The sequence below is a fragment of the Micromonospora sp. NPDC047740 genome (genome assembly GCF_043204735.1).
Taxonomy (GTDB): domain Bacteria; phylum Actinomycetota; class Actinomycetes; order Mycobacteriales; family Micromonosporaceae; genus Micromonospora.
Window position 1 is genome coordinate 54,993 of the sequence record NZ_JBIDCT010000022.1, and the last position, 85,269, is coordinate 140,261.

Annotated in this window: 66 protein-coding genes and 1 pseudogene (1 of these 67 cut by a window edge); 34 read left to right on the plus strand and 33 right to left on the minus strand. The window is 69.5% G+C overall.

Annotated elements, in window-relative coordinates:
• Positions 1-866, plus strand: partial view of an IS200/IS605 family accessory protein TnpB-related protein gene (locus ACGF4F_RS31380; RefSeq protein WP_393083044.1) — the 3' portion only. It extends 76 nt beyond the left edge of the window; the window shows 866 of its 942 coding nt (coding positions 77-942); its start codon lies off the left edge, out of view; it ends in the stop codon at positions 864-866.
• A 527-nt stretch (positions 867-1,393) separates the two neighbouring features.
• On the opposite strand, the gene ACGF4F_RS31385 is transcribed toward ACGF4F_RS31380, so the two are convergent.
• Genes ACGF4F_RS31385 through ACGF4F_RS31420 form a run of 8 tightly spaced genes read right to left on the minus strand, consistent with a single transcriptional unit; the run spans position 1,394 to position 10,295 of the window.
• Entirely contained in the window at positions 1,394-2,119 is a 726-nt protein-coding gene (locus ACGF4F_RS31385; protein ID WP_393083047.1) for an FHA domain-containing protein, read from the minus strand.
• A gap of 13 nt (positions 2,120-2,132) precedes the next feature.
• A complete protein-coding gene (locus ACGF4F_RS31390; protein WP_393083050.1) occupies positions 2,133-3,425 on the minus strand; it encodes a VWA domain-containing protein in 1,293 nt (430 codons plus the stop codon).
• The gene (locus ACGF4F_RS31395) at positions 3,422-4,456 is read right to left on the minus strand and encodes a PP2C family protein-serine/threonine phosphatase (RefSeq protein ID WP_393083053.1); all 1,035 of its coding nucleotides are present in this window, start codon (positions 4,454-4,456) and stop codon (positions 3,422-3,424) included. Before ACGF4F_RS31395 ends, ACGF4F_RS31390 begins: the two co-directional genes overlap by 4 nt.
• A complete protein-coding gene (locus tag ACGF4F_RS31400) occupies positions 4,453-5,499 on the minus strand; it encodes a tetratricopeptide repeat protein (RefSeq protein WP_393083056.1) in 1,047 nt (348 codons plus the stop codon). The genes ACGF4F_RS31395 and ACGF4F_RS31400 overlap by 4 nt, the downstream gene beginning before the upstream one ends.
• The gene (locus ACGF4F_RS31405; RefSeq protein WP_393083059.1) at positions 5,496-6,731 is read right to left on the minus strand and encodes a serine/threonine protein kinase; all 1,236 of its coding nucleotides are present in this window, start codon (positions 6,729-6,731) and stop codon (positions 5,496-5,498) included. The genes ACGF4F_RS31400 and ACGF4F_RS31405 overlap by 4 nt, the downstream gene beginning before the upstream one ends.
• Positions 6,728-7,960, minus strand: coding sequence for a hypothetical protein (locus ACGF4F_RS31410; RefSeq protein ID WP_393083062.1), 1,233 nt, complete (start codon positions 7,958-7,960; stop codon positions 6,728-6,730). The genes ACGF4F_RS31405 and ACGF4F_RS31410 overlap by 4 nt, the downstream gene beginning before the upstream one ends.
• Before the next feature lie 5 nt (positions 7,961-7,965).
• On the minus strand, positions 7,966-8,952 hold the full coding sequence (locus ACGF4F_RS31415) for a glutamate ABC transporter substrate-binding protein (RefSeq protein ID WP_393083065.1): 987 nt from the start codon (positions 8,950-8,952) through the stop codon (positions 7,966-7,968).
• Positions 8,949-10,295 carry a hypothetical protein gene (locus ACGF4F_RS31420; protein ID WP_393083068.1) on the minus strand — a complete coding sequence of 449 codons (1,347 nt, stop codon included), beginning with the start codon at positions 10,293-10,295 and terminating at the stop codon, positions 8,949-8,951. Before ACGF4F_RS31420 ends, ACGF4F_RS31415 begins: the two co-directional genes overlap by 4 nt.
• Before the next feature lie 360 nt (positions 10,296-10,655).
• Between ACGF4F_RS31420 and ACGF4F_RS31425 the strand changes: the two genes are divergently transcribed.
• Entirely contained in the window at positions 10,656-11,540 is an 885-nt protein-coding gene (locus ACGF4F_RS31425) for an aminoglycoside phosphotransferase family protein (protein ID WP_393083071.1), read from the plus strand.
• Positions 11,541-12,108: 568 nt separating this feature from the next.
• On the opposite strand, the gene ACGF4F_RS31430 is transcribed toward ACGF4F_RS31425, so the two are convergent.
• Entirely contained in the window at positions 12,109-12,444 is a 336-nt protein-coding gene (locus ACGF4F_RS31430; RefSeq protein WP_393083074.1) for a hypothetical protein, read from the minus strand.
• 499 nt (positions 12,445-12,943) lie between these two features.
• Here ACGF4F_RS31430 and ACGF4F_RS31435 point away from each other — a divergent pair, with 499 nt between their 5' ends.
• From ACGF4F_RS31435 to ACGF4F_RS31455, 5 genes are all read left to right on the plus strand, one after another.
• Complete coding sequence (locus ACGF4F_RS31435; RefSeq protein WP_393083077.1) at positions 12,944-14,437, plus strand: MFS transporter; 1,494 nt, start codon at positions 12,944-12,946, stop codon at positions 14,435-14,437.
• 39 nt (positions 14,438-14,476) lie between these two features.
• The gene (gene soxR / locus ACGF4F_RS31440; protein ID WP_357444107.1) at positions 14,477-14,965 is read left to right on the plus strand and encodes a redox-sensitive transcriptional activator SoxR; all 489 of its coding nucleotides are present in this window, start codon (positions 14,477-14,479) and stop codon (positions 14,963-14,965) included.
• 533 nt (positions 14,966-15,498) lie between these two features.
• On the plus strand, positions 15,499-16,029 hold the full coding sequence (locus ACGF4F_RS31445) for a GNAT family N-acetyltransferase (RefSeq protein ID WP_393083081.1): 531 nt from the start codon (positions 15,499-15,501) through the stop codon (positions 16,027-16,029).
• 133 nt (positions 16,030-16,162) lie between these two features.
• Complete coding sequence (locus ACGF4F_RS31450) at positions 16,163-16,690, plus strand: VOC family protein (protein WP_393083084.1); 528 nt, start codon at positions 16,163-16,165, stop codon at positions 16,688-16,690.
• Positions 16,691-16,953: 263 nt separating this feature from the next.
• Positions 16,954-17,235: a hypothetical protein gene (locus tag ACGF4F_RS31455; RefSeq protein WP_393083087.1), complete on the plus strand. Its 282-nt coding sequence runs from the start codon at positions 16,954-16,956 to the stop codon at positions 17,233-17,235.
• A gap of 618 nt (positions 17,236-17,853) precedes the next feature.
• Here ACGF4F_RS31455 and ACGF4F_RS31460 read toward each other — a convergent pair.
• A complete protein-coding gene (locus ACGF4F_RS31460; protein WP_393083090.1) occupies positions 17,854-19,023 on the minus strand; it encodes a winged helix DNA-binding domain-containing protein in 1,170 nt (389 codons plus the stop codon).
• A 127-nt stretch (positions 19,024-19,150) separates the two neighbouring features.
• Complete coding sequence (locus ACGF4F_RS31465) at positions 19,151-20,284, minus strand: epoxide hydrolase family protein (RefSeq protein WP_393083201.1); 1,134 nt, start codon at positions 20,282-20,284, stop codon at positions 19,151-19,153.
• Between the two features lie 75 nt (positions 20,285-20,359).
• On the opposite strand from ACGF4F_RS31465, the gene ACGF4F_RS31470 reads away from it, so the two are divergent.
• The 13 genes from ACGF4F_RS31470 (at position 20,360) to ACGF4F_RS31530 (ending at position 36,040) form a co-directional block, all read left to right on the plus strand.
• Positions 20,360-21,310 (plus strand): helix-turn-helix transcriptional regulator, encoded by a 951-nt coding sequence (locus ACGF4F_RS31470; RefSeq protein ID WP_393083093.1) that lies wholly within the window; start codon positions 20,360-20,362, stop codon positions 21,308-21,310.
• A 598-nt stretch (positions 21,311-21,908) separates the two neighbouring features.
• A complete protein-coding gene (locus ACGF4F_RS31475) occupies positions 21,909-22,205 on the plus strand; it encodes a pilin (protein WP_393083097.1) in 297 nt (98 codons plus the stop codon).
• 10 nt (positions 22,206-22,215) lie between these two features.
• The gene (locus tag ACGF4F_RS31480; protein WP_393083100.1) at positions 22,216-23,133 is read left to right on the plus strand and encodes a conjugal transfer protein TrbL family protein; all 918 of its coding nucleotides are present in this window, start codon (positions 22,216-22,218) and stop codon (positions 23,131-23,133) included.
• Entirely contained in the window at positions 23,130-24,020 is an 891-nt protein-coding gene (locus ACGF4F_RS31485) for a PrgI family protein (protein WP_393083103.1), read from the plus strand. Before ACGF4F_RS31480 ends, ACGF4F_RS31485 begins: the two co-directional genes overlap by 4 nt.
• On the plus strand, positions 24,017-25,765 hold the full coding sequence (locus ACGF4F_RS31490) for a VirB4 family type IV secretion system protein (RefSeq protein WP_393083106.1): 1,749 nt from the start codon (positions 24,017-24,019) through the stop codon (positions 25,763-25,765). Before ACGF4F_RS31485 ends, ACGF4F_RS31490 begins: the two co-directional genes overlap by 4 nt.
• A complete protein-coding gene (locus ACGF4F_RS31495; RefSeq protein ID WP_393083109.1) occupies positions 25,765-28,221 on the plus strand; it encodes a helicase HerA domain-containing protein in 2,457 nt (818 codons plus the stop codon). The genes ACGF4F_RS31490 and ACGF4F_RS31495 overlap by 1 nt, the downstream gene beginning before the upstream one ends.
• 204 nt (positions 28,222-28,425) lie before the next feature.
• Positions 28,426-29,277, plus strand: a complete 852-nt coding sequence (locus ACGF4F_RS31500; RefSeq protein ID WP_393083112.1) for a replication-relaxation family protein — start codon at positions 28,426-28,428, stop codon at positions 29,275-29,277.
• A 295-nt stretch (positions 29,278-29,572) separates the two neighbouring features.
• On the plus strand, positions 29,573-30,274 hold the full coding sequence (locus ACGF4F_RS31505) for a hypothetical protein (RefSeq protein WP_393083115.1): 702 nt from the start codon (positions 29,573-29,575) through the stop codon (positions 30,272-30,274).
• A gap of 83 nt (positions 30,275-30,357) precedes the next feature.
• Complete coding sequence (locus ACGF4F_RS31510; protein ID WP_393083117.1) at positions 30,358-31,089, plus strand: hypothetical protein; 732 nt, start codon at positions 30,358-30,360, stop codon at positions 31,087-31,089.
• A 169-nt stretch (positions 31,090-31,258) separates the two neighbouring features.
• Positions 31,259-32,476: a helix-turn-helix domain-containing protein gene (locus ACGF4F_RS31515; RefSeq protein ID WP_393083119.1), complete on the plus strand. Its 1,218-nt coding sequence runs from the start codon at positions 31,259-31,261 to the stop codon at positions 32,474-32,476.
• A gap of 76 nt (positions 32,477-32,552) precedes the next feature.
• Positions 32,553-33,542: a DUF932 domain-containing protein gene (locus tag ACGF4F_RS31520; RefSeq protein ID WP_393083122.1), complete on the plus strand. Its 990-nt coding sequence runs from the start codon at positions 32,553-32,555 to the stop codon at positions 33,540-33,542.
• A gap of 324 nt (positions 33,543-33,866) precedes the next feature.
• Positions 33,867-34,898, plus strand: a complete 1,032-nt coding sequence (locus ACGF4F_RS31525) for a C40 family peptidase (protein ID WP_393083125.1) — start codon at positions 33,867-33,869, stop codon at positions 34,896-34,898.
• A 578-nt stretch (positions 34,899-35,476) separates the two neighbouring features.
• On the plus strand, positions 35,477-36,040 hold the full coding sequence (locus tag ACGF4F_RS31530; protein ID WP_393083128.1) for a helix-turn-helix domain-containing protein: 564 nt from the start codon (positions 35,477-35,479) through the stop codon (positions 36,038-36,040).
• Positions 36,041-36,846: 806 nt separating this feature from the next.
• Here ACGF4F_RS31530 and ACGF4F_RS31535 read toward each other — a convergent pair.
• Together ACGF4F_RS31535 and ACGF4F_RS31540 are read right to left on the minus strand one after the other, a co-directional pair.
• Positions 36,847-37,065 carry a hypothetical protein gene (locus ACGF4F_RS31535; RefSeq protein ID WP_393083131.1) on the minus strand — a complete coding sequence of 73 codons (219 nt, stop codon included), beginning with the start codon at positions 37,063-37,065 and terminating at the stop codon, positions 36,847-36,849.
• The gene (locus ACGF4F_RS31540) at positions 37,066-37,311 is read right to left on the minus strand and encodes a hypothetical protein (protein ID WP_393083134.1); all 246 of its coding nucleotides are present in this window, start codon (positions 37,309-37,311) and stop codon (positions 37,066-37,068) included.
• Positions 37,312-37,697: 386 nt separating this feature from the next.
• Between ACGF4F_RS31540 and ACGF4F_RS31545 the strand changes: the two genes are divergently transcribed.
• Positions 37,698-38,471, plus strand: a complete 774-nt coding sequence (locus tag ACGF4F_RS31545; RefSeq protein WP_393083137.1) for a maleylpyruvate isomerase family mycothiol-dependent enzyme — start codon at positions 37,698-37,700, stop codon at positions 38,469-38,471.
• 337 nt (positions 38,472-38,808) lie between these two features.
• On the opposite strand, the gene ACGF4F_RS31550 is transcribed toward ACGF4F_RS31545, so the two are convergent.
• The 5 genes from ACGF4F_RS31550 to ACGF4F_RS31570 are packed head-to-tail and all read right to left on the minus strand — an operon-like array spanning position 38,809 to position 44,261.
• Positions 38,809-40,233, minus strand: a complete 1,425-nt coding sequence (locus ACGF4F_RS31550) for a bifunctional 2-methylcitrate dehydratase/aconitate hydratase (protein WP_393083139.1) — start codon at positions 40,231-40,233, stop codon at positions 38,809-38,811.
• Positions 40,234-40,254: 21 nt separating this feature from the next.
• A complete protein-coding gene (locus tag ACGF4F_RS31555) occupies positions 40,255-41,790 on the minus strand; it encodes a tripartite tricarboxylate transporter permease (RefSeq protein ID WP_357444060.1) in 1,536 nt (511 codons plus the stop codon).
• Entirely contained in the window at positions 41,790-42,362 is a 573-nt protein-coding gene (locus ACGF4F_RS31560; RefSeq protein WP_393083142.1) for a tripartite tricarboxylate transporter TctB family protein, read from the minus strand. Before ACGF4F_RS31560 ends, ACGF4F_RS31555 begins: the two co-directional genes overlap by 1 nt.
• A complete protein-coding gene (locus tag ACGF4F_RS31565; protein WP_393083145.1) occupies positions 42,359-43,363 on the minus strand; it encodes a Bug family tripartite tricarboxylate transporter substrate binding protein in 1,005 nt (334 codons plus the stop codon). Before ACGF4F_RS31565 ends, ACGF4F_RS31560 begins: the two co-directional genes overlap by 4 nt.
• A 40-nt stretch (positions 43,364-43,403) precedes the next feature.
• A complete protein-coding gene (locus ACGF4F_RS31570; protein ID WP_357444171.1) occupies positions 43,404-44,261 on the minus strand; it encodes an oxaloacetate decarboxylase in 858 nt (285 codons plus the stop codon).
• 128 nt (positions 44,262-44,389) lie between these two features.
• Between ACGF4F_RS31570 and ACGF4F_RS31575 the strand changes: the two genes are divergently transcribed.
• The gene (locus ACGF4F_RS31575) at positions 44,390-45,091 is read left to right on the plus strand and encodes a GntR family transcriptional regulator (RefSeq protein ID WP_393083148.1); all 702 of its coding nucleotides are present in this window, start codon (positions 44,390-44,392) and stop codon (positions 45,089-45,091) included.
• Positions 45,092-45,211: 120 nt separating this feature from the next.
• Positions 45,212-46,561: a hypothetical protein gene (locus tag ACGF4F_RS31580; RefSeq protein WP_393083151.1), complete on the plus strand. Its 1,350-nt coding sequence runs from the start codon at positions 45,212-45,214 to the stop codon at positions 46,559-46,561.
• A gap of 173 nt (positions 46,562-46,734) precedes the next feature.
• On the opposite strand, the gene ACGF4F_RS31585 is transcribed toward ACGF4F_RS31580, so the two are convergent.
• Positions 46,735-49,362, minus strand: coding sequence for a transcriptional regulator (locus tag ACGF4F_RS31585; protein WP_393083153.1), 2,628 nt, complete (start codon positions 49,360-49,362; stop codon positions 46,735-46,737).
• A gap of 294 nt (positions 49,363-49,656) precedes the next feature.
• Between ACGF4F_RS31585 and ACGF4F_RS31590 the strand changes: the two genes are divergently transcribed.
• Both ACGF4F_RS31590 and ACGF4F_RS31595 read left to right on the plus strand, forming a co-directional pair.
• Positions 49,657-51,582, plus strand: coding sequence for an Hsp70 family protein (locus ACGF4F_RS31590; RefSeq protein WP_393083156.1), 1,926 nt, complete (start codon positions 49,657-49,659; stop codon positions 51,580-51,582).
• A gap of 102 nt (positions 51,583-51,684) precedes the next feature.
• Positions 51,685-51,936: a hypothetical protein gene (locus ACGF4F_RS31595; RefSeq protein ID WP_393083159.1), complete on the plus strand. Its 252-nt coding sequence runs from the start codon at positions 51,685-51,687 to the stop codon at positions 51,934-51,936.
• Here ACGF4F_RS31595 and ACGF4F_RS31600 read toward each other — a convergent pair.
• Complete coding sequence (locus tag ACGF4F_RS31600; RefSeq protein ID WP_393083162.1) at positions 51,921-55,751, minus strand: carbohydrate-binding domain-containing protein; 3,831 nt, start codon at positions 55,749-55,751, stop codon at positions 51,921-51,923. The genes ACGF4F_RS31595 and ACGF4F_RS31600 overlap by 16 nt on opposite strands.
• 197 nt (positions 55,752-55,948) lie before the next feature.
• On the opposite strand from ACGF4F_RS31600, the gene ACGF4F_RS31605 reads away from it, so the two are divergent.
• Entirely contained in the window at positions 55,949-56,533 is a 585-nt protein-coding gene (locus tag ACGF4F_RS31605; protein WP_393083164.1) for an IS607 family transposase, read from the plus strand.
• Positions 56,530-57,906, plus strand: coding sequence for an IS607 family element RNA-guided endonuclease TnpB (gene tnpB / locus ACGF4F_RS31610; protein ID WP_393083167.1), 1,377 nt, complete (start codon positions 56,530-56,532; stop codon positions 57,904-57,906). The genes ACGF4F_RS31605 and tnpB overlap by 4 nt, the downstream gene beginning before the upstream one ends.
• A gap of 194 nt (positions 57,907-58,100) precedes the next feature.
• Here the strand turns inward: tnpB and ACGF4F_RS31615 are convergent, their stop codons facing one another.
• From ACGF4F_RS31615 to ACGF4F_RS31625, 3 genes are all read right to left on the minus strand, one after another.
• Positions 58,101-59,192: a LacI family DNA-binding transcriptional regulator gene (locus ACGF4F_RS31615; RefSeq protein WP_393083170.1), complete on the minus strand. Its 1,092-nt coding sequence runs from the start codon at positions 59,190-59,192 to the stop codon at positions 58,101-58,103.
• A gap of 155 nt (positions 59,193-59,347) precedes the next feature.
• On the minus strand, positions 59,348-61,930 hold the full coding sequence (locus ACGF4F_RS31620) for an NPCBM/NEW2 domain-containing protein (RefSeq protein WP_393083173.1): 2,583 nt from the start codon (positions 61,928-61,930) through the stop codon (positions 59,348-59,350).
• A 93-nt stretch (positions 61,931-62,023) separates the two neighbouring features.
• Complete coding sequence (locus tag ACGF4F_RS31625) at positions 62,024-63,952, minus strand: glycoside hydrolase family 97 catalytic domain-containing protein (RefSeq protein WP_393083175.1); 1,929 nt, start codon at positions 63,950-63,952, stop codon at positions 62,024-62,026.
• A gap of 532 nt (positions 63,953-64,484) precedes the next feature.
• On the opposite strand from ACGF4F_RS31625, the gene ACGF4F_RS31630 reads away from it, so the two are divergent.
• Positions 64,485-67,145 (plus strand): glycoside hydrolase family 97 catalytic domain-containing protein, encoded by a 2,661-nt coding sequence (locus tag ACGF4F_RS31630; RefSeq protein WP_393083178.1) that lies wholly within the window; start codon positions 64,485-64,487, stop codon positions 67,143-67,145.
• Between the two features lie 213 nt (positions 67,146-67,358).
• Here ACGF4F_RS31630 and ACGF4F_RS31635 read toward each other — a convergent pair whose 3' ends face one another.
• The 4 genes from ACGF4F_RS31635 to ACGF4F_RS31650 form a co-directional block, all read right to left on the minus strand.
• Complete coding sequence (locus ACGF4F_RS31635; RefSeq protein WP_357447300.1) at positions 67,359-68,555, minus strand: sialidase family protein; 1,197 nt, start codon at positions 68,553-68,555, stop codon at positions 67,359-67,361.
• A 163-nt stretch (positions 68,556-68,718) separates the two neighbouring features.
• The gene (locus tag ACGF4F_RS31640; protein ID WP_393083181.1) at positions 68,719-69,810 is read right to left on the minus strand and encodes a S1 family peptidase; all 1,092 of its coding nucleotides are present in this window, start codon (positions 69,808-69,810) and stop codon (positions 68,719-68,721) included.
• A gap of 257 nt (positions 69,811-70,067) precedes the next feature.
• On the minus strand, positions 70,068-70,427 hold the full coding sequence (locus tag ACGF4F_RS31645) for a MarR family winged helix-turn-helix transcriptional regulator (RefSeq protein WP_357447306.1): 360 nt from the start codon (positions 70,425-70,427) through the stop codon (positions 70,068-70,070).
• 95 nt (positions 70,428-70,522) lie between these two features.
• Positions 70,523-71,014: a hypothetical protein gene (locus ACGF4F_RS31650; protein ID WP_357447309.1), complete on the minus strand. Its 492-nt coding sequence runs from the start codon at positions 71,012-71,014 to the stop codon at positions 70,523-70,525.
• Between the two features lie 430 nt (positions 71,015-71,444).
• Between ACGF4F_RS31650 and ACGF4F_RS31655 the strand changes: the two genes are divergently transcribed.
• Complete coding sequence (locus tag ACGF4F_RS31655; RefSeq protein ID WP_357447312.1) at positions 71,445-72,695, plus strand: hypothetical protein; 1,251 nt, start codon at positions 71,445-71,447, stop codon at positions 72,693-72,695.
• 388 nt (positions 72,696-73,083) lie between these two features.
• A complete protein-coding gene (locus ACGF4F_RS31660; protein WP_357447315.1) occupies positions 73,084-73,557 on the plus strand; it encodes a VOC family protein in 474 nt (157 codons plus the stop codon).
• A 363-nt stretch (positions 73,558-73,920) separates the two neighbouring features.
• On the opposite strand, the gene ACGF4F_RS31665 is transcribed toward ACGF4F_RS31660, so the two are convergent.
• The gene (locus tag ACGF4F_RS31665) at positions 73,921-75,303 is read right to left on the minus strand and encodes an alkaline phosphatase PhoX (protein WP_393083204.1); all 1,383 of its coding nucleotides are present in this window, start codon (positions 75,301-75,303) and stop codon (positions 73,921-73,923) included.
• A 613-nt stretch (positions 75,304-75,916) separates the two neighbouring features.
• Here ACGF4F_RS31665 and ACGF4F_RS31670 point away from each other — a divergent pair.
• Positions 75,917-76,273, plus strand: a complete 357-nt coding sequence (locus tag ACGF4F_RS31670; RefSeq protein ID WP_357447318.1) for a hypothetical protein — start codon at positions 75,917-75,919, stop codon at positions 76,271-76,273.
• Here the strand turns inward: ACGF4F_RS31670 and ACGF4F_RS31675 are convergent.
• The 4 genes and pseudogenes from ACGF4F_RS31675 to ACGF4F_RS31690 form a co-directional block, all read right to left on the minus strand.
• Positions 76,222-76,359, minus strand: a pseudogene (locus ACGF4F_RS31675) (DUF4193 family protein); the annotation flags it as partial. The gene ACGF4F_RS31670 and the pseudogene ACGF4F_RS31675 overlap by 52 nt on opposite strands.
• Positions 76,360-76,380: 21 nt before the next feature.
• Complete coding sequence (locus ACGF4F_RS31680; RefSeq protein ID WP_393083186.1) at positions 76,381-77,718, minus strand: SGNH/GDSL hydrolase family protein; 1,338 nt, start codon at positions 77,716-77,718, stop codon at positions 76,381-76,383.
• Between the two features lie 79 nt (positions 77,719-77,797).
• The gene (locus tag ACGF4F_RS31685) at positions 77,798-78,292 is read right to left on the minus strand and encodes an SRPBCC domain-containing protein (protein ID WP_393083188.1); all 495 of its coding nucleotides are present in this window, start codon (positions 78,290-78,292) and stop codon (positions 77,798-77,800) included.
• 131 nt (positions 78,293-78,423) lie between these two features.
• A complete protein-coding gene (locus ACGF4F_RS31690) occupies positions 78,424-81,156 on the minus strand; it encodes an ATP-binding protein (RefSeq protein WP_393083191.1) in 2,733 nt (910 codons plus the stop codon).
• A gap of 576 nt (positions 81,157-81,732) precedes the next feature.
• On the opposite strand from ACGF4F_RS31690, the gene ACGF4F_RS31695 reads away from it, so the two are divergent.
• From ACGF4F_RS31695 to ACGF4F_RS31705, 3 genes are all read left to right on the plus strand, one after another.
• The gene (locus ACGF4F_RS31695; RefSeq protein ID WP_393083194.1) at positions 81,733-82,623 is read left to right on the plus strand and encodes an efflux RND transporter periplasmic adaptor subunit; all 891 of its coding nucleotides are present in this window, start codon (positions 81,733-81,735) and stop codon (positions 82,621-82,623) included.
• The gene (locus ACGF4F_RS31700; RefSeq protein WP_357447331.1) at positions 82,620-83,324 is read left to right on the plus strand and encodes an ABC transporter ATP-binding protein; all 705 of its coding nucleotides are present in this window, start codon (positions 82,620-82,622) and stop codon (positions 83,322-83,324) included. Before ACGF4F_RS31695 ends, ACGF4F_RS31700 begins: the two co-directional genes overlap by 4 nt.
• A 70-nt stretch (positions 83,325-83,394) precedes the next feature.
• On the plus strand, positions 83,395-84,729 hold the full coding sequence (locus tag ACGF4F_RS31705; RefSeq protein WP_357447333.1) for an FtsX-like permease family protein: 1,335 nt from the start codon (positions 83,395-83,397) through the stop codon (positions 84,727-84,729).
• A 131-nt stretch (positions 84,730-84,860) separates the two neighbouring features.
• Here the strand turns inward: ACGF4F_RS31705 and ACGF4F_RS31710 are convergent.
• Positions 84,861-85,269: RNA-guided endonuclease TnpB family protein (locus ACGF4F_RS31710; protein ID WP_393083198.1), on the minus strand; the 409-nt coding region annotated here is incomplete at its 5' end.

Sequence of the window (85,269 nt, forward strand, 5' to 3'; positions counted from 1 at the left end):
CGGTGTCATTCCCACACCGTGGCGATGCCTGGCGCGACCGCATCACCGCCAACCGGGCGGTGGCCTACCGCATCCACGAAGACGTGGACCGGCGCCGCTGGTACGTGACCGCGTCGTGGACGATCCCTGCGGCCCGGATCATGCCGCTGGCCACCGCCACGCTGAACGGGATCATCGGTGTGGATACCAACGCCGACCATCTCGCCGCCTGGCGCTTGGACGAGCACGGCAACCCAGTCGGTGAACCGCGCCGCTTCTCCTACGACCTGTCCGGCAACGCGGACCATCGTGACGCACAGGTACGGCACGCCCTGATCCGGCTTCTGCACTGGGCCAAGCAGCACGGGCTGAACATCGCGATCGAAGACCTCGACTTCGCAGCGCAGACCACGCGGGAGAAACACGGCCGCCGCAAGCGGTTCCGCAAGCTCATCTCCGGCATGCCAGTGGCCAAGCTGCGGTCCCGGCTCGTCAGCATGGCGGCCGAGTTGGGCATCACCATCGTCGCTGTCGATCCCGCCTACACCTCCAAATGGGGCGCCCAGCACTGGCAGCGCCCCCTGACCAGCACCAACCGCAAGACCACCCGTCACGACGCCGCTAGCATCGCGATCGGACGACGCGCCCTCGGACACCCGATCCGGCGACGGACGACACCGCCCCCCGACGACCAGAGCGATCGCCGCGGGCATCGGAGCGCCCAGGCCGAACCTGGTGCCCGAGGGCGCGAGGGAACCCGCCCCCACATTCCCGGACCACGGACACGATCCGATGGAGCCGGACGCGGAGCGAACGCGGGAAACCAGTGTGCCCAACACCGTTCGGGGCACGCGACTGAGCCTGTGCAACCCATGCTCAGTCTTTAGGAACGGTTCAATTACATCGGCCGTCGCTTCTGGTCCTCTGAACATCCGCTAAGTAGCCGCGATCCGGGGCAGCTAGCCCACGTCCACCGATTACTCATCGTGAGTAGCGGACCTGGGTCGTCGGGCCGGCCGCCATCGCAGCGTCCCGAATGCTTCGCGCCCCCGACCTCTGCACATTTGCCGTACCCGACTCTGCACCGGAATCCGTACGCCGACACCACGCCCCGCGCCCGGGCGACGCAGGGCACCCTCCCCCGCCAGGCCTCACGGTCAGGCGGGCAAGCGTCCGGAGGGGCATGCACCAGCGGATCGGAGGCTGCCCCGCGCAGCCCACCGGCACCAGGGCGTGAACAACTATCAGCACACCGGCCACCGGCCACGGGGAGCCGCCCTGGGCGCAGGATTCCACCTGAGTGCCCACGCGGCCCCGCCACGATGGGAAACGATCCCGGAAACTAAATCCGACTCAGGATCGCTGAGCTGATCTGAGACGGCTCGACACAACGAACGCAGGTCTCAAGATCAGGTTAGGCGGGGCGGATGGACAGACAGGTCCAAGCGCCGACGAAGACGCGGTCACCGGCGGTGATCGGCACCGGGGTCTCGGCCGGGACGGGCGCCGAGTGCGGGTCGTTGAGGTACGTGCCGTTGGATGAGCCGAGGTCGACCACCGCCCAACCGTCGGGCTGCAGGACGAGGAGCGCGTGGGTGTGTGAGACGCCTGGGTCCTCCGGTGGGCCGCTGAGGTCGATGTCGGGGTGTATGCCCCGGGAGCGGCTGGATCGTCCGATCAGTAGCTGCTGGCCCACCAACGGGAATCGGCGCTCGGCGGCGAATCGAGGAAAGGTCAGCCCGTCGGCGTCCTCGCCGCCCATGCCGAGGACCGCGTCGAAGTAGCCGCGGTCGGTGCCTACCACGACGACCAGCGCCGCCGGCGTGGCCGGGGATGGCGGTCCGGCAGCCGTCTCACGGCCTGCTGCGGGGGCGGCGGCACCAGTGGGCGAGGTGGACGGACTCGTCGCGGTCACCGGCGGGGCGAGCAGGAAGTCGTAGCCGTCCTCCTCGCAGAAGCGGCCAGTGCGGGGCGTATTGCAGACCGGGCACGGCGTACCGGCGACGGGATCCGCGGGCGGGGCGGCCGGCGGGGCTACGGCGGCCGGCGGAGCCGGCGTCGAGGTGCCGGGCATCGGGGCGCCGCACTGGTCGCAGTAGTCGGCGGTCGTCGATTCGTGTCCTTTGGGGCAGGTGGCCATCGTGTCGCTCCCGTCAGGCCTGGGTCTTCTTCACCCGGATGGTCTTCACCGACCGCACGTTGGTCAGCTCGGCGTCCACTCCGGCCACCTGCTTCTTGAGTCGGACCGTGCCGGTCGGCGCGTCGACCACGTCCACCACCCGGGCCAGCAGCTTGGCGGTGTCGACGTGGCCGGACTCGGTGGCCAACTGGACCGCCCGGCCGAGCTTTGCGGTGGCGGTTTCTACGTCGCCGGCGTCCCGGGCTTTCAGCCCGTCCTGAATCGCGGCGGCCAGCTCGGCCTGGCCGGTGTAGTGCGCCACCTGCCGGTTGATCCGGGTGGAAAGCTCCTCGTCGTCAGTCCACCGGGCCAGCACGAGTCGCTCGGTGAGCACCTGAGCGGCGCTGACCAGGCTGACCCGGGCGGCGAGCAGCTCCTCCCCCACCGGTTGTGGCTCCAGTTCGACCGAGATGTGATAGTCCCGGCTCTCGGCGCCCCAGGCGCCGGTCGGATAGTCGCCGATGCGGGCGCTGACCTCGGTGCGCCGGCCAGTGAGGTCCTCGACCTGCGGGAAGACCTGTTTGACGAAGCGGATCCTGGCGCCCGTCGGACTCCACACCCGCAGCGACACGTCAGCGACCGATTTGCCCATCGCGGACGCGGTCATCGCCTGGAACGCCGCCGGCAGGTCGGCCGGATCCTCCAACCCGTCTGCGGTGCCGAGCAGGGTGGACGCTACTTTCCGCAGCTCGTCGGCGACCCAGTCGGCGCCGACGCCTCGGCTGTCGCAGATGAACCGGCCCTCGCAGGCGTCCAGCACCCGCTGCAGGTCCTCCGGCCGCTCGTGCTGGTTCTGCCCGTCTGTGAGCAGGATGGCGTGCTTCACTTCGGCCGGCTGGCCGGCGAACAGGTGATTGGCGAGGTTGAGCCAGGCGCCGATGGCGGTTCCGCCTTCGGCTCGCAGCCCGGCCACCGCCGACTTGGCCTGCGCCCGGGTTTGTGGGGAGGCGGGCACCATCCCCGGCTGCGGTGGGTAGACCATCCAGGCTTGCGCCGAGCCGGCGACGACCGCGAAGGGCACGCCGTCGCGGAGGGTGTCGATGGCGACCGCGGTGGCCCGCTTCGCCTGCTGGATCTTCGAGGGGGGCGCGGTCATCGAACCGGAGGTGTCGATCATGATCACTTGCGCCGCGGTGACCGGTCCGGCGGTGCCCCGCAGGTTCGCGCCGGAGGCCGTGACGGTGACGATCGCGTCGACGATCCGTCGTCCCATCGGTAGGTATTCGTTCTGGTCGACCTCGGCGACGAACTCGGGTTGCCCGCTCATGCCGGTGTTCCTCCTGTCTCGGTTACCGGAAACGGCAGTATGGCGACCGTCACGTTGTCGTGGCCGCCGCCCTCCAGTGCCAGCCTGGTCAGGCCTTGCGCCACTGCCAGGGGTGTCGGCGGGAGGCCGGACACCGCCGCGGCCAGGTCGTTCGCGCCCGGCAGATAGTGGTGCAGGCCGTCGGAGCAGACCACGACCTGGCCGGGACCGGTCGGGCGCAGGGTGATGACCTGGGCGTCCTCGTCGTCGCCGTCCACACCGAGCCAGCGGATCAGGGCCGGGGACCGGGGATCCTCCTCGGCCAGCGCCGCTGGCACCGGCCGGCCGGCGGCCACGCGGGCCCGCAACGAGTCGTCGAGGGTCAACAGCGCCTCGTTCGGCCCGAGCCAGTAGGCCCGGCTGTCGCCGATCCAGCTCACCGTCACCGCGTCCCTGGTGACGATCGCGGAGACGTACGTGCAGCTGGGCGGGGTGTCGCGATCCTCGGGTGCGGCGGCGCCCCGGGCCGCGGCGGCCGCTGCCCGGGCGCCTCGTCGGCCGGCCTCGGCCGGGTCCGCGCCGCCGTGCAGGGCGTCCAGCAGCTCTACGATGGCCGCTTCCACTGCGGCGGTGGCGGCGGTGTCGGCGCGGGTCGAGGTGGAGATGCCGTCGCAGACCACTGCGACGGTGGCGCCGGCGACTCGTCCGATCGCCACCGCGTCCTCGTTGCGTGGTCGGCGGGCCCGGTCCGTCACTGCCGCAAGGTCGCCGAGGTCGAGCTCGGCGTGGTCGCGGCCGAGCGGGCGTCGGCGGCCGCACGAGTCGCAGTATCCGCCGCCTGGCACCTGGGCGCCGCACACGCCGCAGTTGCCCTCGGTCGCCCGGGAGGACAACCATGGTGCGACCGGGGCTGTGCCGGATCTCGGGGCTGGCAGCGGGGCTGCGGTAGCCGTCGCCTCTTCGCGGGTGCGCAGGTTGCGCCCGCATACCTCACAGAAGCGGTCTGCCGGATCGCCGGCCGGGCCGTGTTCGGGGCAAGACGGGGCCGTCATGTCAGTGTCCTCGGCCGGACGGCGTTGGCTCGGTCGACCAGTGCGATACGGGTGGGCGGGTCGGCGGCGAGCTGCGCCAGGGTGCGGTAGGCGCGTTCGAGGCCGAGCCTCAGCCCCTTTTCGTGCGGTCCGTGTCCGAGGACCCGGGCGTCCGGCGGCAGGGTATGCCCGGCGGTGACCCAGGCGACGGCCGCCTCGAGCATTTCCACTGTCAACCGAGCCTGCCGCTCGACGTCCAACCCGAGCCGCTGCAGCCGGTCGGAGGCGGCCAGCAGTTCGCCGGCGCCGGCGGGAAACCCCTCGGCCGGGAGGTTGGCCCGGACCGCGGCCACTTGGGCGGCGATGTGGTGGCTGGAGTTCTCCGGCACCTGGTCGAGGACGCGCAACGCGGGGACTCGGCCGCCCTTGACAAGCTGGAGCCGGGCCAGCGCGAAGGCGGCGCTGATGAAGCCGTGGTCGCACCGCCAGACCCGGTCGTACAGCCGCTCGGCGAGTTCTGGGTCCCCGGTGCTCTCCACTGCGGCGGCCAGCGCCAGCCGGGCGGCCGGCTCGCCGGGCAGTTGGTCGTAGACGGCGTCGAAGGCCACCCGGGCGTCTCCGGGCCGGTTGGCGGCCAGGGCGGCGAGGCCGCGGTACCAGTCGATCCGCCAGTCGAACGGGTCGTCGGCGTAGAGCCGGTCGAGGTCTGCGGCGGCGCCGGCCAGGTCGCCGCCGTCGATCCGGGCCCGCACGATGCGCAGCGCCACCTCGACGCTGCGCATCGGGGCGTTGCGCAACTGCGCGATCAGCTCACCTGGGGCGGTCGCCGTCAGCGTGGTGAGGAAGCCGGTGCCCGGGTCGAGGATGTCCACCTGCGGCAGCGGCAACGCCGCGGCGACCTCCGCCGGGTCGAGCCGCCGGGCGATGGCGGTCACGCCCACCTCGCCAGCACCGGTGCCGAACGCCCGCCGTTCCGGGGTGAACTGCCGGGACACCGCCGGCCGGGGCACGCCGTCGGCGGCCGACAGCGTCTCCCGCAGCACTCCGAGGAGCTGTTCGCTCATTTCGGTCGCCGACTGGAAGCGCCGGTCTGGATCGAGGTGGGTGGCCCGGCGCAGGAGCCGGTCGTAGGACTCCTCGCGGCCCAGCAAGGGCACCTCTGAGCGGTCCGGCAGCCGGTCGGCGTAGGTGCTGGCGAAGCCGCGGAAGTCGAAGCTCGCACCGCGAGGGTCCGGCCGACGGTGTAGAGGTCGGCCGTCACCGACGGCCCCACCTCGGCGACCTCCGGCGCCTGGTAGCCGGGTGTGCCGTAGACCGCGCTCACCTCGTCGTCGACGTGCCGGACCGCACCGAGGTCGATCAGTTTGAGCTGTTCCTCGGCGTGGATGACGTTGTCCGGCTTGAAGTCGCAGAACAGCAGGTTGCGGTCATGCAGATAGCCCAGGGCGGGTAGGATCTCGACGCCGTAGGCGATCACCTCGGGCAGCGGCAGTGCGCGCTCGCCGGTGGCCGCTCGGCGGCTGACCAGCATGTCCCGCAGCGACTGGCCGCCGACGTACTCCATGACGATGTAGCCGACCGGCACGCCGGTCTTCGGGTCGGGATGCTGCACGAAATCGTGGATCTTGACGATGCTCGGATGGTCGATCTCCACCAGATAGCGCCGCTCGGTCACCGCGGCGGCCATCGCGTCCGGGTCACTGGTGTTGATCAGCCCCTTGAGGACCACCCAGCGGTCGCTGACGGTGTCGCTGACGTTCTTGTCCCGAGCCAGATAGATCCACCCCAGCCCGCCGTAGGCGAGCGCGCCGAGCACCTCGTACCGGTCGTCGACCACGTCGCCACGGCCGAGGCGCGGCAGGAAGGAGAACGGGGTGCCGCAGTGGGGGCAGAAGCCTTCGGCGCGGCCCGGGGCGCCGTCTCGTCCCCGGCCGACCGGCTTGTCGCACGCGACGCAGTACCGGCGGGATTCGGCCACCGTCGGCTCGGCCATCACCGCGCTGGCCGGGTCGCGCAGCGGGACGCGGGGCAGTTCGATCAGACCGGCGCCGAGGCCACCGCGGGTGGTCCCACGGCTGCGGCTGGAGCCCCGTGAACCGGTGCGCACCGAACCGCCGCGCGTGCTCACCTGGGTCGAGGCGACGGAGGCGAGTGGCACCGGTGCCGCGCCCGGCCCGGCATCGGGGGTCGGCTGCGTCGGCAGGACCCCGGCCGGGGCCTTGCGCCCGCACTCGTCGCAGTAGCCCTCCGGCCCGTAGCTGCCGGTGCAGTCGGGTCGTACGCACCGCTGGCTCATGTCGTCCCCCGCTCGCTGAGGTCGTTGAGATACCGCTGATACGCGGACAGGGCCCGGGTCGCCGCGGGCAGATCGCACGGGCTGGAGTAGAGAAGGTCCTCGGCGGCACGGTGCCGGCGGGACAGCTCGGTGTGCTCGGCGAAGCCGAGCCGGGCCGCCTTGGCCCGGTAGGCGGCGAGGCGGCCGCGCAGCTCGGCGCGCCGCTCCAGAAGACCGTCCGCGGCATCCCGCAGCCCGGCGGCCCGCTCGACCGCCGCCGCCGCGGCCCGCTCCGCCGCCGCCAGCTCATCGGCCAGTCGGCTCCACCGCCGCTCCCGGTGAAGTTGGTCGAGCTGCGCCAGCTGGGCCCGAAGCGCGGGGGTGGCATCCGGAACTGCGGGCAGCCCGGTGTTGGCGATCTTCTCCTCGGTGACAGCGCAGGCCCGCGCCGCCGCCTCCTCGCCGGCCTCGACCTCAACAATCGTGGCGCGCAGCCGCTCCGCCCGTCGCGGATAGCCGTCGCGCAGACCGACCAACGCGTCGACCTCGCCGGCCACCGTCGCGGTCTCGGCGGCCAGCTCACGCAGCCGGGTATCCAGCGCGGCGGCGGCGGGGCCACCGCCCGGCGCCACCGCCAGCGGATCGCCGGACGCCTCCCGATACGCGTCCGCGAGCCGCTCGCCGAGCCGATCCACGGCGGCGGTGGGCACCCCGTCCGGCCCGAGCGCGTCGACGGCCGCCCGCAGCCGGGTCAACGCCTCGCTGGGCGGCCCGAACCGGACGGCCAGCACCGAGGCGGCCTCATCCAGGACGGACAACCGGTCGATGGCGTCGGTGCTGCCGGTTTCCAGCTGACGGGCGAGCTCCATCAGCGGCAGCCGGACGGCCCCCGGCGGCGCATCGTCGAGAACCATTCCGTCCGCGCCGACCGGGACCACCGGGGCACGCAGCAACCAGGTGAGCTTGGCCAACTCCTCGTCACCGGGCCGGGATTGTTGCCCCCGCAGGGTCCGGAGCTGGTCCAGGAGCGCCCCGAGTGCGGTGAACCGGGACCAGAGCGCGTCAAGCTGGGCGGCCAGGTCGGCGGCGTACCGCTCGGTCCGTCCGGTCAGGCCGGGCAGCCGGGCCGTCGCAAGGCCCGGGTGATTGTCCAGGGCGTACATGGCCGCGGAGATCCGGTCGTGGGCTGCGCCCAGCGCGACGATGGCCACGTCGACCTCGTCACGGCTCAGCGGAACCGGTGCGGTCATGCCGGTCAGTCCCGGTATCGGGCCGTCGGCGGTTGTGGAGCCGGGCCAAGCGCGGCGAGCCACCGGGTGTAGAGCCGGGTCCAGGTGCCGTCCGCCCGCAACTGGGCCAGGACCCCGTTGACGAATCTGACCAGGTCGGTGGCGTCCCGGTTGATGCCGATCCCGTACGGCTCGTCGCTGAACCGTGGCCCAACCACGACGGTGTTGGGGTCCTGCGCGGCCAGCCCGGCCAGAATGCTGTCGTCGGTGGAGACGGCGGCGACCTGGTTCTGCTGGAGCATCACCAAACAGTCGGTCCAGTCCGGCACTCCGACGGGCAGTGGCTTGGCCGGTGCGGCAGCGACATTGCGGATGGACGTGCTGCCGATCGCCGAGCAGACCTTCTGGCCACCCAGGTCGGCGATGCTACGCACGGGCGACCCTCGGCGCACCAGGATCCGCTGGCCGGCGGTGAAGTATTCGGTGGAGAAGTTGACCTTCTGCCACCGTTCGCAGTTCATGGTCATGGTCTGTACGACGATGTCGACGGTCCCGTCCTGCAGGGACGGGATCCGCGACGCCGAGTTCGTTGCCCTGAACTGGATCTTGGATGGATCGCCGAAGATGGCCCGGGCCACCTCGCGGGCCACGTCCACGTCGAAGCCGGTCAGCTCTGCGGTGAGCGGGTCGCGGAACCCGAACCGGTAGCTGTTCTGGTCGACGCCGACGATCAGCCGGCCCCGCTGGAGAATCCGAGCCATGGTCGAGCCGGCCGGCATCTGGCCGGGGCGGGGCTGGGTGGCCGCTGGGCGGAGACTGGCCCGCGGATCGCAGGAGGCGGGGCCGGCGTTGGCCCCGTCCGGGATGTCCGCCGGGTCCTGCACCCCGACCGGGCGGACCGGCGTGACGGCGGACGCGCCGGCCGGCAGGCGTCCACCGCCACCGCCGCAGCCGGCCAAGCCGAGGGTCACCGTCAGCGCCACGGCCGCGGACATCAGTCGAGAGACGTTCATCGGTACTCCGCGATTCGTCGCTGGATGCCCGCCGCAGCGCCGATCACCATCAGTCCGGCCAGGACCACAACCCCGACGTCCATTCCGGAAAGCCCGCGACGGGCAGACCGGGCGTCGGCCTCGAACCGGTCGCTGTTGCGGGTGATGGCGCTGGCGAGCATGCCGTCCAACTCGTTGAAGATGCTTGCCGTCGCGCCGGGATCGCTGCCCACCGCGGCGGTCACCGCCTCGGTGTAACGGCCACCGTCGTCGAGCTGCCGCAGCTTCTGGTGTGCGGCGAGCCAGTCCCGGGCCTGTCCCGCGGCCCTGTCGGCCGCTGCCCGCGTCGGTTCGTCGGCGGCCCGCTCGGCGACGTCGCGCAGCAGTCCGCCGTCGCCGTCCGGACCGATCAGCCGGGCCATCACCGCGGTGTAATCCTTGTCGAAGTCGCCGCCAGCGCCGCGGGCGACCAGGGTCAGCGATTCGTCGGCCCGGGCCTGCAACGCCGCGACCCGGGCCTGGACGAGCCGGTCCACCTGCGCCGAGCCGTCCCGGTCGCTGGCGTCCAGCCGGGCACCGATGACGACCGCCGACACGCCGAGCCAGCCAACCAGCACCACCGCGGCCGCGGTCGCCCCCACCAGACCGATGTTTAACACCCGGTTGGTCCGCCTGGTCAGCCACATCTGCGTCCGCACCAGACCGCCTATGGCCACCAGCCCGAGCAGCACGGCGATCCAGGGGAACCCGGCGCCGCCGCCACGCGCCCGGTCCAGCTCCGCGGTGACCGACCGGTAGAGCTGCTGGGCGGCCGGCAGCATCCGCTGCCGCATCAGCCCCGACGCCTCCCGCAGATACGCCGCGCCGACTGGCAGCCCCTGCCGATTGTAGGCACGCGCCGTCTCGATCAGCCCGGTGTACACCGGGAGTTCGGCGGCGATCACCCCGACGGCGCCATCCCTGGCGCCATCTCCAGACCGCCCGGCCGCGATCACCGACAACGCCGCCGCCGCCGCGGCCACATCGCTCTGGTAGCGGTCCCGCTGCGCCACCGGCTCGACACCGCCGGACAGGAAGGCGCTCGCCGCTGTGGCATCCGCGTCGGACAGGGCCCGGTAGAGGTCCTGCGCGGCCACTACCAGCGCGCCGCTGCGAGACGTCACGCCGTCGATCAGGTCGACCCGCTGCCGCACCCCGGCGAACCCCACCAACCCAACGACGAACCCCAAGGCGACCAGGCCGGTCAGCACGGCGGCCAGCCGGCGCGGCGTGTCCCGGAGGCCACCGACGATCCAGCCCCGCAGACCGACCGACCCGGTAGGCCGCACATCGGTCACCGGCGGAGGGACGAGCGTCGCCGTCACCGGCACCACCCTCTTCAGCACTCGCCTTGGGCAACTCGTCAACGGAATCGCTGGCCGTCAACGTACTCGCCGGACGCAAGTTGCGGCGTCCCGGCGACAGGATGGACGGGCGGCCAGCCGGGACACGGACGCGCCCGCCCGGGCCAGGAGGGCGGCGCCGGCTTCCCATGCCTTGACCGAGTGGTAGTGGCAATGCGGCTGCCCGCCGACCTCGACGCCCACCAGCGACGGCGGGGCCCAGCCGGGGGCGGGTTCGCCGCCGAGGCCGCGGCCGCGGTACAAGCGGTCGATCCGGCGCACGGTTCGGCGTGGTCCGAATTCGATTGACTGGATGATCGAGCGGGTTCTACGGTCGCGCCGATGCGCCCTGGAGAGATCGTCGTCGCTGTCGAGCAGGTACGCGCCCTGATCGACGAGCAGTTCCCCGAATGGTCGGACCTGCCGATCGTTCCGCAGCCGTTGAACGGCACCGACAACGCCCTGTTCCGGCTGGGTGATTCCCTGACAGCACGGCTGCCGCGGGCGCAGTGGGCAGTCGACCAGGTGGCGACCGACGCGACCTGGCTGCCGCGGCTGGCGCCGCATCTGCCGGTGCCCGTGCCGGTGCCGGTCGCGGTCGGCCAGCCGGGCGGGGACTATCCGTGGCCGTGGACGGTCGTCCCGTGGCTGGACGGGCGCAATCCGGAAGCCGGGCAGGACCTCGTCGACCTCGCCGTCGACCTCGCCGGCTTCGTGCGCGCGATGACCGCGATCGACCCGATGGGCGGGCCGGTCAAGGAGGGGATACAGCGCGGCGTACCTCTGGTGCAGCGGGACGAGCTGACCCGCCGGTCGATCACGGCCCTGGGCGACCGGATCGACGGGCGGACGGTGACCGAGGCGTGGGACGAGGCGATGGCGGCGGACGAGTGGCCCGGACCGCCGGTATGGCTGCACGGTGATCTCCTGGCAGGCAACCTGCTGGTCGACCGGGGCAGACTCACCGGGGTGATCGACTTCGGCGGTCTCGGCCGCGGCGACCCGGCGGTCGAGGTGCGGCCGGGCTGGAGCCTGTTCGATGCCCGCGCGCGGGCCGCCTACCGGGAGGCGCTCGGGTTCGACGAGGCGACCTGGGTGCGCGGCTGGGCCTGGATGCTGTCGGGCTCGCTCTACTGGCTGGCGGACCTGTGGGACTCGATCAGCGAGGACGACCGCGAAGACACGATCCGCTACATCGACTACATCGTGCGCCACCGCCACGACTGACCTGCGGCGCCCACGCGATCACCGTCGGGCGACGCCCCGGACGGCACCCGCGCATTGACCTGCTTCTACCAAGCGTTGCTGTGGCGACAACAATCCGACGGCCTGTTCTCGGCACGACCGCGCGATCACCGTGGCAGTGAGCGGATATCGACTGCTCCCGGCGCCGTAGCTCTTGACGCTGTGAACGCATTGACGCCGGCCTGTGATCGTGTACGGCTACGAGGCGTACAGCCCGTGGCCCGGGTCCGTCGGCCGATGTGACCAGATCACCTTCCTGGACTTGGGTCGGCCGAGCGCCACCACGCGGATCGAAACGCTGCCGGCCTGCCCGGCCTACACCCCGCTGCCGACCCCCACGAGTACCGGCCCCTGACCGGCCGGCAGCCCCGGTGGGCGCCGACTGTCGATCGCTACCTCAGTCGCCTAGACCACCCGTCGCACATCACCTGGCAGAGCTGCGTCGCACATCAGCCTGTCGGATCACAGTGTCCTCCGTCGACTGATGTGCGACACGTGTTCGCCAGCTGATCGTCGAGCCAGACGAACGGGCCTCCTGCCGCGCATCGGGTCAGGGGTGCGGTCTTCCAGTGCACGCCGCGTGGTGTTCCTCGTCAGCGTCGGGCCAGTCGACAACGGGCAGAGCGGGGAGGCCGATCCGGGGAGCCACGACTTCGTTCGCTTCGGCCATCCAGGTGCTGGCCCAGACCAGTTCGCCTGGCAGGGCGAGCAGCCGGCGGCCGTCGACGGGGTCGAGACGATCCAGCAGCGGATTGCCGTCACGGTCGGGGCCGCCTCCCGCGCTGCTGCCCCAGCCATGATTGGCTCCGCCTGGGCGGGCGCGGAGCGGGATGAGCACGCCGTCGATGTCGACAAAGATCAACGGTCGTCGGATGCTGGCAGGCACTGCCGAACCGTACCGCTGATTGGCGGTCCCGGCCGCTGACGCCCGCGACCCGTAACCTCCGTAGTGCGCGAGGTGTGGCATGTCCGGACACCAGGCAGGTGTACGCCCAGCTACGCGATCTCGGTGACTGTTTGGGGCGAGAGTGACCGCGATCTCGATGGCGTGCCTCACTAGGACGTGCGGATCGTCGCCAACAAGCTCCAGCCGGCGTCCGAAGCCAGCCGAGCCATGCTTCTCCATCTGGGCCTGCCCGTACCCGTAGGTCCAGCTCGCTGGGACACGATAGGCAGCGGCAGCCCTGACTCCTCCTCCCGGCGGTGCCCACCAGTCCCGCACACCACGTCCCGGAAGGATCCGGCCGGCCAACACCTTGCGGTTCTGCATGAGGCCGCCTTGACGACCTCGTACCGGCATGCTTAACCAGCGTATTTGACCTCAACCGAGGTTGAGCTGGTGGGCTGTTCGCCGTCTGCCCTACGACCAAGGAAGGCGAGCAGCCATGGCGAACAGCACGGCCACGGAGCCCCCTCCGCATCCGACCCCGGCGGATCGACCGTCTCTGATGACGCTTCCGGTGGTCATGGTCGGCGTCGTCCTGGTGGCGATGTCCATCTCGGGGACCGCGGTGGCACTCCGGAGCATCGGTCGTGATCTCAATACCTCCGGGTCCCCGTTGAACTGGGTCGTCGCCGGTTACAACTTGGCCTTCGCAGCCATGACACTCATCGCGGGTTCGGCCGCCGACCGGATCGGCCGCCGACGGGTGTTCGTCGTCTCGGCGCTGGTCTTCGCGGCCGGATTCCTCGGGGCGGTGCTGAGCCCGGCGATCGTCGTCACCGACATCGCCCGCATCGTCTCCGGCGTTGGCGCCGCCGGGATCATGGCGGCCGGCGGTGCCATCCTCGCCTCCAACTACGACGCCGTGGCCCGCAATCGCGCCTTCGCCCTGATGGGCACCATGGCCGGGGTCGGGATCGCCATCGGTCCCAGCCTGTCGGGCCTGCTGATCGGCGCAGCCGGATGGCGGGGGAGCTTCGCGGTCTTCGCCGTCGTCGGCCTGCTGGTCGCTTCGGGCGGGACTCGTGTCCGTGAGTCCCGCGCGACTGGTGTCGACCAGATCGACTGGGCAGGTAGCGTCCTGTTCGTCGCGGCATTGGCACTGCTGATGTTCGCGCTCCTGGAGGCGCCCGCGCTCGGCTGGTTGCACCCGGTCGTTCTGTTCACCGGGATCGCCGGCCTGGTCGTGCTCGTCATCTTCGGCATCGTTCAGCGGCGCAGTGCCACTCCGGTGCTGGAGCCTGCCCTGGTCACCAATCGCGGTTTCCTGGGCTGGAGTCTGGCGACCCTGACAACCTCCATCGGGTTCCTCGGCGTCCTCGTCTTCCTGCCCACCTACTTGCAGGCGGCGGCCGGGCTTTCTCCTCTGGCCGCTGGGGTGGCGATGCTGCTGCTGACCGCCCCTGTACTGATCATGCCCATGGTCGCCGTGGCCCTGGTGAACAAAGCTGTTCCGGCCCGTCTGCTGATCGTGGTCGCTCTGGTGCTGGTCGCTGCCGGGAGTCTGTGGCTAGTGACGTTGAACGCCGACGACGCGGTGGCGGCCGTCGCGGCACCACTGGTGATGATCGGCGTCGGTATGGGAGTGTCCTTCGGCATCACCGACGGCCAGGCCATGGCCCTGGTCCATGCCGATGCCGTCGGCATGGCGGCTGGCTTCCTCAACACGCTGCGGGGAGCGGCCGAGGCTCTGGTGATCGCCGCCTACAGTGCCTCCCTCGTCGGCCTTCTCGCGGCCAGGCTCGGCGACACCACCCGCGCCGCCGCAGTCAGCGCCGGACGCCTCACAGACGGAGCCGAAAGCGTGGAACTGGACGCCTTCACCTGGTCCTGGCAGATGACCCAGCTCGGTGTCGGCCTGCTCTGCCTGGTCCTATCGATCATCGTGGCCGTCCTCATTCACAGCCGCAGCGCGACGTCCCGCCGCACCACCTGACCGCCATCGCCCGGAAGGAACCAAGCAAGGAGTAATGCCGTGCATGCCAGTCCAGACGATCATTTCACGATCGGTGAGGTCATCCGCCGGACTGGCGTGCCCGCCTCCGCCCTGCACTTCTACGAACGCAAGGGCCTGATCTTTAGCGAACGCACCAGCGGTAATCAGCGGGTCTTCTCCCGGCACATGCTCCGCCGGATCTCCTTGATCATCGTGGCCAAACGCCTCCATATCCCGCTGTCGGACGTCGCCGAGGTCTTCGCCGGCCTCCCCGCTGATCGCGCTCCCACCCACAAGGACTGGCAGCGAGTCTCCCGGCGTTGGAAGAAACAACTGGAGGAGCGTCGCCGCGTCATCGAAAGCCTCGAACACGAACTCACCGGCTGCATCGGCTGCGGCTGCCTGTCGATGAAGGCATGCCTGCTCCTCAACCCCGACGACACCCTCCAGGGGCGCGGTCCCGGGCCGGTGCGGCTCCAGCAGCCCAGCACCCCCCTCTACCGGCGACCTCGCGGCCCGTCCAGATGACGAGGGACTCTACGGCTTGCTGCGACAAAGCCGCTGACTGGACGAATACTGGGTCGGCAGCGCCAGGGCGGCTTGGTGGTGCCGCAAGGCGCTCGAACCGAGCGGAAAGCGCTGGTGCGCGACCTCTGGTACCACAGCGTCCAGTTCGCGCTCGGTCTTCACTTCGCACTCATGAGGACTATGCGACCAAGTCGGACATCGAACGCGCACCGTTGTTGCCCGCAGCGACCGGCGAGCTGGTTGGAGCGGCTCATCGGCTGCGCACGGTAAGTCTGGCGGCTCAACACCCGGCAGTCGCCGACGCGCTCACGTACGTGTTCGGTCCCGTGACCTGCACGCTACTGAATTCCAGGTATCCGACCCGATAGCCCGGTCTGACCGGACCCGCCGGCACCCACCCTGGGACACCCCTTCTCGCACGGCGCTTGATGACATTGAGGGGAGCCAGATGCGGACGTTGGATCTCCACAGACTGTCGGATGCTGTTGGTACGTTCCCCACTGATGGATGCTGGATCAAGTTTGGGGGCGCTTGTGGCTGAGCCCGAGGTGGCGCTGCGACCGGTCAACGACTCCGACCTCGACGCGCTGTTCGAACAGATGCGGGATCCCGAGTCGGTCCGGATGGCAGCCTTCACCACCAAAGATCCCGATGATCGCACCGCTTTCGATGCCCACATGGCGAAGGTCAGGACATCACCCGACGTCACAAACCGCGTTATCACGCTCGATGGACGGCTCGTCGGCAGTATCGCCAGCTTCGTAATCGACGGCGACACCGAAGTTACCTACTGGATCGACAGATCGTTCTGGGGACAGCGCATCGCTTCCCGAGCGCTGGCCCTCCTCCTGGAATCGGTTCACGTCCGGCCCTTGTTCGCCCGCGTCGCGAGTGACAACGTGGGATCGCTGAAGGTGCTGCAGAGAGCAGGATTCGCGATCACAGGCACGGAGACGTCCTTCGCCAACGGGCGAAACACTGAGATCGAGGAAACGATCCTGCGCCTCGATGAGCCCGCAACTGCGCCGTTCGATGCGCCGAGCGGAAAAAAGCAGACGCACTGATCTCGGCAGTTCAGGACGCCCGAGCGTCGCGAAGCGCCGACCACCCGCAGTGAGGGCCACGCGCGGCTGACGCCCACGGACGGCGGCAGATCCGGACGACCGTGGGCGCGACCTCGCGAAGTAAGGTCGTGAGATGGTGCCCGTGACTCGGCTGGACCACGCCGTCATTGCTGTCTCGGATTGGCGGGTCTCCACCGACTTCTATCGTGATGTCGTCGGTGCTGAGGTGATCAGCGTTGGCGGCGACCGCGTTGCGTTCCGAGTCGGTCCCAACCAGTTGAACGTTCATGGGCCGGGTATCGACCTTGCGGACAACGTTGCCCGTCTCCCCGTTCGCCCGGGGAACAGTGACATCTGCTTCGTCTGGGAGGGGCCGATCGAGGAGGCGGTGGCACACCTGCGACAACACAATGTCGAGGTGGAAACAGGACCTGTTCCGCGATTCGGCGCCGGCGGGACAGGGACGAGCGTCTACTTTCGCGATCCTGATGGAAGCCTGCTCGAGTTCATCTCCTACGAGGCGCCCCCGCGGCGGGCCAGCCCCGACCCGGCCGACCCCGACAGGCCAGCAGGCGGCCGCCCAGGCGTTGCCGATACCCCACGCTCGTCACGGACCACATCTTCGCGCAGAAGCCGCAGGCCCGAACCCGGCTCAGCATGATCAGACATCCGCTCATCGACAGTTTCAGGATGCCCGCTCGACTCAGAGGCCAACTACCCGTGGCGACCGCTCTTGATCGGTCACCACGCACGGACGACGGCCAAAATCGTGCGCCGTTATCGACGATGTGCGGCGAGGTGCTCATGAAGTCGACTCACCGCTCCCCACAGGTAGCAGGCGGGCAGTCCGCGCTGTAGCCCGGATCTCCCAGAGATCATCCGGCGCCCACGTGCGGATCATGGCCTCGTCCACGGGAGCAGATCATGCCCCAGGCCAACGACCATCCAAATGAGACGCGCCCTAAGGCACTGTTCGCTTCCCGGGAGGTCGAGGCCGCGCTCGATTTGCTGCACCTCACGGACATGGCGTGGCACGACTGCTACGGCCCGCGCGAACTTGAGATACCCCCGCAGGTCCTCGACGACGTGCTGCTGCTGGCGCATGGCAATCTTGCGATGCTCATTCGCATCGCTCGGGAGGCCGTCCTGGACTTTCGCGACGTCCGGGTAGCCGCCGATCGCGAGCGTGCGAAAAGCCAGTTGTAGCAGTCTCTGAGTCGAATTCCGCTCGGCCTGGGTGTGCGCAGATTTGGAACCGAGGCATCCTGTCGTCGGCATGTCCGGACGTTTCTCCGGACGCAAGTGGTCACGATCCGTAACGCCCAGATCGCGGCATGTGCGGATGGGGCAGCCGTTGTCTCTGGCTGGTAGACATACCACCGTGGCCGAGAATCCGCCAACGCCGACTTCGCCCTGCCCTGCGTGTGGTGGCACGCGTGTGGCTACGGGCATACGTACCGACATAGACCAGCAGAGCATCCGGTTGTGGCGGCCATCGCGGCGAGGATGGGGCACTCGAGACGTGACGTCAGTCCGCGCTTTGGCCTGTGTCAGTTGTGGCCTCGTAACGCTCCACGCGGCAGACCTTCCCCGCCTCCAAGCCGAGGCGGCTAAGCATCCTGAGCTGTTCAGGTGGGTGGATTAGCCGGGCCAGCACATTCTGCTTGTTGATCCATGCCCGCATCCGCTCATCGGCTATGTGGGTATGCCGGCCGAGTCAGCATCTCGTGACGCCGCATAGCGCGCGGACCGCGGCATGCGCGGGCGTTGTCGGCGCTCGCGGACCGATCGCTATGTGTCCGGAATCGGTTGGCGCTGGCGTGGTTACGCGTGGCCGCCTACGGTCACCGTACCGACGGTCAACTGTGGTCTGCCTTCCAGGATCTCCCCGATTCGGTCTACCTGGTCGTCGAGATCCCGGCGCTCGGTGACGGTGAGCGTGGTCAACGGTTCGACCGTGATGTGCAGCTCGCGTCCGGAGCGGCGGAGGTGCCAGATCCCGGCAACGGTGCCGTCGATGAGCAGTACCGGAAAGTTGCCGGCTTGGCCGCCGGAGAGTGCGCGTTGCGCGACAGGTCCGGGGAAGAGTTGCTCGCGCGGGTGGCAGCCGACGGTGTAGGCGTCGAAGTATGGCAGTAGCCGTACCCCGTGCGGTGGCACGGGTGCCGGCGCGGTGTCGCCGGCCAGGACCCAGGCGACCGCGCCGGCGACATCGACCTGTTGCAGTTCGTCGGCGAGGGAGTCGAACAACTGGGTCGCCCAGCGGCGGGGCGCGGACAGCCATTGCGCGAACTGCTGCGGTGTTGCCGGCCCGTACGCGTGCAGGTAGCGCCGGACCAGGCCGGCGAGGGCGTCGGGTGCCGGTGCGGGCCGGAGTCCTGGAAGCCACCGTTGCGGGCTGGTGTAGGTGACCTTCCGTCCACGGTTCGGGCCGAAACAGAGTGCCCCGCGGTGTGCGGCAAGGTGTATCGCCTGTCGCCAGCGCGGCCACATGCCGCCGAACCCGGGCACGACCGGGTCGGCGGCCCAGGAGCCGGTGCGGGCGACCACCGCTGCAGTGAGCTCGTCGATGGTCAGTTCCGCATCGGCCAGTGCTTGCGCGATCGCCGAGACGACCTCGTCGCTCTGGTCTCTGGTCAGCCGCGCGTCGGCGGGCAGGCTGTTCGAGGACGGTGGCAACGCGCCGAGCGCGCCGGTCCACAGCGGCAGCTCACGCGTCGGCAGCAGGTGCACGGTGCCGCGCGGCCCGAACGTCTTGACCAGGCTACGTTCCTTCCAGAGCGCGTCTCGAACGTCGTTGCGGGTGATGCCGGCGACGCGCAACCCGATGGACACCTCAGCGGCGGAGAGCACTTGAGCGTGCGCGCCGCACATGGCGGCGACGGCATCGGCTGGTCGGTCGTGTACCGGAGCGGACAGTCCGTGCCGGTCGAGCCGCCGGCCCCATACGTCGGGCCAGGACAGCCGCGGCAGCATCGTCGAAAGGTTGGTCATCGAGCACGTCTCCCGGCGTCGTGGTTCGGGTGGGCGTTCCCAGGCTTCGGATGAGCCTGGAACGTGCCGTCTCGTCGCCCGGATCGGGCGGTGCGGGCGCCGAGACGGCCGGCCTGGCTGGGTGCGGTCAGCGGAGCTTACGGAAGAACTCGCGCACGTCGCCGACGAGTAGGTCGGGTGCTTCCAGGGCGGCGAAGTGCCCGCCGCGGCTGAACTCGGTCCAATGCACCACGTTGTGGTCGCGTTCGGCGAGGGGCCGGATGGTGATGTCGTTGGGGAACACCGCCACCCCGGTCGGTACTGAGGAGCGTGGCTGGGCCTGGCCCCAGGTGCGGGCGTCTTCGTAGTAGATGCGGGCGGCGGATCCGGCGGTGCCGGTCAGCCAGTACACCGAGACGTCGGTGAGGATCAGGTCGCGGTCGACAGCGTCCTCGGGCAGGGCGGCGTTCGGATCGGTCCATTCCTTGAACTTCTCGACGATCCACGCGAGCTGGCCGACGGGTGAATCGGTGAGGGCGTAGGAGATTGTCTGCGGCCGGGTCGACTGGACGATGGCGTACCCGCTCATGTCCCGGCCCCAGGTCGTCATGAGCGCGAGGCGGGCCTGGTCGGCTTCGGTGAGGCCGACCAGCTCGGCCGGATCGCCGGAGGGGAAGGTGCCCAGGTTGTTGACGTGCACGCCGATCACATGAGCAGGGTCGACGCGGCCCAGCTCGGGGGAGACGATCGCTCCGGTGTCGCCACCCTGCGCCCCATAGCGGTCGTAGCCGAGGCGGTTCATCAGCTCGGCCCAGGCGTGGGCTACCCGGTTGGTGTTCCAGCCCGGGGCGGCGAGTGGGCTGGAGAAGCCGAAGCCGGGCAGGGACGGGGCCACGACGTGGAAGGCGTCGGCGGGGTCGCCGCCGTGCCGGGCGGGATCGGTCAGGGGGCCGATGGCCTTCATGAACTCCACGACCGAGCCGGGCCAGCCGTGGGTGAGGATGAGCGGCAGCGCGTCCGGCTCGGGCGAACGCACGTGCAGGAAATGCACCGTCTGCCCGTCGACGACGGTGGTGAACTGGGGAAATTCGTTCAGCCGTGCCTCGTGGGCGCGCCAGTCGTACGTGGTCTGCCAGTAGTCGGCCAGGTCTTTCAGGTAGTCCAGCGGCACCCCGGCCTCCCAGCCGGCGCCGGGCACCTCGCCCGGCCAACGGGTGTGGGCGAGCCGCTGACGCAGGTCGTCCAGGTGGTCCTGCGGGATGTTGATCCGGAACGGGGTGATCTCTTCGCTCATGGCAGTCACACTATGAGGCAGCTAGGACAGCTTTCGCCCTAGGCGGATGGCAAACTTCTGGGCATGTTGGAAACCTCCGCCCGACTGCTGCGGCTTCTCGGACTGCTGCAAACCCCGCGTGAGTGGACCGGCGCAGAGCTTGGGCAGCGTCTTGAGGTCGACGTGCGGACCGTGCGGCGTGACATCCAGAAACTGCGCGACCTCGGCTACCCGGTACACGCCACCCCCGGCGCGGCCGGCTACCGGCTCGGCGCCGGAACGAAACTCCCGCCGCTGCTGCTCGACGACGAGGAGGCCGTCGCCGTCGCCATCGGGCTACGTACCGCCGCCAGCGGCACGGTCACCGGCATCGAGGAAACCTCGCTACGCGCACTGGCCAAGCTCGAACAGGTACTGCCCTCGCGCATACGGCATCGGGTCAACCTGCTGCACTCGGCCACCGTCACGGTCCGCGCCACCGGCCCCACCGTGGACCCGGACGTGCTGACCGTCCTCGCCGCCGCCTGCCGCGACCACGAGCGGGTTCGCTTCGACTACCACAGCCACGACGGCACCGACTCGGTACGCGACACCGAACCTCACCGGCTGGTCCACACCGGCCGGCGCTGGTACCTGGTCGGCTGGGACACCGACCGGCGCGACTGGCGCACCTACCGGGTCGACCGAATTCATCCCCGCATCCCGACCGGCCCTCGCTTCACCCCCCGGCCGGCACCCGACGTCAACCTTGCCGGCTACCTCACCCACGGTATCTCCACCGCCCCCTACCGCTATCAGGCCCGAATCACCCTCCACGCCCCGGCCGAGACCGCCGCCGAACGGATCGCGCCCACCGTCGGTGTCATCGAAGCAGTCGACCCGCACACCTGCCTCCTGCACACGGGATCCAACTCCCTCGACGAGCTCGCCATCTACGTCGCATCGTTCGGCTTCCGCTTCCAGATCCACGAACCACCCGAACTCATCGCCCACATCCGAGACCTCACCACCCGACTCACCGACGCCGTCCGCTGACCGCCAACAAAGCCCCTGGCAACGGCACGGCCCAGCGGCCTCGACCGACTGCCGGCAACCTACTTCGGTAGATCCGGAAGCTGAGCGGTTAGCCGCGGTCAGGCGTCCGCCAGGCAGGGTTTGCCCATCGCGCGCTGACCATCACCTCCGGCGGACGTGAAGAGCCGATCGTCGCGGGAGGGTCGACCTGCTGCTGGGTCGCACTCCGATCCGTGCCTGGTTCTGTACGTGTGCCGTCCGCCGTTGCCCTGGTGATCTCGGCGCGAGGCCGTCTCGGGCGAAGGCCCGGCCGGGGGCGGCCTCTTTGCAGGTCCGATCTCCGTCCGTGAGTCGCTGTGAGGTCTTGTCAGGGCGTGACAGGTGGGCGGCGAGTTCGATCGATCTGACAGCCGAGATCTGGGCGGTGCATGTCATCCATGGCATGCCCGCCCGGTGGGGACCGCCCATCCGGCGAGGCTCACGGTCCGGCACGGCTGGCGCGGCGTACTGACACCGCAACCCTTCACCCGATGCGAGGGAGGAGCGCCCCCACCGGACCACACAGTCCTTCGCCCGGTCCCCGCCGCGGCGGCCACCAATCCCTTGTGGAGGGCCGCAAATGCACACGATCTCTGTCCTCAACGACCTCCTGGCCGCCCCCGCCCCTGACGGCGACGGAGGCCCGCACTCCATTGCGCAGGTCATCGCCAACATCACCGGCTGGGTCATGGGCATCATCGCGGTGGTCGCGACGATGTTCCTGGTCATCGGCGGCCTGCGGTACATGGCCGCTGGAGGTGACCCGGCGCAGGTCGAGCAGGCGAAGGGCAACGTCAAGTCCGCGCTGATCGGCTACGCCCTCGCTGTGCTGGCCCCGGTGGTCCTGCAGGTGTTGCAGGGCATCCTCGGCGGCTGAGGCGGCTGTGATGGTCGACTGGCTGATGAACGGCCTGGTCAGCTGGCTCGCCGAGAAGGTCACCGACCTTCTCGGCAGCCTGCTGGCCTTCCTGGCCTCCTCCATTTTCGTATCGCCGAACGTCACCGTCCTGCCGCAGGTGACGTCGATCGCCGGCAAGAGCGCGCTGGTCGTCAACGCCTGCTTCATCCTCGCGATCCTCGCCGTGGGTATCGCTGCGATGGTCGGCGACTCGGTCGAGATGCGCTACGGCGTCAAGGACCTGATTCCCCGGCTTGTCGTCGGGTTCGTGCTGTCCGCGTTCGCGGTCCCGCTGACCCGTCTGCTCATCGACGTCGCCAACGCCTTGACGGTGTCGATGGCCGGTACGTCCGCACCGACCAGCGAGGCGGTCACCTTCGTTCGGGCTCGGATCGCCTCGGCGATGACCGACCAGAGCGCCGCGCTCCTGATGGCCATCATCGGACTGCTCATCGTCGTGCTGATGTTCATGCTCGTCGGCACCTGGCTGGTGCGGATCGGGGTGCTGGTCGTCCTGGCCGGCGTCGCGCCGGTGGCCCTCGCGTGCTACGCCACCCCATGGACGCAGGGGGCCGCGCAGTTGTGGTGGCGCACCCTGCTGGGTTGCCTGGCCACGCCCACGCTGCAGGCGGTCGCGTTCTCGGCGGGCATCAACCTGCTGATCGACCCGGAGTCGAACCTGCCGATCCTGCTCGGCCTGCCCGGCTCGGACACCCTCAACCTGCTGCTCGTGATCGTCGTCCTCTGGGTCACGATCAAGATCCCCGGAATGGTGCGCCGGTACGCCAGCCGCGCGGGGTCGCCGAACGCTGGTGGGGTTCTGCTGCGCGCGGTGCTCATCCAGGGCGTCACCCGCCACCTACCGCTCGGCCGGGTCGGGCGTACCGCCGTGCGAGGTGGGCGATGACTTACGAGGACACTCCCCCACGCGCTGTCGTTCCGGCCAACGTCAACGAGGCCGACCGCATCGCTTTCGGGCTGACGTTCCGGCAGCTGGGCATCATCGGCGGTGCCGGCCTAACCGGGTTCGGTCTTTACCGCACGTTCGGGCACCTGCTGCCGGTGGTGGCGTGGATCGTCGCCGGGGTCGTCGTGTTCGCCGTCGCGGTCGTGGTGGCGCTCGGCCGCCGTGACGGCCTACCGCTGGATTTGTGGCTGCGGCACGGGTTCACACTCGCCGGTAGCCCGCGCACGCTCGCGCCGGGTGCGGCTCGCGCCAGCACGGTCGCGGCCGTCGTGGGCAAGCCGAGCGTGCCGGCGCCGCTGCGCTCGCCGGTCACGGCGGTCACACCGGCCGGAGTCCTCACCAGTGAGGGCAGCGACAAGGTCCTGATCGGCTGCGGCACCACGAACATTCACCTGCGCACCGGCAGCGAGCAGGGCGCGTTGCTGGACGGGTTCGGTCGGTTCCTCAACAGCTTGACCGGGCCGGCGCAGATTGTCGTGGCCGCGCAGCGGCACGACCTGACCGTCTACGCGCAAGCGACCGTCGATTACGCGCCGCGCCTGCCGCATCCGGCGTTACGGGCCGCCGCCGACGACTACGCCGAGTTCCTGCTCGACCTCGACAGCGAGCGGGATCCGTTGCGCCGTCAGGTCCTCGCCGTCGTCACCGGCGAGCACGCCGCCGAGGGCGCCGTGCGTGCCCTGTCCGGCCTCGGTGTCGAAGCCGCCGCTCTCGACGGGCCGGCAGTCGCCTCGGCGCTCGCGGGCGCGGTCGATCCGTTCTCCCCACCGGTGCCTGGCCCCCGCGCGGTGCCCGGCATCCCCATCACTCTGCGGAGCACATCGTGAACCTGTTGAAGCCCAAGAAGATCGCGGCGGCCGGGGAGGGCCTGCCCTCCCCCGCTGCTGTGCAGGTCACCTCATCGCACGTGCAGGTCGGCGACGGGTACGCCGCCACCTACGCGGTGTGCGGATACCCGGCCGAGGTTGGCCCTGCCTGGTTGGATCCGCTGCTGTCCTACCCCGGACGGGTCGACGTGGCGGTGCACCTGGACCCCGTTGCGGCGCAGCTGGCCGCGCCGATGCTCAAGCGCCAGCGCGCCCGCCTCGAGTCCTCGCGCCGCTTGGACTCCGACCAGGGGCGGCTGGGTGACCCGATGGTCGAGGCGGCAGCGGCTGACGCCGCCGACCTCGCCGAGCGCGTCGCCCGCGGGGCGGCGAAGCTGTTCGAGGTCGGCATCTATGTCACCATCCACGCCCGTACCCTCGACGAACTTGCCACCGTCACCGCCGGCGTGAAGTCAGCCGCCGCCAGCGTGCTGCTGGACTTGCAGCCGGCGACGTTCCGCCAGCAGCAGGGTTGGATCTCCACGTTGCCGGTCGGTGTGGATCCGCTGCGGATGCGCCGCGTCCTCGACACCACCGCCCTCGCGGCGGCGTTCCCCCTCGCCTCGGCGGACCTCGCCGCCCCCGCACCGGGCACCGTCGCCCCGCCCGAGGGAGTGCTGTATGGGGTCAACACCACCAGCAACGGGGTCGTCATCTGGAACCGGTGGGCGCAGGACAACCACAACAGCGTGGTCCTGGCCCGCTCCGGTGCCGGGAAGTCGTACTTCGTGAAGCTGGAAGTGCTGCGCAACCTCTACCAGGGCACGACCGTCTGCGTGATCGATCCGGAGGACGAGTACGCGCCCCTCGCCCACCACGTCGGCGGCACCGTCGTGCAGCTCGGCCAGCCGGGCGTCAGGGTCAACCCCCTCGATCTGCCCGCCGACAACCGGTCCGACACCCTGACCAGGCGCGGCCTGTACCTGCACACACTCATCTCGGTCATGCTCGGGGCGAACCCACCGCCGGCCGAACGAGCCGCCCTCGATCGGGCCATCACCGCCACCTACCACCGGGCCGGGATCAACGGCGACCCGGCCACCTGGACCAAACCCGCCCCGCTGCTGCGGGACCTCGCCGAAGTGCTCGCCGCGGACGGCGACCCAGCCGCCGGGCAGTTGGCCGCGCGGCTCGCCCCCTGGACGGTCGGGAACTTCGCCGGCCTGTTCGACGGGCCGACCACCACCACCCCGCGCGGGCATTTGGTGGTGTGGTCGTTGCGGCACCTGCCGGACGAGCTGCGCACCGTGGGCACGCTGCTGGCCCTGGATTCGATCTGGTCGGGCATCGACAGCCCTGCCACGGGCGCCCGCCGTAGGCGGCAGCTCGTCGTGGTCGACGAAGCGTGGCTGCTGATGCGCGACGGCGAAGGCGCACGGTTCCTGTTCCGGATGGCGAAGGCCGCCCGGAAGCGGTCCGCCGGGTTGTGCGTGATCACCCAGGACGCGGCCGACGTGCTGTCGACCGACCTCGGCCTCGCCGTGGTGTCCAACGCTGCGACCCAGGTGCTGATGCGGCAGAGCACGCAGTCCATCGACGCGGTGTCCGAGGCGTTCAGCCTGACCGCCGGCCAGGCGCGGCTGCTGCTGTCGGCACCCAGGGGTGAGGGGCTGCTCGTCGCCGGCCGTAGCCGGATTCCGTTCCGCGCCCTCGGGTCGGCCGCCGAACACAAGATCGCCGTGACTGGCATCGGGGAGGTGCAGTGATGACCACCTCGACCTGGCCTCAAGAGGTCTGGCACTGGATCATCGCCCGGCCGTGGCTCGGCGTCATCGCCGCCGCCACGATCGTCGGCACGGTGTTCGCCCATGATCAGCTGCTCGCCTGGCGGCACAGGCGGTTCGCGGCCGGCGCGCGGTGGCTGACCATCGCCACCCCTCCAGAGGTCACCGAGGGGGCCGCCGCCGCGTTCTGGGCCACCCTCGTCGGCGTGCTGACACCGTCGCGGTGGCAACAGCGCGTGTTCGGCTACCCGCACGTCGGGTGGGAGTACACGTGGACCGGCCGTGCCCTGACCATCCAGGTCTGGGTGCCCGGAACCGTGCCGCCCGGCGCGGTCGAAGCCGCCGTCCGCGCGGCCTGGCCCGCCGCGACGATGACGACCACCGACGCCGGCGCGCCGATCCTGGTTGAGGTCGGTGAGGAGGTGGGCGGGGCGCACTGGCCACAGCACACCGACGGGCTGCCGCTGCGCAGCGAGCACGACTCGGATCCGCTGCGGGCGCTGCTCGCCGCCGGGGCCGAGGTCCGGAACCGCGAACACGCGTGCGTGCAGATCCTCGCCCGCCCGGCACCCGCCTGCCGCGTGCGAGCCGCCAGACGGGCAGCAGCGGCCACCAGTAACCATCCCCACGGGCGGCCCGATGTGGCCGCCCGCGTCGTTTCCGGCGCGGCGCGGCTGGCCATCGAGCCCCTGCTGTGGCTGTTGGATGTGTTCACGCCCGGCTCGTCGCGGCCGCGCACTGCGGCGGCAGTGGGGCGTGCGGTCGAGCGGGATCCGGTGGCGACCGCGGATGCCCGCACGATCGTGGACAAGGCCGTGCGGGTGCCGCACTTCGAGATCGCGGTCCGGTTCGCCGTGGCCGCCGACGCGGACAAGACACCGGACACGCTACGGGCCAGGCAGATCCGCGGACGGCTCGTCGAGCTTCGGCACACCATCGCCTCGGCCGCCGCGGCATACACCGGCCCGAACCGGCTACGGCGCATGAAGATGCCACAGCCGGTCGCCACCCTCGCCGGGCGCAGGCTGCGGCGCGGCTTCCTGGCCACCGTGCCGGAACTCGCGGCCCTCGCCGCGCTGCCGCAAGACCTCGCCGTGCCGGGCCTCGACCGAGCTCGGGCCAAGGCGGTGCCGGCGCCGGTGCAGGTGCCCTCCGGCGGCCGGGGCGTGAAGGTGCTGGGCCGGTCGCAGATCGGCCACCACAGCGTCGGCCTGACCGTCACCGACGCCCGCCAGCACGTGCACGTGGTCGGCAAGACCGGCGTCGGCAAGAGCACGCTGCTGCTGAACATGATCCTCGGCGACATCAAAGCCGGACGCGGGACGGTGGTCATCGACCCGCGCGGTGACCTGATCACCGACATCCTCGACCGGCTCCCGGTGTCGTACGCCCGTAAGGTCGTGATCATCGACCCGGACCAGAAGAACCCGGGCTGTTTCAACCCCCTCGACGATCAGGGCGATCCGCATCTGGCGGTGGACAACCTGGTGGGGATTTTCGCGAAGATCTTCCAAGGTCAGTGGGGACCGCGGATGGACGACACCATGCGGGTGGCCTGCCTGACGCTGATGCGGCACGCCAAGCCGACCCTGAGCCTGGTCCCGTCGCTGCTCCAGGACCGGACGTTCCGGGCCCGATTCACGCACGGCCTGGACGACCCGGACGGGCTCGGTGGGTTCTGGGTCTGGTACGACGGCATCAACGAGCAGTTCCGCGGGCAGGTCATCGCCCCAGTGCTGGCGCGGTTGCGCGCTTTCCTCTTGCGTGACTTCGTCAAGAGCGTGATCGGTAACGCGCACAGCTCGTTCGACATGGGCAAGGTGCTCGACGGCGGAGTGCTGCTGTGCCGGCTGCCGAAGGGAATCCTCGGCGAGGAGACCAGCCGCATCCTCGGCTCAATGATCGTCGCCCGGGTGTGGCAGGCCGCCATCGCCCGGGCCGCTATCCCCGAGGACCAGCGGAAAGACGCCTGCCTTTACGTGGATGAGTGCCAGAACTTCCTGACGCTGCCCGGCAGTGTCGGGGACATGCTGGCCGAGGCGCGTGGGTTCCGGCTCGGGCTCGTGCTGGCGCACCAGGACTTGGCGCAACTGCCCAAGGACGTCGCCGCGGCGGTGTCGGCCAACGCGCGGTCGAAGCTGTTCTTCACCGTCGACCCGGCCGACGCCAGGGAGTTGTCCCGGCACACCAAACCCGAGCTGGACGAGCACGACCTCGCCCACCTCGACGTGTACACCGCTGCCGCCCGGCTGTTGGTCGGCAACCGGGAACTGCCCGGGTTCACGTTCGTGACCAACCCGCCGGCGCCGGTGGTGGGTGAGGCGACCGCGATCCGGCAGGAGTGCGCCGCCGCCCACAGCTGCACCGACGGCGAGCCGCCGCTGCAGCAGCTCGCCCGCACGGCGATGAAGCGGCGAATGAACTCCCGCGACCGCTGACCCGCTCGCTCGCTCGGGGGCTCGGCTGGGTGCGGCATCGGGGGCTCGTTTGGGGGTGTCCGCGACACGAGACCCCACACGAGTCCCCTCCGCCCGGCCTGTCAGGTGCCTGACCTGCCCAAACCCGCCCGATAACAGCGTCACGTGCAAGATCAACTCAGCCAGACTCCCTACGGGATTCTCTCTCCAGGGGTGAACACACCTATGCCGCTATCGCGCTCTGCTGGCCTGCTGGCCATCTATCCCCACATCACCAGCCGTGACCGCCTGCTGCTTCAGCTGCTCGACGACCACCAGGTCCTCACCACCGACCAGATCCACCGCATGCTGTTCCACGCCCGCCGGACCTGTCAGATCCGGCTCGGTGAGCTGGCCGCCCTGGGCCTGCTGGACCGGTTCCGGTTCGCCCGCGACGGCGGCGGCAGCCAACCGTGGCACTGGACCCTCGGCCACAACGGACACCGGTTCCAAGCCGCCGCCCACAACCGCCCCGAGCCCACCGACCGGGCGAGCCGCCAGACCGTGCAGCGGCTGTCGGCCAACCCGCACCTGGCACACCTGCTCACCGTCAACGAATTCTTCGTCCGGCTCACCTCGCACGCCCGCCAGCACGACGAAGCCCGACTGGACCGGTGGTGGTCCGAGGCGACCACCACCAAGCAGTTCCGGACCATCACCGCCGACGGCCACGGCTTGTGGAGCATCGGCGACACCAGCGCGGGGTTCTGGTTGGAGGCCGACACCGGCACCGAGCCCCTGGGCCGGGTGGTCGCCAAGCTCGACCGGTACGCCCCACTCCCCCACCGCGGCGGGCCCCGCTACCCGGTGCTGTTCTGGCTACCCAACGCCGAACGCGAAGAACACCTGCATCGACTGCTCCGTAGCGCAGCGGCGGACGTGCCAGCAGTCACCGCGACCCAGCAGACCGAGCCGGCCGAGGCGGTCTGGCTGCCCAGCGGCGGCATCCAGCGGGTCCGGCTGGTCGACCTGCCCAGCGACCACGGACGGGCCGTGGCGGACAACCCGAACTTCATCGACGGCATCTTCACGATCTGACAAACCCTGACCGGCACCGCCCCCGATCCTGACAACGCAGGTCACGGGCATGATCACCATTCCTGACAGGGCCGGCGCTGTCAGGTCACGAAGCTACGGTGCTCGGCAGTTTCTCTTCTGCTCGCACCGCCGCCCGTCTGTCCTCTCTCGGATCTGCCCGCGCCAGCGGGACCACCCGCCCACCGTCCGGTCGGCTCGTGACTCCCCGCCCCGCGCCCTCTCTCCGGCAGCTTCCCGGCCCAGACGCCGCGCCCGGTGACACCCCCTCGTCCGCTTCCTCGCGAAGGGATCCCCCATGCCCGCCAACCATCCGATGACCGTCCGCGTCGTCACCGTCTGCTTCGCCCCCGGCGAGGACGCAGACTGGTTCGCCGCCAGCGAGAAGGTCAACGACCTTCTCCACACCGACGGCATCCCGGCCCGCCGCTACCACGTACGCCACCGTCGCCTGCTCGGCTGGTTCACCCGCTGGTTCGGCTACTTCCTGCTCGAGGCAGCCCGCCGCTTCGGCGCGATCACCGTGGCCGCCGGCGGCCGCAAGAGTCGACTCGACCTCACCGGCACCGCAGCCCGCGCCGCCACCAGGGCAAGCCTGCGGTGGCGGGCGTGGAACGCCCACATCGCCCACACCACCCGGCCAGCCCGCCCCTGGGAAGACTTCCTCGCCCAACACCACGCCGACCCACGGAAGGTCCCCCTGACCGAGGCGCGTCGCCGCTTCGAGCAGCAACCCCGGGTGCTCGCCATGCTCGGCTACGCCGACGGCCACACCTTCGACCCCTACGAACTGTCCCTCTACCAGGCCGGCGAAGTCACCTACGTCGGTCTCTACTGGCGCATCGCCCTCATCGGCGACGCGCTGATCACCACCGACGGGCAACTCCTCATGCCCGCCACCACCTCGATGGCCGACCGGCTCCGGTTCCTCAACGCCGCGTGCGCCTACCTGCGCAGCCTGCGCCGCAACGCGCGAGTATGCGCGGTCGCCATCGCCTGACACCCACACCCGAAGGCCGGTCGCAGCCCCGCTGCGACCGGCCTTCGCCATACCCACCCCCACCAAGCGAAGGAGGACTCCTCGTGTTCCTGTCCGATCCCGCGCTGCGACGCATCGCCGCCGAAACCAACGACGTACACCGAGAACATCTGTGGCGCCACGACACCGCCGCCCTCGACCCCCTCAGCGACCTCGCCCGCCTACTCCACAAGATCACCCTCGGGTTCAACGACAACACCGCCACCCTCGACAAGGCCCTCGCCCGACTGGTCGAACAGACCGAGGCCGCGCAGCGGCAGCTTGCCCCCCACGCGGACCTGCACACCCCCAGCCACGCCCAAGCCCTGACCGACGTGCTCGCCGCCAGCGAACGCCACGCCGCCCTCGCAGACATGCTCGTCAACGCCTACCGGGCCTGGCGCAACCACCACCGCAGCGGTGACAGCGACGAGCGGTACGTACTGCTGCAGCCCGGCGACCCCACCTACGGCGTTGCCACGCTGCGCCGGCACGCGCCGGACGCCTGGCTGGTACTCCCCGACCCGGAGGCCGCCAACGCTTTCGACGTGCCCTACCCGTGCCGCGTCGTCGGCGAGGTCTGCCAGACCGACGACGGGTGGGCGCCCGTCGCATGTACCAACCCGGAGCACCGCGACACCCAGCCCGCCATCACCTACCACCTGCCGACCTGCAACGACCTCCCGGCCGCATGCCGGTCGCTGCTGCGGTGGTGGCACCTGCGGCACTCGGCCGCCTGGGCAAACCGCACTCCCGCCCAGCTGACCCCGGCCGAAGCCGCCGGCCTCTCCGCCTAAGGACGGCCCCTGTCCGGCACGTATCCGCGAAACCGGAAGCCACCGGCCACCCGTGCCACCACGCATCCCGCGCCTGCCGCGCTGCCGGCGGCCCACGCCCCGGGCGCACCACAGCCCCGGCACAACCGTGCCGCGCTGCCCAACGAGTTCCCGAAGGAGGAACCCATTCATGGATAACCAGTCCCCATCCCTGTCGCCTGCCACGCAGGCGGTCCTCGACGCGCTGACCGCACTCGGCCAGGGCAACGTCCACGAGATGGCCGAAAGGTCGGGCAAGGCTCGCTCCACCACCGACAAGGCCATCAAGACCCTCGCCGACGCCGGCCTGATCGTCGCGGTCGACACCGGCGCGGACCCCGCCGACGGCACCCCCACCAGGTGGAGGCCCGCTACCCCACCGGCCGGCACCGAGCCCCAGCCCGAAGACCAGACCGGCCCCGCCGACGCCGCCCTCAACCCCGATGACCGTGACGACATCGACTCCACCAACGACGGCAGCACGGCCGAGACGGACCACGGCAGCAGGACCGACCACAACCCGGCTGCCGAAGACTCTTCCGGCGACACCTCGCCGCAGACCACGGACCCGGCCGAGAAACCCGCCGACGAGCCCGACCGCGACGGTCACGACGAGTGCACCAGCACGAACAACGCCCCCTCCGTCCAGCCCAGCCGCCCCGGTGACCGCAAGGTCATGGCCATCAAGGGCGTCCTGGCCGACCACGACGACGGCGCAACGCTCGACGTGATCGTGGCCGAGAGCGGCATCGGACACCCCACCGCCGCCCGCCTGCTGACCGCGATGGAACAGGCCGACGCCGCCCGTCGCCTGCCCGGCCTACCGCAGCGATGGGTCGCCGGTCCCACCAAGGCCAGCGAGGTCGACCCGAACCCGCAGCCGCCCCGCTGCCCGCTGTGCTACCAGGTCATCCGCGGGCTGGCGAACACGCCGAGCGCCACAGCGACCGTGCTACCCCTCATCCGACCTGACGGCACTCTGCACGTCGTCGGGCCGGACGGCGAGACCCACGTCATCGCTCTGCCCACCCGCACGACGGGCATCACCAGGAGCGTGGGCCGCCGCAGCGACGCGACCATCAACGCCGACGGCAGCCAACCGTTCGGCCGCGGCGAGCTGGAGAAGCTGACCCTCGACGTCCTGGCCGCCAACCCCGGCAAGGCGATGACCCCGCAGGACATCGCCACCGAGATCGGCGGGCAGCTCGGCCGCACGGTCAGCTCAGGGGCAGTGCGCAACAACTGCACCAAGGCCGCCGCCGCGAGTCGCATCGTCATGGTCTCCGACGCGCCGCTGACCTTCGCCTACCCAACACACGCCGACGCAGGCAGCACAGAGCAAGGCGACAACGCCACCGAGCAGCCCTGATCCCACCCATCCCAAATCCCATCCGGGGGCCGAGCCGCGCGCTTGGCCCCCGCAGCGCATCGAGAGGGAAATCCCCGTGCCGCACGAACTCGAGACATTCACCGACGGAACGACCGCCTTCGCCAGCGCCCGCTTGTCGGCCTGGCACCAACTCGGCACCGTCACCCAGGACACCATGCGGGCCGAAGAGATCATGGCAGCCGCCCGCCTCGGCGACTGGAGCGTACGCACCATCCGCACGGTCGGCATCGACATCGTCGACGGGATCGAGATGCAGATCCCCGCCGACGACAAGCGGATGACCGTACGCCGTAACCCGGTCACCGGCCAGACGGAGTACCTGGGCATCGTCGGCACCGACTACACCGTGGTCCAGAACGAGCAATGCGCCGAAATGCTGGACCGCCTCGTGGACCAGGTGGGCGGCGCCCACTTCGAAACCGCCGGCAGCCTGCGCCGCGGCAAGAGCGTGTTCGTGACCATGAAACTGCCCGACGCGATGGAGATCGCCGGGGTGGACCGCATGGACCTCTACCTGATCGGCACGACGTCGCACGACGGCACCGCCGCGCTGCGCGTGGACGCCAGCCCGATCCGGGTCGTATGCGCCAACACCCAACGCGCCGCCTTCCAGCATGCGGTCGGGCACTACACGTTCCGGCACACCTCCAACGTCAACTCCCAGATCAGCCAGGCCCGCGAGGCGCTGGGGCTGATGTGGAAGTACATGGAGACCTTCGAGACGGCCGCCGAGCGGATGCTGCACGCGGAGCTCACCATGCGCGAGTTCGAGAACGTGGTGGCCCAGGTGTGGCCGGTCAAGGACAACGCGTCCGAGAAGACCAAGAACAACGCCAAGCAGCGGCTCGGCACGCTCAAGTACCTGATCCGGGAGGCCGACACCCAGAAGGCCATCGCCGGCAGCCGGTGGGCCGGATTCCAGGCCATCACCGAGTACCTCGACCACTACCAGCCCGCCAAGAACGAAACCGCCCGCGCCAACCGGGTGCTCACCGGCAACGTCGGCGACCTGAAGGTGGCCGCCTTCGACCTGCTGAAGGTCTGACCGCATCCCTCGCTCACCGGCCGGGGCGGCGGTCACCCTGCCGCTGCCCCGCCACCGACGGCAGTCGGTGTGCGGGCGGCCTGCCGCCGCCGCAGAAATCGACAGCCAGCACGACTTCTACGACGCCAGCGTGATCGTCGAGCACCTCCTACGCCAAGCCGCCCACGTACTCCCAACCTCCATCAACTGACCCGACCGCTCAAGGTGGGCCGCCCGCGCGGCGGCCCACGCCCTTTTGTGTTTCACGACCCGAGGAGAGCTATGCACCGCGCGCACCCGCGCGGACACCGGCCCTTTCTGTTTTGAACGGGAGGTAATCACCACATGACCAAGGTCATCATCGGCGTCGTCGCCGTCGTCATCGTCGCGTGCTTCGGCGTGCCCATGCTGCTGTCGGCCGTCATGGGCGGCGGCTCCGGCGGGTGCGGTATCGTCGCCGCTCCCGCCGTGCGCCCCTCCGGGCAGCCACCCGGCACCGGTAGGTGGGACACCGAACAGCTGGAGATCGTCGCCACCATCATCGACGTCGGCGTCGCCAAAGGCACACCCCGCTGGGGCTGGGTCATCGCCGTCGCCACCGCCATGCAGGAATCAGGCCTGCGCAACCTGCCCCACCTCGGCGACAGCAACGACCACGACTCCATCGGGGTGTTCCAGCAGCGCCCAAGCCAGGGCTGGGGCAGCGTCGCGCAGCTGTCCGAGCCCGCCTACCAGGCAGGCAAATTCTTCGACAAGCTCCTCACCATTCCCGGCTGGGAGTCGATGCCCCTCACCCAGGCCGCCCAGGCGGTCCAGGCCTCGGCCTTCCCCGACGCGTACGCCAAGTGGACCGATGACGCTCTGCACCTGGTGGAGCAGCTGACCAGCACCCTCGCGGACTGCGCCACCGACGCGCTCGCCGCCCTCCCGGACGGGTTCACGCTCCCCTCCAACACCCCGCCCGCCGTCACGACCGCCATCTTCTGGGCCGTAAACCAACTCGGCACCCCGTACCACTTCGGCGGATCATGCACCGACCCCCACTCCGGCGACCCCGACAAACAGTGCGACTGCTCGTCCCTCATGCAGTCGGCGTACCGAGCGGCCGGCATCTCGATCCCCCGAGTCACCACCGACCAGGCCAACGCCGGAAAGCCCGTAACCGACCCGGCGCTCCTGCTCCCGGGGGACCTCATCCTCATTCCCGGTAGCCAAGGCACCATGGCCTACCCACGTCACGTCGGCATGTACCTCGGCGAGGGACTTGTCATCCAAGCCCCGAAGACCGGCGACGTCGTGAGGATCACTCGGCTGAGCAGCTGGATCAATCAGATCGCCACACTTCGTCGCATCGTCGCCCCGTCAGATGAGGGCTGATTGAGCGCCGACCTGCGGTGAAGTTCGGTGCGGTGACTCCGGCACCAGGTCGGCGGCCGGGTCCAGCAGTGCGCTCAGCCGCCCCGAACCCGTGCGTCGTCTGGCTCAGCAGCTGATTTGCGGCGCCGATGACGTCCGCCGGCGGTCCCGGCTGAGGTGGCTTGACCCCGGCAACGGATTGAGCGTGGATCAGGCCCGCCGGTGGCTGATCCATCGGCGACAGTCCACAACATCACCAAACGGCCCGACAGGGCCTGCCGACGAAGAGGCGGGTTTCGATGGCTAGTCCTGGGCTGGGCCCACAAGCTCCGCCGTAGACCCCTGCCGTGAGCGATCGCAAGCCCCGCCTCCACCGCCATCCTCAGGTACCCGGTATGCCCGCCGCCGCGGCTGCCAGGAGCAGGCTCTCGCGCCGATCGTCGACAGATTCCCGGGCCGCGGTGAAAAGCGCCGCCGCAACGGACGTTCGCCTACGTATCGCACCGCCGGACCGGAAGTGCCGGCGGTGTCAACCCAGAGATCGGCCCGGGGCGCCACGACAGGCGCCGCGGACCCTGACGGACGGAGATCCGCAAGCCATGAGTCAAGCCGTCAAGGCTGCCCTGATCACCACGAAAGATCTTGGGAAGAACGAGCGAGCGGTGGCCATCGCCATCGCCGCCCACGCCAACCATGAGGGCAACGCCTGGCCATCCGTGGCCACCCTCGCCGAGTACGTCGGCTGCTCCGAGCGCACAGTGCAACGATGCCTGGCCAAGCTCGTGCAACTGGGTCGTCTCGTCGTGTCGAAGGTCGCCGGCATCGCCACCCGCGTCTATCGATTGGTGCACACGGATCGACGGGCCACAGCCGCAGCGGGGGTGACAGAACAACCGGCGGGGGTGACAAATTCGCCTGCCGGGGGTGACAGCCAGAGTGTCACCCGAAGTACGGAAGACCAATTGAAGGGTGACGCGCCCGTGAGCGCTGCGGGGTGGCGGCGGCTTCTGCCGACGAGTCGGCGGGCTCCGGCGCCAGCCGGGACCGACTGGCGGCGCGCGGCCACGCCAAACGCCGGCGGCCGGTGCCAGCGTCCTGGGCATATTGGTCAGCCCGCTGGCCGCTGCGTCCCCTGCCGTTCCGAGGCGATCGAGCGCAGGTGAACGGTTCGACGCCAGCGCGGCATGGACCCGCATCGGAGCCCATGCCGCTGCCACGGCGACCTCACTGTCACAAGCCCACGGCGGCAGGACGCCCCTGGCTCAGCCGCAATTGCCCCAGCTCTGCTGGCCGGCCGGGTACACCGACGTCACGCTGCGCCAGCGCGTCCGCGTCTCGATCGGTGGCTGGCGGATGGCGCACTCACCGACGTCGCCAGCGGCGCCGTCTTCTCCCGGCGGACAACCTCCTTATGGATCCTGGCCGGTGTGGACGTCTGACCGAGGTGGACGGGGGGGTGGTCTGCTTCGGCGACTCCATCACCGACGGCACCGGCTCCACCCCGACGCCGACCGCCGTTGGCCCGACCGGCTCGCCGCCCGGATGCTGGCCGGCCCGCCCGAGGAACGGTTCGGGGTGCTCAACGCCGGCATCGGCGGAAACCGGCTGCTGCTCGACGCCGGCAACCCGGGACAGGGCGTGAACGCGCTGGCTCGTCTGGAGCGCGACGTGCTGGCCCGGACCGGGGTGCGCACCGTCGTGGTGCTCGAAGGAATCAACCACATCCAGCAGGCCCCCTCGGAGTACGACCCGGGGAAGCTGGTCGCCGCGTACCGGCAGATCGCGCTGAGGGCCCACGACCGCGGGCTGCGGGTCGTCGGCGGCAGGATCCTTCCGTTTCAGGGCTGGCACAAGATAGTCGGCCCGGCCAACGCCGGATCCGGGAGACGACGGCCGGGGCACCGGTCCACCCACAAGGGCCTCAGTCACCGGCCGGAACCCTCACTTGGGACCGGCGTGCAGGGCTCCGTCAGTTGTCGGCAGCCCAGAAGCAGACCCGGAATCGTTCGGCATCCATGATGGGGATGGGGTTGCCCGGTTGGGCTTCGATCCGGCGCAGTTCGGCGCGGCCGGTGACACTCACCTGGGCGTGGTAGCGGCCCGGTGGCCCAAGGGTCAGGATCGGGCTGGCTTTGAACTCCAACATGCCGGAGACGTGCACGGTTCCGTCGCTCAGTGCCAGGGTCACCTACTGCTGAGCGTCCACGTCCTGGCCGTCGTCGGGTGGGGCGGCGGCCCATGACTCGAGCACGACCCGGGCCAGGTGAAGGGAATCCGACGCGCTCATCAGGTACAGGATGTCATCGCCGGCGACGCAGAGCGGCACCTCGCCGGCGTAGGGGTCGTCCAGAAAATCGGCGGCCGCACCCGCCACGATGATGAAGCCGTGCTCTGGCGGTAGCAGGGCCTCGACGCTGCCCAGTGGTTCAGTCATCGCCCCTCGCAGTGGTTGCGGGGCCGGACGAACGCCCGGCCCCGCAATCATAGGTATTTCGTCAGTAGTGGATCTGGACCGAGCCAGACGTCATGGCCGTCAGGCTGACGCCGCCGGGCCGCACACTACTCAGGCCGCTGACATCGGCCAGGGGTGCCATTGCTGGGAGTGACTTCGAAGGTCAAGCAGCGAGTTGGTAGCGGGCCTGGTGGTTGCGCTGGTGCTCTTGGCCCAGATGGTAGGTCCAGTAGCGGTCGAAGTCGCCGTTGGCGAGCAGTGCGCGGAATTTCAGGACGGCTTCGGCTCCGGCGCTCCGCCCGGCTGTCGACGCGTTCGTCCGACAAATTCGCTACCCGGCGGCCGGAGCGCAGTGATACACAACCGACGTGCAAAACATTTTGGAGTTCCCCGAGGTCCTGCGGCTGATCGAAGACCGCTCGGACGCGTTCCGCGCCGCGATCGCGTCCGCCCCCGACCTTGACGTCCAGGTCCCGACCTGCCCGGACTGGACGCTGCGCGAACTGGCGCAGCACCTCGGCGACGGCCGCCGCCGCCAGGCCGCCATCATCGCGGCGGGCCCGGACGCCGAGCCCCCGGCGAGGACGGACCCGAAGGGCGCCCCGACCGCGCCCCGCGACCGCGAAGCCCTGGACGCCTGGCTCGCCGAGTCGACCGAGCTCATGCTCGACGCGATGCGCGAGGCCGGCCCGGACCGCGGCTGCTGGACCTGGTGGGGCCGCTCGCAGGCCCCGGAGACCAGCGGAGCCGTGGCCCGGCACCAGATCCAGGAGATCGCCGTCCACACCTACGACGCCCAGCTCACCCAGGGGGCCGCACAGCCACTGCCGACGGACGTCGCGGTCGAGGGCGTCGACGAGTTCCTGACGACCGTCTCGGCGACGACCGTCCCCTGGCCGTTCAAGCCGGCGACCATCGACCTGCACACGACCGAGGGCCTCTCCTGGCGCCTGACCCTCAACGCCGACGGCGTCCGCTGCGACGACCTCGCCGCCGAAGCGGAGCCGGGCGACATGGCGATGCGAGGCGCAGCGAGCGAACTGGTCCTCTACTTCTACGAGCGCGTCCCGCTCGACGGCCTGGAGACCACCGGCGACACCGAGCCGATGGAGCAGCTCGCAGACTGGGACCCGAACGCGTAAAACGCGCACTTAGCGGTGGCAGGACGTTCCGGTCCAGGACCATGCGTGGCGCGATCCGCCGGGCGTCCGCTGGAGTCGGTCCTCATCTGCGCCTCCGCGCCCGGTCCCGGCTCGCGTTACATCGTGATTTGCACACCGACGGTGGCGTGCAACCTCGACTGTCGCACGCCACCGTCGATCGTTTGACCTAGCGGGGTGCCAACCGCCAGGCGCGGGTGATCTCTTGCTCGATGCGGTTGCCGTTGGTGTCCCAGGCCTCCACTCGCACCGAGGCGTACCCGGTCGGGGTGTCGGCCGTGCGCGGCGGAGACGACGACCGCGGCGCGTGGGCACACCGTCAGCGCACGACGAGTAGGTCGAGCAGGTCGTCGGCTGGCGTGTCGAGCAGGCCGCCCCAGTCGGCGAGGCGCTCGGCCACCAGTTCCGCGCGCTCGGCGTCCAGCGCCGCGCGGAGCCCGCGGCGCAGCTTGTCTCGCACCAGCGGCTCGGCCTCGGGCCGGCGTCGCGGGTGGCCGATCGGGATGCGGATCTCCTGCCAGCCGGTGTCGGTGCCGTCGGAGAAGGTGATCCGCAGCGCGTTGGCCACCGCCCGCTCGGCGGGGTCGAGGTAGGCGCGGCTGTACTCCGGGTCCTCGGTGACGATCATCCGCTCCCGTAGCGCGTCCACCCGGGGGTCGGCCGCCGCCTCGTCGGTGTAGTGCTCCTCGTCGAGTCGGCCGTGCAGCAGAGCGATGGCCACCATGTACTGCAGGCAGTGATCCCGGTCGGCCGGGTTGGCCAACGGTCCGGTCTTGTCGATGATCCGGACCGCCGCCTCATGCGTTCGGATCTCGATCCGGTCGATCGCGGTGACCCGGTCGCGTACCGCCGGCGCGATGCGGAAGGCGGCCTCCACCGCGGTCTGGCCGTGGTACTCGGCCGGGAACCACGGCTTGAGCAGCACGTTCTCCATCACGTAGCTGCCCAGCGGCTGCGGCAGGGCGACCTGGTGCCCGCCGAGCAACGAGTCCTGGAACCCCCAGCCCTTCGCAGTCAGCGGGGTACGCGGGCTTTCCGCGCCGCGCAGCGCCAGGTAGGCCAGCCGGACCGCCCGGCTGGCAGCGTCACCGGCCGCCCAGGATTTACGCCAGGTCACGTTCGGCGTGTGCCGGTACGTGCGCAGCGCACCGCCATCGACCCAGGCATGCCCGAGCGCCCGCCGGATGTCCTCCTCGGAACCGCCGAGCAGCCGGGTGGCCACCGCGGCCGAGGCGATCCGGACGTACGCGACGTGGTCCAGCCCGTGCCGGTTGAGCGCGGTGCCGAGGGCCAGCACACCCTGGATCTCGTGCGCCTGGATCATGGCGACCAGCACGTCGCGTACGGTCGGCGGGGTGCCGCCGGCGGCCCGGGCCCGCTGGGCGAGGTGGTCGGCCAGGGGCAGGATGGCGGCCAGGTTGTCCGACGGGTGGCCCCACTCCAGAGCCAGCCAGGTGTCGTTGAAGTCCAGCCAGCGGATCAGCGTGCCGGTGCTGAACGCCGCCTGCACCGGGTCGGTGGCGTAGCCGGTCGCCAGCACCCGGCTGGGGTGCGGCGCGGCGGTCGGAAACAGCGGCTCCGCCGTCCGCTGGCACTCGGCGTCGGCCAGCCCGAGGAAGGCGCAGGCGGTGGCGTCGAGGAAGGACAGGTGGGCGGTTCGCAGGGCTAGCTCGGATTCGATCCGCTCCGGGTGGGCGGCATACTCGGCTATCTGTACCAGAACGTCGTCGTAGGCGGCGGACATCAGCTCTCCTATCGGATCGTGCTAGACGGTGGAGGATTCGCGGTCGGGGGTCGGGACGCCGGCGGCCTGCTGGGCCCGCCGGGTCCGCAGCCGCAGCAGCGCCGGGACGCACAGCACGAGCACCAGGAGGCTGTAGACCGTCACGGTGAACGGGGTGCTGACCAGGGTGGTCAGGTCGCCACCGGCGATGTCCAGCGCCCGGCGCAGTTGCAACTCGGCGAGCGGGCCCAGGATGGCGCCCACGATGAGCGGGGCGATCGGGAAGCCGAAGCGACGCATGAAGTAACCCAGGACACCGACGACCAGCAGCAGGTAGACGTCGAACGACGAGCCGTTGACCGCGTACGCGCCGACCAGGGCGAACAGGCCGATGCCGGCGTACAGGTAGGGCTTGGGGATGTGCAGCATCTTCACCCACAGCCCGACCAGCGGCAGGTTGAGCACGAGCAGGATCGCGTTGCCGATGAACAGGCTGGCGATCAGTCCCCAGACCAACGCCGGCTCGGTGTCCAGGAGCTGCGGGCCGGGCTGGATGCCGTACTGCTGGAAGGCCACCAGGATCACCGCGGCGGTCGCGGAGGTGGGGATGCCCAGGGTGAGCAGCGGGACCAGCGCGCCCGCGGCGTTGGCGTTGTTCGCCGCCTCCGGCCCGGCGACGCCCTCGATCGCGCCGTTGCCGAACTCCTCCGGCCGCCTGGACAACCTACGTTCTAGCGAGTACGACAGGAACGTGGGGACCTCCGAGCCGCCGGCCGGGATGGTGCCGAGCGGGAAGCCGATCGCCGTGCCGCGCAGCCATGGCTTCCAGGACCGGCGCCAGTCCTCCCGGGTCATCCACCGCTGTCCGGCGACCGAAGCGATGCCGAAGGTGCTGGCTTGCTGGTGCGCGGCGACGTAGAGCACCTCACCGATGGCGAACAGCCCGACGATGAGCAGCACAGTGTCGATGCCGTCGAGGAGCCGGACGAGGCCGAAGTCGAGCCGCGCCTGCCCGCTCTGGAAGTCGATGCCGACCAGGCCGATGGCCAGGCCGAGGCCGAGGCTGGCGAAGCCGCGCAGCATCGACCCGCCGAGCAGCGAACCCACGCACATGAAGGCCAGCACCATCAGCGCCAGGTAGTCGGGGGCGCCGAGGCGCACGGCCAGATCGACGATCCTCGGTGCGGCCACGGCCAGCAGGCCGGTGGCGATGGTGCCGGCGAGGAACGAGCCGATCGCGGCGGTGGCCAGGGCGGCGGCTCCCCGGCCGGCCCGGGCCATCTTGTTGCCGTCGATCGCGGTGATGATCGAGCCGGACTCGCCGGGGGTCTTGAGCAGGATGGACGTGGTGGAGCCGCCGTACATCGCGCCGTAGTAGATGCCGGCGAACATGATGAACGCGCCGGACGGTTCGAGGCCGTATGTCAGCGGCAGCAGCAGGGCGATGGTGAGTGCCGGCCCGATGCCGGGCAGCACCCCGATCATCGTGCCGACGATCGTGCCGACCAGCGCGTAGCCGAGGTTGGCCAGGGTGAGGGCGACCGCGAAGCCCGCGAGCAGCTCGCTGATTCCGTCCATCAGCCGATCCCTTCCAGCGGGCCCGCAGGCAGGTCGATGCCGAGGCCGTAGGTGAAGCCGAGGTAGACGACCGCCGCCACGGCGAGTGAGATCACCGGGGTACGGACCGGGTGGCGCGCGCCCAGCGCGTACGCGATGCCCCAGAACGCGACGAACGCCGCGACGAGGTAGCCGGCCAGGTCGAGCAGCAGCCCGTGGGCGAGCACCGCGCCGACCACGAGCAGCGCCGGACGGACCTGGGTGTGGGACGGGTCTACGTCACCCTCGCCCTCGTCGGGGGTGCCCCGGTGGCCCCGGAGCACCGCGACGATCAGGGCGGCGGCGACGGTGAGCAGGGCGACCCCGACGATGGTTGGGAAGAACGCCGGGCCGACGCCGGAGGCCGACGTCGAGGCGGGCAGTCCGGCCGCGTCGACCAGCACGGTCACCGCGACCGCCGACAGGAGTACGCCGAACGCGAGTTCACCCCACGCGATCCGGCCCCGGGCCGCCCCGGTCGGCGGTACCCCGCCGACCGGGGTCGGACCCTCGACCGGGCCGGCGGTGCCGGGTTGGTCGGTCGGAGAAGTCACTTCACCAGTCCGAGTTCGGTCAGGACGCCGCTGACCCGGGTCTGCTCCTGGCCCAGCCAGGTGCCGAACTCGTCACCGGCCAGGAAGGTGTCCTCCCAGGCCCGCTCCTTCAGCGTGGTCTTCCACCCGTCCGAGGCGTGCATCGCGGTGACCGCGTCCACGTACGCCTTCTTCTGCTCGGCGGTCAGCCCGTTCGGCGCCATGATCGAGCGCCAGTTGTAGAACTCGACCCCCGGGTGACCGGCGTCGGCGATGGTCGGCACGCCCGGCATGCTCTCCACCGGCTTCGCGGCGGAGACCACCAGCGCCCGCAGCTTGCCGGCCTTCACCTGCTCCTGGAACTCGCCGGTGCCCGCGACGCCCGCGGCGACCTTGTTGCCCAGCAGCGCGGTGGTGGCCTCGCCGCCGCCTGAGAACGGCACGTAGTTCACCTTGGCCGGGTCGATTCCGGCCGCCTTGGCGAGCAGGCCGATGAAGATCTGGTCGGCGCTGCCGGCCGAGCCTCCGGCGATCGGGACCTTCTTCGGGTCCGCCTTGATCGCGGCCAGCAGGTCGTCGAGCTTCTGGTAGGGCGAACTTGCCGGCACCACGATCGTCTCGTACTCGCCGATCAGCCGGGCTACCGGCGTGAGATCGTCCAGGGTCACGTCCGTGCCGTTCGTGAGGACGCCGCTCATCATGGCCAGCCCGGACATGATGAGCAGGTCCTTCTTGCCCTTCTGCGGCGCCACCTGGGCGAGCGCCACGGTTCCGGAGGCGCCGGGGACGTTGGTCACCTCGACCTGGCGGGCCAGGTCGGCCTTCTGCAGCGAGTCCTGTACGGCCCGGGCGGTCTGGTCCCAGCCGCTGCCCGGCGCGGCCGGGGCGATGATGTTGAGCCGGGCGAGTTGCTTCGCGCCCTGATCGCCACCGCTCCTGGCGGACCCGTCGCCGCATGCGGAGACGGTCGCGACGAGCGCGGCCAACACGGCCGCGATGGTGCCGGTTCTGGTGATGCGCATGGTGCTTCTCCTTTGGGGGATGAAGGAGTGGCGTGGTTCGTCAGGCGTAGCGAGATTCCAGTTCGCGGTAGCTGGGCAGGCCGATGATGTCGTCACGCTCGGTGAAGGTCGCCATCCGGTCGGCCAACCGGTCGGTGGAGCCGCTCTCGCGCAGCTCCCGGGCGGTGTCCTGCATCGCTCGGATGGCCGCGCGTTGCAGGTCGGACGGCGCGATCATCAGCTTGAAGCCGAGCCGCGCCAGGTCCTGCGCGTTCATCAGGGGGGTCTTCCCGCCGGCGAACATGTTGATCAGCAGGGGTACGTGCAGTTCGTCGGCCACCCGCTCGATCTGTGCCACCGAGGTGGGCGCCTCGATGAACAGCATCTCGGCGCCGGCCTCGACGTACGCGTGCGCGCGGGCGATCGCGGCGTCGAAGCCCTCCGCCGCGATCGCGTCGGTGCGGACGATGAGCAGTGGGCCGTCGTCGCCGCGGGCGTCGGCCGCAGCCCGGACCTTGCCCGTCATCTCGTCGACGGAGATGAGTTGCTTGTCCTCGTAGTGTCCACAGCGTTTCGGGGTGACCTGGTCCTCCAGGTGCAGCGCCGCCACCCCCAGCCGGGCGAACTCCCGTACGGTGCGGCGCACGTTGAGCGCGTTGCCGTACCCGGTGTCGGCGTCCGCGATGACCGGCACGTCGACCGCATCGACCACCTCGCGCAGCCGGCCCAGCACCTCAGTCATGGTCAGCAGTCCCAGGTCCGGCACGCCACTGCTGCGGGCCACCGCGCCGCCGCTGACGTACACCGCCTCGAAGCCGGCGAGGGCGGCGATCCGCGCTGACAGCCCGTCGTAGACGCCAGGAGCGACGACGATCCCTGGACCGGCCAACCTGGCACGCAACTGCTGGGCGGGACTCATGGACAACGGCGCACTCCTCGCTGGCGGGCCGGCGGACCAGGAACTTCTCCGGCTGAGAACGAGACCGTAGCCTGGTGGGTACTTGTATGCAATAGTGCAGTCCCAGCGATTCATGGCAGGATGAGACGGTGAACAGAGGGCAGGGCATCCTGCGGCGGCAGTCCGGCGCGCAGGCGGTGTACGAGTTGATGCGCGCCAAGATCATCTCAGGTGAGTTCGAACCGGGCGGCCGGCTCACCGAGCCGGAGCTTGCCCGCACGCTGGGCGTCAGCCGGACCCCGGTGCGCGAGGCGCTCCGGCTGCTGATCGCCGAAGGTCTGGTCGACCAGCTGCCCACCGGCGGGTCCCGGGTGGCCCCGCTCGACCCGGCCGACATCCGCCGGGTCTACGACATCCGGGCCCGCCTCGAGGGACTACTGGCCCGGGACGCCTGCACCCGGATGACCCAGCCGGACCTCGACACGCTGACCCGACTGATCAACCTGATGCACCGGCTACGCGGCGACGAGACCGAGGTGCTGCGCATCGGCCGCGAGTTCCACGCCCGGATCGCCGAAATCGCGGAGAACCGCTGGTGCGAGCAACTACTGCACCAGATCCGGGGCCACGTCGACCGCTACCGATCACTGTCGACACGGGAACCAGGCCGGCCAGACCAAGCAGTGGCCGAGCACCAGGCGATCTACGAGGCGCTGGCCAGCGGCGACCCCGACCGGGCCGAGCACGCGATGCGGCTGCATGTTGACCAGAGCGCAACATCCGCCGTGCATGCGGTCGGTCATACCGTACCGACCGTCGACATACCAGACGAACCGTCAGCTAGTCGGTAGGGAGAGACCCGGTCCACCGGTCCGGATCCAGATCCGGCATTGCGCTTGCGGATCTCGTCGGTGGCCTGGGGGACGACTTTGAACAGGTCGCCGACCACGCCGTAGTCGGCCAGTTCGAAGATGGGTGACCCCTCTCACTGCAAATTCCTGGATGCGGCAACCAGCCTCGACACAGCCAGTCGTATCAACGAAAATGCTTGGATGAGACGCCGGCCATGGTATCTGTGGGCGACAATTGCAGCGGTTGGAACGGCCTGCCTGATCACGGCTTCCCTCATCTGGGGCGGCCAGGCGATAGAGTTTGCAAGCTGGGTAGCCGGGATTGGCAGTCTTGTCCTGGCGGCAGTGGCTCTGCTGCCGCGCAGACCGACGCCGCCTGCGGAGCCGACCTTGATCGTGTCCACCCACGAGGGCCGGACTTCTACCCTGCTGGGAGACGACGACGCGGGGAGCCTGCGTTACATAGCTCGACACGACGGCGGAATGCTGCTGATCGAGCCGGAGATCCCCTATCTGAATTCGGTGCGCGATGGCGGCGAACTCACGCCACTACACTATTGGCACAGCCCTTGGGAGAAGTCGTTCCACTGGCCGATCCTCGATATCAAAATCGTCAACAACTCGAACAGGACAGTTCTGTTCCACGAGGCAGCGTTGCACGTCAAGGCGTCCCGACCAGATCCACGCCCCATACCGGTGCTGCATGGGGTGACGTACGGCACATTTTTTGACCTCCTCAATTTGGGCTGGGGCCCTATGGCGAATTGCTCTTTGCGTTTCCAACTCCGAAGGCCCGGGGGCCCTGACGGGGGGAAAGACTTCGAGGCACACTTCGACGTGTCGGCAGGTGGAGGGACCAGAGTGCCCTTGGAGGAGCAGTTTCTTGACGTGGGCGTCGATGTACCGCTACTGGAGAAGCTGGGCCCGTTGGGGTTCAGCTTTGGAGATTACTTAATACGCAGGGACGTGGGGCTAGGCAGACTCGTCGATGACTCGTCAGGTCACCGGCTGTGGCGGCTGGACAGGGCCGAGTACAAGACATTACGACTTCGCGCCCTCGGCCCGTTTCCCGACGGGCATGTGGAGCTCGCCGGAACGCTGCAGTACGACCAAGCCGAGATAGACGGATCGCACACTCGTCGCACGAACGCGATTCGATCGGCAATATCCCTCAACGAGCCCGGGGCCGGTGCACCCCTACCTCCGTCACACAAGTATCTCGTGCAACTCCGTAGCGATGGTAAGAATTACATCGAGACTCTCCCGGTATCCCATTCTTTGGCGCCAGGAGAGAGCGACCGATTCCTCATCAGCATCGCGGCGGATCGGTCATCGGTGCATGAACTGAGCCTGCAATTACGGTACAACGATGACAGGGTGGTCGCCTCCGGTCCGATCAACTTGACGCTCTTCCGCTCAACCGCCGACGAGATGCCCGCCTCGCCCGTCGATCATCAAGAACCTGCCTGACTGGGCGCTTTGATGTGGCCTGTGTGGTTGCCAGGGTTCTCGACCGCCGGACCAGCAGGGCGGCGAAGTTGCGGCTATAACCCCATTCGCCCCAACTGATGCTGCATCGATATGTCAGCTTGACCCGGAATTCCGGGTGCCGGCTGGCGGTGCGCCAGGGCGCGGTGGTGCTCTCACTGCGTGGCCAGGCTCTTGCAGAGCTGGTTCGCCTGCGTGATGGTCGATTCTTGGGGTTCAGCGTCGAGGTCGGCGAGGGCTTTGGTCAGGGCGCGCTGGAGGGTGCGGATGCCGTCGGCGTCGCCGAGGGCGTGGCGGGCGTGCATGGCGCGGGCGTAGAGGGCTTCGTTGTAGCGGTCCAGGTCGATGGCCTTGGTGAGTAGGTCAGATGCGGCCTGCGGATCGGTGTCGAGCAGGTCGTCGGCGAGTAGTAGGTGGGCTTCGGTGCCCCAGCGGCGTACGGTCTCGCGGTGTGGCTGGAGCCATTCGTAGTCTTGGCCTTCTGCGAGGGGTGCGGTGTAGAGGTCGCAGGCGGCGGTGAGCAGTTCGCGGCGGCGTGGGCCGGTGGCGATGGCTGCGGCCCGCAGGAGGTCGCGCAGCGTCCAGACGTCGACGTCGATGGTGGCTGGGTCGAGCCGGTAGCGTCCGGTGGTCTTGATGAGGTAGGCGTTCTTCGTCTCGGCGGTGCCGGCGCGGCCGAGGACGTGTCGCAGGTTGCTCGCGTTGGTGTGTACGCGTTGGTCGGCTTGGCTGATGCGGGCGTCGGGTTCGAGGTATTCGCCGATCTCGCGGGTGGTGACTCCGTCGGGGTGGCAGGCGAGGAATACGGCGAGTTCGAGGGCTTTGGCGCGGAGCGGCCGGCCGGGTTGGGTGATGTTGTCGATGTGCGGCTGCCCGAGCACCCGCAGCTGCGCTTTGCCGGTGACGGCAGGGGCGGACTGCGTGGTGACGGGGGCAGGCTGGTCGGCTGGCTCGGTGTCGGTTCGGTTGGCGTGCAGTGGGACGACCGTGACCGGTAGCGCGGCTGACGCGACGGCGGGTGGTTCCCCGGTCTGCGCCTCCCGCAGCGTGGTGAGGATGTGGATCGCCGGGTCGGGCTCAAGTACGGGCAGGCGCGGTGGGAGCGGCTCGGCTGCCTGGCCCGACACGAGTGTGGTGTGGCCGTCCGGACTGATCTCGACGGTGGCGCCGTGGGCCCACTCGCCGAGCAGCAGGGCGGACACGTGCAGGTCGCCGCCGAGGGCGAGCGCGGTCTTGGTGCGCATGCGGGCGCTGGCGGGCGGGGTTTCGGTGATGAGCATGGTCGGCGGCAGCGCTTCCTCGTCGGGCGCCTGTTGGCGCAGGGTGTCCAGATCCGTGAGGGCGTGCTCGTCGAGGATGCGGCTGCGGTGCAGGAGTTTAGCTTCGATCACGGTGAGCGCGTCGTCGACGCTGTCGGTGACGTGGAGCCGTGGCCATGGGCTGAGGGCCATGGCGTCGGGACCGAGCAGTGTTTCCAGGGTGGCGGCGTCGATGATGACTTCGCCGCGGGCGTCGGGGTGGTGCGGGCCGCCGGATGCCAGGACGGCGACGAGGGTGGCGCGGGCGGCGGCGTGCGCGCCGTTGCCGACGATGCCGGTGCCGCCGGGTGGCAGCGGTGCGAGGTCGGGCACGAGTGCGGGCGGCTCGGTGTTCGGATTCGGCAGTTCGGGGTTGCGGGCCACGACGCGGCGCAGGTGGCGCACCGGTGGTGGTAGCTGCGTGGGTGGGTCGGCTGCGGGCTCGCCGGTGTATCGGCGGCGGCGTTGTGCCCAGACCAGCAGGGCGGCTGCGCTGATCGCGGCGGCGAGTGACCAGGGCAGCCAGTTGGACGGTGATAGCTGCACGCCGTGCTCGTCGGTTGCCACGGTCGGGCTTTGCGTGTCGCTGATGCCGGGCGAGGCGGTCGGCGACGCTGATGCGGTGGGGGTGGCGGTGGCAGGTCGGGTAGGCGATGTGGATTCTGGCGGGCTCGGGGTGGCGGTCGGTGTGCTGCTGGGGATTGCTGCTGCTTCTTGTTCGGTCGTGGCGGGCGGCACTGTGGGACTCGGCGAGTTTGGGGCGGCACTCGGCGATGCCGAAGGAGTCGCGGTCACCGGCGGTGGCGTTGGCGCAGCGGGCGGCGTCGCCGGTGTGGCACCGTTCGGCGGGCGGGCGTCGGCTGGGAGCCGCAGTTCCCAGCCGGGGTAGATGAGGCTGCAGTCGCGCAGGGTGCCACCGACTTGAGGGAAGTGGCGGTGCTTGTTCAGGCGGCAGATCTCCGGCCACCTCTTGGTGTCGCCGAGCCACTCCTTGGCGATCTTGGACAGGGTGTCGTGCCGCTCAACGGTGTAGACGTAGCGGGTGTCGGCGACGTGGATCAGCGCGGGTCCTCGCGCGACGGCTTGTCGAGGAATCACGCCGGTGCTGTCAGCGGAGGCGACGACGGACGCCGAACTGCCACCGTCCTCGCCCGTGTTGAGGGATCCGACGGAGGTGACGGCGATTGCGGCGGTGCCGGCAAGGCCGAACACGAGCCGGTGTAGCGGTGCCGGCAGCCGCAGCGCTGGGATCCGCCACCGGGTCAACACCGCGAGCAGCTCTGCGGTCAGGAGCAGCGCGCACGCTGCCCAGAACAGCCACAGCATCCAGATGGCTGCGCCAGTAAGCACATCCGGGGTGAATCGGCCGCTGGGCTCGTCGAACCAGGTGACAACCTGCGGCCACGTCGGCAACCGTCGCACCGGGGCACCACCGACGATCCACAGCAGAGCCGGTACCCCGACCAGGAAGACCAGAGCGCCCACGACGGCGCGGATTACCCCAACGGCAGCCGACCGCCGCTCTGGCGGTCGGGGCGATGACGATTCGTGTGGGGCATAGACCGTGGGACGCACATATTCGGCCAGCCGGTTGCCTCTGTTCGGGGACTGCTGCGGCACGCTGTCTCCATCCGCCGATGCTGATCTTCCTCCCGCATACACGACAATGGCCGTCGATGGCCATCTCCTCGAGAAGGATTCTCACCATACGCGCACAAAAGATCACTGCGCGGGACGGTGGTTGACGATCCACTCCCCTGCCGGGAGAAACTGCCGCACATGCCAAGCGGGGGCGTCCGCCTATCCATCGATCTCAGTTCGTCGGCCATCGCCGCCACCGTCGACCGACACGGCGCCCGGATCCCCGTCATGCTCGGCGGTGGTCTCGTCATGCCGCACGGCGTCGCCCTCGACCCTGCCGGTCACGTTCACGTCGGGGTGGCCGCAGCCTCCCAGCCGACGGCGGACCATCAATTCGTCAGTGACCCGCTGGAGCTGCTCGGCAGAACAGAGGCCGACCAGCCGGTCGACGGCGTGCATCTGCTCGCCGCACAGCTGTGGCATGTCGCCGACCAGGCCGCCCGCCAGGTCGGTGAGCCGATCACCACACTCACTGTGACCATCCCGGCAAGCTGGGGACCACGCCGGAGAGGACAACTCACCGACGCAGCTACCCAAGCCGGCCTGCCCGCCCCCGCCATGGTCACCGCGCCGGCAGCGCTGGCCGCCTACACCACGGCCCACGGGGTCGCTACACCTGACGGCGCCTGCATGCTGATCTGCCAGGCCGACCGCCATCCGGTCACCGTGACCGTCCTCCAGGTCAGCGCCGACGGGTACCGCGAGCTGGCGACCCGATCGATCGACCTGCCCCGCGACGTGAACCAGGTTCTCGCCCAGCGACTCGTTGACGCGGCCACCGAGGACGACGACCCACTGCGAACCGAGATCGCTCACCCCACACAGGACCAGAACAATCGAGCGCTGCTGGAATCCATCCGACATGCCAGACACCTGTTGACGGCGCAGGATCGCGCACCGGTGCTACTCCCCGCACCCCGCAAGCCCGCGGTCATCACCCACGACGACGTCGCCGTCGCCGCGCAGCCCCTCCTCAACAGCGTCCACGACGCGGTCCGAGACATCCTCGACGCCGCCGACATCGACAGGCAACACCTCAGCAGCGCCTTCCTCCGGCAAGCCGAAGCGATACCCGGCCTGCAAGACCGCCTCGCCACAGCCACCGGCCGCACCCCGACCACCCTTACCGGCCACTCCCACGCCCTCGCCGACGGCGCTCTGGCCCTCACCGCGCCACACCACCACACACCCACTGCCGCCAACACGCAGCTACCACGCGTCCGACTCCGCATCCGGGACCTGACCAGCGCCCTCCTTCTCGGCGCCTGCTCCCTCACACTGCTGCTCCAAGCAATCTTCACCGCAGACATCACCACCACCTACGCTCTCCGGGTCGTCGGCGTCCGCACCTCCCTACCCCAGTTGGGCACCGCCGGCGCACTCGCCATGCTCACTGCCTTCGCCGTCGCGCACCTCGCCCCCACCACCTGGCTCGCCGGAACACCCACCACAGCAACACCCGAGCCCGCGGCCGGCAGCCTCATCCGGCGCGGATACCTCGCCGCCGCCGTCGGCGGCGCGGTCACCGCCGCCCTCTACGGCCTCGCCACCGGCACCTCCGTCCAATTCGACTACAGCCAATACCTGAAATGGACACTCGGCTCCGCGCTACCTCTCGCGGCCTGCGCCGCCGTCATCGCCGCCGCCGCACCCCGGATCCCGGTCCACGCCCTGCCCGCCTGGCTCGCGCGCACCAGACCGGCGATCATCCACGCCGCCATCGCCGTCGCCGGCATCTACCTCATGCGAGCGGCACTCACGATCACTGCGCCCGTCGACCTGACCGGCATGGAAGGCCTCATCGGCAGCATCGGAGCAGCGCTTGTCGGCGTCGGCACCGGCCTGACCGCCAGCCGAAGCCGCACCATCCGCACCATCACCGCAACAGGCCTCGCCATCGGCTACGCCATCGTCTTCACCAACAACACCCACGGCGCGCTCATCGTCGGCTACCTCGTCGCCCTCACCTGGTGGGGCATCCGCCTCACCGCACACACACTGCAACTTGCATTCCCCAGCGCAGGCGCAGCCCTCCGCCGCATCGTCGATGGACGAGACACCTGACGTGCTCCGGCCAGCTGCGCGCCCGCCGGCCACGCGAAAGCTGGGTCCACCGCACACCGCATCGGCCGGCAGGTCGACGACCTGGTTGCCGAGGCCCACGAGATGCCGAGCGTCGGGGCGTACCAGGTGATGGTGCGCCGCTATGTCGAGGGCCGGCTGGCCGAACTGGCCAGGGCGTGGGGTAGGGCCGCGGCCGGCTTCGAGTCCGACCTGCTCACGGTCTTCGAGGACCTGACCGGTCGCGGGCAGGCCGACCCGCTCGGGGCGCTCGCGATGGCCACCGGACGGCCGCGAACCGACCTCGACCATCTGCTCGATGTGGCTCGCCAGCGGACTGATCACGATAGGGCGTAGCTCATCCGGGCAGCGGGAATGGCACCGACCTGGGTGTGCCATCCCGCGAGGCGCGTCAACCTGCTTGCCCGCCGACCACCCTTCGTGAGCTTGATGTAGTCGATGACGATCGACCCTGGTTTCACGGCCTCAAAGCGGATCGGATGCTGTCCGGCGTTCGCGAAGGTCACTCGCCCCAAGTTCACCGGGATGTACTGGTTGGCCGTCGAGCTGTTCTGGTCGACCGCTGCCCCGCTCGCGACGCCGTCCACGTACGCCTGGACCGTCGCCCTCCCGGACGTGTTTGTTTTGTACTGGTACGAGACGTCGTAGGTCCCCGCGACGGGAACATCGACGAGGAACTGGATCCACTCCCCGGCCGGCACCGAACTGGTCTGCAGGTACGTCCTCCCGTTCGTCGAGGAGGTGGACAGGGTGATGCTGGGGACGCTCCTCTCGACCGAGCCGAGTTGCGACTCTCCCTCGATCACCAGGTCAGGTGAGACGGCGATCCGGTACTCCGCTCGCGTCGTGCCGTCTTCCGCAGTGACGACCAGGGTGTCCCCGGTGTCGATCAACGCTTCCGCGCTCCTCGGCCGGCCGTCGGGATCGGTGACCGCATACGTCTGGGCGCTGCCGTCCGTCGACTCGATCTGCGTGGTCAGGTCGGCCGTGGTGGACCCCAGTACCGTCGTGACGACCATCGTTTCGGTGTTCAGGTCTGTCACGTTTTCGTGGCCGCTCCGCTTGAGCTGGATGGCGGTGTTGTGCGGGTCCTTCACCCTCGGCGGATAGGCCTGGGCGTCCGTAACTGTCACGTTGGTGAGGTCTTGGAGTGGAGTCAGCTCGTTTCCCCAGGTGCCGTCGTAGAAGGCGGAGTTACGGACAGTGATGTTGCTGGCGTTCTTCAATGCGATGACGCTGGGGTTGTTCCTTCCCCTCACCATCGTCAGGCCGTCGAGTTCCGCGTTCTTGACGTCGTCGAGCACGAAGGCGTAGCGGTCGTCGTTGCTCTCGAAGTTCGTCGTCACGTTTTTGAAGCTCAACCCCTGCACGTGCCGCGCCCAGAACCCGTAGGAGGGCTGCACCCCGAAGTCGGCGACGTTGTACTTGCCCACGCCCAGCTCGGGAGGGCTGACCTGCGAGTCCTCGTAGCTGTTGCCGCCCTTCACCAGCACGTTCACGTTCTCGAACGTGACGTTCTCGACGTAACCGATGGTGCGGCCGTCCGGGAGGGCCGGTCCGCCCTCGCCGACCTTGTAGCCGGCGATGATCGGCGTCGCCTTGTTCTGGTTGGTGTAGGGAACCCATCGCTTCGAGGGGTCGCTGTACTGGCTGCCCCCGTAGACCTCCTCGATGTTGACGTCCTTGATGTGCACGTTGCGGACATGCCCGATGTTGACGTTGGTGCTCAGCAACTCGTCCCGCTGCACACCGTTCTCCCAGAACTTCGTTCGCTGCGCCTGTCCGCCGATCACCCGGCCCCGGTTGGAGATCGAAATGAAGAAGGGTGCTCGCGTGCGTCGCATCTGCGCCTGGTGGTGGACCGGTCCGGTCTTACCCGAGTTCAGGTAGATGTTCTCGACGGTCGCGCCGTCATTCGTGGAGATGGAGAAACCAGCCTTGTTGCCGGCCAGCACATAGATGTTGTCGACGTAGGCGTTCCTGATGTCGTCGGCTGTCTCGCTGCCGATCTGGAAGAGGTTGCAGTTTGTGTCGCCGATGATGTTCCGGACGTAGAAGTCGGTCGCCGGCCTGGTGAACCCCAGGGAGGAGTCGCTACCGGGTTTGACGATGTCGTCGGACGTCCCCTTGGCGTAGATGTTCCTGGCGGTGACGTAACTGCTCCCCATGTAGTCGAAGACGTCTCGCGCTTGACCACCCTTGCCCTTGTCGTAGTAGAAGTCGTGCGTGTTGATGTGGTCCGTGCCGGTGGCCAGCAGTGCGAAGTGTCCGGCGTTGTCGACCCTCAGCATGTTGCTGATGTCCGTCTGCTTCGACTCGGTCGTGCCGTCCTTGCGCAGGCTCTTGATGTAGTACGGCTGGTCGGTCGTGGGTGAGTTGGTCTCCTCGTACCAGAGGTCCAGGCCGTTGTCGAGCCCGCCGAACTCGACGTTGGTGCTGAGCTTCAGGGTCACCATCTTGTCGGCCCTGAGGTCCGGCGCGTTGTCCATGACCTTGTCGGTGGTGACGATGTTGCCGTTGCCCGTGATCCGGCCGTTCCCGATGATCTTGACGTTGTCGACCCGCTCGCCAAAGAACATGCTGTTCCTGAAGTAGGTGTGGCCGACATCCTGCTTGGTCGTGTAGTTCTCGGGGTCCTCATAGGGTCCGGGGTCGGTCGGGGACGTACCCGAGCGATACGCCTTGTCGGAAAAATACAAGGCCTCGGGGGCGTCGGCGCCCTTGATCGCGGAGATGGTCGCGTCCCTGTTGACGTACAGGTAGACGTTGCTGAGCAGGTGGACGGTCCGGACGTTGAACGTGCCGTTCTCGAACAACAGCGTCCCGCCGCCGATCTCGTTGAGGTAGCGGATCGCCCGATTTATCGCCTCCGTGTCGTCGGCAAGCCCGTCGCCCTTGGCCCCCATCAGCTTGGCGTTCAGCTTGCCGGCGTAGAACGATGCGACGTTCGACTCGCCATGGTTCTCGCCGCCTCTGACGTCCAGCTTGAAGTCGTAGTCGGTGTTCGGTGTCAGGCCCTTGACCTCGACCTCGCCGGCGCGGCGGTCGACCGTGGTGTTGCTCTGCGTCCAGGTTGCGCCCTGGTCCGTCGACTGCAGCATCCTGACGGACGCCGCGTGCTGGGGCGCCGTCCACCGCAATCGTGCCTTCGTGTACGTGTCCGGGGTTTCCCGGTAGGTCAGGCTCTTGTCCAGCACCCGACGGAAGTCGCTGACGGTCTTGACGCTCTGGAGGGTCGCCGTGACGGCCGGGCTCGTCAGCTTCTCGGGCTCGGAGGTGGTGTAGGAGGCTTCGAACGAGTAGCTGCCCTGCTTGACCGAGACGTGCGTGAACCGGATCTGCAGGTCGGCACCGTTCGATGGCCTGAGGTCGAGCCCGCGGAACGTGATGACTTGGCTGCCGTCTCGAGCGTCCTCGATCGTGGCTGTCCCCACCTGCTGGAACCGGTAGCCCGCCGCGACCCTGCCGACCGACTGTGTCGCGAGCCCGGACAGTCTGACTTCTCCGCGACCGATGACGTTGACGGTCGTGTTGTCCATCGTGGCGCGGATCCCTCGCGGCACCTTCACGCGCACGTCGGTGGCGGGGCTTCTCATCCCGGAGGTGAAGTTCAGGACCACGTCCGAGGCGGTGTTCGCGGTGATGGCGTCGTGTTGCAGCTTCAGCTGGCCGCGCACGGCACCCTTGACGATGTCGATCGTGTACTGGTGCGTCGTGTGTCCGGCGGTCACGGTGAGGACGTCGCCCGGCACGACGCGGTCGGTGGCTTGCTTCTGAGCACCCTGCGAGTCCTCGACCGTGTAGGTCTGAGCGGAGCCGTCCTTGGCGGTGATTTCGTTCAGCAGCTGGTCCACCGTCTTGACCTCAAGCGTGGTGCGGCCCTGACCCTCCGGGGTGTCCACGGTGTAGATGAACGTGTCACCGGAAGCCAGGGTGATGGTGCTGCTCGAGACGTCAAGGACGTGGATGCCCTCTGCCGACGGGACGACGGCCACGGAATCCGGGACAGTGTCGCGGCTGACCGGTGCGGGCGCTGCGACTGGTGCCGCGTCAGGCAGCCGCCCGCCTGCGGCAAGGGCGGGTGGGGAGATGGAGAGCACCAGAGCCGCCAATGCACTTGCCAGGAATATCGCGCGGGTGGCGTTCGTCATCGTTCCACGACCTCTACCTTCGATCTGCCTGGCAGCGTGGGCTCGCCGACCCCGGGGAAGAGTCGCACCTGACCGTAGTTCCGGTGCGGGCCCGCAGACCACCAGTTGCCGTGAGTTGCCATGGCGCGTGGTGAGGGGTTAACAACTGCTCGCGATTGAGTGCTCTCTAGCGCCCTTGCGTGTGCTATGGCGATCGGGTGAACTTGAAGGAGTGGGCGGCGTCTCAGGGCATCGCGTACGTCACCGCGCGGCGGCAGTACGCGGCGGGGACGTTGCCCGTTCCTACTTATCGGCTGGGCCGACTCATCATGGTGGGCGAGCCGTTGCCTGCTGCCTCGGCTGGCGTCGAGCGGGTGGTGGTGTACGCCCGGGTGTCGTCCGCCGACCAGCGCGCTGACCTTGACCGGCAGGTCGCTCGGGTCGTCACGTGGGCGACTGGGCAGAACCTGCCGGTGTCGCAGGTGGTGACCGAGGTCGGATCCGCACTGAACGGGCACCGCAAAAAGTTCCTCGCCCTGCTCCGCGACCCGACGGTGACGACCATCGTGGTGGAACACCGCGACAGGTTCGCCCGCTTCGGTGCCGAGTACGTCGAGGCGGCGCTGACCGCGCAGGGCCGCAAGCTGTTGGTGGTCGACCCGGCGGAGGTCGACGACGACCTGGTCCGGGACGTCACGGAGATCTTGACCGCGTTGTGCGCGCGTCTCTACGGCCGTCGGGCTGCTGCGAATCGGGCGCGCCGAGCGGTCGAGGCCGCCACCACACAGGACCCGCCGTCGTGAAGGCGATACAGGCATACCGGTTCGCTCTGGACCTGACGCCGTCTCAGGAACGGGCGGTGCTGGCGCATGCGGGCGCGGCCAGGGTTGCGTACAACTGGGCCCTGGCGCGGGTGAAGGCGGTCATGGATCAGCGCGCCGCGGAACGCTCCTACGGGGTGCCTGATGAGTTGCTGACCCCGACCGTCGGCTGGAGTCTGGCCAAGTTGCGCAAGGCGTGGAACCAGGCGAAGCCGGATGTGGCGCCGTGGTGGCCGGAGTGTTCCAAGGAGGCGTACAACACCGGCCTGGACAACCTGGCGCGCGGATTGAAGAACTGGTCGGACTCGCGTACGGGTAAGCGGGCTGGGCGGCGGGTGGGGTTTCCGCGGTTCAAGTCCCGCCGTCGCGCCACCCCCAGCGTCCGGTTCATCACCGGCGCGATCCGGGTGGAGGCGGACCGCAAGCATGTCGTGCTGCCCCGGCTGGGCCGGTTGAAGCTGCACGAGTCCGCCCGCAAGCTCGCCCGCCGTTTGGAGGCGGGCACGGCCCGGATCCTGTCCGCGACCGTGCGCCGTGACGGCGGGCAGTGGCATGTCGCGTTCTGCGTCGAGGTCGAGCGGGCCGAGCGCACCCCGACACGCCCGCAGGCGGTGGTCGGCGTCGATGTGGGGATCACCCACCTGGCAGTGCTGTCCACCGGCGAGATGCTGCCCAACCCCCGGCACCTGGACGAGGCGGCCCAACGGATGCGGCGTCTGGCCCGGCAGATGTCCCGGCGCGTCGGGCCGGACCGGCGCACCGGCCTACGGCCCTCGAATCGGTGGGAACGCGCCCGCCAGCAGGTCGCTCGAGCGCATGCGCGGGTGGCGAACCTGCGCCGCGACGGCCTGCACAAGCTCACCACCCGCCTCGCCAGCAAGTACGGCACGATCGTGGTCGAAGACCTCAACGTGGCCGGCATGCTGCGCAACCGGCGGCTAGCCCGACAGGTCGCGGACGCCGGCTTCGGTGAGATCCGCCGACAGGTCGCGTACAAGGCTGAATGGAACGGCGGCCGGCGGATCGTGGCCGACCGCTGGTATCCCTCCAGCAAAACCTGTTCGGACTGTGGCGCGGTGAAAGCCAAGCTGCCGCTGCGTGTCCGAACCTACCTGTGCGACTCGTGCGGCTTGGCCCTCGATCGGGACCTGAACGCCGCGCGTAACCTCGCCGCGCTCGCGCGTGAGGTCACCACCGCCGGGAGTGGCCCGGTGGCAGGACGTGGAGCCGACCGTAAGACCCGCCCCGGCGGGCCGGTGGCCATGAAGCGTCAACCCGGCCCCGCTCAGGCGGACAAGACCGGGACCGTCCCACCGCAAGGCGGGACATGCCGATCAGTCGCTAGAGCGCACTGACAGGTAACGGGCCGCAGGAGGCGACCCCGCCGCACCCCGAGCGGATGTCGCTGTCGGCGGTCCCGTCGGGCACTCCCCCACCGCGCCTGGGGCCACCATCCGGCACCGGCTTGCGTGCCGCAGAGCCGACGCCGGTGTCGGCGTACGAGCTCGGGTGCTCAGACGGCGGCGATCCGCTCCGGGTCCGACCTGGCCTATCCGTGCTGTTCCGGGCCGACGGGCTTTGCCGCGGGGCGGGGAATTCCGCCTGTTCGGGTAGGCAGCGATCCGGGTCGCCGCGGTTGATCCGTGGAGGCGCGGACCACCAGGCGGGTCGGAATCGTGAGCGGTTTGTCGACCGGAGGCTGGGCGCCGGAGATGAGAGCGAGCAGGCCCTGCACGGCGGTGTGTCCGAGGAGGTGCAGCGGCGCGGCGAGGGTGGTCAGGCCGGGCGTGACCAGGTCGGTACCGAAGATGTTGTCGAACCCCACGACGCTGACGTCCTGTGGCACCCGGACCCCGACGGCCGAGAGGCCGCGCAGCAGTCCCAGGGCCAGCAGGTCGTTGTAGGCGATGACCGCGCTGCTCGGTCGTCGGCAGTAGTCGGCAGCGGCGGCGACGCCGCCGAGCACGGTGGGCGGATATGGGCCGAGGCGGTGCAGTCGCAGGCCCAGTTCGACGGTGGCCTCCCGTAACGCCTGCCAGCGGATCCCGTCCGACCACGCCGCCGCCGGCCCGGCCAGATAGGTGATGTGGCGGTGACCAAGGCCGTGCAGGTGGTCCACGGCCTGCCACATGCCTTGCCGGTGATCCGTCACCACCGACGGCACGCCCGCGACGGCCCGGTTGAGCACGATCAGCGGCCGGAGCTTGGCCGTCATCCGGATCGAGGTGTCGGACATCCGGGTGCTGGCCAGCACGATGCCCTCCACCGTCTGGACGGCCCGGTCCAACGCCTCCCGCTCGAGCTGGTCGGACTCCTGCGCGTCGGCGAACAGCATCGTGTAGCCGGCCTCCATCGCTGCCGCCTGAGCACCACGGATGATCTCGAAGTAATACGGGTTGGTGATGTCGGAGATGGCCAGCGCGATCATCGAGGAACGCCCGCTGAGCAGCGCGCGGTCGACGGGATTGGTGCGGTAGCCCAGTTCCGCCGCGATCTTGCGGATCCGCCCGGCTGTGTCGGCGTTGACCCGGCCCGGGCGGGCGAATGCCCGGGACACCGTCGACGCGGCAACGCCCGCCGCGCGGGCCACATCGTAGATGGTGGGGGCCGCCCGCCCGTCGCTGCCGGTCGAAGCTGCCACCGGGCCTCCTCGAGGTTACGGGGACGTCGCTCAACCTAGGTTGTGCGACTACAGACGACAACCGCTTGCCACCGTGGCGGCGGCTGCGGCTCATGCAATTGGACGCGCGGCAATACCGCGGGCGGGAAGGATTGGCTCCCCGCCCGCGGTGATCTTCAGCTTCCCGGAAGGCGGATGACCTTGGCGTCGGCCCAGTCGGCGTGATCGCTGTTGTTGGTGTTGCCGGCGTCGGTGACTCGCAGCACGAGTCGCTCGATGCCGAGGATGTCGAGCTCGACGCGCTGCGGCGGTGAGTACGGCTGCGCGCGCATGAGCCCGCTGTCGTAGACGACCTTGCCGTCGGCGAGCACCTGGAAGGTGACCGATGCGTTCGGCGAGTTGCGCTGCACGTCGTCGATGCCGACGGTCGCGACGAACCTGGTGTCCGCCGGTTCGAGGTCGTAGACGATCTCAGAGTTGGCGTGGGTGCCGATGCCCTTGGCGTACTCGGTGCCGTTGATGCGGATCGGGTTGCCTGATACGGCGCGGTCCTTCTGCACCGTTCGCCATCCGGCGGTCGCCGAGACCCAGTCGCGGTCGCTGAGGTACTCGACGGGGCCGTCGGCGGGTGCGGCCTGCTCCTCGGCGATCGTTCCCGGCCCCTCGCCCACCTCGTTCGTCGATGTCACCTTGTACCGGTAGGGCCCGCCGGCTGCGCCGCGGTCCAGGTAGGAGGTGCCCGTCTGGTCGGTGGCGATGGCCGTGAAGTCGTCGCTTCCCGCCTGTGCGCGGTAGATCGTCGAGGTCAGTGCGCCGTCGGACGCTGTCCAGGTGACGCCGACGTGGTTCCCGACGCGGTACGCGCCGACCGGGGACGGCGCGTCCGGCACCGCTGTGGGCATGGTGCGGAAGCGCCACTGGCCGCCGGGCGCCACGAGCTTCTGCCCGGTGCGGGGGTTCACGGCGGTGACCTCCCAGTAGAAGGTCCGCCCGGCATCGAGTGAACCGATCGTCGCGGTCGGCTCCTTGACTGTGGCCTCGGCGACGACGTCGGTCATCGCCGCGTTCCGGGCGATGCGCAGGTGGTACTCCCGGGCGTTCACCGCGGGCTGCCAGGTGAAGGTCGCGCCCTTGGCGGGCACGCGGGTCACGCCGTTGGCTGGCGAGAGCAGCGCGAAGTCCTGCGGATGGGTGAGGATGAGGTCGCCGTGCCGGTTCGGGTTCACGTCGCCGCTGGTGGTGACGGTGACCGACCGGCCGACGGGAACGGTCAGCGTGACCTGGGAGAGCGCTCGGCCGTTGACGTGCACGTATTCGGGCTCTACGGGCGTGCCGTCGACCTTGAGCTTCGGCCAGCCGCCCGGGAACTGCACGGTGACCGTCAGCGGTTGCGGTCCGTCGTTGTGCTTGACGACCGTCTTTGTCGTGCCGTCGTGGCGGACGCCGAAGTCGTGCGCGCCGACCTGGATGTGGTCGAGGTCGAGCCATCCGATCTCGGCGGGCAGGTGTGAGCGCACCGACACAGCGTGCTCGGGTGCGTTCGGCCGGACCCCGGCGAGTCCCTCGACGGTCTGGGATACGAGCGTGAAGCTCGTTTCGGGGTAGTCGCCGTTCGTGCCCTGGGTGGGGACCTCGTGCGGGAGGTGGAGTTTGGAGATGATGTCCTTCATCCAGGTCCACGCCTGCACGTCGAAGCCGTAGTTGAACAGCGCGTCGGGGACGTAGGTCGTCGCCTCGATGTTCGGGGGCCGGTCCTCGACGTACATGCGGTCGAGGTATTCGAGGTAGTCCCACGTGCGCTTGTCGTGGGCGTCGATGAACTCCTTGACGGCGTAGAAGACCGAGTTCTCGCGTCCGAAGCCGGCGTACGGTTCGTTCGCTGGGCCGCGGCCGCGCACATACTCCCAGGCGTCCCGGGTGACGCCCCATTCGTCCTCGAAGCACCGCTTGAGCTCCGCGGCCTTGCGCTCGAAGGTCGCCGCCGTAGCGGTGTCGCCCTTCTGCTTGGCGAGGTACGCGTAGGCGAGGTACGCGCGGTACTGGGAGGCGAGCCCGTCGCCGGCTTCGATGACGGCGTGATCGCTGCGTTCGTTGTAGCTCGCGGCGCCTTGGAAGATGCCACGGCCGGTGCCCTCGGCTATGCCGTTGGGTAGCTGCGTGTCGTGGAGCGCGACGAAGTCGGTGACTGCTTTGGTGTAGTACCGCCAGAGCACGGGGTCGTCGAGGTAGTCGGCGTCGCCGGTCCAGCGGTACTGCTCTTCGGCCTCCTGCACGAGCTCGAACACCGCGGGTACTTCGCGTACGAAGTTCGTGTCGCTGCGGTAGTCCACGTTGTAGGGGCTGCCGTCGAAGTTCAACGCCCACAGCGGGTACCACTTACGCGCCTCGTTCGCGCTCGCCGCGAACGCGGTGAGCATCGACTTGTTCTCGGCCTCCAAGCCAAGCAGGTGCCCGCCTGCGGCCTGGTGGACGAAGTCGCGCGAGTAGAAGGCGGTGCGGTGGGCGTAGCCCGCCCAGTACGACGGGATGTAGTCGGCCTCGCCGGTGCCGGGGTTGCTGCCGTTCCCGTTCACCGGGCCGTGCTTGCCGGTCTGCACATGCTGCCGTGCGCGCGACATGGCCCAGTTGACGGCTTCGGCGAGCTGCGGCGAGGAACTCGCGGCGGTGAGCGTCTCCCCGTCGGGCGCGGCCGTGGTCGCGGGGACCGCAGCGCTGGCGGGGACGACGCCTGCCGGTGCGAGCAGCAGTGACGCGGACACGGCCAGCGCCGCGCAGGTGGTACGTCGCCTCGACGGCGACCTGCCTGATGGTGGTGTGCGCATGGCTCTCCCCTCGGGAACTCGCGGGTGCGGCTATGGCCGGTCGCAGGTGGTGAGGTTCGCGTGCCAGCGGCATGCCAGGCCGGCGAAGCCGCCGTTGGCGATCACCTCGACGGGCAGGGTGTCTCCGGCTTGCACGACGCGCTGGCTGCGCACGAGCCCGCTGTCCCCGTCGGTGATCAGTTCCACCAGCCACGGCCCGGCCGGCAGGTTCAGCGGTACGTTCAGGGTCCGGGCGGCACCGGAGGTGCTACCGCCGAGGAACCACCGTTGGCCGCTGCGACGGGCGAAGACGGCGTTGTCGGCGGGACGGCCTGCGAGCAGTTTGGTCTCGTCCCAGACGGTCGGCACCTGTTCGAGGAAGCGCACCGCCTCCGGCCGCGCGTCGTATGACTCCGGGGTGCCAGCGAGGTTCTGCAGGCCGGACTCGAAGACGACCGACAGCCCCAGCTCGTGGGCGTCGGAGGTGGGCCGGTTGCGGTGGAACGCCATCGGTGTGTAGTCCATCGAGCCGACCACGTTGCGGGTGAAGGGCAGCGCGGTGATGTGGCTGGTGGTGAGGCTGCTCTTTTCCGCGCCGTGAACGCCCTCCATGGTCATGACGTGGGGCCAGACCCGGTGAATGCCCTTGGGGATGTTCGAGCCGTGGAAGTTCACCAGCAGCTCGTTGTCGGCGGTCGCGGGCAGGATCTCGTCGTACCACCGCAGCCGGTTCTGCGACTCGGAGTCCATAAAGTCGATTTTGACGCCCTTGACTCCCCACTCGTGCAGCGTCGGCAGCCACTCGGACCGTTCCTGCGCGGTGTCGAGGTCCCGGAAGTGGATCCAGACGATGATCTCGACGTTCCGCTCGCGCCCGTAGCGCACAAGCTCGGGCATCCAGCTGTTGGTACGCCAGTTCGGGTCGGTGACGTCCCACTGCTGGGGGTCGAAGTACCAGCCCGCGTCGACCGCGACGTACGGCCAGCCGCGCTGCGCGGCGTAGTCGACGTACCCCATCTGCCGGGTCAGGCTCTGCCCGGCGGCGCGCCCTCCGGCGAGCCAGGTCCAGAGCACCTGGCCGGGGCGGATCCACGAGGTGTCGGTGAGCCGCGACGGCGGCGCCAGGTCGTCCACGAGCGTCGAGGTGGCGATCGTGTCGAGGTCGCCGACGACCATCACCCGCCAGGGCGTCGCCAACGGCCCGTCGACCAGGACGCTCTGGTCCCAGACCTTCACCCGGTACGTGCCGGTGCCGTCATGCACCAGGCTGCCGCCCGAGTAGCGTCCGTCGAGGTTGGACTCGGCGAGCATCAGGTAGGTGCCGTGGACGTCGAACAGCGCCGGGGCGAGGTACTCCCGGGCGGCCGCGGCCGCGGCGGTGGTCTGGACGTAGGGGTTCTCGTAGTCCCGGCGGTGGTTCGCCAGCCACGCGGTGCTGTCGGCGGGAACGGTGAACGCGGACGCCTCGCCGAGCACCGACCCGTAGTCGTCGAGCAGTTCATACCGGTAGGCGACGCCGTCGTCGGCGACCCGGACGACCAGGTCGAGCCGGGCGTCGCCCGCGCCGGCGAACCGGAATCGCGCCTCCCGGAAGATCGCGAGCCGCTGCGCTTCCTTGCCGACTGTCGTCGTGTAGCGCTCGACGTCGGTGCGGTCGCTACGGCCGAGGAACCGCAGCCCGCCGGTCAGGTCGGCGTCTTCGGTCCGGATGCCCAGCGGGCTGGGCGGCAGGACCGTCCGACCGCCGCGGGACACGGCCAACGAGATGGTCCCCGCCTCCGTGTCGTGAGTGACCTGCGCCGTCGGGCCGTCGGGAGCGAAGGTAGCCGTGACCGTCCACCGGGCGGTCTCCGCCCTGGCGGGTGTGGCTGCGAGAGTTCCGGCGAGTAGCGCCGCGACGAGGGCGACCGTGAGGGCCGCGATCCGCGACGTCGAGCGGCGCGCGGTAGCCGGCCAGGTCGGTCGGAGTGGTACGTGCATCACAGACTCCTCCTCGGATGCGGCGGAGAGACCGGTCGGTGGACGCGGCGGACGTCGGGCGCGCCCCCGGCACGCTCAGGTTCGTCCACATCCGGTGGCACCTGGGACTGCTGCCGGACATGGGGGTCCTGGTCGGCCTTGCTCCGGGCAGGAACGTTTCCGCGAGATTAACGACCGCAACAGGACCGATCAAGTATGGACATGAATGAACATCGGATGTATAGGATAGCGGTCCACGGCTACGCGCCCTAGGCTTCGCGTCGCGAGGGCCATGAGGGCGCTCGCACAAACGGCACCCCTGTTCGCCGGTGTTGGATTTTGTGAACGGACAGGAGGGAGGTTGGCTCCTCACGCCGGCCACACCCGGCCGGCTCTTGCCGTCGTAGGCAACGCGACCGCGGTCAGGTTCAACGGGTCCCGCAACTCGCGGCGCAGGCACAGGCCTCGCGTCGATCACCTGCCACATCGTCGCCCTGGCACGTGCCTGCTGCTTCGGCATCCGCTGATCGAACCTGTGTAGAAGGGATGATCTATGCGTGTGCACAGCTCGTGGCATCGGCTCATCGTTCGCTGCGTCGTACCCATACTCGCCGCCGCTACGGCGGCAGTGGCGGCCAACCCCGCCACAGCTTCGGATACCGCCACCTGGGCGATCGGTGCTCCGTCGCCGGTAACGCCGGTATCGGCGACGGTCGCGCTCGACGTCGACGGCGCGTTGTCGCTCGCCGTCGCCCACCAGGGCAAAACCGTGCTCGCGCCCTCCGCTGTCGGCATCGAGACCACGGCCGAAGACCTGACCAGAGGCCTGACCTTCCTCCGCCGCACCGACCGGACAGTGGCGGAGAACTACATCATGACCACCGGAAAGCAGCGCGTCCGCCACGCCACGCTGGCGGAAACGACGCTCTCGTTCGCCGGTGCCCACGGCACGCGGATGGACCTCGTGGTCCGCGTCTCGGCCGACGGCGTGGCCTTCCGGTACGTCCTTCCCGACGCCGACGGCGTCACCGTCAAGCGGGAGGCATCGTCGTACTCCCTGCCGAGCGGCGCACCCGCGTGGCTGCTGCCCTACACCCCCAATTACGAGGGGACCCGGGTCGAGACGACCGCCGCAGCGGCAGCAGCGGGCGACTTCGGCTTCCCGGCACTGTTCGACATCGAGAACACCTACGTCCTGCTCACCGAGTCGGACGTCGACGGGCGATACTCGGGCGGCCGCCTCACGCACCATGCGGGATCGGGGAACTACACGATCAAGCTCGCCGACGCGGAGGTCACCTCACCCGGCCCGCTGGCCACGCCCTGGCGTACCGCGATCGTGGGCGACCTAGCCACGGTGACCACCTCGACGCTCGTCGACGACCTGGCACCGGCGTCGAAGGTGGCCGACACCTCGTGGATCCGCCCCGGCACGGTCGCGTGGTCGTGGCTGTCGGAGCACGACAGCCCTCGGGACCCGGTGCGCCAGAAGCAGTACGTCGACTTCGCCGCCCGCAACGGATGGTCCTACGTCCTGATCGACGAGGGCTGGGACCGCAGTTGGGTACCGGAGGTGGTGCGCTACGCGCGCGCTCGGGGTGTCGAGGTGCTGCTGTGGTTCCACTGGACGGCCCTGGACACCGCACAGGAACGAAACGAGACGCTCCCGCTCATCAAGTCCTGGGGTGTCGCCGGCGTGAAGGTCGACTTCATGGACTCGGATTCCCAGGCGCGCTTCGCGTGGTACGACGACATTCTCCGGAAGACCGCCGACCTGCAACTCATGGTCAACTTCCACGGCGCGACCATCCCCCGCGGCATCCAACGGACGTGGCCGCACGTCATGACCGTCGAGGCGATCCGCGGCGCGGAGCAGTTCCGTACCCGGGCCGCGACCAACACGATGTTCCCGTTCACGCGCAACGTCGTCGGTGGCATGGACTACACCCCGGTCGCCTTCGTCGTCTCCGACCGCGACACCACTGCCGCACACGAGGCGGCGACGTTCCTGGTGTACGAGTCGGGCTGGCAGCATGCCGCGGACAAACCCGAGAACTACGAGTCGCGCCCCGAGGCGCTCCGAACGCTGAACCAACTCCCGACGACCTGGGACGAGACTCGCCTGCTCGGCGGACGCCCAGGGCAGGAGGTCTTCCTCGCCCGACGGGCGGATGAGCGCTGGTACCTCGGCGCGATCTCGGCCGTGCCGGCGAAGACGTTCGAGACGCCGCTGACGTTTCTGGGCAAGGGCCAATGGCTCGTGGAGACCCTCCGCGACGGCCCGCACGGCCTGATCCGGGAGGCCCGGATTGTCGACTCGGACGACCGGCTCGCGGTGCCGGTAGCCACCAACGGAGGCTTCGTGTCCGTGGTCTGCAAGTACGCCAAGGGAATGTCGACCTGTTACCAGCCGGTGCGCCGGGTGCCGCAGACAAATCTTGCGGTGACGCCCACCCAGGCGGAGGCACGGCCAGGCAGCACCATCGACGTACGCGGCACGTTCACCCTGCCCGCCGGCGCGCCGATCACCGACGTCACGCTGCGCGTGACACCGACCGCGGGCTGGAGCGTGAACGGCGCGCCAGTATCGACGAAGCGCCTGCGGGCTGGCGAGTCGATCAGTGGCGCGTGGACGGTCACCGCCGCGGAGGATGCCGCCCCCGGCTACGTCGACGTCCCGGTCGTCGCCACCTACCGCTTCTCCGACGACCCGCAGAAGCGCCCGGTGCATGTCGAGGAGGCCGTCCGCGTGTTCGTTCCGCCACCTAGCCCGAGCGGAACAACGTACGTGAGCGACCTGCCGTTCCTGAGCGAGAGCAACGGGTGGGGGCCGGTCGAACGCGACAAATCCAACGGAGAGACGGGTGCCGGTGACGGGCAGACCCTGTCCATCGGCGGCAGGACGTACGCCAAGGGCATCGGGACCCACGCGCCGAGCCAGCTCACCGTGTGGCTGGGTGGGGCCTGCAGCCAACTGCAGGCCGAGGTCGGCATCGACGACGAGGTCAGCCAGTCCGGCTCGGTCGTGTTCCAGGTCCTCGGCGACGGCCGGCAACTCGCCGACACCGGAGTCGTCCGGCGTGCCGACGGAGCGCGCCCACTCGGCGTCGACGTCGCAGGAGTACGCATGTTGACCTTGAAGGTCACCGACGGTGGAGACGGTAGGAACTTCGACCACGCCGACTGGGGCGAGGCCCGGGTGACCTGCGGATAAGCCGTTCAGCAGAACCACTGGCACCGGGAAGGGCCGGGAGGGCGCGGTCAACACCCGCCCTCCCGGATCCCTTCCCCACCCTCGATTGAGGGACCCTTGCGACGACCGCTGCCGCCCTGGCAGTGGCGCAACCGGCCCTCTCGGTTCCTCGTACAGTGACCTTGCGCTTGACATCCTCCCGGCCCTGAAATGCAGCACCGAGGGCGTGACCCGCTACGGCTCGGTGCGGCCGTTCAGGATCCAGTTGAGGTTGAACTTGTGGAACACGATGATGTGTGCCTTCGAGCCGGTGCCATCGGGGTTGGATGAGTCGGCCTTGCTGGCTTCGATGAGCGCGGCGACGTGGTAATCCGACGTCTTGGCCATACTGGAGTAGCCGCCCTCGACCGGATCATCGCCGCCCCATCCAGCCGGGCGAGGGATGAGACGCGACATCTTGTCCCAGGTGGCGCCGTTGTCGTAACTGATGCTGATCTTCATGTCCCGGCGGTAGGTGGGATGGCTCGGGTGAAGAAACATCAGCCGGTGCCTGCCGTCGAAGTTGTAGCGGAGCAGCGAGCCCTGACAGCCCTGGGCCTGGGTCGGCTCGGTGAGCGTGTCGTGGACGCCGTTGTGCCATTGGTACCCCGTGTATCCGCCGGCGAGGGTCCCGCTCAGGTAGGTGCGGTAGGGCTGGAAGCCAGCCGCGTTCGGGCGGTCGTTGCGGTAGAGGGTGCCATTGGTCTTCTCCGCGACGGTCCCTTCGATGCCGTTGCGGCTGGGCAGGGTCGACTGGTGCCAGGTGACCCCGCCGTCCCTGCTGTAGAAGCTACGGCCCCAGGCGGGGATGACCAGGGCGCCCTTGTCCGGGCCCGCTTGGGTGAGGCGGATGCCGTTGCCGGGGCCGACCGCATCCCACTTGTAGCTGGACGGCTTGAGCGTGGAGTTGAGGTTCTTGAACGTCCACGCCCCGCTGGGCGCGCCGTCCGCTCCGACCGACTTGGATAGCGCGAAGACCTCCCGATTCCCCCAGGTCACCTGCGAGACATCGGTGATGCTGCCGTCGGTCCGCTGCGCGAACAGCCAGATCGTCCCACCCGTGGCCGGGTTGCTGTTTGGGTGGTAAACCGGAGTCGGGTTGCCCCACGTGTCTGTGCCCGCCGTCGCGACCGGCTGCAGCCCGGACCAGGTCGCCCCGTTGTCCGTCGAAACCTTCATCACCAGGTCGATGTCGCCCCAGTCGCCCTCGTTGTTGCGCCGGCCTTCGGCGAACGCAACCAGCGTGCCCGGCGTGGTGGCCACGATGGCCGGAATCCGAAAGCTGTCGTAGGTGACACCGTTCAGCGTTTCATCGGCGCCGAACAGGGTGTACCCCTCAGGACTGGGCGCGACCGCGAAAGCGGGCCCGGCGGACAGGGCGGTCGCGGTCATCGTCAGTACCACCGCGGCGACAGCCGGCAGCCGTACCACTCTGGAGATTCTCATAACTCGTCCCATCGGTTACCTTCGACACGCTCAAGGTTGCCCGTGCAGAGCCGCCAGGCAGGGCGCGGCTCGCTCACCTGCCCTGACCTGACCTCTGACACGGTGCCGGTCAGTAGACTTCCATTCCGTACCAGGAAAGGGCCGGGTTGACCCGCTGGTAGAAGCCGACGCAGTCGTGCCCGCCGGAGTGGATACCGATGGCGGCGTCACGCCAGAAGACCGGACCGCCGCTGTCGCCGCCCTCCCGGCAGTAGCTTGTGGCGACGAGGTTGTAGACGTTTCCGTCACCGTAGTTGGCCGTTATCCCGGTCTGGGTCACGTAGCCGCACTGGTATCCGGAGGCATAGCCACTGTGGCAGACCGGCTCGTTGACGGACGCGTCGCGCGAATAGACGATGTCCTGGTATTCGCCGTTGTGCAGGTAGACGTTGCCCGGCTTGCTGACGTTGGCGTTGTAGTGCCGGATCAGACCGTGGTCGCGCTCCGGGTAGAAAGCGCCGACGTCGTAGCCGAGGTACGTGGCGTTCGCGTCGCGCCAGTCGTTGTCAACGGTGCCCTTGGTGCAGTGGCCGGCCGTCAGGAAGTACAGCGAGTCGGGGTTGCTCTTGTCTCGCACGTTGAAGCCGGACGAGCAAGTGCCGCCGTCGTCGGACTTGATGTACCGGCCGCCACTCAGGTCCTTCTGGAGCTTGCCCTGGAATCGACCGACATCCATTGCGGAGCCGAAGCGGGCCGCGATCGCCTGCACCTTGGCGTAGTCCGTGTCGGAGACGGCGCTGCTCACTCGGACCTCGATCTGGTTGTCGACCGAATTCGTGCCCCAGTAGCTGCCGGGCAGACTGATCGACTCGTTGAGCGTAGTGGTGATGGCGTCGAGCTGGGAGGTGCTGTAACGCACGACCCTGGCGATGCCGCCCGCCTCGCGTACCTCCTGGGCGGCGGCATCGTCGGTGACGGCGACGACGAGGCGCTGGCTTTCCCGATCGAGGTAGGTGCCGCCGGTACGCGCCTTGCCGAGCCGGTCGACCAGCGCCGTCGCCGCCTTGCCGCTGATGCCGCCAGCCACCTGTACGTCGCGCACGGGGGCGTTGGAGGCGGGCTCCGCCTGCGCGCTGGACGGGAGCAGCAGCCCGCTGATGACGAGCATCCCGGCCGCTACGCCGGCGGCAGCACGCCGCCACTGCGAATTCCTGAAATTCATGGAAGCCCTTCGATCAAAAAGAACGTGGAGGGGGTAATGATCTTCATCCCGACAGGGTTCACGCTATGACGCGGCATCCTGCCGGAGCTACCGTGCACGATGCTCAGATTCCTCTGCGAGGTGTGCACAGTGCCCCTCTCACCGCGAGGAGGGCGTGCACGAGGTCATGGATGCGGCCAGGGGAAGCCATCTCTGCCGCGACATGAGCAATGGGCTTGGCTTGCAGCGCTCGACCAGCCACCGGCGTCCCTCGATGCTCAGCGACGCGTTGGCATGGCGCATGCGTCCATCGCGTACGACCGGTCCATCAGGTCAGTCATCGCCTGCTGGAAGTCGCGGCGCCGCTTCTCATTCCAACCTGCGGTCAGCTGGTCGAAGACCTCTCCCTGCCACCGGTGAGCCTGCTCCAGCAGGGCCCGGCCTGCGGGTGTGAGGGACGCTTCGCGTCGCCGGCCATCAGCCGAGGAGGCCGCCATGGCCAGGTATCCCGCCGCGGTGGCACTCTTGATCAGCCGTGAAGCTCCGCTCTGGTCGATCCCGATCTCGTGTGCGATCGCGTTGACCGTTGGAGAGATCCCGCGCTCGGTGAGGGCGAGGACCGCCTCGCTGACCAGCACGAGTCGTCCTTGCTCGGCCCCCGGATCCCCCGTCACGGATCGGCGTGACCAGTGCCGCACGAAGCCGAACAAGACCTGGCCCGGCCCCGGGCTGGTCACTCCGATGCCCCCATCTCGCGGCAGATGTAGGCCAGCTCGAGTGCCGACTTGAGGTCGGGCAACCGCAGTGAGGCAGTCACCTTGCCGCCGGAAACGCGGAAGACCGTCGCCACGCGCGTTGGCGCCTTGCTCTCCGGCCAGGTCGCATCCTCCTCCACCACCATGAGCCGCTCACTGATCGGGTGCCACGACCGCGGGACCAGCTTGATCCCGGAACGCTCCACCCACTCTGCGAACTGCTCAGGTGTGATCGGGCCAGCGCCCTTCGGTCCCAGCACGACGATCGGATCACCAACAGCCCTCGCCGACCGCTGCAGGTCCCCGTCATTCACACTCGCGTGCCACTCGTTGATGGCTGCTTCAAGGCTTGACCCCATGCCCCAACTATATGCGAAACGCATAGATCTGCGCGATCCCGGGAGCGCCAGCAACCTCCGGTCCCGCAACAGCCAGCCGGGGGAGCCACGCCACTCCACATCGATCAGCACGCCGCGCACCTCGGTGAGCGGGCCACCCGGCACGTCGCAGATCACCCGCTCGGGGCCGTACGGACCCGGCGGGTGCGGGTACGACAACCGGGTGGCCCGGCCCGACCCGACCCGGCCCCGCCGCGGCTGCCTCCCACCGACGGGCGACAAAGCGGCCCGGGATCGAGCATCTGCGAAGTCCAATCACTTCGCTCCCGAAGATTGCCGATGACCGACACTCTCCGTCGACGGTCTCGGCCGTGGACACGCTCCGACCCTGTCGCGCAACTGGGGCAGCGTCGTCTGCCTGGTCGTGCACGTACCGAAACAGATTTTTTGCACCGCGCACGGTTCGCCCGCCCCCGGCCGCCCGTGAACGTCCCCACCTGCCCCGGCGTTCCGGGCGGCACCCCGACCGCCACGCCGGAATGGGCGACGGGGAACATAGGGCATGCTCGAAGGCCTTGACGACATCGAGTGGCGGCGGCTCGGCCACGCCTACGGGGCGGCCGACGATCTGCCCGGCCAGATCCGCGCCCTGCGATCGCCCGATCCGGCTGAACGAGATGACGCCCTCGGCACCCTTTACACCAACATCTTCCACCAGGGCAGCCGGTACCAGGCGAGCGCCTACGCAGTGCCGTTTTTGCTGGAACTGCTCGCCGACCCCGCCACCCCCGACCCGGCGGCGATACTCGCCCTGCTGACCTCCCTGGCGGTCGGCTACGACGAGAACTTCCTGCCGGACGGCTTCCCGGTGACCGACTACCGCCGGGCCGCCGAAGGCGGGCGAGAGCTGCTGGCCGCCAAGCCACTCCCCTGGACCGGTGAGGACGACGCGAAGCAGGAGTACGTCGAGTACGCGTACGTCCAGTCCCTGGCCGCAGAGGAGCAGAACCGGCTGTGGTCGTACATCGAACTGGCGGTGTACGACGCGGTACGGGCCGGGGTGCCGCTGTTCCGCATTCTGCTGGGCCACCCTGATCTGGGGGTGCGAATCGGGGCGGCGCACGCCCTCGCCTGGTTCCCCGAGGAGGCCACCGGCAGCCTGCCCGCGCTGACTCACGCGACCGCGGCCAGACTGGAGCCCGACCGGGCGGAGACCGTACCGGAGCCCGGTGCGGTGGCCACCATGCTGGTGGCCACGGGGTTGCTCGGCACCGCGCCAGACATCCGGTTGCTGGCCGACCCGCACCCGCTGGTCCGCTGGGCCACCGCGATCGGACGGGCCCGGGTACTGGGTGCGGAGGCTGACCAGGCGACCGTTGACGAGCTGTTGGCCTGGGCAGCCGCCCCGCCCGATGACACGGTGAACTCGCTGTCGGACGCGGGGTGGGTGCCGTTCCTCAATGGGGACCTGGGTGGGTACGCCGGATTCGCCCTGCGGCAGCTCGGCCCCCAGCACGCGGACCGCGCCTTCGACGCGCTGCTCCGCCGGCTGGCCACCGTCAGCGGCGACCAGTCGTTGACAGTGCTGGGAGAGGCGTTTCGCCTCGCGTTCCCGGACGGGCCGCTGCCGGCGGCGACGCCCGCTGCGGCGTTGGCGCCGCGACAGCGACGGCTCGTCGAGGTGCTGAGCCGGTCACCCGATCCCTGGCTGATCGACGGGCAGGACTTCGGCAACGTCGCTATGCTCGTTGACGAGTACGGGCTGCCGGACAGCCGCAAGGCGCTGCTCGCATACCTCGCGCGTCTGCCGTAGACCGCCGCGCGCCCCGCGTAACGGACCCGGACCCGAACATCGTCGCCCCTGGGCGGCCGGGTCCAGTCGCTCGACGAGCTCGAGGACCTCCTTCGCGAAGGTCAGGTCTCCTGGCAGACCACGACTACCTGGAAGGCCTACACCGACCCGGACTTCTTGGCGGAGATGCACCGGATCCTGGCGTTGTACGACACCCCGCCGACCGGGCGGCTTATGTGCGTCGACGAGTTCGCCCATACCCGGCCGGAGCTGCGTGACGAGCCCCCCGACAGCCGGTCGCTGCGCTGTTGTCGCAGCCAGCGAGATCAAGTAGCGTCGTCCGACGTGAACACCGGACCGGCGCTACGCCACACACGGATTGGCCACCCGGTGGAGGGCTGATCGCACGGTGGGTGCGGAGAAGGCACCCCAGTTCGGCACGCGGACCTCCCAGCGCTCGCGCACCGCGAGCCCGTTCTTCGTGTCGAGCAACAGCGAGGTCAGCCAAATGACAGTCAGGTTCAACCACACCATCATCGCCGCCAAGGATCGCAACGGGTCGGCTCGGTTCTTCCGGGAGCTGTTGGAACTTCCGGAAGCACCGTCCTGGGGTCCGTTCACCAACATCCAGCTCAACGATGGGGTGCTGCTTCAGTTCGCCGAGCCGCCGGTGGAGATCCAGATGCAGCATTACGCGTTTCTGATCGACGACGATCTGTTCGACCGGGCGTATCGGCGGCTGTGTGATCGCGGCATCGCGCACTGGGCCGATCCGCAAATGCGACGTCCCGGTGAGATCAACAACGAGCACGGCGGTCGAGGGGTCTACTTCAAGGATCCCGCCGGTCACGCGATCGAGCTGATCACCCGCCCATACCTGTAACCGACGGAGGGCCTGGTCGGACGCCCGAAGCGCGGCGCCCGACCAGGCAACCGGCGCGACCAGTTGCAGAGCGCCACCGATGATCGCACAAGCCGGCGCCCTCAACCGGGGTCTTCAGGTCGAAGTAGCTATCGCAGGAGCTGGTCAGCCCGGTGATTGCAGGCCGGCCACCGTGCCCCGGGCGCAGAGATAGAGCTTCTGGTTTCGACTGCGGCCGTGTTGGCGCCTCAATCCCTTGGCCGCCTCAAGGTTTGAGAACGACCCGCGCGGTCACTCTCTGGCACCCACACGCCCCGAGACCCAGGCGTGGCGGTGCTCCCCGATCACATGTGGACCGGGGAGCACCGCAGGGCGGCTGCGGGGTCAGCCCTGGCGGCGGTTCCAGGGGCCGGTGACGGCGTACGTGATGCCCGGGTTGTAGACGTTAAAGAACATGGTCCGGCCGTCGGCGGAGAACGCCGCTCCGGCCAGCTCGCCGTACTCCGGGTCCCCGGCGGTGCCGACGTTGACCCGGTTGCGTGCAAAGGCGAACACCTTGCCGTCGGCGGTCGTACCGAGGATGTGCTGATCCCCGACCCCGTCCTCGCACATCATCAGGCCCCCGTACGGCGACATGCAGATGTTGTCCGGGGCGTCGAACTCCGGGTTCTCCGGTGCCGGCGTCGGACGGGTGAAGATGGTCTCCAGGCGCAACGTGTTGGCTCGCGGGTCGAACCGCCAGACCTGGCCGTCGTGGTCGCGGGCCGAACCCAGCTCACGCCGGGCGAACGACGAGACGAAGTAGGCGCAGTCGTCCTTCTCCCCCCACCAGGCGCCCTCGATCTTGTACCCACCGGTGATCGGCTTGCGGTAGTCCTGGGCACGGACCGACTCCGTCGTCGCCAGTGGGTCCGGCACGTCGAGCCACTCGATGCCGGAGAAGGACGTGCCCGCCGTCGTCACCACCGACAGGTCCGGCAGGTCCGGGACGTGCAGAGCCTGCAGCACGCCGCCTGCCCGCAGGCTCCCGTGGCCGCCGAGCGGCCGGTTCGGCAGGAAGCGGTAGAAGCTGCCCAGCGGCGCCACGAACGCGTCCTCGGTCTCGTAGACGATGCCGGTGTGCGGGTCGACCGCGACCGCCTCGTGCTGGAACCGACCCATCGCGGTCAGCGGTGTCGGATCGGTGTTGCGAGCATCGTCGTACGGGTCGACCTCGAAGATGAACCCATGGTCCTTTGTGTACCCGCGGGCACCCGCCTTGTCCTCGGTCTCCTCACAGGTCAGCCAGGTATGCCACGGCGTCCGGCCACCGGAACAGTTGATGGCCGTGCCGCCCAAGCTCACGTGCTCAGAGACGGCGCGGTTCGACGCATCGACGGCGAGCGTGCTGGTCCCACCCCCGGCGGCCGGATCGTACGTACGTTCCGGCGGAGCCACGACCTTGATCTTCGCCGTCGGGGAGCACTCATGGTTACGGACCAGGCGAGCGCCGCGCGCCGCGTCGGCGAAGGCACCCATACCGTCGAACCGGCTCGGCACGATGCCACCGTCCGGCCGGACGGTGCCTTCGCGCGACAGCACCCTGTAGCGGAAACCCACCGGCAGGTCAAGCATGCCGCCCGGGTCAGGCACGAGCGGACCGTACCCGACCTCCGGGCCGGACACCCCCAGCGCGGGGGCCGCCGTGAACAGAGCGTCGACCGAACCGACCACGGCCACAGCAAGACCGGTGCCGGCCGAGCGGGACAGGAACTGGCGGCGAGACATAGACACGGGCAAGCCTCCTAGACGTCACAGACCGTAGCGAGCCGACGTGGACCGCGGCGGACGGATCAACCGGCCGACCGACATCGATTCGAGCCGCTCGATCAACTACGTCACATCCCGCCCCACCCGTCAAGATGCCGATCGATTTGATCCCGCCAACGGTGACAGCGACTTGGCTCAACCCGGTCAAAATTTCGCAAACCAAGCGAAAGCTAAGGGAAGCCTCGCAACTCCGATGCCTGTTCACCGAGGACGATTACCGAGGATGCCCTCTGCACCGGTCGTCGGCCGTCGTTGCCGGCTCGAAGTGAGGCCGCGGAACGTAGGTCACGGCGGGTGTTTGTTTGCCGTCTTTGGCACCGGGCCTGCGTCACAATCGTCGGACGGCTGCAATGCGCATCCGATCTCCACGGCGTCGCTCCGGCCGGCCCGCCTGGTCCGGCGACGCCGAAGGTCATCCGTGGGCCTTCCTCCTGTCCGGCATCGCCACGGTGCTGGCCACCCGGGCAGGTCTGAAGACAACCGGTTACCCGAAGATCGGCGGCGGCATGACCCGTCCCGCAGGTCACCGACGGCCACCCTACGGCGGACGACTCTCGCGCACAATCCGTGGTTGATCGATCACGCCGACCACCTCTTCTCAAGATCCCTACCGTTCGTCTTTCCGCAGGTGGTGCTATACGGTCAGCACGTGAGAATCGAGCGTCATTGGTGGAACGGCGACCGGAGCCTGCGGGGGCGCCGCGACGTCTACATCCGCACCGACGGCCAGCTATGGGAAGTAGAGGCGCAAACCGGCGGCATCGCAGGCCGGTCGAAGCTACACCACTGCCCGAGCCGGGCGTCGGCAAAGATCCTCGCCGACGCGTGGCTGGGTGGCCGCCCGGAGTGGCGGGAAATGGTACCTGACAGCGAACGTCAGGAGCAGTCCCGGCAGACCTCCCGGCCCTCGGACCGCGCGGCGAGCTGACTGCGATGGTGCACCAGGAAACAGCGCACGCATCGAAACTCGTCCGGCTGCATCGGCACGACAGCCACGGTCAGTTCCTCACCGGCCTCTCCCGCTTGATATTGGTGTCACGACGGTGACCGCGGGGGGATGTCGTGGTGCTCAACAGCGGTGTGGATGAGAAGAGGAGTGATGACCGCTGCGATCGCGGCGGCGCCGGCGTCGTTGGGGTGCAGGTGGTCGCCGGAGTCGTAGGTTGGCCGCAGCGCATCCCGATCAGCCGGGTCGGCGAGCGCCCGGTCCAGGTCGGCCACCGCGTCGTACTCGCCGCCATTGCGGATCCAGGTGTTCACGGCGTCGCGGACCGCCTCGTTGGCGGGCGTGTCGTAGCCGAACGCGTCCTTCATCGGCAGCATGGTGGCTCCGATAATCCGCACGCCGCGGGCGTGCGCCGCCCGGATCAGCTGCCGATGCCCGTCGATGATCTGTTCGGCAGTCACCACGGGGGACGCACCGCAGCCGAAGTCGGGGTAGCCGCCGCCACCGATGTCGTTGATGCCTTCGAGAACGACCACAGCGCGGACTCCCGGTTGGTCCAGCGCGTCCCGGCCGAACCGGGACACGCCCGCCTCACCGAAACAGGTCGAGTCCGCGAGCAGTTTGTTGCCGTTGATACCGGAGTTCACGACGCTTACCGGGCGACGACCGGAGGCGAGCCGCTCGGCCAGCTCATCCGGGTACCGGTTGTCGGCGTCGACCGTGGTGCCGTACCCGTCCGTGATCGAGTCGCCGAACGTCACCACCACGCCGTGGGCGTGTTCCGGCTGGCCGGCCGTGTCGATGCCGGCGAGGAAGTACCAGGATGTGCTGGTCTCGGCGAAGGCGCCGGCCCGGGGATCGAACCGCCGGTCGCCGGCCGTTCGGTAGGTGGTGGCCGTCGCGTTCTCGTGGACGGTCGCTGGGCCGGTGGGGCCGGCGAAGTACAGCGTCACCGCGAGGGAGTCCAGCGCGCGCGTCGGCAGCGGCGCGGGATCGGAGGTGAGCTCGCCTCCGGGCGGAATGGTCGCCGACCTCGATCGGCCGAAGGTCAACGAGCGGAGGCTGCCCGGTCGTACGGCCGCTCCGCCTGCGGCGAGCGCGATCGTTGCGCCGGTCACCTTCAGCGGTCGGTCGCCGAAGCGGTTGGACAGTCGTACCCGCACGGTCGAGCCGCCGGCGCTGACCCGGACCACCTGCCGCAGCGACTGGTTTGCAAAGCCGTTGACTGACCAGTTCGGCGTCCCGAACCCTTCGAACGGGTGGTGCGCGGCGGCAGTCCACGCCGCCCGCCAGTCGGCGGAGGAGGGTGTACCGGCGTGGCCGGTCTGCGCCGTCAGCGCCTGGGCGGTCGCCGCTTGGGCGGGCGCGGTCAGGAACAGTGCTGCCGCGATGCCGGCTGCGAGCGGTTGAAACTTTGGATGTCTCACTGGGTGTCCTTTGCGGGCGTTGCTGATGGGGATGGGTGCTGGCCGGGCCGGCGTGTGGGCTACGCCGACCCCGGTGTGGTCAACCGGCGATGCCTGCGCCGGTTTCTAAGAGCGTCTTGAGGTCGCTGAGCACGAAGGACCAGCCGCCCCCGGTGCCTGGGGTGGCGCCGGTGACCAGTGCCGCGGTGTGTGGAGCCCCGGTGAGGTCGTGCGTCACGGTTAGGGTGGTCAGTCCGCGCTCGTCCTGGCCGATGTCGTACGTGAGTCGGGTGGGTCCTTCGGCCGCCATGGCGGGGTCGGCGGTCATCCGCCAGGTCAGGGCGAGCCGCCGGTCGGGTTCGGCCTCGATGATCTCGCCTTCGATGATGACCATGTCGACTCCGCTGCCGACCATGGCCTCGCTCGCGTAGCCGCGGTAGGCGCCACCGGGGCGCGGGTCGATGTCGATCCGGCCGCCGTACCCGTAACGCTTGGTCAACTCGGAGCGGGTGAGCGCGGCCCAGACCTCCTCGGGGCTGGCCTTGAGATAGATGCGGTGAACCACTTCACCTGGGTGCTGCACAGTGCCCGTCATGGCCACTCCTCTGATCACGAACGCCGGAATGGGCGTTACCGTCGGTGATCAGCCTCCGCCGTCCGGCTTGCCGGCACATCCGTGGCCACACGGATTCGACCACGGAACGCACCACGGAACGGGGACGGCGGTCAGCCCCTCATTGCCGTGAGACCCAGCGACCTCAGCTCGGCTCGGCCCTCGGCTTCCCGGCCGGGCAGGAGCGCCAGCGTGCAGGCGTACTCGATGCGGGCTCCGGCCTGCTGAAACCCGGCCAGCCCCGCGGTGAGCGCCTCGACGTCCCCAGTCAATCGCCCCCGAGCCCGGGCCAGGCAGGCGGTCGCCCACGCGTTGTCGGTGATCGCCTCCTCGGCGACCGCGAGGCACCGCGTCGCGCCCGGCAAGCCGGCGGCGACCGCCAGCTCCGCGGCGGCGGCGCGGGCGTACGTCTCGTACCGGTAGCCGGGAAAGGTGTTGAATGCCAGCTCGACCAGCCGGGACGCGTCGTCGAACTCGCCGAGGTGAAGGGCGGTGCGACAGTCCGCGTACACCGCCGACGCGAGTGCGGACAGGTCGATGCCGGCGGCGGAGGCGCTGGCCGCCAGCCGGTTCCGCCACCGCGACATGCTGTCGCGATCGCCTCGGAACCCGCACGCCAGCATGGCGAACGCCATGGCACCCGCCACGTCCCCCGTCGGTGGCCGGCCGACCCGCTGCCATCCCTCCCACAAGGCCTCCGCCTGCGCCAGCGACTCGTCGAGTTCACCGGTGAGCGCCAGGGCCGGCACGAGGGTGCCGATGGCATGAGTACGGCCTCCGAGCAGGTCGTCATCGATCATCCGTCGCGCGACATTCAGTGCGGCGGGCAGGTCACCGGCCTGGAATGCGACGGTGGCCGCGACGTGGAAGGTGTCACCGATCTCCGGTGCCGCCTGCGGGTCGGTGGGGTCGAGCGCACTCAGCAGCGCGAACCGCTCCGCCCCGATCCGCCGCGCCTCGGCTGGTCGTCCGGCCTGCGCCGCAGCCGTACCCAGCAGGTCCAGACCTGCGCTGACCAACACCGGCACGCCACAGCGGCGGGCGGCCGCAGCGGCGACGGCGGCGAGATCCGGGTCCGGGTGGAACCGGCGGCCCCCGGCGTACCACGCCTCGGCGATCGCCACGGCGGCGGCGACCGCGGGATCGGCGGGGTTGCCGGCGGCTCGGGCCCGTTCCAGCAGGACGGTCAGCCGTTCGCGTGACATGTCGCTGCTGATGCGGCCGTCGAACCGGTGGACCATCTCGACCACCCGGGCCAGGGCAAGCGCCTGGGCGTTGCCGTCGCCGGCCGCCCCGGCAAGGTCGGCGCAGGTCAGCATCAGGTCCAGCACCTGCTGTCCGGTCGCGGTGCCGACCAGCGCGCAGTCCGCGGCGTTGCGCAGGTCGGCCACCGCCTCGGTGGGGCTCGGTGCCCGTGCGGCCGCCTGCCGGTAACAGTCCAGGGACGCGGCCAGGAAGCGACGGGTGAAGGTCAGGCGACCGAGCGCCCGAGCCAGTTGGTGCGGGGCCGAGCCGACGCCACTGCGAGGCCCGAGCAGCGCTGCGCGCAAATCGTCGGCGACGAGGTCGAAGTCCTCGCGCCACGCACCGTTCAACCGCTCGACGAGTCCGGTGGCCGTCGATGTTGCCCATTCGAGGTACCGGTCGTACACCTCACCCCGGGTCGGGTCGGCGACGAGTTGTTCCCGCGCGAACGCCCGGACGGTACCCAGCATCCGCCAGCGACGCATATCCCGGTCACGGGTCACCAGGCTTTTCTCTACCAGTCGGCCGAGCAGGTCGGCGGTCCCGGCCACATCGCCCACCAGCGGCACCCGGGCCGCGGCGGCCAGGTCGAACCCACCCACGAACACGGAGAGGTGCCGCAACAGCGTCTGCTCGGCTGGGTCCAGCAGGCCGTAACTCCAGTCCAGGACGGCCCGCAGCGAGCGGTGCCGCTGATCGGCGTGTCGCGCGCCGGTCAACACCCGCAGCGGATCGGTGAACGCCGCGAGCAAGCCGTCCACTCCCAGCGAGGCGCTGCGGGCAGCGGCAAGCTCGATCGCCAGCGGTACGTTGTCGAGCTGGGCGCAGAGCTCACCGACCACCATCGGGTCGCCGGGCACGTCGGCGCCGGCCGCCCGGGCGCGGTCGTCGAAGAGGGCCCGTCCATCGGGCTCGGGTAGCGGCAGCACCTGCACGACCTGCTCCCCGGGCACGCCCAACCGTTCCCGGCTGGTGGCCAGCACGGTGACGCCGGGGCACCCGTTGAGGACCTGCTCGGCGAAGGCCGCCACCGCGTCCAACAGGTGTTCGCAGTTGTCCAGCACCAACAGCGACCGTTGCGCGCCGAGTTCGTCCTTTATTGCCTCGGACAAGGGCTGGCGCGGGGTGGGGGTGAGGCCGAGCGCGGCGGCGACGGCCTGGGGCACGGAGCCGTCGCGCACCGGCACCAGGTCGACGAAGGCGCCGCCGGCAGGAAACCGGGACACCAGATCGGTCGCCAGTTCGACGGCGAGTCGGGTCTTTCCCACCCCGCCGGTACCCACCAGTGTGACCAGCCGGGCGTCGCGTAGCGTTCTGGACAGTGACTCCCGTTCCTGTCGGCGACCGACGAAGGTGGTCCGCGGTGCGGGGAGTCCGGCGACGACGGCGTCCGCCGGGTTCGTTGTCGCCAGCGGGGCGGTCGATGTCAGTGCCGACAAGTCGTGTCGGTCGGCGACGCCGTACTTGCGCAGCAATGACGAGACGTGGCTTTCAACGGTGCGAACGGAGATGAACAGCCGCTGCCCGATCTCGGCGTTGCTGCACCGCTCGTTCAGCAGGGCGAGCACCTCGGCTTCCCGTGCCGAAATCTCGATCTCCACCGTCACAGCCCCCTCACCGCCTCATCCTCGCCGATGCCGGCTCGATCCGTCACGTCCGGCCATGCCGCGGAGCGGGCCGGCGGCGGGAGGTGAGGCACGCGTCGGTACGGCCCGGGATTCAGCAACTGGCGGCACCGGCGCAGTCGCGCCGCGGTGGTCGGGAAACCGTCGCCGAATCGCCGGCGAACCGCCTGTCCGGAGCGAGGCCGGGCGGGAGTTTGAGGCGAGTGAGCGGCGGTCGCTGCTTGGGCGAATGAAAATAGCTCCGATTCGGAATAGTCAGCTCAAGCGGATCTGGCAGATATCGGCCTCTACGCGCGGCGGGCAGCGGAGCAGGAGGGCCGGCGGTACTCTTCGGCGGGTCGACCCGTCGTCGAGGTCGCCCCGCTCTGTGGGCAACCGATCGCCGAGCCCAGGCGTCTTGTCAGATGTTCGCCCGAAGTGATCGAGTTAGGGGTACCGGTGCGAAGGCTCTTGTCACTCTGCGTCCTTGCGATGTTTGTGGCCTCCGCTACCGGCTGCAGCGAGCCGAGCGCGCAGGCGGAGACGCCTGGTCTCGCGCCCCGCGGCACGACCATGACCACCGTGCAGCCCACCCGCCAAGACCTTGCCAACAAGGTGAGCCTGTCCGGCAAGGTGACCATCAACCCGGTATTCGGGATCGTGGCCCCAGTCGCAGGGCAGGTGCGGTATCGCGATGTCACGCCGCCGCAGAGTACGCCGACCAAGCCGACGAGGGTGGCGAGCGTCTGGGCGTCCGGCAAGGCGCACCGCATCGAGGTCCCGGCGGGTGCGGTGTTCGCCGGCCGGCTGGTGGACGACGGCTCCAAAGTGACGGCCGGAATGCCCATCGTTTCGGCGAAGAAGGTCGGCTACGGGCTCGTCGCCGAGATCGACGGCGCGCAGGCCTACCAGATCTCGGATGCACTCGCGACGGTCCAGGCCCAGATCAAGAACGGCCCCGGGCCGTTCCCGTGCAAGGTGCTCGGCACCATCGCGGCCCTGCCCGCCGGCACCATCCCGGACCCGCCGGCCGCACCCCCGTCCGCCGCGCCGTCCGGCCAACCGTCCGCCCCGCCGGTCGTCCAGTCGCCGCCAAGCCAGCAGGAGCGGACCGAGCCGTCGGAGCCGACCGGAATGCGCCTGGTGTGCACCGCACCCGCCAACGTGAAGCTGATCAACGGCGCCAGCGCCACGCTCGAGGTGGTGACCGCGAGGGCCACCAAGGCGCTGGTACTCCCGGTCGAAGCGGTCGCCGGCGGGCAGGGCCGGGGCAAGGTGGACGTGGTCAAGCCGGACGGTAGCCGGGAGACCAGGGATGTCGTGCTCGGGCTCAGCGACGGCAAGGTCGTGCAGATCAAGTCCGGTCTCACCGGCGAGGAGACGGTCGCCGTCCCTGGCCCCAACCTCCCACCCGCCAAACCAGGCGTAGAGGGCGACCCGTCCGCTCCGATGGGTGGAAAGTGACGGCGTTGCTGCAGCTCCACGGCATCACGAAGACGCTGAAGGGTCAGAAGGCGCCGCGCGTCATTCTCGATGGCACCGACCTGACCGTCGACAGTGGTGAGAGCGTGGCCATCCTCGGACGGTCGGGATCCGGCAAGAGCACGCTGCTCAGCCTGATCGGCCTCTTCGACCGGCCCGACGGTGGACAGTATCTGCTGGATGGCCGGGACATCACCCGGCTGCCGGAGCGGAAGGCGGCAGCTCTGCGCAGCGCCGAGTTCGGCTTCGTGTTCCAGCGGTTCTTCCTGCTCAAGCACCTGACCGCTGCGCAGAACGTGGCGATGGCCCTGGTCAACGGCCAGGGCTGGCTACCGCGCCGCAAACGCAGGGCCCGGACCCTGGAGGCCCTCGACCGGGTCGGCATCGCCCATCTCGCCAAGCACCGGCCGGCCCGCCTGTCCGGCGGTGAGCAACAGCGGGTGGCGATCGCCCGGGCGCTCGTGCGGGAGCCGCGTCTGCTGCTGGCCGACGAGCCCACCGGCGCGCTGGACACGGAGACGGGCAACCTGGTGATCGAGGTGCTGCGCTCGGCGACCGACCGGGGCTGTGGCCTGATCCTGGTCACCCACGACTGGGACCACGCCAACAAGATGCAACGCGTGCTGCGCCTCAGCGACGGAAAACTCCACCCAGCTACCGACACAAGGAGCGTGCCTCAGTGAGCGGGCTAGCACGGCACACAGCGGAGGTCGGAACGGTGCGGGCCGATGCTGAGCGCAGCGGGGTGGCCGCGTGATCCGGCTCTCCGGGCGGTTCCGCTCGGCACTGATCATCGGGGGTCAGGGCATCCGGGCCCGCAAGACCCGCACCCTCCTGTCGATGGTCAGCCTGTTCCTGGGAGTGATGGCCGTCGTGGTCGTCCAGGTCGGCGCCGAGACCGCCAAAAGCGCCCGGCTGGCTGACCTGGAACTACACATGGGCAAGGACGGCACCCGGCAGACCTACCTGCCGGGCAACGCCGACACCATCCAGATCAGCCAGGACACCCTGAAAGGGCGGACGGACGCGGTCGCGGTCTCCACCACCCAGGCGATCATCGGAGAGCCGGGCGTCAGCCCGGTCAACCCCGGCGCGGCACCGTTCGACCAGCCGGGCGGCGGACAGTACGCGGGCCCCGGTGGCGGCGACATGTACTGCGACCCCCGCGGCTACTGCCAGCCGATGAAGGCGGCCGGCGACGCCCCAGCCGTTCCCGTGCCCGGCAAAGCCATCGAGCTGAGCCTCAACGCGCTCACCGGCGACATCCGCCAGTTCCGGCCCTTCCGGCCGGTATCCGGCCAGTGGCTGGACTTCTCCTCCGACCCGTCGCTGTCCCCCCGGATCGTCATCAACCTCGAAGCAGCCAAGGGCTTCACCCGCCACCAGGTACCAGCCGAGATGCGCGTGGAAGGGGCCACCGCCAACCCGACGCCACGCATCATCGGCGTCATCGACGACGGCAACCCGCAGCCCACCGCCTACACCCGAGCCGATGAGCTACAGAACTGGGTACCCCGCGCGAGCAACGGCGGCGACTACGGCCCCGGGCTGCAAGTGATGCTCGCGCCCACCGCAGCCGACGTGGAGCAGCTACTGCGGATCCGCCTCACGGCCAGCGGGATACCCGCCGAGCAGATCCACTTCGAAACGATCCAGGCGCGCAAGGACATCGCCAAGGAGCTGGCACTCATCCGCTGGATCTTCCTCGGCATGGCCGGCCTGGTCCTCCTCATCGGCGTCGCCGGCATCCTCAACGTCGGGCTCGCGACCGTCGGAGAGCGGGTCGAGGAATTCGCGCTGCGGCGCGCGGTGGGCACCTCACGGTCGCTGCTGGCCGGCATCGTCCTCGCGGAGACACTGTTGACCGGCCTGCTCACCGCAGCCGCCGCCATCGGACTGTCCGCGCTCGCACTCACCGCGATCAGCACGCTGTTCGGCGATCGGGAGCAGCTCCTACGCGACCTCGTGTTCCCCTGGCAGGCAGGGGCCGCAGGCGTCATCGCCGGCCTGATCGCCGGACTGCTCGGCGGCCTCGTCCCCGCCATCCGCGCCGCCCGCATCCCGATCGCCACCGTCATGCGCGCCTGAGCAGGTTTGACATCCTCCCGGCCCTGATGGGCCGGGATTCTCACGGTCGCCCGTGAGGTTTCCTGTTTCATCGCCGACTGCCTTGCCGGGAGGACTTTCCCTTGAGGTCTTACATCAGCTCCGCAGGCGTTTTACCTCTCCGCCAGCCCGGCGGCGAGGATGTTTGTCGCGGCGTTGATGTCCCGGTCGTGCTCGGCCCCGCAACCCGGGCACGTCCAGATGCGCTCGTTGAGTGCGAGGGTGGTGTTGATCCGCCCGCACCCGGAGCAGGTTTTGGACGTGGGCAGCCACCGGTCGACGGGGATCACCTCACGCCCGTACCAGTCGGCTTTGTACTCCAACATGCTGCGGAACTGACCCCAGGCCGCGTCGGAGATGACGCGGGCCAGGCGGCGGTTACGGAGCATGTTACGCACGCTGAGATCTTCGATCGCGACCGTTTGGTTCTCACGGACGAGTCGGGTGGTCAGCTTGTGCAGGTGGTCCCGACGCCGGTCGGCGATACGGGCATGGATTCGGGCCACTCTGAGCCGGGCTTTG

Excerpts from the sequence above, each read along its gene's own strand:
- ACGF4F_RS31485 (WP_393083103.1), top strand. The coding sequence starts at position 23,130 with ATGACTTACGAGGACACTCCCCCACGCGCTGTCGTTCCGGCCAACGTC.
- ACGF4F_RS31500 (WP_393083112.1), top strand. The coding sequence starts at position 28,426 with ATGCCGCTATCGCGCTCTGCTGGCCTGCTGGCCATCTATCCCCACATC.
- ACGF4F_RS31435 (WP_393083077.1), top strand. The coding sequence starts at position 12,944 with ATGGCGAACAGCACGGCCACGGAGCCCCCTCCGCATCCGACCCCGGCG.
- ACGF4F_RS31570 (WP_357444171.1), bottom strand. The coding sequence starts at position 44,261 with ATGAGTCCCGCCCAGCAGTTGCGTGCCAGGTTGGCCGGTCCAGGGATC.
- ACGF4F_RS31470 (WP_393083093.1), top strand. The coding sequence starts at position 20,360 with ATGTTGGAAACCTCCGCCCGACTGCTGCGGCTTCTCGGACTGCTGCAA.
- ACGF4F_RS31685 (WP_393083188.1), bottom strand. The coding sequence starts at position 78,292 with ATGACGGGCACTGTGCAGCACCCAGGTGAAGTGGTTCACCGCATCTAT.
- ACGF4F_RS31390 (WP_393083050.1), bottom strand. The coding sequence starts at position 3,425 with ATGAGCGGGCAACCCGAGTTCGTCGCCGAGGTCGACCAGAACGAATAC.
- ACGF4F_RS31555 (WP_357444060.1), bottom strand. The coding sequence starts at position 41,790 with ATGGACGGAATCAGCGAGCTGCTCGCGGGCTTCGCGGTCGCCCTCACC.
- ACGF4F_RS31480 (WP_393083100.1), top strand. The coding sequence starts at position 22,216 with ATGGTCGACTGGCTGATGAACGGCCTGGTCAGCTGGCTCGCCGAGAAG.
- ACGF4F_RS31580 (WP_393083151.1), top strand. The coding sequence starts at position 45,212 with ATGGGTGACCCCTCTCACTGCAAATTCCTGGATGCGGCAACCAGCCTC.
- ACGF4F_RS31505 (WP_393083115.1), top strand. The coding sequence starts at position 29,573 with ATGCCCGCCAACCATCCGATGACCGTCCGCGTCGTCACCGTCTGCTTC.
- ACGF4F_RS31450 (WP_393083084.1), top strand. The coding sequence starts at position 16,163 with ATGGTGCCCGTGACTCGGCTGGACCACGCCGTCATTGCTGTCTCGGAT.
- ACGF4F_RS31400 (WP_393083056.1), bottom strand. The coding sequence starts at position 5,499 with ATGAGCGAACAGCTCCTCGGAGTGCTGCGGGAGACGCTGTCGGCCGCC.
- ACGF4F_RS31515 (WP_393083119.1), top strand. The coding sequence starts at position 31,259 with ATGGATAACCAGTCCCCATCCCTGTCGCCTGCCACGCAGGCGGTCCTC.
- ACGF4F_RS31395 (WP_393083053.1), bottom strand. The coding sequence starts at position 4,456 with ATGACGGCCCCGTCTTGCCCCGAACACGGCCCGGCCGGCGATCCGGCA.
- ACGF4F_RS31665 (WP_393083204.1), bottom strand. The coding sequence starts at position 75,303 with ATGTCTCGCCGCCAGTTCCTGTCCCGCTCGGCCGGCACCGGTCTTGCT.
- ACGF4F_RS31455 (WP_393083087.1), top strand. The coding sequence starts at position 16,954 with ATGCCCCAGGCCAACGACCATCCAAATGAGACGCGCCCTAAGGCACTG.
- ACGF4F_RS31625 (WP_393083175.1), bottom strand. The coding sequence starts at position 63,952 with ATGCACGTACCACTCCGACCGACCTGGCCGGCTACCGCGCGCCGCTCG.
- ACGF4F_RS31415 (WP_393083065.1), bottom strand. The coding sequence starts at position 8,952 with ATGAACGTCTCTCGACTGATGTCCGCGGCCGTGGCGCTGACGGTGACC.
- ACGF4F_RS31495 (WP_393083109.1), top strand. The coding sequence starts at position 25,765 with ATGACCACCTCGACCTGGCCTCAAGAGGTCTGGCACTGGATCATCGCC.
- ACGF4F_RS31460 (WP_393083090.1), bottom strand. The coding sequence starts at position 19,023 with ATGACCAACCTTTCGACGATGCTGCCGCGGCTGTCCTGGCCCGACGTA.
- ACGF4F_RS31550 (WP_393083139.1), bottom strand. The coding sequence starts at position 40,233 with ATGTCCGCCGCCTACGACGACGTTCTGGTACAGATAGCCGAGTATGCC.
- ACGF4F_RS31640 (WP_393083181.1), bottom strand. The coding sequence starts at position 69,810 with ATGAATTTCAGGAATTCGCAGTGGCGGCGTGCTGCCGCCGGCGTAGCG.
- ACGF4F_RS31475 (WP_393083097.1), top strand. The coding sequence starts at position 21,909 with ATGCACACGATCTCTGTCCTCAACGACCTCCTGGCCGCCCCCGCCCCT.
- ACGF4F_RS31425 (WP_393083071.1), top strand. The coding sequence starts at position 10,656 with ATGCGCCCTGGAGAGATCGTCGTCGCTGTCGAGCAGGTACGCGCCCTG.
- ACGF4F_RS31590 (WP_393083156.1), top strand. The coding sequence starts at position 49,657 with ATGCCAAGCGGGGGCGTCCGCCTATCCATCGATCTCAGTTCGTCGGCC.
- ACGF4F_RS31410 (WP_393083062.1), bottom strand. The coding sequence starts at position 7,960 with ATGACCGCACCGGTTCCGCTGAGCCGTGACGAGGTCGACGTGGCCATC.
- ACGF4F_RS31655 (WP_357447312.1), top strand. The coding sequence starts at position 71,445 with ATGCTCGAAGGCCTTGACGACATCGAGTGGCGGCGGCTCGGCCACGCC.
- ACGF4F_RS31635 (WP_357447300.1), bottom strand. The coding sequence starts at position 68,555 with ATGACCGCGACCGCCCTGTCCGCCGGGCCCGCTTTCGCGGTCGCGCCC.
- ACGF4F_RS31525 (WP_393083125.1), top strand. The coding sequence starts at position 33,867 with ATGACCAAGGTCATCATCGGCGTCGTCGCCGTCGTCATCGTCGCGTGC.
- ACGF4F_RS31385 (WP_393083047.1), bottom strand. The coding sequence starts at position 2,119 with ATGGCCACCTGCCCCAAAGGACACGAATCGACGACCGCCGACTACTGC.
- ACGF4F_RS31530 (WP_393083128.1), top strand. The coding sequence starts at position 35,477 with ATGAGTCAAGCCGTCAAGGCTGCCCTGATCACCACGAAAGATCTTGGG.
- ACGF4F_RS31540 (WP_393083134.1), bottom strand. The coding sequence starts at position 37,311 with ATGACTGAACCACTGGGCAGCGTCGAGGCCCTGCTACCGCCAGAGCAC.
- ACGF4F_RS31405 (WP_393083059.1), bottom strand. The coding sequence starts at position 6,731 with ATGAGCCAGCGGTGCGTACGACCCGACTGCACCGGCAGCTACGGGCCG.
- ACGF4F_RS31630 (WP_393083178.1), top strand. The coding sequence starts at position 64,485 with ATGCGTGTGCACAGCTCGTGGCATCGGCTCATCGTTCGCTGCGTCGTA.
- ACGF4F_RS31600 (WP_393083162.1), bottom strand. The coding sequence starts at position 55,751 with ATGACGAACGCCACCCGCGCGATATTCCTGGCAAGTGCATTGGCGGCT.
- ACGF4F_RS31565 (WP_393083145.1), bottom strand. The coding sequence starts at position 43,363 with ATGCGCATCACCAGAACCGGCACCATCGCGGCCGTGTTGGCCGCGCTC.
- ACGF4F_RS31695 (WP_393083194.1), top strand. The coding sequence starts at position 81,733 with ATGACCACCGTGCAGCCCACCCGCCAAGACCTTGCCAACAAGGTGAGC.
- ACGF4F_RS31595 (WP_393083159.1), top strand. The coding sequence starts at position 51,685 with ATGCCGAGCGTCGGGGCGTACCAGGTGATGGTGCGCCGCTATGTCGAG.